This is a genomic window from Endozoicomonas montiporae CL-33 (assembly GCF_001583435.1).
GTDB classification, from domain to species: Bacteria; Pseudomonadota; Gammaproteobacteria; order Pseudomonadales; family Endozoicomonadaceae; genus Endozoicomonas_A; species Endozoicomonas_A montiporae.
Map to the genome: position 1 here is coordinate 4,533,137 of NZ_CP013251.1, position 113,837 is coordinate 4,646,973.

120 protein-coding genes, 3 tRNA genes and 2 pseudogenes (2 of these 125 running past the window's edge) are annotated in these 113,837 nt (G+C 48.9%); 42 read left to right on the forward strand and 83 right to left on the reverse strand.

Features of this window, described 5'->3' with window-relative positions; genetic code table 11:
* Nucleotides 1-425: the start of a transposase gene (locus EZMO1_RS20775; RefSeq protein WP_145912468.1), read on the reverse strand. 1,003 nt of this gene lie to the left of the window's left edge; the window shows 425 of its 1,428 coding nt (coding positions 1-425); the start codon lies at nt 423-425; its stop codon lies beyond the left edge, outside the window.
* A 260-nt stretch (nt 426-685) separates the two neighbouring features.
* Here EZMO1_RS20775 and yaaA point away from each other — a divergent pair, with 260 nt between their 5' ends.
* Nucleotides 686-1,459 carry a peroxide stress protein YaaA gene (gene yaaA / locus EZMO1_RS20780; RefSeq protein WP_034878101.1) on the forward strand — a complete coding sequence of 258 codons (774 nt, stop codon included), beginning with the start codon at nt 686-688 and terminating at the stop codon, nt 1,457-1,459.
* Between the two features lie 45 nt (nt 1,460-1,504).
* Here yaaA and EZMO1_RS20785 read toward each other — a convergent pair whose 3' ends face one another.
* Complete coding sequence (locus EZMO1_RS20785; RefSeq protein WP_034878102.1) at nt 1,505-2,032, reverse strand: TIGR00645 family protein; 528 nt, start codon at nt 2,030-2,032, stop codon at nt 1,505-1,507.
* A 257-nt stretch (nt 2,033-2,289) separates the two neighbouring features.
* Between EZMO1_RS20785 and EZMO1_RS20790 the strand changes: the two genes are divergently transcribed.
* On the forward strand, nt 2,290-3,567 hold the full coding sequence (locus EZMO1_RS20790) for an OmpP1/FadL family transporter (protein WP_034878104.1): 1,278 nt from the start codon (nt 2,290-2,292) through the stop codon (nt 3,565-3,567).
* A gap of 32 nt (nt 3,568-3,599) precedes the next feature.
* Here EZMO1_RS20790 and EZMO1_RS20795 read toward each other — a convergent pair whose 3' ends face one another.
* From EZMO1_RS20795 to EZMO1_RS20820, 6 genes are all read right to left on the reverse strand, one after another.
* Nucleotides 3,600-4,646: an NAD(P)-dependent oxidoreductase gene (locus tag EZMO1_RS20795; RefSeq protein WP_034878105.1), complete on the reverse strand. Its 1,047-nt coding sequence runs from the start codon at nt 4,644-4,646 to the stop codon at nt 3,600-3,602.
* Nucleotides 4,647-4,734: 88 nt separating this feature from the next.
* Nucleotides 4,735-5,493, reverse strand: coding sequence for an amino acid ABC transporter ATP-binding protein (locus tag EZMO1_RS20800; protein WP_051790446.1), 759 nt, complete (start codon nt 5,491-5,493; stop codon nt 4,735-4,737).
* Nucleotides 5,494-5,531: 38 nt separating this feature from the next.
* Nucleotides 5,532-6,596, reverse strand: a complete 1,065-nt coding sequence (locus tag EZMO1_RS20805; RefSeq protein WP_034878107.1) for an amino acid ABC transporter permease — start codon at nt 6,594-6,596, stop codon at nt 5,532-5,534.
* 1 nt (nt 6,597) lies between these two features.
* Nucleotides 6,598-7,782: an amino acid ABC transporter permease gene (locus EZMO1_RS20810; RefSeq protein WP_034878108.1), complete on the reverse strand. Its 1,185-nt coding sequence runs from the start codon at nt 7,780-7,782 to the stop codon at nt 6,598-6,600.
* A gap of 26 nt (nt 7,783-7,808) precedes the next feature.
* Nucleotides 7,809-8,828: an amino acid ABC transporter substrate-binding protein gene (locus tag EZMO1_RS20815; protein ID WP_201772228.1), complete on the reverse strand. Its 1,020-nt coding sequence runs from the start codon at nt 8,826-8,828 to the stop codon at nt 7,809-7,811.
* A 227-nt stretch (nt 8,829-9,055) separates the two neighbouring features.
* Nucleotides 9,056-10,492, reverse strand: coding sequence for a hypothetical protein (locus EZMO1_RS20820; RefSeq protein ID WP_034872942.1), 1,437 nt, complete (start codon nt 10,490-10,492; stop codon nt 9,056-9,058).
* A 400-nt stretch (nt 10,493-10,892) separates the two neighbouring features.
* Here EZMO1_RS20820 and folE point away from each other — a divergent pair, with 400 nt between their 5' ends.
* Nucleotides 10,893-11,444 carry a GTP cyclohydrolase I FolE gene (folE, locus tag EZMO1_RS20825; protein WP_034878118.1) on the forward strand — a complete coding sequence of 184 codons (552 nt, stop codon included), beginning with the start codon at nt 10,893-10,895 and terminating at the stop codon, nt 11,442-11,444.
* A gap of 249 nt (nt 11,445-11,693) precedes the next feature.
* Here the strand turns inward: folE and tdh are convergent, their stop codons facing one another.
* Both tdh and EZMO1_RS20835 read right to left on the reverse strand, forming a co-directional pair.
* Nucleotides 11,694-12,719, reverse strand: coding sequence for an L-threonine 3-dehydrogenase (tdh, locus tag EZMO1_RS20830; RefSeq protein WP_034878763.1), 1,026 nt, complete (start codon nt 12,717-12,719; stop codon nt 11,694-11,696).
* A 102-nt stretch (nt 12,720-12,821) separates the two neighbouring features.
* Nucleotides 12,822-14,021, reverse strand: a complete 1,200-nt coding sequence (locus tag EZMO1_RS20835; RefSeq protein ID WP_034878121.1) for a glycine C-acetyltransferase — start codon at nt 14,019-14,021, stop codon at nt 12,822-12,824.
* A gap of 448 nt (nt 14,022-14,469) precedes the next feature.
* Here EZMO1_RS20835 and EZMO1_RS27020 point away from each other — a divergent pair, with 448 nt between their 5' ends.
* The 3 genes from EZMO1_RS27020 to EZMO1_RS20850 all read left to right on the forward strand — a co-directional run bounded on the left by EZMO1_RS27020 (nt 14,470) and on the right by EZMO1_RS20850 (nt 16,883).
* A complete protein-coding gene (locus EZMO1_RS27020; protein ID WP_034878122.1) occupies nt 14,470-14,787 on the forward strand; it encodes a hypothetical protein in 318 nt (105 codons plus the stop codon).
* A gap of 164 nt (nt 14,788-14,951) precedes the next feature.
* Nucleotides 14,952-15,134: a hypothetical protein gene (locus tag EZMO1_RS20845; RefSeq protein ID WP_145912686.1), complete on the forward strand. Its 183-nt coding sequence runs from the start codon at nt 14,952-14,954 to the stop codon at nt 15,132-15,134.
* A 363-nt stretch (nt 15,135-15,497) separates the two neighbouring features.
* On the forward strand, nt 15,498-16,883 hold the full coding sequence (locus EZMO1_RS20850) for a sodium-dependent transporter (RefSeq protein WP_051790448.1): 1,386 nt from the start codon (nt 15,498-15,500) through the stop codon (nt 16,881-16,883).
* A gap of 76 nt (nt 16,884-16,959) precedes the next feature.
* Here the strand turns inward: EZMO1_RS20850 and cysN are convergent, their stop codons facing one another.
* The 4 genes from cysN to EZMO1_RS20870 form a co-directional block, all read right to left on the reverse strand.
* On the reverse strand, nt 16,960-18,594 hold the full coding sequence (gene cysN / locus EZMO1_RS20855; RefSeq protein ID WP_034878126.1) for a sulfate adenylyltransferase subunit CysN: 1,635 nt from the start codon (nt 18,592-18,594) through the stop codon (nt 16,960-16,962).
* Entirely contained in the window at nt 18,595-19,515 is a 921-nt protein-coding gene (cysD, locus tag EZMO1_RS20860; protein ID WP_034878128.1) for a sulfate adenylyltransferase subunit CysD, read from the reverse strand.
* Nucleotides 19,516-19,625: 110 nt separating this feature from the next.
* On the reverse strand, nt 19,626-21,335 hold the full coding sequence (locus EZMO1_RS20865) for an NADAR domain-containing protein (protein ID WP_160174103.1): 1,710 nt from the start codon (nt 21,333-21,335) through the stop codon (nt 19,626-19,628).
* 236 nt (nt 21,336-21,571) lie between these two features.
* The gene (locus tag EZMO1_RS20870) at nt 21,572-22,330 is read right to left on the reverse strand and encodes a Nif3-like dinuclear metal center hexameric protein (RefSeq protein ID WP_034878129.1); all 759 of its coding nucleotides are present in this window, start codon (nt 22,328-22,330) and stop codon (nt 21,572-21,574) included.
* A 55-nt stretch (nt 22,331-22,385) separates the two neighbouring features.
* Here EZMO1_RS20870 and EZMO1_RS20875 point away from each other — a divergent pair, with 55 nt between their 5' ends.
* Nucleotides 22,386-23,549 carry a S1C family serine protease gene (locus tag EZMO1_RS20875; RefSeq protein ID WP_236632069.1) on the forward strand — a complete coding sequence of 388 codons (1,164 nt, stop codon included), beginning with the start codon at nt 22,386-22,388 and terminating at the stop codon, nt 23,547-23,549.
* Between the two features lie 56 nt (nt 23,550-23,605).
* Here EZMO1_RS20875 and EZMO1_RS20880 read toward each other — a convergent pair.
* From EZMO1_RS20880 to EZMO1_RS20930, 11 genes and pseudogenes are all read right to left on the reverse strand, one after another.
* Nucleotides 23,606-23,815, reverse strand: a pseudogene (locus EZMO1_RS20880) (histidinol dehydrogenase); the annotation flags it as partial.
* A 124-nt stretch (nt 23,816-23,939) separates the two neighbouring features.
* On the reverse strand, nt 23,940-24,935 hold the full coding sequence (locus EZMO1_RS20885) for an OmpA/MotB family protein (RefSeq protein WP_051790451.1): 996 nt from the start codon (nt 24,933-24,935) through the stop codon (nt 23,940-23,942).
* Between the two features lie 132 nt (nt 24,936-25,067).
* On the reverse strand, nt 25,068-26,381 hold the full coding sequence (gene hisD / locus EZMO1_RS20890; protein ID WP_034878132.1) for a histidinol dehydrogenase: 1,314 nt from the start codon (nt 26,379-26,381) through the stop codon (nt 25,068-25,070).
* A complete protein-coding gene (gene hisG, locus EZMO1_RS20895) occupies nt 26,378-27,022 on the reverse strand; it encodes an ATP phosphoribosyltransferase (protein WP_187300035.1) in 645 nt (214 codons plus the stop codon). The genes hisD and hisG overlap by 4 nt, the downstream gene beginning before the upstream one ends.
* A 129-nt stretch (nt 27,023-27,151) precedes the next feature.
* Entirely contained in the window at nt 27,152-28,414 is a 1,263-nt protein-coding gene (gene murA, locus EZMO1_RS20900; RefSeq protein ID WP_034878135.1) for a UDP-N-acetylglucosamine 1-carboxyvinyltransferase, read from the reverse strand.
* A 23-nt stretch (nt 28,415-28,437) separates the two neighbouring features.
* Nucleotides 28,438-28,680, reverse strand: a complete 243-nt coding sequence (locus tag EZMO1_RS20905) for a BolA family protein (RefSeq protein ID WP_034878136.1) — start codon at nt 28,678-28,680, stop codon at nt 28,438-28,440.
* A 272-nt stretch (nt 28,681-28,952) separates the two neighbouring features.
* Entirely contained in the window at nt 28,953-29,273 is a 321-nt protein-coding gene (locus EZMO1_RS20910; protein ID WP_034878139.1) for an STAS domain-containing protein, read from the reverse strand.
* Nucleotides 29,274-29,276: 3 nt separating this feature from the next.
* Nucleotides 29,277-29,948, reverse strand: a complete 672-nt coding sequence (locus EZMO1_RS20915) for an MlaC/ttg2D family ABC transporter substrate-binding protein (RefSeq protein ID WP_034878141.1) — start codon at nt 29,946-29,948, stop codon at nt 29,277-29,279.
* Between the two features lie 13 nt (nt 29,949-29,961).
* Nucleotides 29,962-30,432, reverse strand: a complete 471-nt coding sequence (gene mlaD, locus EZMO1_RS20920; protein WP_034878143.1) for an outer membrane lipid asymmetry maintenance protein MlaD — start codon at nt 30,430-30,432, stop codon at nt 29,962-29,964.
* Entirely contained in the window at nt 30,432-31,226 is a 795-nt protein-coding gene (gene mlaE, locus EZMO1_RS20925; protein WP_034878144.1) for a lipid asymmetry maintenance ABC transporter permease subunit MlaE, read from the reverse strand. The genes mlaD and mlaE overlap by 1 nt, the downstream gene beginning before the upstream one ends.
* Entirely contained in the window at nt 31,223-32,035 is an 813-nt protein-coding gene (locus EZMO1_RS20930; protein WP_034878146.1) for an ATP-binding cassette domain-containing protein, read from the reverse strand. Before EZMO1_RS20930 ends, mlaE begins: the two co-directional genes overlap by 4 nt.
* A gap of 269 nt (nt 32,036-32,304) precedes the next feature.
* Here EZMO1_RS20930 and EZMO1_RS20935 point away from each other — a divergent pair, with 269 nt between their 5' ends.
* The 12 genes from EZMO1_RS20935 to mgtE all read left to right on the forward strand — a co-directional run bounded on the left by EZMO1_RS20935 (nt 32,305) and on the right by mgtE (nt 43,214).
* Nucleotides 32,305-33,297 (forward strand): calcium/sodium antiporter, encoded by a 993-nt coding sequence (locus EZMO1_RS20935; protein ID WP_236632070.1) that lies wholly within the window; start codon nt 32,305-32,307, stop codon nt 33,295-33,297.
* Between the two features lie 234 nt (nt 33,298-33,531).
* On the forward strand, nt 33,532-34,509 hold the full coding sequence (locus tag EZMO1_RS20940) for a KpsF/GutQ family sugar-phosphate isomerase (protein ID WP_051790453.1): 978 nt from the start codon (nt 33,532-33,534) through the stop codon (nt 34,507-34,509).
* A complete protein-coding gene (locus EZMO1_RS20945; protein ID WP_051790455.1) occupies nt 34,506-35,033 on the forward strand; it encodes a KdsC family phosphatase in 528 nt (175 codons plus the stop codon). Before EZMO1_RS20940 ends, EZMO1_RS20945 begins: the two co-directional genes overlap by 4 nt.
* Before the next feature lie 66 nt (nt 35,034-35,099).
* On the forward strand, nt 35,100-35,687 hold the full coding sequence (gene lptC / locus EZMO1_RS20950) for an LPS export ABC transporter periplasmic protein LptC (RefSeq protein ID WP_034878148.1): 588 nt from the start codon (nt 35,100-35,102) through the stop codon (nt 35,685-35,687).
* On the forward strand, nt 35,668-36,378 hold the full coding sequence (gene lptA, locus EZMO1_RS20955) for a lipopolysaccharide transport periplasmic protein LptA (protein WP_086936434.1): 711 nt from the start codon (nt 35,668-35,670) through the stop codon (nt 36,376-36,378). The genes lptC and lptA overlap by 20 nt, the downstream gene beginning before the upstream one ends.
* A 4-nt stretch (nt 36,379-36,382) precedes the next feature.
* Nucleotides 36,383-37,108, forward strand: coding sequence for an LPS export ABC transporter ATP-binding protein (lptB, locus tag EZMO1_RS20960; protein ID WP_034878149.1), 726 nt, complete (start codon nt 36,383-36,385; stop codon nt 37,106-37,108).
* 323 nt (nt 37,109-37,431) lie between these two features.
* Entirely contained in the window at nt 37,432-38,913 is a 1,482-nt protein-coding gene (locus tag EZMO1_RS20970; RefSeq protein ID WP_034878153.1) for an RNA polymerase factor sigma-54, read from the forward strand.
* A gap of 193 nt (nt 38,914-39,106) precedes the next feature.
* Complete coding sequence (hpf, locus tag EZMO1_RS20975) at nt 39,107-39,412, forward strand: ribosome hibernation-promoting factor, HPF/YfiA family (protein ID WP_034878154.1); 306 nt, start codon at nt 39,107-39,109, stop codon at nt 39,410-39,412.
* Between the two features lie 96 nt (nt 39,413-39,508).
* A complete protein-coding gene (gene ptsN, locus EZMO1_RS20980; RefSeq protein ID WP_034878156.1) occupies nt 39,509-39,961 on the forward strand; it encodes a PTS IIA-like nitrogen regulatory protein PtsN in 453 nt (150 codons plus the stop codon).
* A gap of 174 nt (nt 39,962-40,135) precedes the next feature.
* Nucleotides 40,136-40,993 carry an RNase adapter RapZ gene (gene rapZ, locus EZMO1_RS20985; protein WP_034878157.1) on the forward strand — a complete coding sequence of 286 codons (858 nt, stop codon included), beginning with the start codon at nt 40,136-40,138 and terminating at the stop codon, nt 40,991-40,993.
* On the forward strand, nt 40,993-41,262 hold the full coding sequence (locus EZMO1_RS20990) for an HPr family phosphocarrier protein (protein ID WP_034878158.1): 270 nt from the start codon (nt 40,993-40,995) through the stop codon (nt 41,260-41,262). Before rapZ ends, EZMO1_RS20990 begins: the two co-directional genes overlap by 1 nt.
* Nucleotides 41,263-41,855: 593 nt before the next feature.
* Entirely contained in the window at nt 41,856-43,214 is a 1,359-nt protein-coding gene (mgtE, locus tag EZMO1_RS20995) for a magnesium transporter (RefSeq protein WP_034878160.1), read from the forward strand.
* A gap of 10 nt (nt 43,215-43,224) precedes the next feature.
* On the opposite strand, the gene EZMO1_RS21000 is transcribed toward mgtE, so the two are convergent.
* The gene (locus tag EZMO1_RS21000) at nt 43,225-43,617 is read right to left on the reverse strand and encodes a thiol-disulfide oxidoreductase DCC family protein (RefSeq protein WP_051790457.1); all 393 of its coding nucleotides are present in this window, start codon (nt 43,615-43,617) and stop codon (nt 43,225-43,227) included.
* Nucleotides 43,618-43,690: 73 nt separating this feature from the next.
* On the reverse strand, nt 43,691-45,046 hold the full coding sequence (gene pmbA, locus EZMO1_RS21005) for a metalloprotease PmbA (RefSeq protein WP_034878161.1): 1,356 nt from the start codon (nt 45,044-45,046) through the stop codon (nt 43,691-43,693).
* A 199-nt stretch (nt 45,047-45,245) separates the two neighbouring features.
* Here pmbA and yjgA point away from each other — a divergent pair, with 199 nt between their 5' ends.
* A complete protein-coding gene (yjgA, locus tag EZMO1_RS21010) occupies nt 45,246-45,770 on the forward strand; it encodes a ribosome biogenesis factor YjgA (RefSeq protein WP_051790459.1) in 525 nt (174 codons plus the stop codon).
* A 3-nt stretch (nt 45,771-45,773) separates the two neighbouring features.
* Here yjgA and EZMO1_RS21015 read toward each other — a convergent pair whose 3' ends face one another.
* The gene (locus EZMO1_RS21015; protein ID WP_082212290.1) at nt 45,774-46,505 is read right to left on the reverse strand and encodes a glycerophosphoryl diester phosphodiesterase; all 732 of its coding nucleotides are present in this window, start codon (nt 46,503-46,505) and stop codon (nt 45,774-45,776) included.
* Between the two features lie 25 nt (nt 46,506-46,530).
* Complete coding sequence (locus EZMO1_RS21020) at nt 46,531-47,349, reverse strand: class I SAM-dependent methyltransferase (RefSeq protein ID WP_034878162.1); 819 nt, start codon at nt 47,347-47,349, stop codon at nt 46,531-46,533.
* A gap of 209 nt (nt 47,350-47,558) precedes the next feature.
* On the opposite strand from EZMO1_RS21020, the gene EZMO1_RS21025 reads away from it, so the two are divergent.
* Both EZMO1_RS21025 and EZMO1_RS21030 read left to right on the forward strand, forming a co-directional pair.
* Nucleotides 47,559-49,145 carry an FGGY-family carbohydrate kinase gene (locus tag EZMO1_RS21025; protein ID WP_034878164.1) on the forward strand — a complete coding sequence of 529 codons (1,587 nt, stop codon included), beginning with the start codon at nt 47,559-47,561 and terminating at the stop codon, nt 49,143-49,145.
* A 301-nt stretch (nt 49,146-49,446) separates the two neighbouring features.
* Nucleotides 49,447-49,806: a hypothetical protein gene (locus tag EZMO1_RS21030; RefSeq protein WP_034878165.1), complete on the forward strand. Its 360-nt coding sequence runs from the start codon at nt 49,447-49,449 to the stop codon at nt 49,804-49,806.
* 104 nt (nt 49,807-49,910) lie between these two features.
* Here the strand turns inward: EZMO1_RS21030 and EZMO1_RS28315 are convergent.
* Together EZMO1_RS28315 and EZMO1_RS21045 are read right to left on the reverse strand one after the other, a co-directional pair.
* Nucleotides 49,911-50,668 (reverse strand): IS1 family transposase gene (locus tag EZMO1_RS28315; RefSeq protein WP_420809906.1). Its coding sequence is split into 2 segments (ribosomal slippage): nt 49,911-50,401 and nt 50,401-50,668, totalling 759 coding nucleotides; the frame shifts between segments, so codons are not numbered across the junction.
* 485 nt (nt 50,669-51,153) lie between these two features.
* Nucleotides 51,154-51,229, reverse strand: a tRNA-His gene (locus tag EZMO1_RS21045).
* Between the two features lie 623 nt (nt 51,230-51,852).
* Here EZMO1_RS21045 and EZMO1_RS27030 point away from each other — a divergent pair.
* The 5 genes and pseudogenes from EZMO1_RS27030 (at nt 51,853) to EZMO1_RS21075 (ending at nt 56,030) form a co-directional block, all read left to right on the forward strand.
* Entirely contained in the window at nt 51,853-52,005 is a 153-nt protein-coding gene (locus EZMO1_RS27030) for a hypothetical protein (RefSeq protein ID WP_187300036.1), read from the forward strand.
* A gap of 58 nt (nt 52,006-52,063) precedes the next feature.
* A protein-coding gene (locus EZMO1_RS28320; protein ID WP_420809911.1) for an IS1 family transposase occupies nt 52,064-52,821 on the forward strand; the annotation gives its coding sequence in 2 pieces (ribosomal slippage) (nt 52,064-52,331 and nt 52,331-52,821; 759 coding nt in all).
* A gap of 134 nt (nt 52,822-52,955) precedes the next feature.
* Nucleotides 52,956-54,143 carry a hypothetical protein gene (locus EZMO1_RS21060; RefSeq protein ID WP_145912687.1) on the forward strand — a complete coding sequence of 396 codons (1,188 nt, stop codon included), beginning with the start codon at nt 52,956-52,958 and terminating at the stop codon, nt 54,141-54,143.
* Between the two features lie 42 nt (nt 54,144-54,185).
* Nucleotides 54,186-55,292: pseudogene (locus EZMO1_RS21070) on the forward strand (IS3 family transposase).
* A gap of 399 nt (nt 55,293-55,691) precedes the next feature.
* Nucleotides 55,692-56,030, forward strand: a complete 339-nt coding sequence (locus tag EZMO1_RS21075; protein ID WP_034878172.1) for a hypothetical protein — start codon at nt 55,692-55,694, stop codon at nt 56,028-56,030.
* Nucleotides 56,031-56,162: 132 nt separating this feature from the next.
* Here the strand turns inward: EZMO1_RS21075 and EZMO1_RS21080 are convergent, their stop codons facing one another.
* On the reverse strand, nt 56,163-56,549 hold the full coding sequence (locus EZMO1_RS21080; RefSeq protein WP_034878174.1) for an SET domain-containing protein: 387 nt from the start codon (nt 56,547-56,549) through the stop codon (nt 56,163-56,165).
* Between the two features lie 147 nt (nt 56,550-56,696).
* Here EZMO1_RS21080 and EZMO1_RS21085 point away from each other — a divergent pair, with 147 nt between their 5' ends.
* A complete protein-coding gene (locus EZMO1_RS21085; protein ID WP_034878175.1) occupies nt 56,697-57,269 on the forward strand; it encodes a PhnA domain-containing protein in 573 nt (190 codons plus the stop codon).
* Between the two features lie 67 nt (nt 57,270-57,336).
* Here EZMO1_RS21085 and EZMO1_RS21090 read toward each other — a convergent pair whose 3' ends face one another.
* Nucleotides 57,337-58,431 carry a M20 family metallopeptidase gene (locus EZMO1_RS21090; RefSeq protein ID WP_034878177.1) on the reverse strand — a complete coding sequence of 365 codons (1,095 nt, stop codon included), beginning with the start codon at nt 58,429-58,431 and terminating at the stop codon, nt 57,337-57,339.
* Nucleotides 58,432-58,872: 441 nt separating this feature from the next.
* Between EZMO1_RS21090 and EZMO1_RS21095 the strand changes: the two genes are divergently transcribed.
* The 3 genes from EZMO1_RS21095 to EZMO1_RS21105 all read left to right on the forward strand — a co-directional run bounded on the left by EZMO1_RS21095 (nt 58,873) and on the right by EZMO1_RS21105 (nt 64,124).
* On the forward strand, nt 58,873-59,856 hold the full coding sequence (locus tag EZMO1_RS21095) for an ATP-grasp domain-containing protein (protein ID WP_051790462.1): 984 nt from the start codon (nt 58,873-58,875) through the stop codon (nt 59,854-59,856).
* Nucleotides 59,843-61,336: an ATP-grasp domain-containing protein gene (locus EZMO1_RS21100; RefSeq protein WP_034878785.1), complete on the forward strand. Its 1,494-nt coding sequence runs from the start codon at nt 59,843-59,845 to the stop codon at nt 61,334-61,336. The genes EZMO1_RS21095 and EZMO1_RS21100 overlap by 14 nt, the downstream gene beginning before the upstream one ends.
* Before the next feature lie 88 nt (nt 61,337-61,424).
* The gene (locus EZMO1_RS21105; protein WP_051790463.1) at nt 61,425-64,124 is read left to right on the forward strand and encodes a M14 family zinc carboxypeptidase; all 2,700 of its coding nucleotides are present in this window, start codon (nt 61,425-61,427) and stop codon (nt 64,122-64,124) included.
* 40 nt (nt 64,125-64,164) lie between these two features.
* Here the strand turns inward: EZMO1_RS21105 and EZMO1_RS21110 are convergent, their stop codons facing one another.
* The 8 genes from EZMO1_RS21110 to EZMO1_RS21150 all read right to left on the reverse strand — a co-directional run bounded on the left by EZMO1_RS21110 (nt 64,165) and on the right by EZMO1_RS21150 (nt 75,375).
* On the reverse strand, nt 64,165-64,791 hold the full coding sequence (locus EZMO1_RS21110) for a glutathione S-transferase family protein (RefSeq protein ID WP_034878178.1): 627 nt from the start codon (nt 64,789-64,791) through the stop codon (nt 64,165-64,167).
* A gap of 319 nt (nt 64,792-65,110) precedes the next feature.
* The gene (locus EZMO1_RS21115) at nt 65,111-66,922 is read right to left on the reverse strand and encodes a DEAD/DEAH box helicase (protein ID WP_034878179.1); all 1,812 of its coding nucleotides are present in this window, start codon (nt 66,920-66,922) and stop codon (nt 65,111-65,113) included.
* A 575-nt stretch (nt 66,923-67,497) separates the two neighbouring features.
* A complete protein-coding gene (locus tag EZMO1_RS21125) occupies nt 67,498-68,850 on the reverse strand; it encodes a hypothetical protein (RefSeq protein WP_145912688.1) in 1,353 nt (450 codons plus the stop codon).
* A gap of 83 nt (nt 68,851-68,933) precedes the next feature.
* On the reverse strand, nt 68,934-69,509 hold the full coding sequence (locus EZMO1_RS21130) for a lysophospholipid acyltransferase family protein (protein ID WP_034878183.1): 576 nt from the start codon (nt 69,507-69,509) through the stop codon (nt 68,934-68,936).
* A gap of 319 nt (nt 69,510-69,828) precedes the next feature.
* A complete protein-coding gene (locus tag EZMO1_RS21135) occupies nt 69,829-70,506 on the reverse strand; it encodes a polyphosphate polymerase domain-containing protein (protein ID WP_034878184.1) in 678 nt (225 codons plus the stop codon).
* Nucleotides 70,506-73,145 carry a CotH kinase family protein gene (locus tag EZMO1_RS21140; protein ID WP_034878185.1) on the reverse strand — a complete coding sequence of 880 codons (2,640 nt, stop codon included), beginning with the start codon at nt 73,143-73,145 and terminating at the stop codon, nt 70,506-70,508. Before EZMO1_RS21140 ends, EZMO1_RS21135 begins: the two co-directional genes overlap by 1 nt.
* A 2-nt stretch (nt 73,146-73,147) precedes the next feature.
* Complete coding sequence (locus tag EZMO1_RS21145; protein ID WP_187300037.1) at nt 73,148-73,879, reverse strand: DUF4956 domain-containing protein; 732 nt, start codon at nt 73,877-73,879, stop codon at nt 73,148-73,150.
* Nucleotides 73,880-74,151: 272 nt separating this feature from the next.
* Nucleotides 74,152-75,375 carry an MFS transporter gene (locus tag EZMO1_RS21150; protein WP_034878187.1) on the reverse strand — a complete coding sequence of 408 codons (1,224 nt, stop codon included), beginning with the start codon at nt 75,373-75,375 and terminating at the stop codon, nt 74,152-74,154.
* A gap of 208 nt (nt 75,376-75,583) precedes the next feature.
* Here EZMO1_RS21150 and EZMO1_RS21155 point away from each other — a divergent pair, with 208 nt between their 5' ends.
* Nucleotides 75,584-76,462, forward strand: coding sequence for a LysR family transcriptional regulator (locus tag EZMO1_RS21155; protein ID WP_034878189.1), 879 nt, complete (start codon nt 75,584-75,586; stop codon nt 76,460-76,462).
* Between the two features lie 51 nt (nt 76,463-76,513).
* Here EZMO1_RS21155 and EZMO1_RS25905 read toward each other — a convergent pair whose 3' ends face one another.
* The 6 genes from EZMO1_RS25905 to EZMO1_RS21180 form a co-directional block, all read right to left on the reverse strand.
* On the reverse strand, nt 76,514-76,609 hold the full coding sequence (locus tag EZMO1_RS25905) for a MetS family NSS transporter small subunit (protein WP_086936436.1): 96 nt from the start codon (nt 76,607-76,609) through the stop codon (nt 76,514-76,516).
* A gap of 2 nt (nt 76,610-76,611) precedes the next feature.
* Nucleotides 76,612-78,102, reverse strand: a complete 1,491-nt coding sequence (locus tag EZMO1_RS21160) for a sodium-dependent transporter (RefSeq protein WP_034878190.1) — start codon at nt 78,100-78,102, stop codon at nt 76,612-76,614.
* 335 nt (nt 78,103-78,437) lie between these two features.
* Nucleotides 78,438-79,127, reverse strand: a complete 690-nt coding sequence (locus EZMO1_RS21165) for a hypothetical protein (RefSeq protein ID WP_145912689.1) — start codon at nt 79,125-79,127, stop codon at nt 78,438-78,440.
* A gap of 76 nt (nt 79,128-79,203) precedes the next feature.
* A complete protein-coding gene (locus EZMO1_RS21170) occupies nt 79,204-81,381 on the reverse strand; it encodes a hypothetical protein (RefSeq protein ID WP_034878193.1) in 2,178 nt (725 codons plus the stop codon).
* Between the two features lie 102 nt (nt 81,382-81,483).
* Nucleotides 81,484-82,017, reverse strand: coding sequence for a chalcone isomerase family protein (locus EZMO1_RS21175; RefSeq protein ID WP_034878194.1), 534 nt, complete (start codon nt 82,015-82,017; stop codon nt 81,484-81,486).
* A gap of 3 nt (nt 82,018-82,020) precedes the next feature.
* The gene (locus tag EZMO1_RS21180) at nt 82,021-82,539 is read right to left on the reverse strand and encodes a DUF2878 domain-containing protein (RefSeq protein ID WP_051790465.1); all 519 of its coding nucleotides are present in this window, start codon (nt 82,537-82,539) and stop codon (nt 82,021-82,023) included.
* 163 nt (nt 82,540-82,702) lie between these two features.
* Between EZMO1_RS21180 and EZMO1_RS21185 the strand changes: the two genes are divergently transcribed.
* The 6 genes from EZMO1_RS21185 to EZMO1_RS21210 all read left to right on the forward strand — a co-directional run bounded on the left by EZMO1_RS21185 (nt 82,703) and on the right by EZMO1_RS21210 (nt 88,501).
* Entirely contained in the window at nt 82,703-83,419 is a 717-nt protein-coding gene (locus tag EZMO1_RS21185) for a TonB family protein (RefSeq protein WP_145912690.1), read from the forward strand.
* Between the two features lie 85 nt (nt 83,420-83,504).
* Entirely contained in the window at nt 83,505-84,425 is a 921-nt protein-coding gene (locus tag EZMO1_RS21190) for a DMT family transporter (RefSeq protein ID WP_051790466.1), read from the forward strand.
* A complete protein-coding gene (locus EZMO1_RS21195; protein ID WP_034878196.1) occupies nt 84,426-85,130 on the forward strand; it encodes a TVP38/TMEM64 family protein in 705 nt (234 codons plus the stop codon).
* 54 nt (nt 85,131-85,184) lie between these two features.
* Nucleotides 85,185-86,546: an esterase-like activity of phytase family protein gene (locus tag EZMO1_RS21200; protein WP_034878198.1), complete on the forward strand. Its 1,362-nt coding sequence runs from the start codon at nt 85,185-85,187 to the stop codon at nt 86,544-86,546.
* A gap of 140 nt (nt 86,547-86,686) precedes the next feature.
* Nucleotides 86,687-88,393, forward strand: a complete 1,707-nt coding sequence (gene pilB, locus EZMO1_RS21205) for a type IV-A pilus assembly ATPase PilB (RefSeq protein WP_034878200.1) — start codon at nt 86,687-86,689, stop codon at nt 88,391-88,393.
* 35 nt (nt 88,394-88,428) lie between these two features.
* Nucleotides 88,429-88,501 (forward strand) — tRNA-Thr (locus EZMO1_RS21210).
* A 181-nt stretch (nt 88,502-88,682) separates the two neighbouring features.
* On the opposite strand, the gene EZMO1_RS21215 is transcribed toward EZMO1_RS21210, so the two are convergent.
* Complete coding sequence (locus EZMO1_RS21215; RefSeq protein ID WP_034878202.1) at nt 88,683-88,889, reverse strand: hypothetical protein; 207 nt, start codon at nt 88,887-88,889, stop codon at nt 88,683-88,685.
* Nucleotides 88,890-90,064: 1,175 nt separating this feature from the next.
* Here EZMO1_RS21215 and EZMO1_RS21225 point away from each other — a divergent pair.
* The gene (locus tag EZMO1_RS21225) at nt 90,065-90,295 is read left to right on the forward strand and encodes a helix-turn-helix transcriptional regulator (RefSeq protein WP_236632071.1); all 231 of its coding nucleotides are present in this window, start codon (nt 90,065-90,067) and stop codon (nt 90,293-90,295) included.
* 26 nt (nt 90,296-90,321) lie between these two features.
* On the opposite strand, the gene EZMO1_RS21230 is transcribed toward EZMO1_RS21225, so the two are convergent.
* Complete coding sequence (locus EZMO1_RS21230; protein WP_034878207.1) at nt 90,322-90,738, reverse strand: hypothetical protein; 417 nt, start codon at nt 90,736-90,738, stop codon at nt 90,322-90,324.
* Nucleotides 90,739-90,755: 17 nt separating this feature from the next.
* A complete protein-coding gene (locus EZMO1_RS21235; protein WP_051789708.1) occupies nt 90,756-91,247 on the reverse strand; it encodes an ImmA/IrrE family metallo-endopeptidase in 492 nt (163 codons plus the stop codon).
* Nucleotides 91,248-91,438: 191 nt separating this feature from the next.
* On the opposite strand from EZMO1_RS21235, the gene EZMO1_RS21240 reads away from it, so the two are divergent.
* Both EZMO1_RS21240 and EZMO1_RS27450 read left to right on the forward strand, forming a co-directional pair.
* Nucleotides 91,439-91,660 carry a hypothetical protein gene (locus EZMO1_RS21240; protein ID WP_145912691.1) on the forward strand — a complete coding sequence of 74 codons (222 nt, stop codon included), beginning with the start codon at nt 91,439-91,441 and terminating at the stop codon, nt 91,658-91,660.
* A gap of 101 nt (nt 91,661-91,761) precedes the next feature.
* Nucleotides 91,762-92,058, forward strand: a complete 297-nt coding sequence (locus EZMO1_RS27450; RefSeq protein WP_034878210.1) for a hypothetical protein — start codon at nt 91,762-91,764, stop codon at nt 92,056-92,058.
* Nucleotides 92,059-92,064: 6 nt separating this feature from the next.
* Here EZMO1_RS27450 and EZMO1_RS21250 read toward each other — a convergent pair whose 3' ends face one another.
* The 5 genes from EZMO1_RS21250 to EZMO1_RS21270 are packed head-to-tail and all read right to left on the reverse strand — an operon-like array spanning nt 92,065 to nt 96,307.
* Complete coding sequence (locus EZMO1_RS21250) at nt 92,065-93,042, reverse strand: phage late control D family protein (RefSeq protein WP_061509769.1); 978 nt, start codon at nt 93,040-93,042, stop codon at nt 92,065-92,067.
* Nucleotides 93,042-93,242, reverse strand: coding sequence for a tail protein X (locus EZMO1_RS21255; protein ID WP_061509696.1), 201 nt, complete (start codon nt 93,240-93,242; stop codon nt 93,042-93,044). Before EZMO1_RS21255 ends, EZMO1_RS21250 begins: the two co-directional genes overlap by 1 nt.
* A gap of 14 nt (nt 93,243-93,256) precedes the next feature.
* Complete coding sequence (locus tag EZMO1_RS21260; RefSeq protein ID WP_061509698.1) at nt 93,257-93,562, reverse strand: hypothetical protein; 306 nt, start codon at nt 93,560-93,562, stop codon at nt 93,257-93,259.
* A gap of 2 nt (nt 93,563-93,564) precedes the next feature.
* The gene (locus tag EZMO1_RS21265; protein ID WP_061509700.1) at nt 93,565-93,975 is read right to left on the reverse strand and encodes a phage tail protein; all 411 of its coding nucleotides are present in this window, start codon (nt 93,973-93,975) and stop codon (nt 93,565-93,567) included.
* Nucleotides 93,968-96,307 carry a phage tail tape measure protein gene (locus EZMO1_RS21270; protein WP_061509704.1) on the reverse strand — a complete coding sequence of 780 codons (2,340 nt, stop codon included), beginning with the start codon at nt 96,305-96,307 and terminating at the stop codon, nt 93,968-93,970. Before EZMO1_RS21270 ends, EZMO1_RS21265 begins: the two co-directional genes overlap by 8 nt.
* Before the next feature lie 62 nt (nt 96,308-96,369).
* On the opposite strand from EZMO1_RS21270, the gene EZMO1_RS21275 reads away from it, so the two are divergent.
* A complete protein-coding gene (locus tag EZMO1_RS21275) occupies nt 96,370-96,582 on the forward strand; it encodes a hypothetical protein (protein ID WP_061509706.1) in 213 nt (70 codons plus the stop codon).
* Here EZMO1_RS21275 and EZMO1_RS25915 read toward each other — a convergent pair.
* The 28 genes from EZMO1_RS25915 to EZMO1_RS27050 all read right to left on the reverse strand — a co-directional run.
* Nucleotides 96,579-96,698, reverse strand: coding sequence for a GpE family phage tail protein (locus EZMO1_RS25915; protein WP_082211852.1), 120 nt, complete (start codon nt 96,696-96,698; stop codon nt 96,579-96,581). The genes EZMO1_RS21275 and EZMO1_RS25915 overlap by 4 nt on opposite strands.
* Nucleotides 96,699-96,721: 23 nt before the next feature.
* The gene (locus EZMO1_RS21280) at nt 96,722-96,967 is read right to left on the reverse strand and encodes a phage tail assembly protein (RefSeq protein WP_034874424.1); all 246 of its coding nucleotides are present in this window, start codon (nt 96,965-96,967) and stop codon (nt 96,722-96,724) included.
* 14 nt (nt 96,968-96,981) lie between these two features.
* The gene (locus tag EZMO1_RS27040; RefSeq protein ID WP_160174037.1) at nt 96,982-97,128 is read right to left on the reverse strand and encodes a hypothetical protein; all 147 of its coding nucleotides are present in this window, start codon (nt 97,126-97,128) and stop codon (nt 96,982-96,984) included.
* 82 nt (nt 97,129-97,210) lie between these two features.
* Complete coding sequence (locus tag EZMO1_RS21285) at nt 97,211-97,717, reverse strand: phage major tail tube protein (protein WP_061509708.1); 507 nt, start codon at nt 97,715-97,717, stop codon at nt 97,211-97,213.
* Nucleotides 97,714-98,874 carry a phage tail sheath subtilisin-like domain-containing protein gene (locus EZMO1_RS21290; RefSeq protein WP_034874420.1) on the reverse strand — a complete coding sequence of 387 codons (1,161 nt, stop codon included), beginning with the start codon at nt 98,872-98,874 and terminating at the stop codon, nt 97,714-97,716. Before EZMO1_RS21290 ends, EZMO1_RS21285 begins: the two co-directional genes overlap by 4 nt.
* An 81-nt stretch (nt 98,875-98,955) precedes the next feature.
* The gene (locus tag EZMO1_RS21295) at nt 98,956-99,531 is read right to left on the reverse strand and encodes a hypothetical protein (RefSeq protein WP_061509710.1); all 576 of its coding nucleotides are present in this window, start codon (nt 99,529-99,531) and stop codon (nt 98,956-98,958) included.
* A gap of 1 nt (nt 99,532) precedes the next feature.
* Nucleotides 99,533-101,215 (reverse strand): gp53-like domain-containing protein, encoded by a 1,683-nt coding sequence (locus EZMO1_RS21300; RefSeq protein ID WP_061509712.1) that lies wholly within the window; start codon nt 101,213-101,215, stop codon nt 99,533-99,535.
* Complete coding sequence (locus EZMO1_RS21305; protein ID WP_061509714.1) at nt 101,212-102,264, reverse strand: phage tail protein I; 1,053 nt, start codon at nt 102,262-102,264, stop codon at nt 101,212-101,214. The genes EZMO1_RS21300 and EZMO1_RS21305 overlap by 4 nt, the downstream gene beginning before the upstream one ends.
* Nucleotides 102,257-103,156, reverse strand: coding sequence for a baseplate assembly protein (locus EZMO1_RS21310; protein ID WP_061509716.1), 900 nt, complete (start codon nt 103,154-103,156; stop codon nt 102,257-102,259). The genes EZMO1_RS21305 and EZMO1_RS21310 overlap by 8 nt, the downstream gene beginning before the upstream one ends.
* Nucleotides 103,156-103,491: a GPW/gp25 family protein gene (locus tag EZMO1_RS21315; protein WP_034874414.1), complete on the reverse strand. Its 336-nt coding sequence runs from the start codon at nt 103,489-103,491 to the stop codon at nt 103,156-103,158. Before EZMO1_RS21315 ends, EZMO1_RS21310 begins: the two co-directional genes overlap by 1 nt.
* Nucleotides 103,492-103,497: 6 nt before the next feature.
* On the reverse strand, nt 103,498-104,073 hold the full coding sequence (locus tag EZMO1_RS21320; protein ID WP_034878215.1) for a phage baseplate assembly protein V: 576 nt from the start codon (nt 104,071-104,073) through the stop codon (nt 103,498-103,500).
* Nucleotides 104,057-104,947, reverse strand: a complete 891-nt coding sequence (locus tag EZMO1_RS21325) for a hypothetical protein (protein ID WP_034878217.1) — start codon at nt 104,945-104,947, stop codon at nt 104,057-104,059. The genes EZMO1_RS21320 and EZMO1_RS21325 overlap by 17 nt, the downstream gene beginning before the upstream one ends.
* Nucleotides 104,948-104,959: 12 nt before the next feature.
* The gene (locus EZMO1_RS21330) at nt 104,960-105,355 is read right to left on the reverse strand and encodes an HK97-gp10 family putative phage morphogenesis protein (protein ID WP_034878219.1); all 396 of its coding nucleotides are present in this window, start codon (nt 105,353-105,355) and stop codon (nt 104,960-104,962) included.
* A complete protein-coding gene (locus tag EZMO1_RS21335) occupies nt 105,355-105,678 on the reverse strand; it encodes a phage head closure protein (RefSeq protein WP_034878220.1) in 324 nt (107 codons plus the stop codon). The genes EZMO1_RS21330 and EZMO1_RS21335 overlap by 1 nt, the downstream gene beginning before the upstream one ends.
* Nucleotides 105,675-105,995, reverse strand: a complete 321-nt coding sequence (locus EZMO1_RS21340; RefSeq protein ID WP_034878222.1) for a head-tail connector protein — start codon at nt 105,993-105,995, stop codon at nt 105,675-105,677. Before EZMO1_RS21340 ends, EZMO1_RS21335 begins: the two co-directional genes overlap by 4 nt.
* A complete protein-coding gene (locus tag EZMO1_RS27045) occupies nt 105,996-106,292 on the reverse strand; it encodes a hypothetical protein (protein WP_034878223.1) in 297 nt (98 codons plus the stop codon).
* Nucleotides 106,293-106,342: 50 nt separating this feature from the next.
* The gene (locus EZMO1_RS21350) at nt 106,343-107,557 is read right to left on the reverse strand and encodes a phage major capsid protein (protein ID WP_034878225.1); all 1,215 of its coding nucleotides are present in this window, start codon (nt 107,555-107,557) and stop codon (nt 106,343-106,345) included.
* Between the two features lie 2 nt (nt 107,558-107,559).
* Nucleotides 107,560-108,222, reverse strand: a complete 663-nt coding sequence (locus EZMO1_RS21355; RefSeq protein WP_236632072.1) for an HK97 family phage prohead protease — start codon at nt 108,220-108,222, stop codon at nt 107,560-107,562.
* Complete coding sequence (locus EZMO1_RS21360; protein ID WP_034878229.1) at nt 108,194-109,426, reverse strand: phage portal protein; 1,233 nt, start codon at nt 109,424-109,426, stop codon at nt 108,194-108,196. The genes EZMO1_RS21355 and EZMO1_RS21360 overlap by 29 nt, the downstream gene beginning before the upstream one ends.
* Nucleotides 109,427-109,439: 13 nt before the next feature.
* On the reverse strand, nt 109,440-111,173 hold the full coding sequence (locus EZMO1_RS21365; protein ID WP_034878230.1) for a terminase large subunit: 1,734 nt from the start codon (nt 111,171-111,173) through the stop codon (nt 109,440-109,442).
* Entirely contained in the window at nt 111,173-111,643 is a 471-nt protein-coding gene (locus EZMO1_RS21370) for a phage terminase small subunit P27 family (RefSeq protein WP_034878232.1), read from the reverse strand. The genes EZMO1_RS21365 and EZMO1_RS21370 overlap by 1 nt, the downstream gene beginning before the upstream one ends.
* A gap of 80 nt (nt 111,644-111,723) precedes the next feature.
* Complete coding sequence (locus tag EZMO1_RS21375; RefSeq protein ID WP_034878233.1) at nt 111,724-112,095, reverse strand: HNH endonuclease; 372 nt, start codon at nt 112,093-112,095, stop codon at nt 111,724-111,726.
* A complete protein-coding gene (locus tag EZMO1_RS21380; RefSeq protein ID WP_034878235.1) occupies nt 112,095-112,343 on the reverse strand; it encodes a hypothetical protein in 249 nt (82 codons plus the stop codon). The genes EZMO1_RS21375 and EZMO1_RS21380 overlap by 1 nt, the downstream gene beginning before the upstream one ends.
* Complete coding sequence (locus EZMO1_RS21385) at nt 112,343-112,756, reverse strand: hypothetical protein (RefSeq protein ID WP_051790468.1); 414 nt, start codon at nt 112,754-112,756, stop codon at nt 112,343-112,345. The genes EZMO1_RS21380 and EZMO1_RS21385 overlap by 1 nt, the downstream gene beginning before the upstream one ends.
* 3 nt (nt 112,757-112,759) lie before the next feature.
* Entirely contained in the window at nt 112,760-113,188 is a 429-nt protein-coding gene (locus EZMO1_RS21390; protein WP_034878797.1) for a glycoside hydrolase family protein, read from the reverse strand.
* A gap of 103 nt (nt 113,189-113,291) precedes the next feature.
* A tRNA-Met gene (locus EZMO1_RS21395) sits at nt 113,292-113,368 on the reverse strand.
* A gap of 89 nt (nt 113,369-113,457) precedes the next feature.
* On the reverse strand, nt 113,458-113,688 hold the full coding sequence (locus EZMO1_RS25920; RefSeq protein ID WP_082212292.1) for a DUF2188 domain-containing protein: 231 nt from the start codon (nt 113,686-113,688) through the stop codon (nt 113,458-113,460).
* 60 nt (nt 113,689-113,748) lie between these two features.
* Nucleotides 113,749-113,837 carry the 3' portion of a hypothetical protein gene (locus tag EZMO1_RS27050; protein WP_160174104.1) on the reverse strand. It continues 49 nt past the right edge of the window, so 89 of the gene's 138 nt are visible here — the last part of the coding sequence; its start codon lies beyond the right edge, outside the window; it ends in the stop codon at nt 113,749-113,751.

Sequence of the window (113,837 nt, forward strand, 5' to 3'; positions counted from 1 at the left end):
AGCACCATAAACACCAGTTCCTGCCCATTAAAATAACCACCTGTTGATTTGTCTTTTATCTTATGGGCACCGTCGATTTTTGAAGTCCTTTTAGTGCGCTTTTTTCCTGTATCGTCGATAGCAAGGGTTCCACTTTGTATTCCATAGCGTAGAAGAATATTTCTGACGCTGGCCTGTAGCAGGCTTTGCCATGCAATTTCTGCTTGATAAAACATCCAGCACAGACGGGTCGCTTTGAATCTGCCTAAGCTTCTGCGCTCAAAAGCAGCCCAGTTAATAGTTTTAGTTACCACGATTCCCATGATAAAAACGCCCAGTGCCACTTTCTGGGATCTACTCAACTGCGCAGAGGAATTGATGGACTTGAGCGAATCATTCAAAGCATCCAGAAAGGCAGTGACAACGGGTAATGGGCGAATTAGCAAGATACGACACTTGACGGTTATTAAGTTCCTATGAGATCTTACCTCCAACCTGCTGCTGTGGCTATGATGGAATCTCGCAAGGCTTGAATTCGGAGCTGCAGTAGTAGTCTGCTCTTATGCCACCCTGCCATTTCCTGCTCTCCCTCAAATATCAAAAACTGCAGCATCGAGTAACAGTTTTAGGGGTTGCTAGAAAAGCTTTAAACAAGCGTCTAGTATTGAGTTCCATCGTACAAGATAAATAAGATGCCGGAGTCATTATGCTGATGGTTATTTCCCCAGCCAAAACGCTGGATTACGATACCCCACCCGCCACACAAACCTTCAGTCAGCCAGACTTTCTAAAGCAGGCCGAAGCACTGATCAAGCAGCTTAGAACGCTGACTCCGGCCGATGTGGGCAGTCTGATGAAAATCAGCGACAAACTGGCACAGCTGAATGTGGCACGCTATGAAGCCTGGCAACAGCCTTTTACAGCAAAGAACGCCAAGCAGGCTGTATTGGCGTTTAAAGGTGATGTTTATACCGGCCTCGACGCTGAAACATTGAGTGAAAAACAGTTTGCGTTTACCCAGAAGCACTTGCGGATTCTCTCCGGGCTCTACGGCATTTTGCGACCATTGGATTTAATGCAGGCTTACCGGCTGGAAATGGGAACAAAGTTTGCGAACAGTGGCGGTAAAGACCTTTATGCGTTCTGGGGCGATCGGATTACTGACAAACTGAATGAAGAATTCGCAGCACAGAAGCACAAGGTTCTTATTAACCTTGCTTCCAATGAATATTTTAAATCCGTGAAGCCGCGGCAATTGCATGTCCCGGTGATTACTCCGGTCTTCAAGGACTGGAAAAACGGGCAATACAAAATCATCAGTTTCTATGCCAAAAAGGCGCGCGGGCTTATGTGCCGTTATGCCATTGACCATAAAATCACCAAGGCAGCGCAGCTAAAAGATTTTGATTACGAAGGGTATGCTTTCAACGAATCCATGTCGTCGGATAACGAATGGGTATTTATTCGGGATGAGGTATAAAAATTTAATCAGGGTCAGAAGCCTCTGACCCTGAAATCACGTTACTTAAAGATCGGAGCTGCTCACCGGATCGGTAATACGCTTTTTCTTAACGGTATAGTAATCGAGCATCCCCATAAAGAATGCCGAAGCAACAAACGTCAGATGCATCACCACGTACCACAACAGTTTGTCGCTGGCGATATTTTCCGCATCCATAAAGACTTTAAGCAGGTGAATGGAGGAGATGGCAACGATGGAAGCCGCCACTTTGGCTTTCAGGGACCCGGTGTCCATTTTGCCCAACCAGCTGAGACGTTCAGTGTCATCATCGATATCCAGCTTGGAAACAAAGTTTTCATAACCGGAATACATCACCATGATGATCAGGCCTGCAACCAGCACCACATCAATCAGTGTCAGTACTTTGAGGGTGACTTCGGTGTCTTTCATGTCGATCACGTTGAACAGCAGGTAGCCCACGCTCTGATAAAACTCTATAAGCAGAACCACCAGCACCAGACTCATCCCCATATAAATCGGAGCTAGCAGCCAGCGTGCCGAATACAGTAAACGCTCAATCAGTCTTTCCATACACTCCTACCGCAAATAATTAAATATCGTTTGAAACGCACATTAAGGATTCACAGTACAGGAATCAACCCAGATTCGCCCTTATTGAGCTGTACAATCCGGTTTCGTCACCTTTTATTATATTTAGTTAACAAAATACTTACATACATTTCATCTAGCTATATATACGCTACGCCGCATTATACAGTTTTGTGATTTTCGTGCCTTTTTCGTGACAGTTAATCGCAGTAAACGGATGTTGTTGTCCCGGAGTAGTAATGAGTAACGTCCCGCGTCGTAAAGCCTTTTTAATTTCCTCTCTGGCACTGGCTATTGGTGCGGGTAATGCCGTGGCGGGTGGTTTTGAAAAAGCCACCATGTGGGATGCAAAATACAGTGCTCTGGGTGGCGCCGCCGCTTCATCAGTCAACAACTCCAGCGCGATTTTCTATAACCCTGCCGGTCTCGCCTTTATCGAGTCCAATGATGTATCTCTTCACGCTTCTCCAACACTGGTTCAGGCCAATGGTCCGGCTAATGGTAGCGATTATGTGAAAGGCGAGCGCAGGTTTGTACCGAACGCTGGTTTCACCGGAGCTTATCGACTGACGGATGACCTGGTGCTGGGTTATGGTATTTACGGTGCGGGCGGTGCAGCTGCGAAGTTCAAAGATGTCACGACTGGTAATGATGGTTTTCTAACTGCATCACTCACCGACGATTACAGCACTGATATCAAAATTATCGAAGCAGGTCTGGCCTTAGCTTACAGAATCAACAATAACTGGTCGGTTGGCGGTACTTATCGCCTGACATACGCTTATGCTGACATCAATATTATGTCTGAAGTCTTGGGTAGTGGCGTTAGCGTTGGCTATAACGATATGAGTGGCATCGATAACTTCAGCGTTCGTCTTGGCACCATGTACCGCTCCGATGACAACCGTTGGGGCTGGGGTCTTAACTACCGATCTGAAGTAACTCTTAAAGCAGAAGGTGACTATAGTGCAAAGCTTGGGGGAATAAACATGTCTACCCCTGGCCAGGATGCTACTGCAAAAACATCCCTGCCAATGCAAATCTCCTCCGGTATTGACTACCTTTTAAACGATCAGTGGCGACTGTTTGGTGAGGCAACATACACCAACTACAAAAAAATTGATGAAATTAAATTTGAAAGTGATGATGGCAGCGTACTCTTACCAGCTCTGAACACTAACTGGGAAAACCAGATGAATTACCGAGTCGCTACCGAGTATTATGGCTTGGGCGACTGGACTCTACGAGCCGGTTACGTTTATACCACTGCAGTAGTACCTGAAGAATACGCAGCACCTACCTTTTCAACACCTGCTGTGGCTCACACCTATACCTTTGGTGCAGGCAGAGCGTTCATGGATGATACATTGCTGTTCGACGTTGCAGCAGAATACAACCGCATCAAGAATACAGATGTAAAAGGTGGTGGGAACCTGACAGATACCTCAAAAGCCACACCAGGTCGCTACGACTCCAAAGCCGCTGCGCTGCACGCTTCTGTTCGCTACCTGTTCTGACAAGTAACGAAGATGGGGTGTAATCACAACGATTACACCCACTCACTCATATCAATGCCATGCGCCTGACAAAATCGTCCTGCCACTGACATAACTGTCTGATCCGGTGGCAAATGCACTCCGAGTGAATACGATTGTTGCGTTAATAATTTTCCGCATTCGTTATAGAGCGCAAAGATCGGATCAATAAATTTCATCAACGTTGGATCATCAAGAATAAAGTTAAAGGTATGCTTGCCATTTAACACGGTATCAGCCGGAAAAGCCTCACCGTATTCGTCTTCACCGCCCATATTAATCAGCTTTGCAGAGCTGTTAATAAACTCACTGACCGGATAGTGGTTTTCAATAACGCTTTTGATACCCGTTGCGGTAATAACAAAGTCTGCCTTTTGAACCGCCTCTGTCACTAATGCCTGATCACTTCCGTCAATAAAGCAACTCTGCTCCGGCGATAACCCCGGCTGCAGTTCAACAATGTCAACGTTAGCCTGTTCAGCCAGTAACGCCCGGCAAATACCCTGCCCCACCTTGCCATAGCCAAACAACAATATTCGCTTGCCTGCCAGTTCAGTAAATCCGGCATGTTTCATTGCCCTGACCAGACTTTCACCGGTACCAAGTGTCGTTTCAATGCTTTTAATCACGGTGGAATCGACATCCAGACACACTGTATTGCTCTGGCTGAGGTATTTTTCCAGCCCGCTCCGGGTGAGTTCAATATGACCCAGAGAAGCTGAATAATCGGCATATTTGCCACAACAATCAAAAATCAAATCAAACGACTGATTGCTTGGAACCTGCTGATAAAAATGAATACCCAGCCTTTTCATTAAAGCCACTACGGCTTTGTCGGGTTCAACAATATCCGGCCAGGACAAGGTGATGTCAGCCTCTCCGGCAACAACCGGCAACAGTGCAACCTGCGTGTTACGGGTCAGCGGAGCCGCGTATAAAACGCTTTTCCCTACAAAGGGTTGTTCTCTGGCAAATACCTCTATCTGATCCTTCAGACAAGGGTATTCTTCAGGCGAATAAAATGACTGAATTGCCTGAGTGATTTCTGATTGAATAGACACACCTACACCGTTTTCTTATCGCTGTGCAGCGACCAGTGTAGATGCACTTTAATAACTCTTCACAAATGACTCTTCACAAAATGACTCTTCACAAAATCTGCGCCAGAAACTGCCGGGTTCGCTCGGAAGCCGGATGATCAAAAAAGGCATCAGGCTCCGCTTCTTCAATAATCTGCCCGTCATCCATAAAAATCATCCGGTCAGCTACCGTTTTGGCAAAGCCCATTTCGTGGGTGACGCACAACATGGTCATGCCTTCATAAGCCAGCTCGGTCATAACATCCAGCACTTCCTTAATCATCTCCGGATCAAGGGCAGAGGTCGGCTCATCAAACAGCATGACCTCAGGATTCATGCAAAGACTTCGGGCAATCGCAACACGCTGTTGCTGACCGCCTGACAGATGTCCCGGATACTTGTGTGCCTGATCCGGAATTCGTACCCTTTCAAGATACTCCATTGCCACTTTCTCGGCGTCTTTGCGTGGCTGCTTACGCACCCAGATGGGTGCCAGTGTGCAATTTTCCAACACGGTCAGGTGAGGAAACAGATTGAACTGCTGAAACACCATACCTACTTCCCGACGCACCTTTTCGATGTTTTTCAAATCGCGGGTCAGCAGAGTGTTATCAACAATAATCTCTCCTTCCTGATGTTCTTCCAGACAATTGATACAACGAATCAGGGTCGATTTACCGGAACCCGAAGGGCCGCAGATCACAATTTTCTCTCCACGCTGAACCTTCAGGTTAATATCCCGTAAAACATGGAAACTACCATACCATTTGTTGACCCCGTTCAGCTCGACAATGTACGACGACTCACTATTGGTTTTTATAGTATTCATTGTTACTCACTGTTATTCATTGTTCTTTCTGTTTTTCTTTAAAGCTGTTTTTCAAGACGTTTGCTGTACTGGGACATACCAAAACAAAATAACCAAAATACCAGACCGGCAAACAGGTACCCTTCAACGGCATTGCCCAACCAGACCGGATCACTCAACCCTGACTGAACAATCGCCAGCAGGTCAAATAAACCAATGACCAATACCAGACTGGTGTCTTTAAACAGGGCAATAAACGTATTCACAATACCCGGAATCACCAGCCTGATCGCCTGAGGCAGAATGATTTTGATCATGCCCTGCCAGTAGCTCAGCCCCAGACTGGCAAACGCCTCAAACTGTCCCTTGGGAATCGCCTGCAAACCGCCACGAACCACTTCAGCGATATAAGCCGACTGAAACATAACAATGCCAATCAGGGCTCTCAGTAACTTGTCAAAGACCACATTTTCCGGCACAAACAACGGCAGCATGACCGACGCCATAAACAACACCGTAATCAGCGGAACCCCCCGCCAGATTTCAATGTAAGCGGTTGAAAAGGCCCGAACCATCGGCAGCTTGGAACGCCTGCCCAGTGCCAGCAATACGCCAAAAGGAAAAGAGGCAATCATACCGCAAAGGGCTAATAACAGGGTCAGCATCAACCCGCCCCACAGATGGGTTTCAATGGTTTGTAACCCGGCAAAACCGCCATAGAGCATCGCCCAGGAAGCAAAAGGCATCACCAGCAAACCATAAGCCAGCGCCCAGCCTTTGCCTTTCAGCCGGGGTAAGGTTATCCAGCCAATCACAACCGCCAGTTGCAGGAAAAACAAATCTACCCGCCACTGCTGATCAACAGGGTAAAACCCATAGGTAAACTGATTCAGCCGGACATTCACAAACGCCCAACAAGCACCGGACGATGAACACTCTTCACTGCCCGATGCCTGCCAGGTGGCTTCTGTCACCGCCCAGTTCCAGAACGCCGGAACCGCCAGATAAAAGCCATAAAGAATAACCAGCGTTGTGATCGTATTCAGGGGTGTAGAAAACAACCGGCTTTTCAACCAGCCTGGCAAGCCGTCATTCATCACCGGTGGTTTACGGGGTTCAATCATCCTAACGCTCCACCATTGCCGTATAACGGTTATACAGATTCATAAACAACGACACGGTTAAACTGATCAACAGATACACAGCCATGGTCATGGCAATCACTTCAACCGCCTGACCTGTCTGATTTAACGTCGTTCCGGCAAACACATTGACCAGATCGGGATAACCAATTGCCGTCGCCAGCGACGAGTTTTTAATCAGGTTGAGGTACTGATTCGTCATTGGCGGAATAATCACACGCATAGCCTGGGGAATGACCACCAGCTTCAGTATTCGCCCCTGTCGCAGGCCAAGTGCTGCAGCGGCTTCTCTCTGCCCGCTACTGACCGACTGAATGCCTGCACGAACCACTTCGGCAATAAACGCGGCGGTATAAATAGACAAGGCCAGAAGCAGTGCCACCAGCTCGGGTATCAGGGTTAAACCACCAGATAGATTAAAGCGCCCCTGCACGGGCAGATCCCAGTTCAGCTGGACACCCGATAGCCAGCCAGCAATTAATGGTATGGTGATGAGGCTAACGACAGAGAGCGTTTTCATAGCCGGAAGTGTTCGACCTGACTGTCGTTTGTAGCGCCGTCCGACCCAGATCAGTGCAACAAGCACTAAAAGTACAAATACAAAGGCTCCGAAAAAAATCGAAGTATCTCCGGACAATTCGGGCTTTGGCAGGTAGATTCCACGAACATTTAAGAACAGGCTATCGCCCCACACCAGACTCTCTCTGGGCGACGGCAAAACGCCCAGTACCGCAAAATACCAGAAGAATATCTGCAGCAGCAGGGGAATGTTTCGAAAACATTCCACATAAGCCCCGGCAAGGCGGGCAAGCAACCAGTTAGAAGAAAGACTGGCAATTCCCACCAGAAACCCCAGAAATGTTGCCAGCACCACACCAAAAGACGACACCAATAAGGTATTCAGAAAACCCACGACAAAGGTTCGCCCAAATGAAAAAGATTCGTCGTATTCAATCAGGGTCTGGATAATGCCGAAACCGGCAGACTGGGACAGAAAATCAAAACCCGTGCTGATGCCACGGGTTTCGAGGTTGTGCAGCGTATTCTGAATAATCTGGTAACCGATCAGAACAATGACCAGAATCAGTCCGTTCTGGAACAGAACACCTCGCCAGACCGGATCACGCCAGCATTTCGCTAACAACGTTTTAAACGATACTTTAAGCATGGCTACACCATCGACAACCAATCCGATTAACGGAACGGTGGTGCGTACATGATGCCGCCTTTATTCCAGAGGTTGTTTATTCCCCGCTCGATTTTAAGAGGTGATCCCATGCCAACATTGCGGTCAAACACTTCTCCGTAATTGCCCACCTGTTTGACAATCTGCCATGCCCAGTCATCGGATAATTCCATGCCTTTGCCCTTTGGCCCATCCAGACCGAGGAATCTCTGAATAGCAGGGTCTTTGGACATTTTATTATTATCGATATTGGCACGTGCCAGCCCAAGTTCTTCCGCATTGATCATGGCTGACAGTGACCATTTTACAATATTGAACCACTGATCATCCCCCTGACGAACCAGCGGACCCAGTGGTTCTTTGGAAATGATTTCAGGCAAGACAATGGCTTCTGAAGGTTTGGACAGTCGCAGTCGCAGGCGCAGTGCGTAGAGCTGAGACTGATCCGATGTCATCACGTCACAGCGGCCTGCATCAAAACCTTTGGCAACACCGTCAGAGGTATCAAACACCACAGGGTCATACTTCATCCCATTGAGCCGGAAATAATCAGCCAGATTCAGTTCTGTGGTGGTTCCGGACTGAATGCAAACTGCAGCACCGCTTAATTCGGTAGCACTACGAACATCCAGAGACTTTTTCACCATAAAGCCCTGACCATCGTAATACGCCACACCGGCAAAGTTCAGGCCAAGGGTTGCATCACGGGTTAACGTCCAGGTGGTATTGCGGGACAGCAGGTCAATTTCACCCGACTGTAGCGCGGTAAATCGTTCTTTTGCTGTCAGGGGAATAAATTTGACCTTTTTGGCATCTCCCAGAGCGGCAGCAGCAACAGCCCGACAGACATCCACGTCCATACCAGTCCAATGCCCTTTTTCATCCGGGCTGGAGAAACCGGGTAGTCCGGTATTCACGCCACAGGTCACAAATCCTTTTTCTTTCACCGTTTCAAGGGTTGAAGCGGCATTGGCTGAAGTGACGCTCCCGGCCAGTACACCGAGCAGGCAGGTCACGACCGTAGTCATCTTATGGAAGCGGCTGGCCATACACTCATTTCCTTTATTGTTGTTTTTCTATTAAGCGTTTTATACCAATTCCGTTTTCTAAATATGACCATGAGCAAGCCATTCCAAATCGCTGGGCAAGGAAGAACGACAAGTAATAGCCAGCTATTGCGAGGAGTTCTGACGCAGAGCCATTGGTTTGGAATGGCTGCGCAATTCATGGGGTGAAAGTCTCATATTGACTGGTACTATAATTCCAAGTCACCTTTCTGCATGGGGAATGGGATGACATTGTCCATACCCACTTCCGTGACCTTGGCGCAGTAGGTCACCGCCAGTAACTTCCAGCCATTGTCGAACATGCCACTCTGAATTAATGACCTTGCTGTCAAAATACCTTGGCCTCCGGGATGCCGCCACCTCATTCCAGAACACTTCATTCGCTGCGTTACCAAGGTTTTACAAGTAGCCTCAATAACCCCTGAGCCTATTGGCAAGTTGTGCGACAAGTGTTCAGCATAGTTCATGCGGGTTCGATTACTTCTGAAGTACTCCAGCTCTGTTTTCAACTTCGATCGACGAGGGTGTCGTTTATGCTGGTAAGCCAGAGCTTTGATGACTTTTTCAACACCTTCGGGCTCCTCTTTGAGGATGTGGCGATAGGTGATGAACTTTTCTCTGGATTTGTTGCTGTTTTCACCATAGGACAGGTCAAACGCTTTCTTCAGGTGCTCTGCGGCATGATAGAAGTCTACAACCTCGTGACCTTCAGGGAGTTCATTGGCAAGGTAGGTCCAGTTGTCTTTTGCCCCATCAGCGACTTTAACAAGCGTCAGATCTGGCCTCTGTCGAAGAGCTTCGCTCAGGAGTGCGGAGAGTGATTGTTTCAAAGTCACTTTCTTGCTTTCAGGCATTCGACTCATCCTGACCGTTGAGAGGCGTTCACCCTGTGCATCGTAAAACGACAATGTTCCACAACTGGCCTCCTGACAGCCAGCAGGGCCACGGGTTCGCTTGCCATCGACTCTATTCTGTTCCCGCTTTTCCTGACGTTTACCATCTTTCATCGGCAACATGACGCCATCAAGAGAAGCGGCCGCAGTCACAGCTTCTTCAGGAACCTTGACGCTTTCCCAGAGAAAGTCTTCAAAGGCTTCCCTATTGGGTTCCCACTGCGCATTGAACTTTTTGGGTAGTCTGGCCAGAGAGCTTTCCGAGGGCGTCATGTTCCCTATCAGATCAAGTAGGCTTTTAGCCTCTCCGGGAGGCATTTGCGCAACCATCCAGACAGCTTGTTTAGCTGCTTTTGGTGTCCAATACCCCTCTACAATACCTGCCTGTAGCTCCAAAGGGATGATAGAGTGATCCTTACCGTTACGATAGAGCGTACGCAAAACCCGGACAGGGCCGACAGCGGATTGATAAGTTTCTGAAGATCGCAACACCCGATGGTAACAGACACCGCTTACCTCAATCGCAGGAACGTCAATATCAAGCCCGGTCAGGTCTTCTGCCAGAACGCTTTGCTCTGCTTCGATAAAGAGTTTATGGATCTCACCTTCATAGTCTTCAAAGTGCTTGATTGGGCTGTGTTCCTGACGAAGAACGGCCAGTTTTTGCTCAAGCTGTTGGATAGCATGACAAGAAAAATTGGCGGCTTCAGCTAGTGGCTGACATACTTGCATCGGGGCGGCCTTTCACTGTTGCGGTATCTTTTACAGTAACCATCATAGCGGTGTTTGGCCGTTCCTATGTAAGTCCAGAGAAAATTTGTAGCTGCTGTATAAACCACGGACGGCAAGCCCAGAAAAAATGGTCAGTATGAGACTTTCACCCAATTCATGTTTAGAAGATGGAATTGGTATTACCCAAGACTTCACCTTATCGATAAAGTGTACAGCAGGCAAACTCTCTTGCGATTTCACTGAAACACAGTGCAACCAGAAATACGCAGCAACTATTACGCAGCAACTATTACGCCATGCTTATTCAAGAGCACCGAGGATAAAATCAAAAAAAGCTCCCAATGCCATAGTTTGTGTTAAAATCCAGCTCTTTGCGTACTCACTGAGCGACTCGTACGAGATGACTGACAACCTGAGCGAACATTACAAAGCGATCATTGAATCTCTGGGTGAAGATATCCACAGGAACGGTCTGGTTGACACCCCCGCCCGGGCGGCAAAAGCCATGCAGTATCTGACCAGAGGCTACCAGCAAAGTCTGGAAGACATCGTCAACGGTGCCATTTTCGACTCAGATATCAGTGAAATGGTTGTCATCAAGGATATTGAACTGTACTCCCTCTGCGAGCATCACATGCTGCCCTTTATTGGCAAGTGCCACATTGGCTATATTCCCAATGGTAAGGTGCTGGGGCTGTCCAAGTTTGCCCGCATTGTCGATATGTTCGCCCGTCGCCTGCAGATTCAGGAAAACATGACCAAACAGATTGCCGATGCGATTGTAGAGGCGACAGGTGCCAAAGGCGTAGGCGTGGTGATCGAAGCCCAGCACATGTGCATGATGATGCGCGGTGTCGAAAAGCAGAACTCGTCCATGACCTCTTCTGTCATGCTCGGACTGATGCGCGACAATCTCCCCAGCCGGGAAGAGTTTCTGCAGTTTATTCGTTAATCGATTACAGCCAGCCGTCCCGCGCATGGCTCCGTAACATCAAAAATGTTCAGAGCCTCTTCTCTGACCCTGATAGTAACGGAGTCTCCATAATTGATACCATCAATTTGGGTGCGATGATTTCCAGAACGGAATGAGGCTGGAAATGACCAATTTAAAACCATCAAAATTGATTAACTTAGTTCTCAGAAAGAGAGCATCCCGGTTTCCATTTGCACAGAAACCGGAAAAAGCAGAGCAAAGCTACAATTAGCTCCAGTCCAGAATCACTTTTCCAGACTGCCCTGAACCCATGATTTCAAAACCTTTTTCAAAATCATCCACGTTCATACGGTGCGTAATGACCGGAGAAATATCCAGACCGGACTGCAGCATGCTGGTCATTTTGTACCAGGTTTCATACATTTCACGGCCGTAGATGCCCTTGATGATCAGACCTTTAAAGATCACCTGATTCCAGTCAATGGTGGTATCACTGGAAGGAATACCCAGCAGAGACACCTTGCCGCCGTAGTTCATGCATTCAAGCATCTGCTGAAATGCACGGCCATTGCCGGACATTTCCAGACCCACATCAAAACCTTCAACCATGCCCAGTTCCTGCATGACGTCTTTCAGGTCTTCCTGAGCAACGTTGACGGCACGGGTGGCACCCATCTTACGCGCCAACTCCAGACGGTAATCATTCACATCGGTAATGACAACATTACGAGCACCTACGTACTTACAGATAGCAACCGCCATAATGCCAATAGGTCCAGCTCCGGTAATCAGGACGTCTTCACCCACCAGGTCAAACGACAGAGCGGTATGAACGGCGTTACCGAACGGATCGAAAATAGAGGCCAGGTCGTCACTGATATCATCCGGAATCGGGAATGCATTGGAAGCCGGAATACACAGGTATTCAGCAAAAGCACCTTCCCGGTTCACACCCACACCAACAGTGAAGTTGCACAGATGACGACGGCCGGCGCGACAGTTTCGGCAGTGGCCACAGGTGATGTGACCTTCGCCGGACACGCGCTGCCCGATTTCAAAGCCGCGGACGCCTTCGCCCATTTCCACGATTTCACCCACAAACTCGTGACCAACATGCATACCCTTGGGAATGGTGTTCTGCGACCACTCATCCCAATGGTAAATGTGCATATCGGTACCGCAGATAGCCGTCTTGCGGATTTTAATCAGAACGTCGTTATAGCCCGGTTCCGGCTTTGGCTTCTCTGCCTGCCAAATGCCTTTTTCGCCTTTCAGCTTGGCCAGTGTTTTCATGATTCTCATTCACCCAATTTAATCTTTAAAAATAAAACGGCTGCCACTTGAGTAACAGCCGCTGTATTTCAAACCTGTTTCAGCTCCGGAGGGCTCAAAGCATCAGGCAATGACGCCCAGCTCGCGACCGACTTTGGCAAAGGCAGTAATCACCTTGTCCATATGTTCCTGGTTGTGGGCAGCAGACATTTGGGTACGAATACGGGCAGCACCTTTTGGCACTACCGGGAAGGAGAAGCCTACAACGTAAATGCCTTCTTCCAGCATCTTGTCGGCAAACCTGGCCGCCAGCGTTGCATCCCCCAGCATAACCGGAATAATCGCGTGGCCATTGCCCGCCAGATCAAAGCCCAGTTTTTCCATTTCGGTGCGGAAATACCGAGTGTTGTGACGCAGACGCTCACGCAGTTCAGCACCCCCTTCCAGCATATCCAGTACTTTGATAGAAGCACTGGCAATGGTTGGGCTCAGGGTGTTTGAGAAGAGGTACGGACGGGAACGGTTACGCAGCCACTCGACGATTTCAGGGTGACGGGAAGAGGTGTAACCGCCGGAAGCACCGCCCAGCGCCTTACCCAGAGTACCGGTAATGATGTCTACCCGATCCATAACACCACAGTGTTCATGGGTACCACGGCCATTTTCACCCACAAAGCCTACTGCGTGGGAGTCGTCTACCACCACCATGGCATCGTATTTGTCAGCCAGATCACACACACCTTTGAGGTTGGCAATCACACCGTCCATGGAGAACACGCCGTCAGTGACAATCATTTTATAACGGGCACCCGCTTCTGTGGCGGCTTTCAGCTGCTCTTCCAGGTCGGCCATATCATTGTTGGCATATCGGTAACGCTTGGCTTTACATAAACGAACACCGTCGATGATGGACGCATGGTTCAGGGAATCACTGATGATGGCATCTTCCGGACTCAGGAGTGTTTCAAACAAACCAGCGTTCGCATCAAAGCAGGAAGAATACAGAATGGTGTCTTCCATTCCCAGAAACTCGGAAATGCGCTTTTCAAGCTCGAGATGCACTGACTGGGTACCGCAGATGAAGCGCACAGACGCCATGCCGTAGCCATACTTGTCCAGCGCGTCGCGACCTGCCTCAATCAGCTCGGGCGAATTAGCCAGCCCCAAATAGTTGTTGGCACAGAAGTTAATCACTTCTTCGCCGGTAGTTACCTTAATGTCAGCCTGCTGCTGAGAGGTAATAATACGCTCGTACTTATAAAGACCTTCTTTTTTCAGGGCTTCTAACTGATCACGCAACCCTGCGTAAAAATCGGTTTTCATTTTGACTCCAGACATCATTTATCAGGGAAAACAGAACCCCTTTGCACTGATATCGGCTACCCGAACAAAACGTTCCCTGATCGCAATACCAGTGAAAAGGAGTACAGTTACCCATTGTAGAAGAACGCTGTAATATTGACCGAGGAGTTTCATACGCTAAACAGGCATTTGTACTTATTTCGCCTTTTAATGAGCAAAAATATCGCCTTTGAAGCATTCCGTGCATCAACTGAAAGAATATGCATCCAAATAATTAGATAGCTGTAAACAATTATTTTTTAACGCTTTTCTGGAATCTTGATTCACGTTCTTCATGATTAAGGTCTGCTTTCACAACGTCTGAATCGTTCTTTTTACAAATCTGCCGATTTCTTCTGTCATGCCGTTCGATTATTGAATGGTTTCCGGATTATCCAACAACCTGTCTTAAAATAAGAAGGGCAACGGCATGAATGGAAATATTGGCTCCGGACAACGTGTGCAAACCACTCATACGCCAGCAGAAGCCACTGCAACTTCAACCGGTAATAACGAAGCTACCGGACAAACAGACTCCCGGCAGAAGGTAACCCAGCTTGCGCCGAATACAGTCGCAAAAAATATACACACCAATGAACAAAGCCCGGACAAACCGGCAGACACACCTCTTCATACCAGGGAAATCCGGCTCCTTGAACGGGTCAGAAGTCGTTTAAGAGACTTCAGTGCATGGGTTCAGATAACTGGCGAAGTTAGCCATGCTTTTCCACTCGTTGTATCCACTTAAGATACTGGCATAGACGATAAGTAAAACTTCTGGCAGCGAATAGGTGATGATGTGAAGAGCGCTACGAGAATCACTCAGTGTCTCAAATCTGTCGACTATCAAATCTGTCGACTATAGGTATGCAGGAAGCCATCAAACTTACCTTTTTCAAAGATAGAAGAAGGATGGACTATAAATTCATGTACGTTTGTTCCTGCGAAGCTTTCGCTCTGGCAGCCACCTGTGAAAATGGCCAATGGTTTCGGCATAATGACAAGAAAATCACGGCAGTAGATGATGTGAAACACGAAGAAGGCACACCCTATCTTTTATCGTATAAAGTGGTGGATATGCTGCCCGACTCCTGATGAATGCTGAATCAGTCAGTATCAAGATAATATTAATCCCGATTTGTTTTTTCTATCCTATGCTGCTAAGTTCTTAGCGGTTGGGCTTGAGAGTCCCTCATATTATTTTTATTCACGTTTTAAAAGTCTACTGTTGCCATGCCGGATCATACTCTTCAGACCGTCTTAACAACGCAGCCAAATAGGGTTGCGGGCGACCGTGCACGATTTAGCTTTGCCCTGGTTAACTTTATGTAACCGGGGTCAGCTTCCAGTAGCTGACCTGTAAGAAGGTCGGCTCAATGAAACTCCCCTGTTCTGTCTTCATTCTCCTACTCTCTTACAGGTCCGGACTTCCAGAAACCCGTATCAACGAGAGAGAATATGGCCTCGATACAAACACAAAACGACCCTGCTTCGACGGATGACAATGCTTCTTCCCGTTCGGCCTTTTCATCACGCTTGGGCTTTGTGATGGCAGCAGCCGGATCGGCTGTAGGCGTCGGCAACATCTGGGGATTTCCCACCCAGGTAGCCGACCACGGTGGTGCTGCTTTCCTGCTGGTTTATCTGGTGATGGTGGTCATTCTTGCCTACCCCATGCTGGTTGCTGAAATGACCATAGGCCGTATGGCTCAGAAAAACCCTGTCGCGGCCATGGCGTCCCTGTCTGACAAACCATTCTGGAAAAGAACCGGCGCCATCATCGGTATTGCGGGTATTGTCACCCTGTCACTGATTATCAGTTTCTACGCCATCATTTCCGGCTGGCTGCTGGCTTTCATGCTTGAGCCTCTGGCAAAACTGGCAGGCATGAACGGGCTGGCTCACTGGCTGACCAGCTTCTCGACGTCGCTCAATCTATTCGCCATGTTGGCTTTCATGGCATTAACCATTCATGTGGTTCGGGCTGGCGTTAGCAATGGTATCGAGCGCTGGTCAAAGCGACTGATGCCCGTGATGTTCGTTCTGTTGATTGGGCTGGTTGCTTACATTATGACGCTAGAGGGAGCAGAGCAGGGACTGATCATGTACCTGAAACCTGATTTCAGTCACTTCCTTGAACCTTCATTACTGGTAAACGCCATGGGACAGGCTTTCTTCTCCCTGTCACTGGGTGTCTGCGCCATCATGGTGTACGGCAGTTATCTGTCGGATAAAGAGAGCCTGCCTAAAACGGCCGCTATGGTCGCAGGTCTGGATACCAGTGTTGCGCTGCTGGCAGGTCTTCTGGTTATTCCAGCAATGACGGTGGCACAGGCAAACGGTGTGACCATTTACGCGGCTGATGGCAGCCTTCTGGAAGCTGATACTCTGGTATTCACTGTTCTGCCCGCTCTGTTCAACAGTATGGGGGCGGCAGGCTCTGTGGTGTCCATGGCATTCTTTGCCCTGATGTGCATTGCAGCACTGACCTCAGCTATCTCTATGCTGGAAGCGCCCGTTAATACCGCCTGTGAACAGTTGAAAAGCAGTCGCTCACAGATGTCCATCGTTATCGGCGGAGCCGTATCGCTGGTTTCTGCGATCATTATTCTTAACTTCGAGTCATTGTTTGGTCTGGTTGTTACACTGACCACCGTTTACGGACAACCCATGCTTGCCATGTTGTTCGGCCTGATGCTGACATGGGTTCTGCGAAGGGATCGTCTGCTGAAAGAATTGAAAAAAGGGTATCCGGAACTGGAGCAAAGCTGGTTCTGGAAAATCTGGCCCTGGTATGTGAAGTTCGTTTGTCCGGTCTTAATGCTGTTTGTTCTGCTGAAATAACGAATCAGCTTATCATCCAACAAAGCGCTTTATTAAGCGCCTTGTTGGATCTTTTAATGCAACATCTAATGCAACATCAAACCTGCAATCTGGACAACAGCTCTTCCAGTGATGTTTCTGCAGAAACCGTCTCCACAGGGTATTCAACGGCAATATTGTCTGATGTACTGACCAGAACGACCAGTCCGGCTTTCAGCAAAGCCTCAGCCCTGATGTCCCAACCCGACTGTTTGGTAACCACCACTGGCAGCAAACCCCGGTCAAACAATTGCCTTTCAAGCACTGGTAAACGATCCGGATCGCTGACTTTAATTAGTGTCGGCTGTTGATGCAGACGGTGGATTCGTTCCTGAGTGGATACCGGCCCGCTGTGTTTCTGTTCAGATCCGGCAGACTCCACCATACCGGCTGCCACCGTCGCGTTGGTTAAACGGTCAATCACAATAAATGCGCCGGTCTGGCGATTGTCGGCATAGGGATCAACCGCCACAGGCTGGGTCAGCTTTAACAAGCAGGATGCTATTTCGTTCAGCTGCAACTCGTTAGCTGACTGCTGCTCGAGTGTGTTGACATCAACGCGATGGTGAATAGCAGCAAAACTGCCTGCTACCTGACGGGTAGCAAACCGGACCCAGTATTGCCGTCCCGGCTTCATGGACTCTTCGCCCATCCATACGACACTGGCATTCAAATCACTGAAAGCCTGAGGGGACTTTCCGCGATGACGGTCACTATCACCATCACTATGGGCAATCATATCGCCACGACTGATATCAATGTCATCCTTCAGTATCAGTGTCACCGCCTGACCGGCAAAAGCTTCTGAAAGGTCGCCATCATAAGTCACTATGCCGGAGACTGTGCTTTCCCGACCAGAAGGCAACACTTTGACAGAGTCCCCCACCTGGATAACACCTGAAGCAATGGTTCCGGCGTAACCACGAAAATCGAGATTGGGCCGGTTTACGTATTGTACAGGCAGGCGGAAGTCATCAAGATTGCGATCGTCTGCCACTTCCACCGATTCCAGCATTTCCATCAGCGTCTGGCCGCTGTACCACGGCAGGTTGGCTCTGCGCTCAACCACATTGTCACCTTCCAGTGCCGAGATAGGCACGAAGCGCACATCTCCCAGATTCAGAGACTCGGCAAACCCGAGATACTCGTTACGGATTTCTGTAAAACGCGCCTCACTGTAATCCACCAGATCCATTTTGTTGACCGCTACCACCAGATGGCGAATACCGAGCAGATTGGCAATGTAGGTGTGTCGGCGAGTCTGGGTCAGCACTCCCTGACGGGCATCCACAAGAATAATGGCAAGATCGCAGGTGGAAGCGCCTGTTGCCATGTTTCGGGTGTATTGTTCGTGTCCCGGCGTATCGGCAATGATGTATTTGCGCTTTTCGGTTGAGAAGTAGCGATAGGCAACATCAATGGTAATACCCTGTTCACGTTCGGCCTGCAAACCATCCACCAGCAGCGCCAGATCTATTTTCTCCCCCTGAGTACCTACCCGCTTACTGTCGCTTTGCACAGACGCCAGCTGGTCTTCATAAATCATACTGGTGTCGTGTAGCAATCGCCCGATCAACGTACTCTTTCCGTCGTCTACACTGCCACAGGTGAGAAATCGCAGTATCTCTTTTTGCTCATGCCGGCGCAGATATTCCTCAATATCACGAGCGATCAGGTCTGACTGGTGTGACATTTAGAAATACCCCTCTTGTTTTTTCTTTTCCATGGAACCTGTACTGTCGTGGTCAATCACCCGACCCTGTCGTTCGGAAGTATTGGTCAGCAGCATTTCCTGAATCACTTCCGTCAAGGTATCCGCTTCGGACTCAACAGCGCCCGTCAATGGATAGCAACCAAGGGTACGAAAACGCACTTTTTTCATTTGTGGAACTTCATCCTCCCGCAGTGGAAGGCGTTGGTCGTCCACCATAATCAGATTGCCATCCCGTTCAACAACAGGCCTTTCCTTTGCAAGATACAGTGGAACAATGGGGATATTTTCCTGATGGATGTACTGCCAGATATCCAGCTCGGTCCAGTTAGACAGAGGAAAAACCCGAATACTTTCGCCTTTCTCCACCTGACTGTTGTAAATATTCCAAAGCTCCGGACGCTGGTTTTTAGGATCCCAGCGATGGTTGGCATCACGAAAAGAGTAAACACGCTCTTTCGCTCTGGACTTCTCTTCATCACGCCGGGCACCGCCAAAAGCGGCATCGAAACCATATTGATCCAGAGCCTGCTTCAGTGCCTGGGTTTTCATTACATCCGTATGTTTGGCACTGCCATGGATGAAGGGGCCAATACCCTGTGCAACACCTTCAGGGTTGGTGTGTACAATCAATTCCAGACCCAGCTGTTTCACATGCCGATCACGAAATTCAATCATCTCCCTGAATTTCCAGAGCGTATCAACATGCATTAACGGAAAGGGAGGCTTGCCGGGATGGAAGGCCTTCATGGCAAGGTGCAACATCACGGCTGAATCCTTGCCAATGGAATAGAGCATCACCGGTTTTTCAAAGCCGGCTGCCACTTCACGAATAATATGAATGCTTTCCGCTTCCAGCTGTTTAAGATGATTCAGCTGACGGGATGACTGTTCACCAGACATAATGGGGAAGACCTGAATTTGGAATTGTTCTTTAATTCAAAGTCTATCAGTAGATAAGTAATAATAAATTTATAATCTATACTTTTATCGCATAATAATATATTCGACGGTTACTCACTTTCATCCAGTTTGTTCATTCGTAATTCATCCCTGATTTGCATTAACATGGCTCCCACAACATTTTGTCCAGTCCCTTTTCCATCTACCGCAGAAACTCCCCAGTAGCCGCTGTTCGTAGACGAATAAAAAATGGGTTTATCACCTGTAGACAGTAACTTGGTTTGTAGCTCAGTATTCTGCTTTACCTTTTCTCTAAGTGCTTTCAACATGGCTCCACGTTCATGCTCAATACTCCAGCCTTCGAGATTCGATTCCCGTACTTTTGACTTATCATTTGGATCATTGTGCATGTATTTAAAAAGCTCAACAGGATTGACTTTAGTACGTACTTCAAAATATTCATCTGAAAAAGGATTGAATCTTGCCGCATAAACGTAATGTGCAACTGTCGACCATTCTGTGCCATCAATGATTACATTAAAGGTACCCTTGTCATAAATTGAAAATTCTTTAAAAGAGTTGTCGCTGGCAGAAATAATGACATTATTCGGGTTATTAACATGGCTGCTGTAAGGATAAAGCGCCTGATAGTGTTCGGCGGTTTTAACACCCATCGGTTCATTTAAAGGCCTGTGAAAATCAAATTCTGGCCTCTTGCCTACAGCCTTCTGCCAATAGGGGTTGGGAGGCTGATTATCATTCACCCTTTCGCGCTGTAATGCTGCTTCAAGATTTCGTGCACATTCCTTGTAATCGAAAGCCATCAAACAGTTTAAAACCCGTGTGATCCGTTTGTGATTATGGTTAAACCCGCCCTTCCACAATGCATGTTTCTCCGCGTCTTCCTGACTTACAGTGATACTGTTGCGACATCTTTCTAACCCCCAGAAAGTCAGCATCTGATCGAAAGAGTTTTGGAATTCATGTTGCAATTCATCGTCACTTTCAATCTGTTGAACCATTTCCGGCGTTAGCAGAGGAGCACCAGGATTACCGGGGCTGACATGTTCATTTGGGAATAACAATTGAATATACTGATGCTCGCCCTCCAGTTGCAACGTAGTCATTTTCCGGATTTGTGCCAATGTGTGAGATTGACCCTCAATACGTCCTCCTGATCGATAAAAATCCAGCCACTGCTTCGTTTTCTCTTGTTGATCATCCGGATTGGAAGTCGCTGTAGTCGCTGTAGCAGCAGTTGTTGCTTGAGAAGCAGCTGGCGGCTGTGGAAATAACACAAAATCGGGTTCATCAGCCATTGCTGGAAGGTTTTCAGGGGGTTCCGTCAACACCGGCTTCAGATCCTTATGTAACCGCGTTGCATCCAGCACTGTAGGAGCTGGTAGCACTTTTGCCATAGAAGACTCAACCTGAAGTTCCTGCAATTTGCTGGCCTGTTGGCCTATAGCCTGTTTGGTATCAGCCAGTTGCCGGTCCAGCTCCTGCAGTTTGTACTCAGAAAAATAGGTTTTTGCCTGCTCTACATAGGGCTTTGCCTGCTGACGCAACCTCTGAACTCTTGCCTGAACGTCCGCTCCTCCCGGTTCCGGCGGAATCACACTGACAGGAGGCTTCCCCTTCGGTACAAACAGCAGTCGATAATTTACAGCTCCCGCACCGGCAGAGCCATTAAGCTGCTGCGATATGTTTTCCAATTGACTACAAAGAAATTTTTGACCTTCCAGCACTGCCAGACGATCCCTTGACTGATGAAGGTTCTGAACCAGTTGTGTAACCTGCGCTTTATCAGCCCCACCCATTTGAGGCGGCAACTTGACAGCAACAGGCGTCGGTCGTTCATAAAGTGATGTTCCAGGTAGGCGCAAACCCTCTCTGGGAATGATCGGATCAGCTGCAGGTGTATCTTTTGTTTTCGTATGGGAGGAAGGAGGGACAAAGTCCGTTGCCCCGGTAGAGGGTGGTTTAGGTCCGGATAATGACATAGCTGCAACCTTTTAACGTATTATCACGTTGTATCGGTCGCAGCCAGACTCCACTAAACCGGAGACGCTATATCAATAAAGATATGTTCAACACCGCATTCCTGTTCTAACCATGCACCGACAGCCTGAACCCCATAGCGCTCAGTGGCATGATGACCGGCGCTGAAATAATGGATGCCATTCTCTCGGGCAAAGTGCACGGTAGACTCGGAGATTTCACCACTTACATAAGCGTCCACTCCAAGAGCAAGTGCCTCTTCAATCATTTTCTGGGCTCCACCTGTACACCAGGCAATGGTTTCAATGTCATGAGTGCCGCCCTCTATCACCAGCGGCTCCCTGCCCAACTGCTGCTCCAGCTGTTGTGACAGCTCTGCAACGGTTTGCACTTTCCCCAGTTTGCCCCAACTGCCTACAGGTCTGGTTGTTGCATCCATTCCACCTTCTGTTGACCAGTTCATCAGCTTAGCCAGCTGGGCATTGTTACCCATGGTTGGATGACCATCCAGTGGCAGATGATAGGCAATCAGGTTGATATTGTGTTTCAGCAGGGCTTCTACGCGGCGACGTTTCATACCCGTAATCGTGGCGTCTTCGCCCTTCCAGAAATAGCCGTGATGCACAAAAACAGCATCGGCTTTCAACTCAATGGCTTTGTCGATCAGTGCCTGACAGGCCGTCACACCGGTCACAATCCGGTTGATCTCCTGCTTGCCCTCGACCTGCAGACCATTTGGGCAATAGTCCCTGAATAAACCCGACTGAAGTTCACCCTCCAGCTTATTCATCAGTTCTTTGAGAGAAATGCCCATTATTCGTCTCCTGTGACTCTATCGTTCCAAGCATGGAAAACGGTATATTAAAATATTGACTCATTATACTGTTTCACTGGCCTTTGCAGCGATCACCATGAAAAAAATTCTCTTACAAATTGGCCTTCCTATTTTTGCAGGCCTTGTTGCCGGGCTTCTGGTGATTGCCATTAAACCTGAAGTGGCAGGCTTTAAAGAAGGCGGTCTGAACACCTTCTTTAGCACCTTATTTAACCGCAGCAGCAACCTGTTGGGTACAGGACAGGTTTCTTATCGTCATGCCGTTAAGAAAGCAGCCCCCTCGGTGGTTAACATTGCCACCGCATCGCTGGATCGTTCCGGTACCTCGGTGACGCCGATTCCGTTTCGCAACAGCCCCGACCCGGATGCCAACCGGGGCTCTGGCGTGATTGTCAGCCCTGATGGCTACCTGCTCACCAACAACCATGTGATTCAAGGTGCGGAGCGTATTTATGTCTCCATGCAAGATGGTCGTGAAGAAATCGCATCGGTAGTCGGACGAGACCCGGATACCGATCTGGCAGTGTTGAAAATTGACCTTAAAGGCCTGCCCAGTATTCGTCTGGCAGATTCGACAAAGGCAGAAGTCGGAGACGTTGTACTGGCTATCGGCAACCCTTTTGGTCTGGGTCAAACCGTTACCATGGGCATCATCAGTGCCACTGGTCGTGATGATCTGAGGCTGAATACTTACGAAGACTTCATCCAGACCGATGCGGCCATTAACGTAGGTAATTCCGGTGGCGCACTCATCAACGCTTACGGTGAACTGATTGGTATTAACACCCTGTTGTATACCCGTGGTGGCGGCAATGAGGGCGTAGGCTTTGCAATTCCATCAAGAATGGCGGAATTCGTTATGGAGTCCATTATTAAATACGGACGCGTGATTCGTGGCTGGCTCGGCATTGAATCCCAGCCTCTCAGTGCCCAGCTGGCTCAGGCTTATGATCTCAAAACCAACTCCGGCATTCTGATCTCCGGAGTCTACCAGGACGGCCCGGCCGATCAGGCCGGCTTACGTAGGGGTGACATCCTCACCGGCATCAATAACATCAGCACAACAGATGGCAACAAAGTCATGAACATGGTGGCGCAGGTACCACCCGGCACCGAAGTGACATTACAGATTCTGCGTGACAACAAACCCATGGAGCTGAAGGCTCGCGTCAGTACACGACCAAGAATGGTTAATTGAGAGCAAAGAGAACCGCCTTATGGTCAAAAGCATAAGGCGGTATGGCAAATGCCAAACTATTTTTTGATTCTAAACTCAGCCGAACGGGCATGCGCCGTTAACGACTCACCTCTGGCCAGTACTGAAGCCACCTTACCCATCTCGGAAGCACCCTTGGCGGAAAAATGAATCAGCGATGAGCGTTTCTGGAAGTCATAGACCCCCAGAGGCGATGAGAACCTTGCAGTTCCGGAGGTGGGCAACACATGGTTCGGACCTGCGCAATACAAAATCATTTTGAATAAATGTTAAAAACCAATGAAAAAATGAGCATTTTCAGTGGTCACGGGTATATTCAAAAATCCAAAGGTTACAGGCCATTGACTATATGTATATTACGCCGCCGATGAATCATATGGTGTCTTCTGATTCCGGTATAATACTGAATGCTATTCGACGGTTCTGAGCTCGTCCATCAACATTTGCATTGCTGGCTACTGGTCGGCTGTCACCATACCCTACTGCAACTAACTTACTGCCGGGAACACCTTGCTCTTTTAGTAGCCTTAGAGCCATCGCAGCTCGAGCAGCTGACAATTCCCAATTAGATGGGTAAATACTTCCAGCTCGAACGGGAATACTGTCTGCATGCCCTTCAACTCTTACTTCTTGATACTGTATTGTTGAAAGTGTCTGCGCAAGTTGTTTAACCCAATCTTTCCCCTCATTATTCAGATGAGTACTGCCTGAACCAAAAACATTATCCATCGGCATTACAACATTAATTTGGTCACCTTCATTCTCAACTTCAATGCCGTCAAATGTAGACATATCATCAAAAATCTGGCTATAGATGATTGCAAACTGATCTTCTAAAATTAGCTCAACTGACGCGCCTTTTACATTTTTTGAATAGAAGGTGTAAGTTGAATCGACAACTTTCCAGTTTCCATTGACAGAACTGTCGTAGGAAAGCACGTTAAACCGCTTTGGAATAACCACTGCAATAATATTCTCATCCATGGAACACAGATTGCCGTGACACTCACTACCATCAACCCGAAGCTGGTAGCGTGTAGGTGACAGCTTGGTGAGAAACTTGCCATCAGTTTTTCTCTTCAAGTATGCATAGCCAGGGGTATTGTAAAAACCTAACTCCTGATAATTTCTTTCACCATAAACACTTTTTTTCCACTTATAATTCTCTGGTCTGGCATAGAGAATTTTCTCACGATCAAAATTTTCGTTAAATAAGAAAGCTGGATTACCTGTATTTTGCTCTCTGCTATTGTAATATTTTGTTGCAGTTTCCAAATCATCAGACAGAAAAAATACTGTTTCTGAAGTTGATGCCCATACAGTAATTGGAAAAATAAACAACAGCCACAGCTTAATTATTGCGCTCACAACCTTCCCCTGACTTTTTAATTTAATAATTAGAAGTATGCATTTTTACACTATAGGATTTGAAGATGGTTATGATGCAAATCACTTTTTTCTATATTTATTCCTCAAGTTAACCATCCCTGGTCATGTAAACTATTTTTTGATTCGGAACTCAGCCGAACGGGCGTGCGCGGTTAACGACTCACCTCTGGCCAGTACTGAAGCCACCTTACCCATCTCGGAAGCACCCTTGGCGGAAAAATGAATCAGCGATGAGCGTTTCTGGAAGTCATAGACCCCCAGAGGCGATGAGAACCTTGCAGTTCCGGAGGTAGGCAACACATGGTTCGGACCTGCGCAATAATCTCCCAATGCTTCTGCAGTATGCCGCCCCATGAAAATGGCACCGGCATGGCGGATATGCGGCAGCAGGGCTTCTGGATCAGCCACCGATAATTCCACATGTTCCGGCGCAATGTGGTTAACCACTTCACAGGCAGCCTTAAGGTTCGGCACATGAATCAGAGCGCCGCGATGATTTACCGAGGCTTTGATAATGTCTTTGCGCTCCAGCTCCAACACCAGACGATTCATACAGTCTTCCACTTCATGGAGAAACTCAAGGTCATCTGATACCAGAATGGCCTGTGCATCTTCGTCATGTTCTGCCTGAGAGAACAGATCCATAGCAATCCAGTCCGGATCTGTCAGCCCGTCACACACCACCAGAATCTCGGAAGGGCCGGCAATCATATCAATACCGACCTGCCCAAACACTTCACGCTTGGCAGTAGCCACATAGATATTTCCGGGGCCCACGATCTTATCAACGCGGGGAATGGTTTCTGTGCCATAAGCCAATGCAGCTATCGCCTGAGCTCCACCAATGGTAAAGACTTTATGCACACCGGCCAGCGCCGCTGCTGCCAATACCATGTTGTTGATGACACCATCCGGTGTAGGCACCACCATAACAATTTCTTCAACGCCCGCCACGTGGGCAGGAATGGCATTCATTAATACCGATGATGGATAGGTGGCCTGACCACCCGGTACATAAAGACCAACACGATCCATAGGCTGTACTTTCTGCCCTAGTTTGGTGCCGTTGCGTTCTTTGTAATGCCAGGACTCCTGAATCTGACGCTTATGGTAACTGCGAATTCTGTCAGCCGCTGTTTCCAGAGCTTTACGCTGATCATCAGGAATGGCATGTAATGCGTCCTGAAGCTGCTGGTCGCCAACAGTCAGTTCTTTCATCGAACTGGCTGTCAGGCGATCAAAACGACAGGTGTAGTCAACAACCGCTTTGTCGCCCAGTCTGCGGACTGCAGTAATGATTTCCTTAACGGTTTTCTGCACCTTGTCATCCGACACGCTTTCCCATGCCAGAAGCTGGTCAAGCTGGTATCTGAATTCATGGTCGTGAAAGTCCAGTCGGGCGGGTTTTAGTATTTTTGTTGTCATGGTTGGCATGTCTCCTGAACGGCGCGGGACATTTGATCAATTAACCGGCTGACAGCATCGTGCTTCACTTTCATTGAAGCCTTGTTCACCACCAGCCGTGAAGAAATCGTTCTTATCAGGTCTCTAGGCTCAAGGCCATTGGCGCGAAGGGTATTACCAGTATCCACCACATCAATGATGATATCGGCGAGTCCGACCAGTGGTGCCAGCTCCATGGAACCATACAGTTTGATCACATCCGCCTGTCGGCCAATAGACGCATAATATTGTTTCGCAACGTTAACGAACTTGGTCGCCACCTTGATGCGCCCTTCAGGCTCGGGCACCCCCACCTTCCCTGCAGTCATCAGCTTGCATCGGGCAATGTTCAGATCCAGAGGTTCATAAAGCTCAGTTGAACCGTGCTCAAGCAGTACATCCTTACCGGCAACGCCCACATCAGCCGCGCCATATTCCACGTAGGTTGGCACATCACTGGCTCGCACAATCAGCAGATTCACATCCGGATGGGTGGTGGGAATAATCAGTTTGCGACTCTGACCCGGGTCTTCTGTCAGTTCTATACCGGCTGCCTTCAGCAAAGGCAAAGTGTCTTTGAGGATGCGTCCCTTGGAGAGAGCAATGGTCATCTGACTGGACATCTTGATCAGGTTTCCTTATTCGTTATTCCGCCCTGAAGAGCCCGTAGTTTACACAAATTTTTAGGTATTTATTAACAAAAAAGCCAGCATTACGCTGGCTTTTTTGAATGCTGAAAGCTGTCTGAACGCTTATCCCGCAACGCGTCGAATGCTCGCACCCAGCTGTTGTAGCTTCTCTTCAATGCATTCGTAACCACGGTCGATGTGGTAAATACGCTCAACCTGTGTGTCACCTTCTGCCACCAGGCCGGCAATCACAAGACTGGCCGAAGCACGCAAATCTGTTGCCATTACCGGGGCAGCCTTGAGATTATCCACACCTTTGATGATGACCGTATTGCCTTCAACCACAACATCGGCACCCATGCGCTTCATTTCCTGAACGTGCATAAAGCGGTTTTCAAACACGGTTTCAGTGATATGGCCAGTGCCTTCTGCAATGATGTTCATCGCGGTGAACTGTGCCTGAATATCGGTCGGCATGGCCGGATAAGGTGCGGTTTTCAGGTCAACCGCCTTGGGGCGCTTGCCTTTCATATCCAGCTCAATCCAGTCTTCTCCCCACTCAACGGAAGCACCGGCTTCGCGCAGCTTCAGCAGAATGGCGTCGAGGATATCTGGCTGGGTATCTTTCAAACGCACGCGACCACCAGTCACAGCAGCGGCAATCAGGTAAGTACCGGTTTCAATGCGGTCAGGCAGTACCGAGTATGTACAACCGTTCAGGCGCTCAACACCCTGAACACGAATAGTATCGGTACCCGCACCTTCAATTTGGGCACCCATGGTTATCAGGCAGTCTGCCAGATCCAGCACTTCCGGCTCACGGGCAGCGTTTTCAATAATGGTTTCGCCGTCTGCCAGACAGGCCGCCATCAGAATGTTTTCTGTGCCGGTTACTGTCACAGTATCCATTAAGATACGGGCACCTTTCAGGCGATCCTTAATGCTCGCCTTGATGTAACCGTCTTCCACAACAATGTCGGCACCCATCGCCTGCAGACCACGAATGTGCAGGTCTACCGGACGGCTACCAATGGCACAACCACCGGGCAGTGACACTTCGGCACGGCCAAAGCGAGCCAGCAGTGGCCCCAGCACCAGAATGGATGCACGCATGGTTTTTACCAGCTCGTAGGGAGCCCGCAGTTGTTTGATGGTGCTCGCATGCACTTCTACATTCATGCGCTCGTCAACCATCAGATCAACACCCATGCAGCCAAACAGCTCAAACATGGTGGTGATATCGTGCAGATGAGGCAGGTTGCACACCGTTACCGGGTCGTCAGCCAGAAGGGTCGCAGCCAGAATAGGCAGAGCGGAGTTTTTGGCGCCGGAAATCCGGATTTCGCCGTCCAGACGATTGCCGCCTGTAATGATCAATTTATCCATCAGGTTCCACCAGTGCCCGTCAGTTAACTGTTACGCTGCTGCCATTCAGACTGCGTCAGGGTCACCATGGTGACCGCATGAATTTCGCCGCTGGCAATCATCCCGTTCAGGTGCTGATACACCATCTGCTGACGTTTTACCGGCATAGCGCCCTGAAATTCGTCACTGATGATTGTCAGGCGAAAGTCACAGCCTTCCCCTTCAACCAGCACTTCAGAACCTTGAATTTTCTCTTCCAGCAGCGCCTTAACCTGGTTGGCTAGCATGCACTCACCTCGTAGCAACAACCATGGAAACTGACAGAATCATCAAGACATCAGACAGGCTGTCTGCGCAATCTGCCCTGCATAGCCTTGCATAGCTTGTAAATAGCTCATACATAATTCATGCATAATTCATGCATAAAAAGCGTCGCCAGAATCTCATGGATTTTAAACAGTTAACAAGCCCGTCATTTGAACACCGACGGACTCGGGGCAAATCGGACAATGATATATGACCTCCCGACCAGCCACAAGCACCGGACGGTCAATCAGTCTCAACTAACTGGGCAGGAAGAGGCTTCCAGTAAATTGTCTATACCACAGACCTTGGCAAGGGCCTGCAGTTCCACCGGGATGTCAGAGAAGCAGAAAATTGTGTCGAAATTTCCACTGAGGCGCAGCCAGGACAGGCAGACAGACAGGGTAGCGCTATCGCCCTGATGCAGCTCCTTCAGGCTGATACGGATTTGCGGCTGACCAGCAGTGAGTTCATTCAACAACAGCTCACGGCCAGTCTGTTCAACCACGGCGGCATTATCAAAGGTCACTATTCCCCTGAGGGTATAGTGACCCGGTTCAAGGCGTTCCAGTGACATGGATTATTTACCCGCTTTGATATCTTTGCCCTGCATAATTTCCGCCCAGTTAGCGACTACGGTTTCAACCTTGCCATAGCGATCGACAGCGTCTGCAAACTGGGTCTGGAACTGTTTGGCGATATTGATACCGTCAATGGTAATGTTGCGCAGTTTCCAGCGACCATCGGTATGTACCATGGAGTAGAAAATATCAACACTGCGGGTACTGGTTCTGACACTCATTTTTACAGGGATACGGCTGATATCACCGGCAATGTATTCTTTCAGCTGTTTTTCCGGGGTTTTGTCCACCGACTCGATGGTCAGGCTGGTGTCATCCAGTGCCAGCAGGGCATTGCTGTAAAACCTTAACAGACTGTCTTTGAAAGTGGTTTCGAACTTATCCACCTGGCCGGGGCTGCGCCGGGTGTACTTGCCCATGACATAACGGGCAATCTGATCAAAAGCCACGACAGGTGATAACATCCGGTCTACTTCCTGAACGAAACCTTCCCGGTCTTTCCTGTACTTCTCTTCATTCTTGTCATACAGATCCAGCAAATTACGGGTAATCTTTTCCACTTCGATTTCAGGAGGCTGAAGCTGCGGTGCAGCCATAGCGTTAGTTGCCAACAGCAGGGTGGCTGCTGTGAAAAATAACTGCCTGATGGAAACAAGGATTGTTTTGTTCATGATGACCGCCTGTTTATTTGTCGTCTTTTTTATTGACCGCTCCCAGCAGGAACTTGCCGATCAGCTCTTCCAGAATCACCGCAGACTGGGTGTCCTCAAAACGCCCGCCATCTTTGAGGTATTCTTCATCACCACCAATACTGATACCAATGTATTTTTCTCCAAGAAAGCCCGCCGTTACAATGGCAGCCGTGCTATCGATGGGTATATTGTCAACATCGGCATCAATTTCCATATCAACCCGTGCCATGTAAGTGTGCTTATCAAGGCTGACGCCGGTCACCTTGCCAACGGTCACTCCGGCCAGAGCCACTTTCGCTCTGGCTTTCAGGGCTCCGGTGTTATCGAACATGGCATGCAGCTGGTAAGTCCGTTGGTTGGTATTCAGTGACAAACCACTGACTTTTAATGCCAGTACAATGAGCGCCAGAACACCGGCAATCATAAAGCCGCCGACACTGATTTCTACTGTTCTCATCCTCATTACAGTTCTCCAAACATTACGGCGGTCAAAATAAAATCAAGTCCCAGAATGGCCAGCGATGAATACACCACGGTTCGCGTTGTTGCACGACTGACGCCTTCAGAAGTCGGTATGGCATCGTAACCCTGAAAGACAGCTATCCATGTAACAACAAGGCCAAACACCAGACTTTTCACCAATCCATTACCAATATCGCTGACCAGATCCACAGACTGCTGCATGCTGGACCAGAAAGAACCTTCATAGATACCCAGCCAGTCAACCCCGACCATGGTGGCGCCCAAAATACCCACCAGATTAAATATGGTTGCCAGCAGCGGCATGGAAATCACCCCGGCCCAGAACCTTGGCGCAATAATGCGTTTCAGAGGATCAACACCAATCATTTCAAGGCTGGACAGTTGCTCGGTGGTTTTCATCAAACCGATTTCAGCCGTCAGCGCAGAACCCGCCCGTCCCGCAAATAGCAATGCGGTAACGACAGGCCCCAACTCACGGAGCAGGCTGAGTGCCACCATTTGTCCAACGGCATCCTCTGAGCCATAGGTAATCAGAATGTTGTAACCCTGCAGGGCCAACACCATACCGATAAACAGCCCGGATACGGTGATGATGATCAGCGACATAAAGCCAACGCTATACAGTTGCTGAACCAACAGAGAGAAGCGATGACCAAACCCGGACCGGGGAAAAATAGCCAAAACCAGAAAAACACCGGATCGTCCCACAGACTGGACATGATCCAAACCAAACCGGCCCAACTGCTCCAGCCGGTCGAATAAACCTGGACTCATTTGCACTCCCCGAGCAGAGCTTCTTTGTAATCCATGGCAGGATAATGGAAGGGAACCGGGCCATCAGCATGACCGTTCATAAACTGTATGACGCGGGGATCAGTAGAAGCCTTCATTTCATCAGGCGTTCCCTGACCAATGACATCACCATCAGCCAGAACATAAAGATAGTCAGCAATACTGGCGGTTTCATGAAGATCGTGAGACACCACCACGCTGGTGATTTTGAGTGCCTGATTCAATTTTCGGATTAACTCAACCAGCACACCCATGGCGATCGGATCCTGTCCGACAAATGGCTCATCGTACATGACCATTTCCGGATCAAGTGCTATTGCCCGGGCCAATGCCACCCGACGATTCATTCCGCCAGACAACTCGGCAGGCATCAGCGACCAGGCACCTCGCAGACCCACCGCCTGCAACTTCATAAAGACCAGATCGCGAATCATCGGATCTGTGAGTTCCGTGTGTATCCGAAGAGGAAAGGCGACATTCTCGAATACCGAAAGATCAGTAAACAGGGCACCACTCTGGAACAACATGCCCATCTTACGACGAAGCCTGAACAATTCGTCCCGGGACAGGCGATTCACATCCTGCCCGTCCACAATAATCTGCCCGGCATCCGGGCGTAACTGGCGACCTATAAGGCGTAACAGCGTCGTCTTACCAGTACCGGACGGTCCCATTATCCCAACGACTTTGCCCCTGGGAATGGTGATATCTATGTTGTTAAAAATACACCGACTGCCACGAAAGAAAGTGAGTCCGCGAATTTCAATGAAGTTATCAGTAGCCTCAGCCATCTGCCGACCATTCCTTGCTTAAAAAACTTGCCTGAACCACTCTCAGCGACAAGAGCACCTGAGCATAGGTGTGTAACAATCCATGTTACGGTTTACTTATGCAGTCCAATCATTATGACGGCTTTTACGTACATTTTGAATATCAACCGCACTTGTTTGCAAGGTTTCCGTGACTTGCAACGTGCAGTAAAAATAAAAAAATACTGAAATAAACGATGACAGGGATCGCCTCTGTGACTGCTAATGCCTTACCATTAGCCAGATTAACTATGAACTCCTCTCAAGAAGAACCGGGTAATCCCAACATGCTTGTTGCCATTCTCGCTATCCTTGCCGGCTTTATTATCCTGACCTGGAGCGCAGATCAGTTTGTAAACGGTGCTGCCGCAACAGCAAGGAACTTCAACATTTCCCCCATGCTGATCGGGCTGACCGTTGTTTCCATCGGTACATCAGCACCCGAAATTCTGGTTTCGATCATGGCAGCGTCACAGGATCATGCCAGCCTTGCTATCGGTAACGCCATTGGTTCCAACATCGCTAATATCGGTCTGGTTCTAGGCGTTACAGCATTAATTGCCCCTTTGCCTGTTAAAAAGTCTTTGGCGAGACGGGAAATTCCGCTACTGGTTGGCATCTCTCTCCTGGCTGGCATCTGCATTGCCAATGGTTTCCTGACTCAGCTGGATAGCCTGGCTCTTCTGGGAACACTGTTTTTAACGCTTTATCTGATGTTTCGCTGGCAGAAACAACACCCTGACGAGCCTCTTTTAGAAGGGGAAGAAGAGAGTGCCCCCCAACTGTCCGCAGGCAAAGCCTGGTTTTACCTGGTTTCAGGGCTTCTGTTTCTTCTGGGCAGCTCCCAGATTCTGGTCTGGGGTGCCACGGAGCTGGCACGCCTGTTCGGGGTCAGTGAACTGCTTATCGGTCTCACCATTGTCGCCATTGGCACCAGCCTGCCAGAGCTGGCAGCCTCGGTTGCCAGTGCCATTAAAGGGCATCACGATATAGCGCTTGGCAACGTTGTTGGCTCTAATGTCTTCAATCTTCTTGCGGTTCTGCCTATGCCGGGGCTGTTAGCATCCGGCACCATCAACCCTCAGGTTGTCTGGCAGGATTTCCCGGTTATGATGGGGCTGACTCTTTTCCTCGCCGCTAGCTGCCTGTTCGGCAAACAGCCCAAATACCTGGGTCGGATAATCGGATTCATCCTGATCAGCTTCTACGTTGCCTACACTGGGTGGCTGTTTCTGAACAATTAACCGAGCTATTCATGGAACTATTTTATGGAACTATTTTATGGAACTATTTTATGGAACTATTTATGGAACTAGTGTTTCCAAATCAGCTCTAATGCAGCTATCACTTCAATGGTGTGACTTTAAAAAGCGGGTGCCCGTGTCCATTCGGAGGTAGATGACAGTGCTCTATCTCTTGAGACATAACCGTTTTACAATAGGGTATTTGTCACCCATTTATTAAGACAGTTATTCACTATGACCAACAATGACGAGCAGTTCATTGCCATTGGAAGACGCACCATATCCATGGAACTGGAGGCCGTTCAGAAACTTCTGGACCGGGTAGACAGCGATTTTGCCCGGGCCTGTCAGGTTATGCTGGCCTGCAGCGGTCGCATTATTGTGGTGGGTATGGGTAAATCCGGTCACATTGCCCGCAAAATTGCCGCGACACTGGCCAGTACCGGCACCCCCTCTTTCTTTGTGCATCCCGGAGAAGCCAGCCACGGCGACATGGGCATGATCACCGCTGAAGATGCAGTTCTGGCTCTGTCCAACTCCGGTGAAACCAGCGAAGTGGTGACCTTACTACCTCTGCTGAAGCGAATGGGGACACCACTGGTCAGCATGACCGGCAATCCGGAATCCTCTCTGGCCCGGGCTGCCAATGCCCATGTTAATACCGGTGTTGATAAAGAAGCCTGCCCTCTGGACCTGGCTCCAACCTCCAGCACCACAACCGCTCTGGTAATGGGCGATGCTCTGGCAATTGCTCTGCTTGAAGCACGTGGCTTTACTGCTGAAGACTTTGCCTTCTCGCATCCCGGCGGCTCTCTGGGCAAACGCCTACTGCTGAAAGTGAAAGACGTCATGCACAGTGGCAGACGCATTCCGGAAGTCACACAAGGCACCAAAATCAGTGAAGCTCTTCTGGAAATGACCCACAAGGGGCTGGGTATGACCTCCATCGTGGACAAGGAGCGTAAAGTAGTAGGAATCTTCACCGATGGTGACCTCCGTCGCGCTCTGGACAAAGGCGTCAACCTGCGCAAAACCGATATTGATGACGTCATGACCAGTCACTGTAAAACCATTTCTCCCGATATTCTCGCTGCCGAAGCCCTGAAGATTATGGACGATCGCAAGATCAACGCCCTGATCTGTGTCGATGCCGACGACCAGCCTGTTGGCGCTATCAATATGCACGATTTACTGAAAGCGGGTGTTGTATGATCGATTCATCCCTGAAGCCTTTTGCTGCCAAAGTACGTCTGGCAGTGTTTGATGTTGATGGCGTACTGACCGACGGCAAGCTGTTTTTTGGTGAACAGGGAGAAGCTCTGAAGTGCTTCCATACGCTGGACGGTCATGGCCTGAAAATGCTGCAGCAGGCAGGCATCAAAACCGCCATCATTACCGGACGACGATCGACGTTTGTAGAAAAACGCGCCAGCGATCTGGGTGTTGATTTTCTGTATCAGGGTCGTGAAGACAAAATCAACGCTCTGAATGAGTTGCTGGAAACCGAACGTTTCAGCATGGACGAAATTGCTTACCTGGGCGACGACCTGCCAGACCTCCCGGTGATCCGTCGGGTGGGTTTTGGCTGCGCCGTCATCAATGCGCATCCGTTTGTTCGTCAACATGCGCAGGCTGTGACCGATAACCATGGAGGTCTGGGTGCGGCAAGAGAGTTCTGCGACTTTATCCTTGAAGCCCAGGGTAAACTGGAACCCATGCTGGCAGAATATCTTTAAATATTAATGCAATCAGAAGCCGGTATTCTGTCACTGGCTTCTTAAGAAACAGGAACCCCCCATCGGATGCCCAAAAATAGCTCTTACAAAAGCTATCTGTTAGTTGCCTGTGTGCTGATGACCATGGTTGGCATTGGCTACTGGTCGTACGACGGCGGTTTGCACGTTACCGGGCAGAAACGCCAGCCTGAAATACAGGAAAATGCCGACTACTATCTGGTTGATGCCACCATCACCCAGTTCAATGATTCGGGAACTCTGGAGTATGAACTGACTTCCCGGGCCATCACTCACTACCCGCACAATGACACCACCCTGCTCAAGACTCCCCATCTGCGCAGTTACAGCAATCCACAAAAGCCAATGGTCGCCGATGCTCTGAACGGCAAGCTGCTGCCGGGAGATCAGGATATTGAACTCTGGGATGAAGTGGTCATGATTCAGACCGACAGTAGTAATGGCAGCCAGGTACGTATGGACACCGATTTTATCACCATATACTCTGGGCAAAGTCTTGCTGTAACAGACCGTCCGGTTCTGATCACTAACGACACAGGTCGTACAAGAGCCATCGGTATGGAAGCATTCTACAAGGACAGTCTGGTTAAACTTAAATCAAGGGTACGAGGATTCCATGAGCCTAAGCAGCCCTGAGCTTAATAACAGCCCTGAGCTTAATAACAGCCCTGAGCTTAATAACAGCCCTGAGCTTAATAACAGCCCTGAGCTTAATAACAGCCCTGAGCTTAATAACAGCCCTGAGCTTGATAACAGCCTTGAGCGTTATAAAAGACTTAAGCAACAACATCCGCTTAAGCAGAGTGTAAAAAGAACCACGCGTTCAATTCTGGGCATTCTTCTGCTACTTCCTGCCATGGCAATGGCACTGCCATCCGACAGGGAAATGCCCATCGAAATTGAATCCGATACTGCAGACATTGATAACAAAAAAGGCGTATCGATCTACCGTGGCGATGTCGTCATGACTCAGGGCAGTACCCGCATCACTGGCGATGTGGTAACGGTTTACACCGAGAATCAGGAAGTGCAAAAAATAGTCGCCGAAGGTTTTAAAAAGCGCGCTTACTACGAAGAAGAGCAACCTGACGCCCAAGGCACACTGCAAGCCTGGGGACACACGATCAACTACAAGGTTCTGGATGAACAGATCCACCTGATCCGACAGGCACAACTGGTCCAGAAAGGCGATTCGTTCAAAGGTGAACGCATCGACTATGACCTGAAGCAGCAAAAAGTGAATGCCAAAGGTCTGGAAAACAAGAAGGGTGAAGGGCGGGTACAAATGGTCATTCAGCCCCGATCCGAGCAACAGGAAAAGAAATAACCTGATGGTTACGCTAAAGGCTGGGCACCTCAGTAAAAGTTACAAAGGCCGACAGGTTGTCAGAGATGTCTCTCTGGAAGTTAACAGCGGTCAGATCGTCGGCCTGCTGGGTCCTAACGGTGCAGGCAAAACAACCTGCTTCTACATGATTGTCGGACTGGTGAAAGCCGACGGTGGCAAAGTCAGCATCAACGACGATGATCTGACTTATCTGCCGATGCATGGCCGGGCAAGAGCCGGTGTGGGGTATCTGCCACAGGAAGCCTCCATATTCCGCAAACTGTCTGTGACCGATAATATTCTCGCCATCCTGCAGACCCGTAAAGATCTGAACAAACAGCAGCGCATCGACAAAATGGAGTCGCTGCTGGACGAGTTCAACATTGGTCATATTCGCGACAGTGCTGGCATGAGCCTTTCCGGTGGAGAACGTCGAAGGGTAGAAATTGCCCGCGCTCTGGCAACAGACCCTGATTTTGTGTTGCTGGACGAGCCCTTTGCCGGTGTTGACCCGATATCGGTCGGAGACATAAAAGCCATCGTCAGGCAGCTGCAGAGCCGGGGCATTGGTGTACTGATTACAGACCATAATGTTCGCGAAACACTGGATATTTGTGAAAAAGCCTACATCGTCAGCGAAGGCGGTATTATCGCTGAGGGCGACAGCCAGACCGTTTTAAGCAACCAGAAGGTTCGTGACGTCTATCTGGGTCACCAGTTTAGTTTGTAACCAGTCACATTTTGGGAAGAGGCCACCTCTTCCCCCGCCTGAGACTTGCCGTTTTTGCTTTTCACACCTGATATTCTGTGATTATAATCCGGTGACACGGAACGCAACTCAAAACGACAATGTGCATAAGTCAGTCGGTGGAGCTTATCCTTGGGAGCCTGTCGGGCAAACCCCTTTCCACCCGGCATAAAAAATGCTCAACGTTTGAAGTAAACAGCCATAAGCTGAGAATACCGCCCTATCTTAGCTATGAGAAGTCGCCATGAAAGTGGTTCATCATGCATCAGCGGTGTTTTTTTAAAGTAAAGGTACACGGTTGCCCTATGAAGCCCTCTCTACAGCTTAAAATGGGTCAGCAGTTGACGATGACACCGCAACTGCAGCAAGCCATTCGCCTGTTACAGCTTTCAACTCTGGATCTGCAACAGGAAATCCAGGAAGTACTGGAATCCAACCCGATGCTGGAAAGCGAAGAGGCCATTCTGGATCAGGAACGCCGTGACCAGGAAGCCAGCAACGCCAACGAAGGTGAACAGCTGGTTGACCTTAACGCCCAGGAGCCACCATCCCCTTCCGAGTCTCAGGAGCCGGAATGGTCCGAAAGCATTCCGAACGATTTGCCCGTAGATTCCGGTTGGGAAGAAGTCTACTCCAGCATGCCGGCCAGCAGTGATGATGAATTTGACCCGCTGACCCGCTCGCGCACCACCGAATCTCTGCAGGAATACCTGCAATGGCAGCTAAACCTGACACCCACCACTGATACCGACCGCCTGCTGGGAGAAACACTGATCGAAGCGATCAACCCCGATGGCTATCTCACAAACTCGCTGGAAGATATTTTCCAGAGCCTGACTTTAAATCCGGCATTAGCTGAGCTTGATTTTGATGAACTCAAAGTCATGCAGCGACGCATTCAGCAATTTGATCCCGTTGGTTGCGGTAGTGAAAACCTGAAAGAGTGTCTGTCCGTTCAACTGGCACAACTGCCTTCCCAAACACCCTTTATTCACGAAGCCCAAAAGCTTATTGACCACTATCTGGAAGCCCTTGGCAGTCGGGATTACAGCCAGATAATGCGTCGCACGCGGATGAAGGAGCACCAGCTCAAGGAAGCCCTCAGCCTGATTCAGAGCCTCAACCCCAAGCCGGGCTCCGAAGTAGACCAGAGCGAACCGGAATACATCACTCCGGATATTTCCGTTCGCAAAGTCAAAGAGCGCTGGGTCGTTGAGCTGAATTCAGAGTCACTGCCACGTCTGCGCATCAACAACAGTTATGCGTCACTGGTTCAGCGGGCCAACAGCAGCCGGGACAACCAGTTCATGAAGAACCAGCTGCAGGAAGCGCGCTGGTTTCTGAAAAACCTGCAAAGCCGCAACGACACGCTGCTCAAAGTAGCGACCAAAATCGTCAATTTTCAGCAAGACTTTCTGGAACAGGGCGACGAGGCCATGAAACCTCTGGTTCTGGCCGATATTGCGGAAGCAGTGGAGATGCATGAATCCACCATATCCAGGGTAACAACCCAGAAGTACATGCATACCCCTCGCGGTGTTTATGAACTGAAGTATTTCTTCTCCAGCCATGTCAGCACCGACAGCGGCGGAGAGTGTTCCTCAACAGCCATCAGGGCACTGATCAAAAAACTGGTTCAGGATGAAAATCCGGGGAAGCCGCTCAGCGATAACAAAATTGCCGGTCTTCTCGGGGAACAGGGCATAAAGGTTGCACGACGAACCATTGCCAAGTATCGGGAATCCATGCACATCCCGCCTTCAAATGAACGCAAGTGCCTAGTGTAAACAATGCCAGATATTTCTCACCGTTTTATCAGGACGCAAACCCTCAAGCCTCTGAGCTTAAGGCAAAAATCCTGTATTTTTTTGCTTCAGAGCAGCAACAATGTCGTGAACGGTGATAGAATCTAAACAGACCAGTTCGAGAATCCCGGGAACTGGCCACTGTCTCCAAACGGGATCAGCAGGAGAGCGTTACATGCAAGTCAACATCAGTGGACATCATGTAGAGGTGACTCAAGCTCTGAAAGACTACGTCACTAAAAAACTCGACCGCCTGGCAGCTCACTTCGATAATATCACCAATGTACAGGTCACCCTGAGCGTAGAAAAACTACTGCATAAGGCCGAAGCCGTCCTGCACATACGTGGAGCTGACATCAATGCGACCGCTGAATCCGATGACATGTACGCGGCTATTGACGATTTGTCAGACAAAGTCGACCGACAGCTGGTAAAACACAAGGAAAAGACGCTCGATCGTATGCAGGGAGCCCGAGGCTGAATCCAGCACCGACTGAAAGCTCAGGCTTTCAGTCGGCCTCTGTCAGCAGAAGGCTCTTTTTACGTACTCGCACTCTGTGAGTCTCCCAATCGTTGTATGATTATTCAAAACATTCTAACCCCCGAGCGCACGCTTCATGGTGTGCAAGGGATCAGCAAAAAGAAAATCCTGGAAATCATTGCGGAACAGATCAGTGAACATGTTCCCGCTATCAATGCCAAGGACCTGTTCAACAACCTCATCAACAGAGAACGGCTGGGCACCACCGGGCTCGGCAATGGCATTGCACTGCCACACTGTCGATCCAAAGCCTGTCCTGAGCCGACTGGTCTTTTCATTCGCCTCTCGGAACCCGTCGATTTTGACGCCGTGGATCGCGAACCCGTTGATCTTATCTTTGCACTGATTGTCCCTGAAGAAAGTACTCAGGAGCATCTGGACATTCTAAAAGCTCTGGCCGAGCGATTCACTGATGATTATCTGATCAGTCAGGTCCGATCCGCAAACTCTTCAGAAAGCCTGTACCAAATACTGACAGCACCTGCCTGAAGCATCTCAGGCAGTACCTCGCTACCAAGCCCGGTGAGTTATAACCTTCGGCAAATGACTGGGGGTTACCTATCCTTGAAATAAAGAAACAGGTTTTAATCTCATTGAGTTACTCTATTATTCAATGAATAAAGCCTGTCATTCGATACATAAAGCTCCGCATATGGGAACCACATGAAACTCGTCATCATCAGCGGCCGCTCAGGTTCAGGAAAAAGTGCCGCACTGCATGCTCTTGAAGACCAAGGGTACTACTGCATAGACAACCTGCCAGCAGCGATGCTGAGCCAGTTACCAGAACAGCTCAGCGTAGGCTCCAATGAGCCTCCCAAGGTAGCGGTCAGTATTGATGTTCGTAATGTGCCCGGGGCACTTGAGCAATTCCCAAAGTTCCTGAAAAAACTGAAAGATCAGGGCATCGACTGTGAGGTGCTGTTTCTCGACGCCGATAGCGACTGTCTGATGAAACGATATAGCTCAACCCGAAGAAAACACCCGCTGAGCAACAAAAACGTATCCTTATCGGAAGCCATTGAACTTGAAAACAGGCTGTTGGCGCCGGTTGCCTCAGAAGCCAGTATTCGTATCGACACCTCACCAATGTCCGTTCATGATGTCCATGAGCAGGTCAAAAGCAGAGTCGTTGGTTCCAGCACCAAAAGCATGACTCTGATGATTCAGTCTTTTGGCTTCAAAAATGGTGTACCGATTGATGCAGATTTTGTGTTTGATGTTCGCTGCCTGCCAAACCCATACTGGGATGAATCTATTCGAAAATTCACTGGACTGGAAAAGCCAGTACAAAAATTTCTGGGGTCGGAGCCATTTGTGAAAGAGATGCTTGAGGATTTGAAACAGTTCGTAGACAAGTGGCTGCCACGATTTGAATCCGGACAGCGCAGCTACATGACCATCGCCATTGGCTGCACCGGCGGCCAGCACCGTTCCGTCTATATTAGTGATCAGCTGGGTGTCTGGTTTAGCCAACGATTCGACCGGGTTCAGGTTCGACATAGAGAGTTATCCAAATAATGATTCAAACGCAAGCCACCATCATTAACAAACTGGGTCTGCATGCACGGGCTGCGTCCAAGTTTGTCTCAACCACCTCCAATTTTACCAGTCAGGTCAAAGTGGGCCTGAATGGTCGCGAGGTCGATGGAAAAAGCATTATGGCAATTATGATGCTGGCTGCAGGTCAGGGAACCGTTCTCGACCTGACCTTTGACGGGGAAGACGAACAAGCTGCAGCTGAAGCTCTGAATAGCCTCATCAATGACTATTTTGGAGAAGGCGAATAGCACTCATTCTCGCACCCTCCGGACACAGGCGCTTCACTTCGTGACCGGAGCTTTCTAATCCTGCTATTCCTCCAAAAGCTCCTTATTCCAATAGGCACAACATTCACTGCACTTTACCCTGAACCATTGAGCGCTTCTGAATAAACACTACCTGTTTTAAAGTTGAGGCGTTATCCTGACGAATGACTATTAAGAAGCCGTCTTAAAAGTCTGCGCGTAGCGAGGATCAAGTGAAACGGAGGATAAAAAGACAATTTTGCGAGGCGAATAGCCAGCTATTTAACAAGCAAAATTGTCTTTTTAGACCCGTTTAACGCAGACCGCAGTAGCAGCATGACTTTTAAGACGGCTTCTAAGAGATAAGCAATCTGAACAAACAGCAGGAATGGGTAAAATAGCTTTGTTAAACATCCACTATAATCAATGACAGACCAGAATTGACGTGGTCTGTAGTACTAAAAGCTGCTACTTTCCCCTACCTGTAAACGCATAGGGGCTTTTCAACTGAGAACCAGCTTTTCTTACACAAGCAAGCCCCAAAGCCATTTAAACATTATGCATACTTCCTAAATAAACAACATCAGGCGTGCAATATGGTTCAGCAACTGCAACTGAGTATCGGTGATAAGGAGCTCAAAGAGCTTAATGATGCACTGGAACACGGTGTTTCGCCGGAACTCAGGCGCATGCTGAACAGTCTGCCCGCTGCCGATGTCGCCCACTTACTGGAATCATCTCCCCCCAAGCTTCGCAGCCTGCTCTGGCGTCTGATCGATCAGGAACAGGAAGGTGATGTACTGCAGGAACTCGGCGATGAAGTCAGGCAGTTCTTTCTGGATCGAATGAACATTGCCGAACTGAAAGCCATTACCGAAGGTCAGGACGTTGATGACGTTGCCGACCTTCTGCAGCAGTTGCCGGGAACGATCACCCGTCGCGTGCTTGATTCAATGGACAGCCAGGACAGGCACCGGGTTGAAGCGGTTCTGTCTTATCCAGAAGACACCGCTGGCGGGCTCATGAACACCGATACCATCACCGTACGTGCCAGCAATACGGTAGATGTGGTTCTGCGCTACCTGCGTCGCCACGATAAAATTCCGGAAATGACCGACAGCCTGTTGGTCGTCAATCGCCGGGATGAATACATTGGCTCTTTACCACTAACGACTCTTCTGACCACGGCCCCTTCTGCCTCGGTTTATGAGGTGATGCAAACCGATATCACCCCCATACCGGCCGATACCGAAGACACTCAGGTTGCCCAGATTTTTGAAAGACAGGATCTTGTTTCTGCGCCCGTGATTGATAACAAAGGCAAACTGCTGGGACGCATCACCATTGATGATGTTGTAGACGTTATTCGTGAAGAAGCCGAGCACTCCATGATGAGCATGGCAGGTCTTGATGACGACGAAGATACTTTTGCCCCTGTTTTCAAAACAGCCAGAAGACGCGCTATCTGGCTGGGCATCAACCTGATCACCGCCTTTATCGCCGCTTCCGTGATTGGCATGTTCCAGACCACCATTGATAAAGTGGTCGCCCTGGCGGTTCTGATGCCAATTGTTGCCGGTATGGGAGGCAATGCCGGAGGGCAGGCTCTGACACTGGTTATTCGGGGGATGGCGCTCGGACAGATCAGCAGCACCAACCTGCGCTGGCTGTTAAGTCGTGAACTGGCTGTCGGTTTTATGAACGGATTGTTATGGGCTGCTCTGGTGGCACTGATTGCCTACCTTTGGTTTAACGACCCTATTATTTCTCTGGTGATTGGCTGCGCCATGGTGATCAATTTAACCGCCGCCGTGATAGTGGGAGCCAGTCTTCCGGTCATTTTGAAATCGATGAACATTGACCCGTCGCTGGCAGGTACGATTATCCTGACCACCATCTCTGATGTGCTGGGCTTCTTCTCGTTTCTCGGACTGGCGACGCTCTTTTACGCATAAAAATATCAGACTATTGATCTCTCTTTGAAACAGAGCAGTCTGAACAACTGCCCGGATAACGTCCTTCCGACTTAAGCCTGAGAATCGTCAGCCCGTCATAACTCCAGCGCAAAACGGGCTTAATCACCGGCAAAGCCATCAGCTTTCCCAACCAACGCCAGCGCGGTAATTGTTCTAACAGCAGAGCATAACTGTCGATACTGACGAACGTATTGCCATCGCTGGTTTGCGTATGCAACTGCAACATAGCCTGTCGGGGATCTATCCCCCGCTCGTTCAATGCCTGTTCCTGACCAGTGATATCAAACCACTCCACCTCACAGGAAAAAGACGCATTGCGCCAGCGACTGACTTCCCGAACACATAAAGGACAGGCACCATCAAAATAAACCGTGATTTTCATTGAACAGTGCCTCCTTAAACTATCAGTTCCTTGAAGCGATCAACATCCAGAAGCTCTCAACCTCCAGAAACGATCAATCCCCGGCAACCATCATGCCTTCGACTAAAAGAGAGCCCACCTGAACATTACCCCGACGGTCAACATCACTACCCGCCGCCACAATGTTCATAAACATCTCTTTCAGGTTGCCTGCAATGGTTACCTCTGAAACCGGATACTGGATCACACCATTTTCCACCCAGAAACCCGCCGCACCGCGTGAGTAATCTCCGGTGACCGTATTAACCCCCTGCCCCATCAGCTCGGTAACCAGCAGACCTGTTCCCATCTGCTGCAAAAGCGCCTTCTGATCTCCGGCATTACTGTCGAGGAACAGATTATTCACGCCACCGGCATTCGCCGTGCTGGTCATTCCCAGCTTGCGGGCAGAGTAGGTGCCTAACAGATAGTTCACCAGCACACCGTCGGTAATAAAGTCCTTGGCACAGGTCGCAAGACCGTCATTATCAAAACTGGCAGAACCCAATGCCTTTTTCAGATGCGGCTGTTCATGAATCCGCACCCACTCCGGAAAAACCGGTTTATTCAGATGATCCAGTAAAAACGATGCCTGTCGATAAAGGCTGCCGCCACTGATCGCAGAAAGAAAATGAGACACCAGCCCGGACGCCACCTCCGCAGAAAACAGAACCGGCATCTGTCCCGTTGACACTTTCTGGCTTCCCAGACGCTGCACGGTGCGTTGAGCCGCTTTTTCACCCACCTCAACCGCAGACTCCAGCTCTACAGCGTCACGAGCAACGGTGTACCAGTAATCCCGCTGCATATCGTCGCCCTGCTGCCCAATCAGTACACAACTCAGACTGTGACGAGTAGACACATAGCTGCCAATAAAGCCATGACTGTTACCATAGACACGACAGCCCTGATGAGTGGAAACGTTAGCACCATCGGAATTGGCAATTTTTCCGTCAAACTGACGCCCGGAGTCTTCACACTTTAAAGCCAGCTCAATGGCATCAGCAGCTTCAACTCCCCATGGATGATAAAGATCGAGATCAGGCAGGTCGGTGGCCATAAGGTCAGCCTCTGCCAGCCCGGCATCCGGGTCTTCAGAGGCGTATCCGGCGATGTCACAGGCCGCTTTTACCGTTTCCCGAATGGCTTTGAGCGAACTGTCCGATGTACTGGCAGAACCTTTCTTTTTGCCACGATAAACCGTGATACCAAAACCCTGATCACGGTTGAACTCAACGGTTTCTACATCTCCCACCCTGACGCCAACAGACAGCCCGGCATCCAGACTGACTCCAACTTCACAGGCATCAGCACCCTGCTTGCGAGCTTCATCCAGAATATCGCTCACCAGCGTTTTCAAGCGACCTTCTTCTGCTTTCGGATCCAATTCAGCTTTGGTTGTTGCGCCCATGAAACACCTGCATTCCGGTTTTATAAAAATGTTCCCCTAAATCCTACCTGCTAAAGCGGACTTTGTGAAAAAAACACGTCGTCTTCTCTTGGAATAGAGTAAAATGCGTTATCCCCTATCAAACAGCTACCAGTCTGGCAAACCATTCTTACCCCTTGGCTGCCTGAGTAGCTGCAGTGACAGATAAAGTGAATGTGTAATGTCTGAACAGAAATTTGACGAATTTGGCGACCCAATTGAGGAGATCATTTACGTCAGCCGCGCCGAGCTCAAGCGTGACATGAAAGAGCTGAAAGATATGGGCGAACGGCTGATGGAAATGAAGCCTTCGCTATTGGATAAATTACCCCTGGGCGAGCGCCTGCGGGCTGCCCTTGATGAAAGCAAACGCATCAAGAGCCACAACGCCAGAAAACGTCATCTAGGCTTTATCGGTAAACTGATGCAGGACGAAGACCTTGAACCTATCAAGGAACTGCTCAGTCGCCTCGACTCTTCCAGTGAAGAGTTCAACCGTCGCTTCCACCAGCTTGAACGCTGGCGTGATCGCATGATCAGCGGCGACAACAAAGTCCTGACCGACTATCTGGAACAGCACCCGGAAGCTGACCATCAGCATATTCGCCAACTGGTTCGTAACGCCAAAAAAGAAGCGGAACAAAACAAGCCACCGGCATCAGCACGCAAACTGTTTAAGTACCTGCGTGAAGTAGACGAGCTGTAAGCCTCACTTCAAATCCTGCGGACAGTCTGAAAAAATACCGTCTACGCCCCAGCCCTTTAGTCTGCTGAAGAGCTGGGTGTCATTAACGGTATAACAGTAAAGCTCATACCCTGCAGATTTCACATTCTTTGCGCCTGCTTCTTTCAGCTTTTTAGCATTGACATGAATACTGACAGCGCCAACCTGCTTTGCTTTGTGACGCCAGCTGCGAGGCAGGGTTTCAAACAGGCAACCAATACGGTATTCCGAACGCCTTCTGAACAGCACCAGAGCCTTATGGTTAAAGCTGGATACCAGTAGCTTGTCCGACGGGAAATTTTCCCGCTCCAAAGCAGTGACTACCCGATCAACCAGCAGGTGCAGATCACAACGGTTGGGTTTTAATTCAAGATTCAACCCAAGACCCAGATCCTTGATAAGCCTGAGCGTTTCATCTAGCTGAGGAACCCGCTCTCCCTGCCATTGCCCAGAATGCCACCCCCCGGCATCAAGAGACTTCACAGAGTCGAACGTCTGCTTTTTCAAATGCCCCCGACCATTCGTCGTTCGATTCAATCGAGGGTCATGAAACATCACAGCCGAGCCATCACCCAGTAATGTCACATCCAGCTCAATCCACTCCAGCCCCAACTCCGCCGCCTTGCGAATACCGGCCAGCGTATTTTCCGGAGCCAGGCTTGCCACGCCGCGATGACCAATCACTTCACTCATCAACAGGCTCATCGATATTTCCATTTAACAGCTTCCAGGACTGTTTACATTAACAGGGTTTTCTTCCGGCGCAATGTACAAATCTGGGCAAAGAGACAACACTGTCCGGCTGATTACAGAACTGCCTCAAGTCACTTAACAACTGGCGAAACTCGTCTTTCTCCAGCAAGCCTTCTTCCAGTAAACCTTTCCGTAACGTTTCCATGGTCAGTGGCACAAATTGTTTGCCTTCACCTTCCAGGTACACCAAATTTTCTACTTCTATATTAATGTGCAGAAATTTTTGCTTACGCAACATGGATGGTAGCCACTGACCGCAGTCAGAATGACCGCCACGAACATCAATAATCCGCGCCAACAACTCCGCACTCTTTTGATAGGCATCATTATCAGGCCAGCAGTACTGCCCTTCACAATCGATGGTTTGTGCGATGAACAGGCCGCCCGGTTTCAGATAACGACTCAGTTTCCGAATGGATGTTTCCGGATCTGCCAGATGTTCAAGAAGATGGCGGCAATACACCACATCAAACTGCTGATCAAAAGACACGCCGTCTTCCTCAAGATCCAGAACCTGAAAGCTTACACCACTGGTGTCCGAGAACTTTTTCCGGGCCAGCTCAATAGTCTCTTCGTCCATATCAAAGCCAGTCACGCCACCGTCACTGCCCAGAAAGTCTTTTAAATGACGGGTAATCGATCCAGCACCGCAACCTGCCTCCAGACAGCTCATACCTTCACGTACACCCTGGGATACAAGAAAGTTATAGCTTGATGGCCAGCTGAGTCGGGTAAGAACCTCCAGGCGGGAGGCTCCAAGAACGCCGTGAACAAACGCATAATGCAAACTTCCCAATGTCTCCGTCATTTCACTACTGCCTTTTAATTGTGTTTAGAAAGCCAATACATATCAGTCAGGTACTCACACCAATCACAGGTAGCTGTCCAATGAACCAGAAATATTGAATTCCGTCTGAACAGTTACTTATGCAACAAATACAGGGTAGATCATTCAGAGCGACTTTTTTGTCTATGCTAGAAGCCTGTGGGACTATTGATAACAGACAGGTAATCTCGATGGATGATGTACTGCTCAGCATTGATGTCGGAAGTGGCAGTCTGCGCTGCGCTCTGACGACCACTGACGGGAAAATTCTGGCGCAGCAAAAACACCCGATTCGCTGTTGGAAACCGGCGGGCAAAATGGCTTTTTCATCGGATGATATCTGGAGTGGTCTGGTGGACACCATCAAGAACCTGATATCACTGTCCAGTTATGAACCCGACTGCTTAAAAGGCATAGGGCTTGATGCCAATGCGTCCATGCTGTTTTTAACGGCGGATATGAAACCCATTGCCTTACCGGATAACCCTGAGTGCGACATCTATGGCTGGATGGATCACAGGGCACTGCCGCAGTCGGAACAGTTTTCCTCCGTTATGCAACGCTCCGGCAGCAACCAGAGAATGATTCCGGAAACCAATATCGCCCGCGCCCTCTGGTTAAAACAGACTCATCCGGAACTCTGGAAACAGTGTTACTGCATCATCGATCTCAGTGACTATCTGGTCTGGAAACTGACCGATATGCTGACTTACACCAACAGTTCACTGTCTCGCCGCTTCGATGACCAACTGATTGAAGCCCTGGACTTTGTTGATGTGAAAGAGCGTCTGCACGGCATTCACCTGCCTATTGGCAATGCCGTCGGAGAGGGCTTGAGCAAAGCAGCAGCAAAATCATTAAAACTTCCTGCTGGCATTCCAGTAGCCAGTGCCATAACCGATGGCTATGGCGGCACGCTGGCGACCGTCATGTCACGACACATAAATGAGCCGGTCAACACTTCGGATGTTGCATTGAAACGCCTGAGCATGATTGTCGGAACATCCACCATTTACATTGCTACAAGCCTCCGGCCTGTCAACATTTTCGGGACATGGGGCCCCACTCCTTCTGTTCTGCAAGGGCTCTACCATAATACCGTTGGTCAAAGTGCCGCAGGTATTCTGCTGGATTACATACTGGTCAACCACCCTGCCAGTGATCTAGCCAGCAACAGAGCAAGACAAAAAGGACTCAGAATTACTGAATACCTGAACGCACGGCTTGAGGAGCTTGCAGGAGAAGAACCCGTCGCCTGCCTGACGACAAACCTTCACATGCTCCCTTACTTTGCAGGCAATCGAACACCCAGAATGAATATGACACTGACAGGAATGATCAGCGGACTCGTTCTCGATAACAGTGAAGAAAACCTTGCGCTGCATTATCTATGCGCCATTCAGGCTCTGGCACTGGGTGCCCGCCACAACATCGAAACACTGATATCAGCAGGGTATGAGTTTGATCTGTTGACTCCGGCAGGTGGTCTGGCAAAAAACCCTCTGTTTCTGGCAGAACACTGTAACGCGAGTGGCCTGCCAGCCGCCATTCCAGAGCAGCCTGACGCCATGCTGTTATCCGGAGCCATGACTGCCGGGCTGGCTGCCGGACTCTATCCTGACTGGGTGAGCGCGATTCAGTCTGTCAGTCGTTATGAAGAAATCATTAATCCGGATCCGGATCTGACGGATTACTACGAGAGAAAGTACTGTGTCTTTCTGGAAATGTATGAAGACCAGATGAAATACAGGAAAGTAATGAGTGGGGAAGGATATTAATAAGCCTCCAGTTTAGAGAATTACGTGTACCAAGGTACTTCATAAAACCCGCTAAGATAGGGTTTTATGAGTTCCTATTGTCCTGAGATGCCCTAATATTACCATTTAACGGCAAATACAGGGCTACCAAAGCACATAGACCTGCCAGAAATACGTGATTTCAGGTCCAAATCAGTGGGTTTAATGAAGCAGGCTTCCAAAAGTGGCTGCGGAATCCATTGTGCTGCAATGCCTAAGACGAACTTAAATAAGTTGTACTATTGTACACATAATTCTCTAATGTGGAGTTATAAATACTGTTATGATTAAAAGCGGCATATTTGTGATTGTTTCACTATTTTCTCCTGCGGTGCTGGCTGCCTATAAATGGATTGGCCCGTTTAATTTAGAAGAAGTTTATCTCTGGCATTATGATGCTTATGCCCTCACCTCTGTCAAGGTTGCCCAATCGGATATAAAAACCGGTTGTGCTTATAGTGATAATGCAAGGGTGTATAGTTATTGGGCTAAATCTTCTATTAATTTTTATAACACTAGCTGGCTATCAACGGCTCTTGCAGCACATGTCCATAAGAAGAAAGTGATGCTTTTTGTAGATCAAACTAACTGTAGCCGCGTGGCTGGCGCTCATATTAATGGAATAAAAATATTACTTGATTGATGTTCTAGAATTATTTTTAGTTTTCTGTACTCTAGTTTAGAGAATTATAAGCACGGAAGTTCTGTATTTTTCGAATAAGAATAGAGGGTAGTGGGCCAGAACTGTTATATCGCGTGAATATTGACCCCAAACTCAACTTTATTAATCAATAATCCAATAACAATATCGTGCATCTTTTCGAGCTTTGAAAAACAAATTGTCTTTCTGGCCAACCGTTTAATCCAAGTCCGAAAATTAAGGTTTTTACGCTCTATCTTCTGAGTGTTTGCTTTACCAATAATATGCATGTTTTCATCAAGGTGTCGCTCATAGGCTCCCCAATCATCGGTGTAAAATTTATTAATACCAAATGGCTTCAGAAGTGTTTTGAGTTCTTTAAAAACTTCATCTTTCCGTTTTCCGAAAACATAAGCAAGCACGGTATTTGTAGCGTGATCAACAGCATACCAAAGCCAGCGTTGGTTCGATTTATCATGAACATACGACCACTGCTCATCTAGCTCAGCCTCTTGGCAGACAAGCCCTACATGAATAATTGCATCTGACTTGAGATCAATAGTTTGAATATTTGGGTTGACCTTTACCAGACCGCTTTCTTTTTTTTTAGAGTCTTTATTACTGTTGTCTTGCTTATTCCGAGTACTTTACTTGTATCCCTGATTCCGCTGCCATTTATTGCCATATCGATGATTTTTTCTTTAACGCCAGGCTCACAGGCCTTGTAGCGATATTCAAGCATGAAGGTTTTGATTTCACATTTGTCATTACAGCAATAGTATCGTGGAACATCATGAGTGCTGTATCCGAAAGGCCGAACTTGGTTACTGCCACATGTTGTACAGAGGACTTGCGTAAGGCACATTTTTAAACCGCATTTTTCAAAGTTGCCGAATGTCGTATTTTAGCAGACAGGGCTAGAATCACAGAACTGTGCCACTACCGAATAGAGTTAAGAAACTGTTTCACCTACCAAGGGAAAACGGCTGCCATGCTCACTTCAGAACAAAGAACAATCCTTCAGGAGCTTTCTCTTTATACTTATACGACATTTCTTATCGGTGTCGGGTACGCAGCTGCTGGAACCGATATGAACAAAAATTGGAGCTGACATCAGAGGAAATAGACGATAGTACGGACAGTATTTTGCCGAAAGCGGCATACTTCTTAAGAAAAGGAAGTGTACTGACTGTTTGGACAGACTGCTAAACAGCAGGCTGAAGGACTGGTTTTCGTGAAGAAAAAATCTAACCAAACAGTCGTACATTTAAAACTCTAAAGTAGAGCAATAAGCTATACGTACTTACAAACAAAAAAACCGCTACCTGAACGGCAACGGGTTTTAAAATTTGGGGTGGACAATGGGGCTCGAACCCACGACCGCTGGAATCACAATCCAGAGCTCTACCAACTGAGCTATGCCCACCACAATTTGTCTTTTCGGAAGAAGAAGCTGCTTTGCTGGCCGCCTCAACCAGACGCCGCTTAGTATAAGGATTACGCTTTGCTATGCAAGCTTTTTTTCATCTTTAAAAACAACCACTTGAGAGAGGCATTAAGAGCTAACCATAGATCAGGTCAAAGAAGAGCCGCCGGAGCCTCGATACCTGAAGCTGTTTAACCTTGTCACAACCGATTCAGATGACACTGACTGTCTGATAACCCGAAAAGCTGCTCGATAAGCCTTAAAGACGACTACTGACATATATAAGTATTCAAACAGAAACCCTTAATGTAAAGAGTGACAACAACGTTTTATGTTGATCAATTCCTTTAGATAAATAATCGTCCAATTGACCGTACAGAAATTATAATTACCAGTTATCAACATCCTATTTAAACCAGCTTCCAACAGTCAGGAACCTCTCAAGCATAAAATGAAGCCACAAAAATCCATTGGGTGAAAGTCTCATACTGACCATTTTTTCTGGGCTTGCCGTCCGTGGTTTATACAGCAGCTACAAATTTTCTCTGGACTTACATAGGAACGGCCAAACACCGCTATGATGGTTACTGTAAAAGATACCGCAACAGTGAAAGGCCGCCCCGATGCAAGTATGTCAGCCACTAGCTGAAGCCGCCAATTCTTCTTGTCATGCTATCCAACAGCTTGAGCAAAAACTGGCCGTTCTTCGTCAGGAACACAGCCCAATCAAGCACTTTGAAGACTATGAAGGTGAGGGTAGTGGCACAGTTCTGTGATTCTAGCCCTGTCTGCTAAAATACGACATTCGGCAACTTTGAAAAATGCGGTTTAAAAATGTGCCTTACGCAAGTCCTCTGTACAACATGTGGCAGTAACCAAGTTCGGCCTTTCGGATACAGCACTCATGATGTTCCACGATACTATTGCTGTAATGACAAATGTGAAATCAAAACCTTCATGCTTGAATATCGCTACAAGGCCTGTGAGCCTGGCGTTAAAGAAAAAATCATCGATATGGCAATAAATGGCAGCGGAATCAGGGATACAAGTAAAGTACTCGGAATAAGCAAGACAACAGTAATAAAGACTCTAAAAAAAAAGAAAGCGGTCTGGTAAAGGTCAACCCAAATATTCAAACTATTGATCTCAAGTCAGATGCAATTATTCATGTAGGGCTTGTCTGCCAAGAGGCTGAGCTAGATGAGCAGTGGTCGTATGTTCATGATAAATCGAACCAACGCTGGCTTTTGTATGCTGTTGATCACGCTACAAATACCGTGCTTGCTTATGTTTTCGGAAAACGGAAAGATGAAGTTTTTAAAGAACTCAAAACACTTCTGAAGCCATTTGGTATTAATAAATTTTACACCGATGATTGGGGAGCCTATGAGCGACACCTTGATGAAAACATGCATATTATTGGTAAAGCAAACACTCAGAAGATAGAGCGTAAAAACCTTAATTTTCGGACTTGGATTAAACGGTTGGCCAGAAAGACAATTTGTTTTTCAAAGCTCGAAAAGATGCACGATATTGTTATTGGATTATTGATTAATAAAGTTGAGTTTGGGGTCAATATTCACGCGATATAACAGTTCTGGCCCACTACCAAGGTGAGATCCATAAACTCTTTATCGAAGCAGAGCAAAGCGTTCTGGCAGAAGACCTGACCGGGCTTGATATTGACGTTCCTGCGATTGAGGTAAGCGGTGTCTGTTACCATCGGGTGTTGCGATCTTCAGAAACTTATCAATCCGCTGTCGGCCCTGTCCGGGTTTTGCGTACGCTCTATCGTAACGGTAAGGATCACTCTATCATCCCTTTGGAGCTACAGGCAGGTATTGTAGAGGGGTATTGGACACCAAAAGCAGCTAAACAAGCTGTCTGGATGGTTGCGCAAATGCCTCCCGGAGAGGCTAAAAGCCTACTTGATCTGATAGGGAACATGACGCCCTCGGAAAGCTCTCTGGCCAGACTACCCAAAAAGTTCAATGCGCAGTGGGAACCCAATAGGGAAGCCTTTGAAGACTTTCTCTGGGAAAGCGTCAAGGTTCCTGAAGAAGCTGTGACTGCGGCCGCTTCTCTTGATGGCGTCATGTTGCCGATGAAAGATGGTAAACGTCAGGAAAAGCGGGAACAGAATAGAGTCGATGGCAAGCGAACCCGTGGCCCTGCTGGCTGTCAGGAGGCCAGTTGTGGAACATTGTCGTTTTACGATGCACAGGGTGAACGCCTCTCAACGGTCAGGATGAGTCGAATGCCTGAAAGCAAGAAAGTGACTTTGAAACAATCACTCTCCGCACTCCTGAGCGAAGCTCTTCGACAGAGGCCAGATCTGACGCTTGTTAAAGTCGCTGATGGGGCAAAAGACAACTGGACCTACCTTGCCAATGAACTCCCTGAAGGTCACGAGGTTGTAGACTTCTATCATGCCGCAGAGCACCTGAAGAAAGCGTTTGACCTGTCCTATGGTGAAAACAGCAACAAATCCAGAGAAAAGTTCATCACCTATCGCCACATCCTCAAAGAGGAGCCCGAAGGTGTTGAAAAAGTCATCAAAGCTCTGGCTTACCAGCATAAACGACACCCTCGTCGATCGAAGTTGAAAACAGAGCTGGAGTACTTCAGAAGTAATCGAACCCGCATGAACTATGCTGAACACTTGTCGCACAACTTGCCAATAGGCTCAGGGGTTATTGAGGCTACTTGTAAAACCTTGGTAACGCAGCGAATGAAGTGTTCTGGAATGAGGTGGCGGCATCCCGGAGGCCAAGGTATTTTGACAGCAAGGTCATTAATTCAGAGTGGCATGTTCGACAATGGCTGGAAGTTACTGGCGGTGACCTACTGCGCCAAGGTCACGGAAGTGGGTATGGACAATATGATGGACCCCATAAACTGGACAGGTAGCTAAGTTAAGTTTTCTGGCTGTAAGATGACCCTGCAGGAGGGAATCATGACAGCAAAAAGAAAACGACATAAGCCCGAATTTAAGGCACAGGTAGCACTCGAAGCCTACAAGGGCGAAAAGACCATAAACCAGCTGGCAAGCGAACACGAAGTTGCAGCCGTTCAGGTTAGCCAGTGGAAGCGACAGCTACTCCAGGGGGTTCCAGAAGTCTTCGGCAGGGCACGGCCAGAGGTAGATCCAGATGCGCTCACTGCCCCCTGTATCAGGAGATCGGACGGCTTAAAATGGAGCTGGACTGGTTGAAAAAAAAATCTGGCAATGTCCATTGATGACAAACGGAGATGCATAGACCCGGATCACTCGAAGATCAGCATTCAGCGCCAATGTGAACTGGTTGGGTTAAGCAGGTCAAGCTGGTATTACCAAGCTTCTCCAGCTTTGGAAAGCCCTGAGAATCTGAATCTGATGAGGCTCATTGATGAGCAGTATACACGTACACCGTTTTACGGCAGTCGTAAGATAACTGCATGGCTGAATGAGCAGGGCTTTCCGGTCAACAGGAAGCGTATACAGCGACTTATGAGGCTGATGGGCATACAGGCTGTCGGACCAAAACCGGGCACAAGCCTGAGAAACAAAGAGCATAAGGTTTACCCGTACTTGTTGAACGGCGTTGATATTGTGAGACCCAATCAGGTCTGGAGTACTGATATTACGTACTGCCCGATGCCTCAGGGGTTTATGTATCTGGTTGCCATTATTGACTGGTACAGCCGTTACGTGGTCAGCTGGGAGCTGTCGAACACACTGGATGCAGACTTCTGTATTCATGCGCTGGGTCGAGCTTTGGAACAAGGTGAACCTGATATATTCAACACTGACCAAGGGTGTCAGTTTACCAGTAATGATTTTCTGGCACCTCTTCAGGAACGGGAAATACGTATCAGCATGGACGGGAAAGGGCGAGCACTGGATAACATTTTTGTCGAGAGGCTGTGGCGCTCCGTCAAACATGAATGGCTGTACACGCATGAATTTCAGACTGTTCCAGAGCTTTATACTGGGCTGGATGAATACTTTGAGTTTTACAACACTGAACGATTACACCAGTCGTTGAGTTATAAAACGCCTAAGGCAATTCACTTTGCATGAGGGCTTTGGACCACTGCCAGGACTTAACTTAAATTTGTTGGTTTACTGTCTTGACAGTGGGGTCCACCATACAATGTCATCCCATTCCCCATGCAGAAAGGTGACTTGGAATTATAGTACCAGTCAATATGAGACTTTCACCCAATCCATTTCTTCATTCAATTCATAAAAAACGACAATCACTTATGTAATGAAACCTAACAAAGTCTCAAATAAATTTAAGAAATAGAATGGATAAATAAATAATTACTGTGATAAAAATGCAATCAAAAAATTCATTGATCTGAAACAGTTTTAAAACCATTGTTGTTTATCTTTTCAGCTTGAAAAAAAATTATTTGGAATGTTAAAGTCTTTTCCATCTTGACCCCATGCTTCAGATTATAAATTGAGGACAACATGAAAAAAATCGTGACTGGCGTTGCTGCTACCCTGGCTGTTTCTTTTGCTATGAACGCTGCTGCTGTTGACCGTATCGGTTTTCAGGCTCGTGAGCGTCTGGAGCGTGAAACTGCAGAAATGACTGAAAACCTGAGCCTGTCTGCAGAACAGTCTGAAAAAATGCTGGAAATCAAATCTGTACTGTTCGCCAGCAACCGTGATGCCCGCAACGAACATGGCGCAGGTTCCGCTGAATTCAATGAAGCTCGCAAGCAAAACATGCGCGCTTTCCAGAAAGATCTGCAGGACACTCTGACTGAAGACCAGCTGAAAAAGCACCGTTCCAGCCGTTCTTAATTCTTTCTTTAATGATTTTCAGAATGACAAATTCATCTGAAAATGAAAAAGAAAATCAAAAACCCGGAATAGCTTCCGGGTTTTTGGGTTTTCCCTGATCATCATTCAAATACGCTTTTCAATAACCTTTCGTTATTCAATCCATTTAATTTCTTCTGCATTCCACAGTGGCGATTTATCTTCGGGGGCACCGTTATAATTAATGGTAATTTCTTCATTAGCCGGAATATCCCTGAGCGCCACGAACTCCAGCATCTGATCATCCAGATCAATACGATAGAGGGCATTAGGCGTATAGGAATGGTTATAGATAGAGCCAAACCCCAGGGCAATGGCACCATCCTTCTGATCCTCACCCCAGCAGAAGTAGTAATTGAATAACATCGTACTGTCGAGCAAAGCCGTTTCTTCTTCGGGTATCACCAGCATTTCACAGCGCTCAATTACCTGATCCCGCTGAATCTTTTTGGAAGAGTATACACCCCGCCCCTTCGCATCCCTGGTGGCTACGTACAACATTATTCATTCCTTTTATTGTTATACTAAATACGTTTTATTTTCATCAGAAGCCCCAACCTGTTTGTTGCTAAACAAATGACTGAGTACTTATAATCCGCCCACTTCTAATCCTGCCACTTTTTTGTGACATTCCCAAGGTTCTCTACCATGAGCATTGAAAGCACCCTGCTGCAACGCTGCGACTCCAAATGCGAGCTGTGCACTGCCGACAAACATCTGGATATCTTTGAGGTCCCACCGGTCACTGAATCATCCGCTGACCGCTCAGTGATGATCTGTGAAACCTGCCGCACCCAGATCAGCCAGACAGAAAGTCTCGATACCAACCACTGGCGCTGCCTGCACGACAGCATCTGGAGTCCTTACCCTGCCGTTCAGGTAGTCGCCTGGCGTTTGCTGAATCAACTGTCCTCTGAAACCTGGGCTCAGGACTTGCTGGATCAGATGTATATGGATGAAGAAACCCAGGAGTGGGCAAAAGACGGTATACCAGAGGAAGACGACGATACGCCCCCAACACTGGACTGCAACGGCACCCGCCTTGAAGCAGGCGACACTGTTACCCTGATTAAAGATCTGGTCGTAAAAGGTGCCGGGTTTACAGCCAAGCGCGGAACAGCAGTTCGAAACATCTCCCTAACGTCCAATCCGGAACATATTGAAGGCCGTGTAAATGGTACCCGTGTCGTTCTGGTGAGCAGCTATATGAAAAAATCCTGACGTTATATATAGATCAACTATTGTATTCACCTGTTGCTCACAACAGGTGAACACAATGAAATGTTATCTACTGAGCGCTCATAACCATTCCAGACAAAATGGTCGTCACTTCCCGAATTCGCTGCTCAAAACTGGCCTTGCTGGCACGTTCATGAATCGTATGATCGCCATCACCAAAAGGACCAAACCCGTCCAGTGTCGGGACACCTGCTGAAGAAGCCACATTCGCATCACTGACCCCGCCGCGCTTTTCCACCGGCAGCGCATAGCCAAGCAGCCCCTCAATTTCATCCAGTAACTGCTGTTGTCCGGGCGAGCTTTCCATCACATCGCGCTGCAAGCCTCCTGACATTTTGACAGATACACCTTCGACCGAGGGCTTACTCAACAACTGATCAATAGCTGCCAGCACTCTGTCACGCTCAGAGCCACAGGTAAAGCGAAACTCAATCACCAGATGCGCGTGCGGAGAGACTGTATTGGCGCCAATACCACCCGACATTTTGCCCACATTCACCGTCGTACCCAATTCAAGATTTGTCAGGCTGGTCAGGTCAATCAGCATTTGAGCCGCCGCTAAATTGGCATCACAACCATCGGTATAATGATTACCGGCATGAGCGGCCTTGCCAGTAAAATCCAGATAAATAGTGGCAACACCTTTGCGGGCAATCACCACTTCGTTTCCGGCTCCCGCCGCTTCAAAAACAAGACAGGTATCGTATGCTTTCACCAACTCAGCGGTCAGGTGCTTACTGTCATCACTGCCGGTTTCTTCATCACTGACCAGCAACATATCAATATTGTGCAGGCCACCATATTGTTGATGCAGATTGCGCAATGCGTTCAGGGCAATCCAGTTGCCACCTTTCATATCACAGACACCCGGGCCATAAACCCAGCTGTCATCTTCTTTAAACTGTTCAAACGTACCTGCAGGAAACACGGTATCCAGATGCCCCAGCAACAGCACCTTTCGTCCATCCTGTTTCGGAGCAGTAAAATGCAGATGGTCACCTATCTGATTCCGTCGGTAGTGCGTTGTGTGATAACCCAGAGACTCCATCCATCGGGCAAAAACCCGACCATTTTCATCAACGCCGGGTTTATTTTTCGTATAGGAATTCAACGCAACAAGTGAAGCTAATTCTTTGAAATCCACTTTTTTAACAACCGTATGATCTTCTTAAATCCGTTTTGGACAAACAGCCATGGTCGTAAATATTAACCTTAAAAACAACAACGAGGGTAGTGACTGGATGTAAAAATCTGTTAATAAATTAAATATAAAAAAACATAATTAACAGGTTAACTTTCACTCTGAAAAGCGATATATTTCGATACCATCAGGTACAGCCAAACGACACCAACCACCTGTAATACATGGTCAGGCAAGATGGGTCGGCTGTTCTTTTGGGGGAAAGAAATAGTCTGATTACCAAACAACCAGATCAACATTTGCATAGCTCATCAACAAAAAAACAACCACTTGATGACAACGTTTGTTATCGGTTTTGTCCTGCATTTTATGCAATCGGCAACCAGCTATTACCTGGTCTGAGATAACTGAATCACAAATTACTCAGCATTGCAGGACACCACTATGTCTAAGTACACCGTTGGACTCTGGCTTTACCAGAATGGCGGAGGCGACGTCATCCAGCGAAAACTGATAGACCGGTTACGGGAACGGGATATCGGCGTTATTTCAGGGTTAAATCTTGCTCAGGCAATGGCACACGAGGGCTCCATCATATGTAACGGCGTGTTGATGGAAGATCTGGATCTGTTTTATACCTATAACGCAGGCCAGCAGACCCAGTACCAGATGTATCTCTATGAAATGCTGGATCGCTGCATTCCCATCATTAACAACTACAAAGCCTTCGCCCTGACCGAAGACAAATTCAAAACATCACACCTGTTAAGACGTCACGGTATTAATACACCGGATTATTGCCTGTGCCGTCATAACAATCTGGAAGCGCTGCGAGCGAGCATGTCTGACTGGGGAGGTCGGGCAGTGTACAAACCCACCGATGGCTGGGGCGGCACCGGCATCGTCAGGCTCGACAATGTCGATGCACTCGACATGCTCCAGCCGTTTATTAACCAGATTGATGTGCAGCACTTTTTTGTCGAGCGGTTTATTAAAAACGACCACACTGATTACCGCATTGATATCGTCGATGGCGAGTTCGTTGGCTGTTATGGCCGCAAAGCCCCGAAAGACGACTGGAAAACCAATATCACCAGCGGCGGCAGTGTCATTAAGCGAGAGCCTAATGATGAAGTCGTAAAACTTGCCCTGAAAGCAGCGGCCGTCACCGGACTGGAAATAGCCGGCGTTGACCTGATCTACGATCAGGAACGGGAAGAATACGTTGTACTGGAAGTGAACGGCATACCGGCCTTTGCTACACCGGACCAGGAAGAGTTCGGTCTGGATTTTAACGACCTCAAGATTGAAAAAATCACCAACCTGATTGAACGAAAAGTCACCGTCAACAAACTGCTGGACAAGACGCTGCAAAACAGCAGTGCCGCAGATAACACGGTGGAGGAGCTGGATCATGCCATCGGTTAAAGGAAAGCTGCCCACTATTGGCCTGCTGTATCTGGATCATGTAATGCGCTTTTTTGACCGGTCCAACTTCAGAGGCTGGCCGGATAAAATAGAAACCGTCGTTTATCACTGGGGCAATGACAAGCAACGCTTTATCAATGAAGTAAAGCGTAAAAAGATTGATGTGCTGATTGGCAATATTCCTGCCACGGCTTATGAAACCTTCAGGGAAATAGCCCGGGCTTTACCCGGGGTGACATTTATTCCGGACATGGACACCCAGTTTTCCAATAAGTCCAAGGAGAACGTCACTCATTTCTGTGAAAAATACAACCTGCCAGCACCGGCTACCCGAATTTTCTATGAACAGGATGAAGCCAGAGCCTTTCTGAGCACAACCCGGTTCCCGAAAATCATTAAACGCTCCTATGGTCCATCGAACTACGGTGGTTATTACGTTCATAAAGTGGACAGCGAAGCTGAAGCTCTGGAGTTGCTCACCGAGAAGCGCTATTACCCGGCCTATATTCAGGATTTCATTCCAATGAAGGCTGACATCCGGGTAATGCTGATTGGTCACAAACCCGTTTGCGCGTTCTGGCGACGCCCGCCCGAAGGCGAGTGGCTGACCAACACCTCTCAGGGTGGCAGCATGGACTACATGAATGTACCGGCAGAAGCACTGGAACTCGCGGTCAGGGCTTCCAAAGCGGCTAATGCCGAATACTGGGCGTGTGATATTGCCGTTAATTTTGACGATGAATACCGGATTCTGGAATGTGCAACAGCCTTTGCTGCCTTCCCTTACGTTCGGGACTGGATTGGCCAGTACCTGATGTGGAAACTGTCGTCTGGCACAATGCCCGGACCACATATTCCTTTGTATAACTGGGAAGAACTGGGCAAAATCTCGTCTTCGATTCTGCGCACCATGCGCTACATTACCTTTGGTCAGACAACTGATCTTCAGGCAATGACGGACACCTGTGAAACCTATGACGCTATGGACGACGATGGATATCCCGTTATCGATACTCATAACCGTTATCAGGAGGAGTGGCCCAGCGAACAATGGAACCGGCAGGACAACTATACACCTTCCTGTCGGGACAGCTATGCGTCTTCCCGCCAACCTGATCCTGTGCAAGCTGAAACACGGTTAGCAGAACAGCTGGCAGACACTGGTATTGAAGACACTGTTATTCCTGCTCCTATTGAAATAGAAGTATCGGAAATAACGCTTGAGCCCGAGCCAGTTACAGTCGAAGCTCCGGAAACGTCACCCTTTGATCTTTCTGAACAAAAGCTTGTAGAGGTACTTAGCGGAGCAAGAGGCATCAGTCAGGGGCTGGCACTGGATATCATCAACAACCTGGGAGCAGACAAGGTAGTCCATGCGCTGAGATACGAACCCAGCCAATTGATGACCGTCAGAAATATCAAGGCACGAAAGCTTGCTCACATCCTTAAGTCTTGGGAAAATCATCTTCAGAATTATTAACGTCGTTCGTCGTTTTGGTTCAGGAAAATAAAGCAGAGGCAACCATTAGGTTGTCTTTGCCCTTCAAAAATAACAAACCTGAGACCCTATGAAGCAACAATATATTTCGTACCGTGAAACCATCGAGTTTCTCAATAAAGCAATGGGGGAACACCCCGACCTGATTCGCCTGCAAAGCATTGGAGAAACCTGGGAAGGTCGCCCGATCATGCTGGTGACAATCTCTAACGATGTCGCCTATGCCAATGAAAAGCCGGCACTGCTCTACACCGGTACTATCCACGCACGAGAGTGGATAGGCATCGAGCTGGCCACCCAGTTTATTCAGTACGTTATTGACCACTACAAAACCAACCCGAAGCTGTTCAATGCATTAACCCGAAACACTCTGTACATGGTGCCCTGCCTGAACCCGGACGGTTTTGAATATTCCCGCCGCCATTTCTCCTTCTGGCGCAAAAACCGAAGAGACAACGGCGATGGTACCTTCGGTGTGGATCTGAACCGCAACTTCTCGGTGCGCTTTAAAAAAAGTCAGGATACCAGTTCCAATATTTACGGCGGGCCGGAAGCTTTCTCGGAGCCGGAAACCCGGGCTATCAAAGATTTTGTAGATACTCATCCCAATATCACCATTGCCCTCGATTATCATTCTCAGGGTAATGTGTTCTTTCCGGCACATAAGTTTAATCACGAAGAAGAAATAGAAGGCACTGACCTTAACCAGCTCAGCGCCAACATGGCCAGCGAGATCAGTAAGGTAACAGGCCGCCAGTACGGCATTCATAGGGGCAAGCCACCACTCAACCTTATACACGGCAGTGGGCGTGAGTATTATTACAACAGAGGTATCCTTGCCACTGTCGTAGAAGTAGGCACCCGAAACATTCCTGACTACCTGATCAATATGAAACAGAGCGTGGATGAAAACATTCCTGCTGTTCTTTACGCTCTGGAGTCAGCCATAAACTATTCATCAAAAGCACCAGCAAGGGTCTCTGACTTCCGGGCAGAGCAAATTGGTACTAATGAAGTGCATTTGAAATGGGAGCACACAAGCCAGTCAGACTGTTTCTTTGAAGTTTATCGAACCCCTTCTCCCAAACACCCATGCACCAATGCTAACCGTATAGCCATCACCCGCGCACACTTCCACAAAGACATTCAGCTCAACAGCGGTAAACGCTATTTTTATACAGTCAGGGCAGTGGACCGGGCCAGTGGCATCAAATCCCCGTTTACCCCCGCACTGAAGCTCAAAACTCAGCTAAACAGTGATGAGTTTTCACACACCCTGTTTCCGGCAAAAACCGATGTCGGTTATGTGGGTGAAAAAACCACCTCCCTCAACAGCAAACACTTCGGGCACAACTCCCTGTTTGTCGGCATCAACGAGAACAAAGGGCACTGCCTCGGCGTTATTGCTTACAATCTGGAAAACCTGCCTGCTGATACGCACATCAAAACCGCACGTTTTTCTCTTTATCCGATGAACCGCGTGAACGCGAAAATCGAGAAATACGGTGAATGGTCAGTATCCATTATCGACGCCAGTGAGATAAGCGACATCACCAGCTATGAACAAATTGCTAACGCAACGGTTATCCAGACGTTGGGTGACACTATTCCCTCCGATCAGCTGACTCAGGGAATTTGGACAGAATGGGACTTCACCGGTATCGAGCGGCGTATTCTTCAGCAACAAATAACCTCTGGTCGAATCATTCTTCGCATTGAAGGCCCCGATTCTCTGCCGAGAGGCCACGATTCCCAGATAATGCAGTTTGATATCGGCTATGGTCGCTTTGGCGCAGGTATTCATTATCGTCCTAATCTGGAGATCATCTACACACGAAATAGCCAGCAGCTGAATCTGGAGCCGGATAGCCTGTACACCATAGCCCGGGAAGACGTCATTGAGGGCGAGCTGAAGTCAGGCTTTGATAATCATGGCGACAAAGTGTATGGGCACCTCAGCTTTAATCTTGATCAGCTACCTGATCCGGAAAAGACCGTTGTCACCGAAGCCTATGTGGAACTGAAAGCAAAGAACCGGCTAAAAACCCGCAAGGATATTCGCTTTACCATTGAGATGGCCGAGCTGGAAGAACTGGCCTACGACGATGTTCTGAATCGTCAGCAAATAGAATACCTTGGCTATGAAGTCAGCAATACCGACCTGAAAGCCAGCCCTGCCCACTGTTTCATGTTCGACAGCTACTGTCGTCAGATTCTGGAGCAGTTGCACAGCCGCAATATGCCTGTATACCTGATTGTTCGCCCGACCACACCCAGCCAGGAACGCAACGCTATCATTGACTGGCATGGAAAAGGTGAAAACTGGCAGGCAAAGCTCGTCATCAAATACATCGAACGTCGCAAAAAGCCGCTACCGGCACCGACAGAACTAACAGCGTCTATCGACAGGGATTCCGGTCGAACCCGCCTTACCTGGAAACGTCCGGATGATCCGGATTTTGTAGGCTGCTATGTGGTCAGAAACCGTTTCCACCCACCACGCTCACCACTGGACGGCGTAAAGCTTTATGGTGGTAAAGACGAATACACACTGGACGACTTTGGTAATCCGAATATTGCCAAATATTATTCTGTCTTCAGCTATGACAACGTACCCAACTATTCAACACCGGCCACGGTGCTGTTCAGTCTTAACGAAGTCATACCTATCAGTGAAGATGAAGACTTTGAAACACAGGAAGATGAAGAGGAACGCCTGAGTCAGAGTAAAGAATCTGTGGAAATGGAAGAAACATCATTATCCAGCTGACCCGATAAAAAACAGGGAGCCAATGCTCCCTGTATTGTTTCTATTTCGCTGTTGCCGCTGCCGCTGCTTTTATGCATGCGGGTCTTGCATAGAGTCTGTCACGATAACCCCGGTACTTCTGAGGAATATCCAGTTCAAACCGGACAGCCCAGTTAATGGTTTGTGCCAACAGAATATCGGCACAGGTAAAGCGGTTCCCCACTGCGTATTCCTGACCATCCATATGATGATCCAGCGCATTGAATGATCGTTTGAGTTCCCACAACACCGTGTTGAAAATAGCCTCTACCCGATACTTCTCTGGCAATACAAACCGGTGTTTTCCGGCTGTCCACAAAGGCTGTTCGAGATCAGACAGGACAAAAAAACAAAACTCGTCGTATTTTGCCCTCATAGCATTGTCGTCCAGTGGTGCAAGCTGTTTTTCCGGAGCAAGGGAGGCAATGTAATTCACCATCGCAGCACTCTCCGTGAGCACCAGATCACCATGAACCAGCGTAGGGACTTTTCCCTGAGCATTTAAGGAAAGATAAGAAGGGTGCCGGGTACCCCCTTCATCAGGCTGCCCGATTTTGACGTGATGATATTGATAGTCAAGTTCAGCTTCTTCCAAAGCCCACAGGGCTCGAAATGAGCGCGCCTGACCAGAGCCGTACAAACTAATCATAGTGTTATCTCTTTATTATGCCGGATTAGTGTTTGCCTATTTTGCGCCCTTGCTGATTTATTGAAAAGCCCTCTTTTGAAGAGTTCTTTAAAAGCGCTAAGTAGCTGACCGTTCGGAATCGAATATTTCTGGCTAATTGATCAAGTGCTATGCAAGGCGCAACGTCGGGAGCATAGCAAGCTATGTGACCAGAGTTGTAACGCCGCAGAGTGCTTGAGCAAGGAGTCAGAAATATATGATTTCGTGCGGTCAGATACTTACAAAAAAAGCGGATACCCAATCGCTCAGGTATCCGCTTTTAACGCATTAAGCGTCGAACTTATGAATGCTCTTCACGATGACGTGGACGTCGGGAAGCATTGCTCTTGGAAGAGTTGCTGCGACGGTCACGATCACGGCGGAATTCACCATCACGACGACGGCGGCGAGGACGCTCTTCACGTAAGGTACCATCATCAACCCACACGCTCATTTCCAGCGGCTTGTTGCGTACTTTCACCTGCTTCAGAGAAGACAGTGTGGAATCATCCATACCTTCTGGCAGGTAGATCGAAGAGCAACGCTCGAACAGACGGATATGACCGATGTTTTTGCCAGGAATCTTGCTTTCGTTAGCAATCGCGCCAACCAGGTCACCCGGGTTGATACCCTGTTCACGACCTACTTCAACACGGTAGCGAACCATGCCTTCGTTGTCTTCACGACGGTCACGACGAGGACGATCACCACGGTCACCGCGCTCTCCACGATCACCACGACGGTCATCACGCTCACGACGCTGACGCTGTTGACGCTCTGGCTCTTTACCATCCGGGAACGGACGTTCTTTCTGAGCCATGAAGCACAGAGCAGCCGCCAGATCTTCAGGGCTCATGTCGCCTTCGGTCATCAGTTCGTTAACGATGTTGCGGAAGTCAGCCAGCTTCTCGTCACCCAGCTCCAGAGACTTGGTCACGTCTTCCTTGAACTGACGAATACGCATGTCACGTACGTCACGCATGGAAGGCAGACGCATGTCGTCGATACGCTGACGGGTAGCGTTTTCGATAGCGCGCAGCATACGACGCTCACGATGAGTAGCGAACAGGATCGCCGTACCCTGACGACCTGCACGGCCGGTACGACCAATACGGTGTACGTAAGCTTCGGTGTCGTAAGGAATGTCGTAGTTAACAACGTGAGACATACGCTCAACGTCCAGACCACGAGCCGCTACGTCGGTAGCGATCAGGATGTCCAGGGAGCTCTTCTTCAGACGATCGATAACCTTCTCACGCAGCGCCTGAGACATATCACCGTTCAACGCAGCCGCAGAGAAACCACGGGCTTCCAGCTTTTCAGCCAGCTCAACGGTCGCAGTTTTGGTGCGCACGAAGATGATCATGGCGTCGAAAGGCTCGACTTCCAGAATACGGGTCAGGGCATCCAGTTTGTGGTAGCCGCTTACCATGCACACTTTCTGGGTGATGGTATCAACCGTCGCAGTCTTGGACTTGATCTCAACAGTCACCGGATCGGTCAGGTGAGTGTCGGCGATCTTGCGGATCTGACGAGGCATGGTGGCGGAGAACAGGGCAACCTGACGCTCGCTTGGCGTCTGTTCCATGATCCATTCGATATCGTCCACAAAGCCCATGCGCAGCATTTCGTCGGCTTCGTCCAGAACCACGGCTTTCAGATCATCCAGCTTCATGGAGCCACGACGCAGGTGATCCATGACACGGCCCGGAGTACCGACGATAACCTGAGCGCCACGCTGCAGACCACGCAGCTGACCGCGCATGTCCTGACCACCGTAAACCGGCAGAACGTGGAAGCCTGGCATATGACGGGCATAGCGCTGGAACGCTTCTGCCACCTGAATGGCCAGCTCGCGGGTTGGAGCCAGAACCAGAATCTGGGGATGACGCTTTTTAACGTCTACACGGGACAGCAGCGGCAGAGCAAACGCAGCGGTTTTACCGGTACCGGTTTGTGCCAGACCCAGCAAATCCCTACCTTCCAGCAGATGAGGAATACTTTGCGCCTGGATAGGAGAAGGGGTTTCGTAACCAACGTCCTGTACAGCTTTAATAACTGCAGGGGCAAGAGGCATTTCCGCAAAGGAAGGAACGGTTTCAGTATCGGACATCGAGTGCTCCGTAATTAAGGCTTATATAAGAACCAGCGCGGGCAACAGGGGATCGGACTGACTGCCGTACAGACCTTCACAACAGGCAGACATCCGGTCTTACGCTTGAATCCTGCTAATTAACGCTGGTAGTCCGCTTTCAGAGCCTGAAATTTGCAAGGCTCCCGACTAAAGCGGGTCATGTGAGTGTCCATGACTTCGTTGAAGATCCTGAGAAAGGAGTTCGTGCTGATCGGCGCGGCTTATAAAACACTGGCCGCCAAAGGCTACGGAGTACCCGGACGTCTCGTCTGGTGCGCCTCTGACACAGGGCTGACAGCTATCATCAACCGTATACAGGGCAAACACAGCGGGGATTTCATTGACTCATGTCAATTCCTATCCCTCGAAAGGGCGAGCATTCTACCTGTTTTTTCGGAATGAGTGTACTGTTTTCCGCCGTGAGTGTGCAGGAGTTTATGTGTATAGAGGCATAATTCAACGAAACCTTTTCGGTCAGGGCTTAATCAATGAACAACCTGTTGACTGCAAGATCACCGCCTAAGGAGCAATCCGCACCAGAAACGTAAAACGTTTTAGCTGTCAGCACCAAGATCCCATTCATTCATTGATTTTTTCCACAATTCAAAGACTTCTTTGCTGATACTCATCCCTAGATGTACGGCATTGGCCCATTCAGGTTCTTTAAGCTTTCCAGTCATAACCATCATTAGTAGAAAATTATTGTTATATTCATTTAATTCATTATTTGGTTCACTCTCTGAGTCACTATCCAAGTTATCTGGACCACTCTCTGAGTCACTATCCAAGTTATCTGGACCACTCTCTGAGTCACTATCCAAGTTATCTGGACCACTCTCTGGGCCATATACTAATTCACTTGAACTCAAGACTAGCTGAGTTGATTGTTCTTTAAACAAGACATAATATATTCCTTCGTCTCTAAATACAGTCAATTCTTCTAGTAATTTTAGAGGAGGCACCTTATACCTTTGTGCAATCTCAACGAATCTATCTGGAGTTACTTTATTTTCATACATGATTATCAACTTCACATCATTTAAGGCCTTTTCGAATTCTTGACAGGAGGAGGGGCTGGAACAAGCTCCTTGTTCAACCTTGACAGAAGGCAGCATATAAAGAGTGACTTGATGATCTGGCTGTGACACATGGTGACCTGTATAATGAACGGATAAATCACTGTTCATCTTCTTTAACAAGAAGCTCGGATAAGGCGTTTTAAGTGACCCTTCCTGAAAAAAAAAACCTGCTAACACTTGTAACGATTGACTGTCGTCCATCTGGATCACCTTCCGCTGTATCCGGCTTTCGACCAGAATACCCGGAAGGTAAGCATCGCCACTCTTATCCTGACGATCAACTGTCGAATGATCATGTTCTGCAACACTTTTCAACAAAAATCTGAAGGAACTGATTAGATGATTGGTTGTGATGACAATAGGCTTAACATCTGCTTCTCCGGTACAGACTAAAACAGCTTTAGAAACTTTCTGGCAGGCATCGACAGGTTCAGATACCCAGTTTTTAACCGCATCATGAAACTTCAGATACAAGGTACCCGGTTTAGTGGGAACAAAAATAAGCTCGTTCTGATCTGAAAGAGCAATGGCTAAAGCTGTAGTTTCAGGAGTCTGTGGATTTTTTAAATAAGCGTTAAAGCGACGTTCCCTGGGCGAAAATGTAACCTGGGTGGCTTCAGAAGAGGTCAACTTTTTACCGCTACCAACTTCGGCATTGGACATCCAGCAAATAACGTCATTGCCATAAAAATTGCAATAACTATTCATATTTGCCTGCAACAAAGCAGGGAGAGAACAAAGCAACAAAACACACAAACGACCAGTTCGCTTCTGGCGGCGTCGTCCTGTTTCTTCCCCTCCTGATTGAGCATGAGTAAGAGACTGCATGATGCTATAAAACCTCGTCATTTAGCAGACGAGGAGTATAGATCCTGACAGAAAAGACAGATGTTAAATTTACATTACTGCAATCAAAACCGGGACGGATTTTTACCCGAAACACCACGATAGAACGCTTGAATCTCAGCCAGATCCTTCTCGTAATCACCGGTTGGATGAAACATAGGGCCAAAACCTGCCACTTTGCGCTTGTAGTCAAGAAAGGACATGGCAATGGGTACATTGGCTCCCGCAGCGACATGGTAAAAGCCACTTTTCCATTTTGTGACTTTACCCCGTGTGCCTTCAGGTGAAAGAGCAATAAACAGGTTGTTGTTCTGGTTGAACTGATCAATGGTCTGCTGGACCAGCCCTGTGTGCTTACTACGTTCTACAGAAATGCCACCAAGAAAATGCATAATTGGCCCCATAGGGCCTTTAAATAACGAATTTTTCCCCATCCAGAACACTTTTAGCCGGAAAGAAAAGGCCATCAGCATCATGAAAATAAAATCCCAGTTGCTGGTGTGGGGGGCCGCAATGACAACACACTTGTCAACCGCTGGCAGCTGGCCTTCTTTCTTCCAGCCAGCCAGCTTGAGAATGCCGCTCGACAGCAGGCGCAGGGTGGTGTTGATCACCGGAGTATCAAATATGGTACGACGCATGAACTCGGACTATGTCAGTAAAAGAGTAAATTGCTCTGATTATACGGCATCCGGGTAGTCGTCACAGTCAGACATTCTTACTAAGTACTCAGCCGTATGAAATCGACATTTTTTGGCTTATTAGGCAGAAGCTAGGAGCCTTTCGGACTTACCACTGACCTACTGCGAAAAAGCCGGATTTGGCCATTTTTGACGATCCTTTTCGTTGAATAGCTCGCTATTCGCCTCAAATGATCGTCAAAACTGTCTCAAACCGGTCTTTTTCTCGCTACGGTCGGCTAAGTCCGACAGGCTCCTAAGCAATATATGGCGGACTTTATCACTTCCAGATCAGTTTACGTATGCCGGTCACGTACTTGGAGTGTCGGGAGGCAATCATAGGACAGGTGCCCATCAATGCAGACAGTTCGTCTTCAAAATCTCCGGCCGCTTTCAGCTCGAGAAGATAATATTGCCCTAAAGGCTGGAAGTTGATCAGATTGGGCCGGTCACTGTAACGCTGGTCATAGACAACAATATTACTGTCTATGGTTGCTCTGATTTTCTGGCAGGCTGAAACGTAATACTCCCTGCTATAAGAGCAAATCAAAATCGGCATAACACCGTTTCCAAGGATAATACGTCCTTCCTCGGGTAACTGGCTATAACAGTCTCTTAGCACTGAACGCCAACTACTGTTTTCCTGCTCTAAATGAAGCGGGGCATCAAAAATAATCTTGCGCCCTTTGCCTGATTTTTTGAGTTTAAATTCCAGCTTTGCATTATTGGCTTCACCAATATCACCGTACCAGCGTATGCGATTTTTTTTGCGCTCACTGATGCCATTCAGATTGGTTTCGTACATAGCCAGATCGCAGCTGTCCAGGTACAGGCTGTTAACAACCCTCGGAGCATAGTGAGTTGAAAACAGCAGAGGGTGAGTCTTAAGCCATACCTGAAACTTTTGGGCCTGCGTCATCGGTATTGGAATTTTTACTTCAAACCTGAATTCATCCATTACTTTGGCTTTTCCGATTTCATGATGCCCTTGTACAATGCTTTTATATTCACATCTTCAGAGCCTAAAGCATCACCATCAATGGTCATGACACTGCCTTTTTCAACCAGTGTTTTATCGACGCAGTTAAACTGAACACAGGTAATATCATTGGCAATTAATGACGCCGGACCGAAAATAGGTTTCTTGGTATAACTCATCAACGAGTATTCTTTGATACCCTCAAGCGTCACATGACTGGCTTTCACTTCAGACCGGTCTTTGACCGCTATGGCAACATTGCTGTTTTTTATGGTGCTGTTGTCAACAGCCAGCTGACTGGATTCACCGGCTGAAACCGCCTTGTCACTGATACCTTCAAAATAACTGTTGCTGATCGTTAAGGCCGAACCACTGGTGTCTATGCCATCACCACCTGATACCAACCCAACATTGATAAACTGGCTGTTATTAACTTTGCCTCCACAAAAATCACAGTCAAAACCATCTGAAAGTGCGTTTCTAATGGTCAACCGGTTAATATCAATCTGGCTGTTAATGATATTCAGAGCATCTTCAGAAAGGTTATCCTGAATGTTCAGGTGGTCAATCATGACATTCTGATTAATAAAATAAACAGCGCCCCTTGGTCGCCAGAACCCAAGCTTGGGATTTCTGGCTTCAGTCACGATCAAATGACGAACCTTGCTGTTCTTTACTGCACCGCTACCAAAAACGGTCAGTCCGGACCAGGCATCGCTTTGAGGTTGTTTATTGAATGTCACCGGGTTGCTTTCCGTGCCATTAACATGGAGTTCACCAAATACCATTAACCCGGAGCCTTTCGAAAACGAAAGCTCTGCCCCTTTTTGAATAGTGACTTTCCAATCCGCCGGTGTCACCAGATAATCATCAACCTGCCATTTTCCAGCCTGTATTTCCCAGCCTTGTGACAATCTTTTGATAAATGGGTAGTTTTTCAGTACCGAAGACCCGGAAGGGCGCGGTATAAACGACAAAGCACCTTTATTAAGAATAAAGGAATGAGCTTCTTTCTTTTCCTTTGGATAAGAAGCCAGTACTTTTAACTGTCTGGTTTCTTCAGGCAAAGAGATGTCGAGACGTTCACCAGACTCCACCTGCCGTGGCAAGCCAATAATTTCGGAATCAATCGCTAATTCACGGCCGTCAGCATAGACATACTTTACTTCCCGAACTTTTAACGAACGGGCATCAGGATTTAAGATCGATAAAACCGGCTCATTGCCGGAAGAACGAAAGGCGGTTTTGAATTCCCAGGGTAAAACCGCTTCCATGGACTGCATAGGCAAATGCAAATCAGGGCCCATCCCGCGAAACTGAGAACAAGGCTCGTTTTTATAATCAGTGTTCAAACAGTCCGCCTGTTCCTTCATTTGAGCAAGATCGTAATCACCCAGTAATGGAGAGCTGGCATGCAGTTTACGTGTGAACGCCTTCTGCTTTTCCTGAAGCTCGCTGATCAGAGATCCGCTATCTATTTGTTCCCGTAAGTGAGCGAGTGCTGCCTGATAACTGTTATTAATCGCCTCATCAGAAAGCATCACCCGGCTAATCAGGGAGTCATCCGTCGGCTTTTTCATTAACCGCAAATGACGTGATACCGCGACATCCACATCACTCTGAATGGGTTCAAGCCTTGCTGTGTGCGGATTATAATACCAGCGCCAGTTATTCCAGGTCAGGGAGTGCCAGGCTCCCCAGACATCCACGGTCGCCAGATACTGTCCCAGTTTTTCAACATCAAAAACATCGCTGGCGCTTCGCTTGCCATTAAGAAAATCACTGATCAGGCTCATGGCCACTCTGCGCTGATTGCCTAATTCTTCTTTTTTCAGCACTGTATTACTCTGGATCACTCTGGGCTTGAGTTCACGGTGTACCTGACCACTGTCATCAACCGTCTCAGACAGCAAGTCCAGACGAACGACCAACCCTTCGGTTCTGTGGCTTCCAGCTATCAAATCCTGACCAAAAGCCTGCTCCAGCAACATAACGCCCCAGTCTTCCCCATTGACAATCACACTCACCGGCGTCTGTCTGGGTGAGATAATATCAAAGCCAGCCAGCTCCATGGTTTCCCTGAACAACTCAGCGCCCTGATGTTGTCGAACACTGGAACTGATCAACGCAAAACGACGGGTTCCGAATATTGCCTTTCCCTTTTTTAAATTGACACGAATCGACCAACGGTCTGCACCATTTACATGATCCAGCATGTCACCCTGCAATCGGAAATCAGCTTTATAAGCTATACGGTCATAATACAAAGTGCCTTTCGCCGTTTGTCTGTCTTCAGGAATTCGTCCCGAAGCCATTGCCTGCTTTCGATCCTCGGCGAGCTTGCGCATTTCTTTGTATTTAATATCCAGCCGCATCACCGGCTGGTCGCGATCGGCTGCAAAAAACTTTTGGGGGGCTTTTATAACATCACCGACAAACTGAACCGCTTTGTCTTTAGAATTTGTGTGTAACGCACGGTACCCACCCTGAACCAGCATAACCTTTACCAGTTCCAGAGAGGGTAATAAAAGAATCAAGCTTAAAGACAGCGCCCCCCAAAAGAACCACTTCTCTCTTTTGGAGATAAAACTGGCCTGACGATCAAGGCGTAGCTTCATGGCTATAGACCTGAGATATCGTTTTGTTCAAGTATCGATATTTCAACATGATTGAACTTGCTATCCAGTTCGCTCATGATCAAATCCAGTTGTTGCGCACTATCAACATTGATAAAGAACAGGGCATCCACTTTTGACTCGGAATAATCAAGCCGACTCAGCTCCATTCTTGTCACATAGTTAATGAGTACGTTCTTTAAACCGGACAGTACAGTGTCTCTTGAAGAGCCTGTGTCCATCGAATAGCTGACCGACAGGAACAGAGCGTTTTCATGGAAAGACTGTGCAGTCTTCTTTCTGGAAAAGATCAATAGCACCAGGATGATAAAGCAGGCCGCTATGGCAGCAAATGTCTGACCCGCACCAAGCGCAATCGCTATACCAATATTCAAGAACAGGTACACCAGCTCTTCAGGCTCTTTAATAGGCGTTCTGAATCGTACAATAGACAAGGCACCCACAAGACCCAGCGCAAGCGCCAGAGAAGCCTTAACGACGGTAATAATCAGAATGATTGACAACATGAGGGTTGGAAACAGTCTGGAAAAGTCCTTTCTGTTACCAAAAGCCTTTGAGTATTTCCTGAAGTGGATGCCTATCAGGTTAGCCAGGGCATAACCAATGAGTAGGTTCAAAGCCAGAGATGCCAGACTGATACTGGCATAAGGAAACAATGTAGATTTGATATCCTGCGGTAGATAGGAAATCAATAAGGGATCAACGGATTCCAACATGTTTCAACCTTCCTCTATTAAGGAATAGTCCCAAAATAACTTCCATATTTCCGTCATTCCCGCGAAGGTGGGAATCCACCACGAACAGTGGATCCCCGCCTTCGCGGGGATGACGAACTAAAACTGAAGAATCGGGAAGTTATTTCAGGACTTATCCTAAGCCTCTATTCAATTCCCATGTTGAGAATTTGTCTGAATCGCCAGTGTTCAACGCAAGGTCAAACACGGCAAATTCATGCACTAGAGCCTGTATCGACAGGTTTTATAAATGTTTAATCCGACTCAATTGAGCTGAGTTTTCGGGTAGCAGATGTTCCTCTCCGCTCAAATTTCATCATTCTGATCGCCATAAAAGAGATAAGCGTATAAAGCCCTCCACTGCCAATCACCACGCCCGGCCAGCCTTTCGCTTCCCAGCAGGCTATCAGGTAAAAACCGCCCAAGCCGCCCCCCGCGTAATAATGAACCAGATACAAGGCGTTCGCTGTCGCTCTGGCCCGGGTTGCTTTCTGGCTGACCCATCCATAAGTCATAGAGTGGGAAAAGAATGAACCACTACTGATGAGCAACAAGCCAATAATCATGGACTGCACACTGTCATGGACTGCCACCAGTGTTCCCAGAAAGCTAACAGCAGTTCCAAGAAAAATGCCTGACGGCACACTCCATCTGGACTTCCAGTGACCACTTAAACGCGCCGTTATGCTGCCACTGAGGTAACAGAGGAAAATCATCGAGGCTACGCTGACCGGCATTGAATAAGGCGGTGCCACCAGCCTGAGCCCCATCACCGTGAACAGGTTAACAAACAGCGCAAAGTTAACGCCCCCAATCAGCATGGCAATCCATAGCTTCGGCGTTTGAATATGAGCAACCACCTGACGAACATGAGAACGCAGACTCACTTCCGGTGCAGGTGAAAACTGCTTTGCCTTTGGTAGCAGTATGTAGACGACAATAGCCCCTGCCAGACTGAACAGAGCCATAACAACCACCGCTAACTGCCAACTCCAGTACTGAGCGATTACCCCCCCAAATACCCGGCCAGTAATACCACCGAATGAGTTGGCACTGACATAGGCTCCCACAGCAATCATCAGCGCCTTTGGTGAAAACTCTTCTGCCATATACGCCACAGCCACAGCAGTAAAACCGGCAAGGGAGATGCCCATAGCTGCACGCGCGAGGGTCATGCCAAGCAAAGAGTCCGTTGCCAGAACCATCAGTCCAACCACCGGCAGCAAAGATAAACTGACCATCATGACCTTATAACGCCCAATCACTTCAGAGCAGATTGCCCATGGAATCAGAGTGGCCGACAAAGCCAGCGTACCGCCTGCAACCAGCCAGTTCACCCGGGCTGCACTGACAGAAAAAGCCTCTGTCATCACCGGCAACAGGGGCTGAAAGAGATAGAGGTTACAGAAAATAAGAAAACCACCTAACCCCAAAGCTAATCGGGCTCTGCGATATTCCGTGGTGTTGAGATCAATCATGAGTCTGAAGCGTATTTATTCCTTGATACTCTGAACACTAACAAGCTTATTGAGATAATAAAAATATATAATTAATATTAAATTGATATCTTTTTTTAATAAATGAACTACCCCGGAGCAAGCTCCGGGGTATCAAGTTAGCTCTTGAGTAGTTCGCAGCAAGCTGCGGGGAATTAGACCCAAGGCTTCGCATTAAACTAAGCCAATCATGAACCCGCGCCATCTTCACTACTTTGTCACTCTGGCTGAAACAAAGCACTTCACCCGTGCTGCAGAAAAGCTGCATATCGCCCAACCCGCCCTCAGCATTGCTATCAAAAAACTGGAGCACGAGTTTGATCTGCAACTGTTTCGCCGCAATGAACGACAGGTATCGCTAACCAGTGAAGGCAGCGTATTGCTGACTCATGCCCGGCGTATTCTGCAACAGATTGATGGTGCCAAACTGGCCATGGCGGAACTCAAAGGGCTGGAAAAAGGAGAGGTAAAGCTAGGCATGCCCAACATGCTGGGCTCTTATTATTTCCCGGAAATACTGATCGCGTTTAAACGTCGATACCCCAACATCAGGCTCACTCTGGTGGAAGCGGGCAGCCACTCTATCCGCAAAAAGCTGTGTGAAGGCGAGCTGGATCTGGGCATTATCAGTAGCGACCAGATGGAAGAGGAGCTACTGTCAAAACACCTCTTCAGCTCTGAAATCACAGCCGTGGTGGGTAGAAATCACCGGTTCAGCAACAAATCCACCCTTACCTTTGATGAGTTCTTTCAGGAAGAACTGGCCATGTTCAAATCCGGTTACTTCCACCGTGAATACATTGATGCCGTATGCAAACAGTACGATTTTTTACCAAAATACGCCTTTGAAACCAATCTTCTACCCATGATTCTCAGCGCCGTAAGGCATGATTTTGCGATTACAGCACTTCTAAAAATGGTGGCTGACCATGAAGACGACATTGTTTCGATTCCTTTTGCCAACCCGATCAGGCTGGATATCGCGATCAGCTGGCGGAAGAGGGGGTATCTGTCTGTTGCTGAGCGAGCCTTCATCGAATTCCTAACAACAGAAATCAATAAAAAATGACCTGTACACGACGACTTGTCCTGTGCAGGTCATTGTCTCAATCAATGAGAATCACTGATTTTTCATTGCCTTGCGAATACACAGGCTGGCACCACCGACGGTTACACCAAACCCGAACACCATCATAAGAATTGCACCAACAGTCATGATCAGGCCTCCGCCGCAGAATTAGAAGACAATGGGCGACTTTGAGTCAGCAGTGTGGACAACACCAGCATCACAGCCATCAAGCCCCAACCCAGCAACAGAATGTCAGACGTTGCATAGCCACCGTAGTTTTCAGTCACCGCCGTCACCAGATTGGTTGCAACGATCACCAGCAGAATACCAACGCTCATAAAGCGCAGGCAGAAACTCCACCAGCTACCGACTGTAAATTCGGAAATACCATTAATATGGCTCTGCAGTTCCGGCAGTTTGCGGAATATCCAGCAAACCAGCACCAGCTCGATCAGGCAGCTACCCAGCAGGGCAACGTTATTCATAAAATAATCCACCAGATCCAGCAGCAGCAGACCACCATTGGTGGCAAAGGCCAGTGAAATCACTGCACCTGTTCCGCACATTACCGATGCGGCTTTCTTACGACTCCAACCCAGTTTATCCATCACAGACGACGTAACGGCTTCCACAATTGAAATGTGAGAACTCAAACCAGCCACCACCAGCGCAGCAAAGAACACCGGGCCCAGTAACCAGGGCATCGGCAACATGTTAATCGCTGTAGGAATGGTCACAAACGCCAAACCAACACCGGCACTCACCACCTCGGTAATTCCCACGCCCTGTTGAGCCGCCATATAACCGAGAACAGAGAAAATCATCACGCCGGCGAGCAATGAGAAACCACAGTTGATAAACACGGTCATGAATGCATTGTTGTTGATATCAGACTCTTCAGGCAGGTAGCTGGAATACGCCAGCATGATGGCAAAGCCAACACTCAGGGTGAAGAAAATCTGACCATAGGCTGCACTCCAGACCTTGGGGTCAGACAGTTTGCTGAAATCAGGCTGGAACATCCAGTTCAAACCATCAACCGCACCCGGCAGGGTCAAGACACGAAGAGTAAATAACACCACCATGATAAACAGAACCGGAATCATGACTTTACCCAGTCGCTCAATACCGCCGCGAACACCGGTAAACACCGCATAAAACGTGACACACCAGGCCAACAGCAGAGGAACCACAATATGCCACTGCAACGAACCCAGAGAGGTTGGGCTGTGGTCGCCTAAGCGGAGGTACTCACCAAAGAAGAATGCATTGGCATCGCTGCCCCACCCCTGTGAAACAGACAAGCCGAAGTAGGACATACCCCAGCCAATAATCACCACGTAGTAGCAGGCAATAACAGCTGCTATGAAGACCTGAAACCAGCCAAGCACTTCAGTGGGAGGAGACAATTTTGCAAAGACTTTCGGCGCTGAGCCACGCATCTTGTGACCCAGACCAAATTCCATAATCATGAACGGAATACCAGCGGTCAGCATGGCGACAAAATAAGGAATCAGAAACGCGCCGCCGCCATTTTCATAAGCCATGTAGGGGAAACGCCAGATATTTCCCAGTCCGATTGCTGAGCCGACTGCAGCAAGAATAAACCCGGTGCGCGAAGCCCACTGTTCTCGTTTCATAAATACTCCGAAACTGCAAAAACTCTCTCATGCCCGCTGTCATCCGGCACAAAAAAGTACGAGAAAAAGTGATTGTGAATGAAGCAATTTGGGCAGATATGCCTTATTAGCCTCGGGTGTCGCAGAAAAAAGAAAGCGATTTTATTGTGCTTGTTTGTCTGAAGTTCCGGTCATGCTGGGTAACAGACACAACGGGAATGCGACGGGCGCAGCCGGGTAAGCTGCCAACTAAGATATAAACAAAACGACAGCAATGGTTTATTGATGCAGATCAAAAAACCATTGCTGAGGAATAAATTGCTGTGAGATAAATTGCTGAAGAATAAACTGGTCGTTTATGGGTAGAGAGGATTCAGGATCATTCCACAACCTGTCAGCGGCCTGCCATCCACCACCAGACTGACACTGACGTCAAAACGGTCACCTTTCATAGTATCAACACAAGGTTTGTCTTCAATGGATAGCCAGAGGCTATGCTCCGCATCTTTCGCTGCAAAAACCAAAGGGCTTTTGTTGGCATGGCTGGACTTAGGCGTCGCTATTCTAAACGACACGGTTCCGTAATCACCAATGTACAGCATGTCGCCCTGACGGCTCAGTTCCAGTTTCCAGCCCGGCTCATTACCCATGGCAATGAAGTCTGCACCTCTGTAGCGAGCGTCTTCCCACAAGCTCTTGCGCCGGTCAATCACGCACTGGTAGCGTTGTGAGCCATCATTAAAGTACGCCTGATCACCTTTACCCTGCAGGCTGATTTTGCCCTGACTGTAGTGAAAACCGGCCTCGACTGAATTGCGCCTTAATGTGTGTGAACCGTCTTTTAAATCAACCGTGATAGCATCCTCTGTACCATGGGCAGGGAAGCCAAAATCTTTATCACACTGATAATAAAAAGCGGAACCCTCTTTGCTGACCACCGGCAAACGCTCTTCCGGCTGATGATGAACGGCTGGTGACGAAGCACAGCCTGCCAGTATCAGGCAGCACATTGAAGCGCCTGATGTTCTCAGAGACACAACACTCATTGAGATACTCCGGGGTAAAATAGGCAGTGGATGAAGTATATCGAAATCTTATCAGCAATTGCTTGTTAAAAAGGTCTCAACTTGAATGCTTTACCACAACTTTCAGCGCATTCTTAACTTTTGTTGCCGCTTCCGTGTGCGCGTTTGTCTTTAGCACCCGAATGAAGTCCTGCAAATACCCACTCAGAGCCATAAGATCTTTGCAAGCCTGCTTCTCAACAGAGAAATCCCGACCTTTTTCAACGAGCGATGATCGCAAGCGGCTGACCGAAGATTCAATAAGTTCCAATTGCTCAGTCAGCTCGGCTCGCGCTGTGTCAGGGGAATAAATATTACAAATCTCATATTTTCTCACCAACTTCGACAGAGTTTTTTCCGTCAGCTGTACCGACTTTTGCCAAGGCATTTCATAAAGTTTCTTCTCGGAATCACCGCACCGGTACTGAGAACAATCCGTTTTTCCGGAAAAGCGATTGACATCAATAATGACCTGACCACTCTTCACGGCTGCAGTTTGAGGCAAATCGGCTGCTGGGTTAAAGAACGCATTCAATACACCCATTTGCTCTTTTAAACCAGACATCAAGCTCAGCATATTCAGCCTTGAGCACGGGTCATGAATAGCATCTTCAATATGGTCTTCGCCCGGTTTCCAGCCGATTCCCTGAGAATCTCCCGTTTTCATTGAAGATCTTGTACGAACACTTCTTGTCGTTTTAGCAGGAATCTCGTTTGACAGAATACTGGATTGATCCATATCTTGCTTCGAGTGCTTACCAAGCAGGTGATCGATGATTTTTTCTATCCTGTACAGTTCACCAATGCCACCCTGACAAACAGCAAGAGCATTCATGACCTCTCTGGCTTCAACACTCCCGGGCTGGCTGTCCTGTAGCAGCTTATTCAACCTCTTCTGCACGTCATAAGTACCCATGATCAATCTGTTGACACATTGAAAGGAAGCATTCAGGCGAACAGTTATGCCGTCTTCATCAAGCAGCCCGGAAGAACCATGCACAATGTCCCACAGCCCTTCCATAATCATCTTTGCCAGTGTTGCCCCGTTGACCCTGTAAGCTTTCAGAGTCTCATAAAACTCCCCATAGCCCAGCTGCGTCAGAGTATCTCCGGAAATAGTCAGCGAATAACCTCTGGCAGCAAGGCTGGTCTGCTTTTCTTCAGAACATTTCTCCTGAGGTGGCTTTTGTTTTTTGGCCGCAGGCTCCTCTGTAACAGAGCCTGCTCTCTTGCCCGGACGCTGCCTGATATCAGCCTCTGACACGTCCTGCCATCGGAACCTGTTTTTACTATTGCCGTGCAAAAGTGAATTAACCTTACTGTCAATATCTGAAAGGTATTCACAGGCAGTTTCGTAAAATATTTCCGGACTCTTCAGACCACTTCGATTCAACTCATCAATGGTTTTTTTTCTGTCTCCGAACAGGGACAGCCATTCATACAGCTCTGGTTCGTTGCTTTGAACAGCTTTGGCTGAGCACCTCCGGTCCCCTTCCTGCCACCTGTCATTACGGAAATTGTGATAAACAACCCCAATATCCGACAAAGACTGTCCATAGATTTTAGTTTCCATCCATGGGGGCATAAAACAGTCCTTACCTGTACGTTGCTTTTGCAACGCAAGATTATCCAGACTTCTCTCCAGACAACGCTTCTCAGTCCCTTCACTACTCCATTGTGTATTGTAAGGATTCCAGACCAGAGGCAGTTCCCACCAGGGAAGAGGCAAATTACCCAGACAGATATTCAGGCAGCGTACTATTTCTTCCTGTTGATACTGATCAAACTGACAGTCATCACTACAGGCCATATCCAGCCGGATCAGAGTGCTTATCAGCCGGTTATATAAAGGCCCGTTACCTTTTAGAAATTCCCGCACGGTTTCAGGCTGTTCAAAAGCCTTCCAGCACGCCGTTAAACACGCAAATTCTTCGCTGAAGGCCGAAAACCAGTCAGGCATTTGTAATGGCAGCTGTATCGCTTTGTTCGGATCGAACTGCTCACTGTCGCTATCACTGCCACTGATACTTTCCGGTGTTTTTGGGGTGCGGAGCTTCAAGTCCGTGAAAAGCTTTGGAGGTGGCAGAGGCATCTGAAGCTGTAACTGTTTCTTTGCACCTTGTGCAAGCCGAACGGGTAGCCGTGCAAACTCTGTGGTTTGCAGATCTTCATTACAAGTGCGGGTGTCATGTTCGGTGACGGGAGTGATAATGCCTGGCTGCTTTACTCCATCCATTTTAATACCTCTCTTCCATGAAAGCTTCAATGGATAGACAAGCATTTCTAAGCAAAGTTTCCACTAAAGAACTGTTTTTCCCTTAACGAGCCCGGAAGCCTGTCATTGTTGTCCCATCAGCCGACGTCGGAGTTTGGGGTATGCAGTGTCGGGAGACAGCCAGATATCAATAAACGCCTGAGCAAATTCTTGTTCAATAGTGGCTCCCAGCACCTGATCAGCCTGAAAAAACTGACCTCCTCTATCAGAAAATACAAAAACCAGCTGATCGCCTTTGCGTACATCAGGCCAGATCGACGACAGCTGTTCCAGCCACAAGGTTCGGCGAGACGCTGGAATGCCCAGATGCTGCCACTGATCATCAGTGGCTTCCAGCAGATCATCCCGATCGATATCCCTGCGATAGGTAATCACCAGAGCCAGCGGTTTCTGGCCAGAAACAAAATCACCAGCAGGTGTTCGCAGCTCGGAATCATAAATAGTCCAGAAGCCCCAGGTCAGTCTGCCCTGCCCAACGGTTTTCCAATCCTGCCAGCTCTGAGAACTATTCCGAGAACTATCTTGAGAACTATCTTGAGAACTGGCAGGTGAATGAAAACTAACGAGCAACAAGCCCAACAAAACGATAAATTTCATGGGTCAACGTCCTTGTGTTTGTTGATCAAAAGCCTTTAGCCACCTTAGCCCGAGCACCGAAAACAGAGTCCAGCAAATCGAGATAATCATGGCTGATGTTACCAATCCCAATGGCAACAGCACCGCTCCCAGCCGTTCACCAGCCAGATAACTTGCCATGCCTCCGACACCGCCCAGAGCAATCATGACATAAGGCCGCCGACACACGATCAGTTCCCGGATATTCCATATAAAGGTGGAAAACCCCAGCCACAAAACCACCAGCCAGAAAGGAAACAAAGCCGCTTCAAAAGCGTATACCCCAACATGCGTCAGCATGGCATCCATGATGATGCCCGGGATTGCCAGTGACAGGGCAAACAGTAACCCCCGGGGAGCAAGCCACCAGCTGATTAACAACATAATGCAGGGCAGCCAGATAAAGTGTGACTGGCCAACAACCGTAACGAACCAGAACAGGTTGAACGAGAGACCGACAGCCACCCATTTAAAGTTTGAAGACATAACGTTGTGCAATTCCATTGCTATAACCGTTTAATATTACGCCTCCCAAAGGGTTTCAGATCAAGTCACCAAACAGCATTCACTAAAAACACTGCCAGACATCTGATTGCAATAGGGCTACAATTCTGTCGTTTTAACTTGCCATGGGGACGGCATTATTAAACCCATAGCGTTGTATCTATTGGCTGCTTCTGCGGTACATGCCTTTATTCTGCTCAATTCTCACTGGTGGACAGCTCCGGCGATGCCCGGTTCGGATTCACACCACCGGATCATAACTCTTAAACTGAACACGCCCTTGATTCAGGAAACCGCCTCCACTCAGGAATCACAGCCAGAACCTGAAATACCGGAACAGACAGATACCCTGACGGCTTCTGTTCAACCTGAAAAAGCCTCAAAACAAACACCTTTATCAAAGCCAATGGAGTCCAGGCTCACTACGCAGGCAGTTCCGCTCAAAAAAGCACCTTCTTCAGCAAAAGAAACTATCAAAGAAACTATCAAAGAAACTATCAAAGAAACTATCCAGCAAGCGACCACCACGAACACAACACCTATTGATCAACCAGCTACCGAACAAGCCGCAGAGGCATCGCCTCAAACACCCTCTGGCAGCGACAATGATTTCGAGCAATGGCTGGCAACGCTGCAGAACGCCATTAATCAGGCCAAAACCTATCCTTATCAAGCCAAACGACGACACCTGTCTGGTGATGTTGAAGTCATGCTGCAGGTCGATGCGGATGGTTCGCTGATCAGAGCCGACATTATTCGAGGCCAAAAGGTCTTCCATCGCAGCACAATGACTGCTGTTCAAAACGCTTTTCCCACCTCACCCACAAACAAAAGCAGACCTGTCACTGTTCGTCTGAACGTTCATTACCAGCTTCGATAAGACTTCGGTATATCCCCAGATATAACAAGAAACCATAGTCCTATAAAATGACAGCCTCCACCGGTTTCTCATAAGCACCATCCCAATGACTCAAACCAATAAAGCCGATGTTGTTATCTTTCTGATAACCATTCTGGCGGCAACAGGCTGGATATTCACCAAAATGGCCACCGGAGGCATGCCGGCACTGCTGTTTCTTGGTCTGCGTTTTACCTGTGCCGGTCTGGTGGTGGCGTTATTTTGCATCAGGCAGTTGAGTCAGCTTTCGGGCAAACAGATTTTGATGGCTACCCAGACCGGGCTGGTTCAGGCGATCGGTCTTGCTATCTGGGTCACGGCTATCAGCCTGTCAGAACAACTGAGTGAAGGCGCCTTCATTACCAGCACACTGGTGATTATGGTGCCCTTTGTTGGCCGTCTGTTTTTTGGAACTTCTATCCAGCGAGAAGTGTTGATTGCCCTGCCTCTGGCCTGCATCGGTCTGGCCTTGCTGGCACTGGACACCAGCTGGCAGTTTGAACCGGCACAAGTTCTGTTTCTGATTTCTGCCGTGTTTTTCGCCCTGCATATCAATCTGCTCAGCCATTTCGGTAAAGGTGTGCCCGCATTACCAATGACCAGTATCCAGCTCCTTATGGTGGGTGTTGTTGGGCTACTGGGTTTTACCCTGTTTGAAACTCTGACCGTTAGCATCAGTGCAGATATCTGGTGGTGGCTGGCTGCCTCGGTATTGATCGCCACCAGCCTGAGGTATTTTATGCAAACCTGGGGTTTCAAATACTCTAACCCGACTTATGCTGCCGTCATTATGATTCTCGAACCGGTCTGGACTTCCCTGATGAGTGTTGCCGTACTGGGGGAGTCACTGACCAGTAGAAACATTTTGGGCTGTCTGGTGATTCTGGCCGCCCTGTTAATCACTCGCTATCAGCAACTGCTTGCCCTGTTCTCCCGCCAAACAGGGGATAAGACCGAAGCTTATTGTCAGACAGAACAGAATGTCTGAATGATGAAAATTCGTCCGTTCCTGAGCAAAAATATAAAAAGCCTGCTGGGTCTCGGCCTGCTGAGCAGTATGCCGTTGATTTTCAGTTCTGTAGCGGCTGCCCTGCTGTTTCGTCACGAGGCTTTTCTCCATGAATTGACCGTCTTTCAGTGGTTACCTTTGTATCTGCTGAGTGCCTTCACCATGGCTCTGGCAATGACGCCCAGTACATTTATAGCTCTGGTCAGCGGGTACTTTCTGGGCTGGAGTGCTACAGCCATGATGCCGGGAGCCTATTTGCTGGCCTCTGCCCTGGGTTATAAGGCAGGCCAGCTGCTGGATGGCGGACAGCTGCAGAACAGTCTTCAAAAACAGGAGAAAGTACAACGTTTTCTGGATGATCTGCGTCTGCGGGAATGGCCTTTGATGATCATGGTCAGGCTGTCACCGGTACTGCCCTTTTCTGTGATGAACCTCTTATTGCCCGCCATCAATGTTAAATTCAGCACCTTTCTGGTGGCTGGTTTCTTTGGCATGCTTCCAAGAACACTGTTTTCCATCTGGCTGGGCATACAGGCGAAAGGCATCATGAACCTGCTGCAATCCTCCGGAGACAATCGTACCAGCGCTGCTTTTTTGATCATTATTACCGTTCTTTCAGTGACAGGACTCTTCTGGATCGTACAGAAGGCGGCACAGAGAACGCTATCAGCAAAAAATCAATAGCCTACATAATTTCGACTACGCTTATCGCAATTACAAAAAATACATTGGTAAGCGATGAAAAAGTTTGTCTGGCTATTGCCGCTTCTTTTATTGCCCCGGGTTTATGCCGCAAACCTGGCTTCCTCCCATAAATCCTATGATTATCTGGGCACCGTTCTCATTGGTAACACCGAAGATCAACCCGTACTCGGAATATCTTCCATACGCTACGACGCAAAGACTGACCAGTTTTTTCTGGTGTCGGATGACACCGGAACCATTCCCAACCGTTATGGACAGCTCGCAAAACCCCGTTATTACACCATTTCAGGAAAGGCGGTTACCTCCGTTCTAAATCCGCAGCCACATCAGCTGAGTCCTTCATTCGTTAACGAGGTTCAGTTAACCGTAAGTCCTGATGAGTCTCAGTGGACCAGCAGAAAGAACTGGATTCAGGATGGGCACGTTGATACCGAAGGGCTGGCGTTGTTTAACAACAGTCCGGATCTCCTGATTGCTTCGGAACAGGGCGCAACCTATCCCATCAAAACCTATCGGATGAACCAGATCTGGGATGTCTACAACATGATTCGGATTCCTGATGTCGATGTTGTCGCGTCATTACTCGTGGTCGATCGCCACTTGGGACTGTTGAAGCGTCGTTACTATTTTCCCACTTACTATCAGACGTCATTGACCCGATCGACCTTGAAGTACATATCCCCGCAACGGTTTATGAAGGCTTATGATGCAATAACAGGCGAAGACATGGGCCTGCAGAGAAATCGCGGGGTCGAAAGTATCGACTTTATCCCCGGAACCAACGACCTTATCGCTATCACCGAAATGCCTCTGCGTCAGGATATCAAGCCCTGGAAAGCAAACCACAAAACACCGCCTCCCAGCAGAATCATTCACTTGTCGCTGGATGAATTCCGAGACGAAGGTTACCGCTTCTATCCAAAAGTCCAAAAAGAGCTACTCTATGGCGTAGCCGAAATGCCTGACGAATACACTCAAAATACTAAAGCCACGATTAAAACAGGGGTTTCGGACATAGTTGCTTTGAGCGCATCACAATTATTGGTGGTTGAAAGAACCCGGATAACCTTTGATTCTGACAAAGATGACAATCAACAGGACAAACCCGTTTCCATCACAGAAATTTATCGGGCCGACCTTGATCTCGACCCAAAATACCATGTCACAACAAAACCAAGACTGACCGCTGAAGAGATGAAGAATAAACGCGTGGTTAAAAAACATCTGGTATTCAGTACATTAGAAGCATCAGCACAGGATGTGTTTGAAAACATGAATATCGAAGGAATCACCTTTGGGCCAGAGTTCAATGGCAGAAAAACCATTGTGCTGGTTAACGATAATGATGCCGCTGAAGGTAAAGACACCAAACTGATTTTTCTGGCTGCTGATTAAAATGAAAGGGGCTACTGCAAAGCAGCCCCATCGCCTCTGCCCATTTCCTGCCAATAAACTACTTAACCCAGCCAGAACTCTGCTGATATAGTAAGTAACAGTCTGACAATAACCGCACTAACAAAAACAATGGAACCACAATGGCAGATAAACCCCTGAACGGCTTGGCTGCACGCCTGGTGGTCAATCAACTGGTTGATGAAAAGGCTGTTCGATCTGCCCAGACCAACGCAGACAAAGCGGGCAAAACCCTCAATCAACAGCTGGTAGAAGATAAACTGCTCACTTATGCACAGCTGGCACTGGTGACTGCCGAAGAATTCGGTATTCCGGTGATCGATATTTCTGCCTTTGACCCTGAAAATGTTCCCAGTGATCTTGTAAAAGAAAAACTGGTTCGTAAGCACAAGGTCATGCCGTTAATCAAACGGGGTACCCGCCTGTTTGTCGCGGTCGTCAACCCTGCCGACCATCAGGCTATTGATGAAATTCGGTTCAGCTCAGGCCTTGCTACCGAACCGGTACTGGTTGAAGAAAACAAGATGGAAGCGTTCATTGACCGGGTTATCGATGGCAGCGGCAGCGGCCTTGATGACTTTGATGATGACGAGTTTGAAAATCTTGATGACCTGGAAGTCAGTGCCGTTGATGACGGCGGCGAAGACTACAACGGCCCGGCAGAAGACGACGCACCTGTTGTAAAATTTGTGAATAAAATGCTGCTGAGTGCCATTAAAGGCGGTGCTTCCGACCTGCACTTTGAACCTTATGAAAAAAGCTACCGGGTTCGCTTCCGTACAGATGGCGTATTGCATGAAGTTGCCAAACCACCTGTTAATTTGTCGCCAAGAATAGCCTCCCGCCTGAAAATCATGTCAGCTATGGACATCTCCGAGCGTCGTAAACCTCAGGATGGCCGTATTAAAATGAAACTGTCCAAAAGCAAGGCCATTGATTTCCGGGTCAACACTCTGCCAACGCTCTGGGGAGAAAAAATCGTACTCCGTATACTGGACCCTTCCAGTGCGAAAATGGGTATTGACGCACTGGGTTATGAGGAAGAACAGAAAGCCATGTACCTTGAAGCCCTTGAGCAGCCACAGGGTATGATTCTGGTAACCGGTCCAACCGGTTCAGGCAAAACGGTTTCTCTTTATACTGGTCTGAATATCCTCAACACCCCGGAACGTAATATTTCAACCTCTGAGGATCCTGTCGAGATCAACCTTGAAGGCATCAACCAGGTGAACGTCAACCCTAAACAGGGTATGGACTTCTCTCAGGCTCTCAGAGCATTCCTTCGACAGGATCCTGATATCATCATGGTGGGTGAGATTCGGGATCTGGAAACGGCAAACATCGCCATTAAAGCAGCCCAGACCGGCCACATGGTTATGTCAACGCTTCACACCAACAGTGCCCCGGAAACCCTGACACGTTTGCAGAATATGGGGGTTCCGTCGTTCAACATTGCAACCTCTGTCAGTCTTATTATTGCCCAGCGTCTGGCAAGGCGTCTGTGCACGAACTGCAAAGTAAAAGTCGATATTCCCAAAGAAACCTTGATGGAAGAAGGCTTTACCGATGAGCAGGCCAGTGAGGCAGTTATTTATGGTCCCGAAGGTTGCGACCAATGCAGCAAAGGCTACAAAGGCAGGGTGGGTATTTATGAAGTTGTAAAAATTACACCTTCCATGCAGCAAGTTATCATGGAGGAAGGTAACTCTCTGGAAATTGCCAAGGTTGCCGAAAAAGAAGGCTTTAATAACCTGCGCCAATCTGGATTACTCAAAGCACTGCAGGGCATCACCAGCCTTGAAGAAGTGAACCGGGTAACACTGGATTAATCAGCGGGTGTCATGTAATTTGAAAATGGTAATGAGCCGGCGTAGCACAACTGGTAGTGCAGCGCATTCGTAATGCGAAGGTTGGGGGTTCGATTCCTCTCGTCGGCATCAATAAAATCAATAAGTTAGAGAAAACAAAAACAAAGGGTTTTTATACGGGGGGACAGCAGGGGAACAGTAAAACAAAGTCTAACCACAACATATCCTAACGCTACAGGTTATAGGCTTCATTCTGCACTCCTATTGGCCTTGCTCCTGCAAGGCCATGAGTACGTAACTACGAGCATCTTCACTCATCTTCCGGACACGCTTTTTTTAATATCAGCTTTGCCGCCTGAGCAATCTCATCTCCAGTGCAATCCATATCGTTTTCTGATCGCCGTAATGCTTCTGAGCAACGTTTAAGCTCTGGATCATTTGCCGCTTTTTTATCCAGAATCCGAATAACACGATTCACGGTGACTGCCGGATCCTTACTGTATAAATCGTTTTGCATTATCCCCACCTCGCTACAAAATACTGTATATAAAAACAGTCTTGTTTTCTATATTCTGTCGTTTATTTCTGTATTGCTGCTACTATCGCACATTCCAAAATTCAGGCTACTGCGCCAACCGCACCCAGATACTGAGATAAAGCCCTTATCCACATAATGAAAAATCCTGTATCCGTCCATGAAGGTTTTTTTCCATACCACATTTTTAAAATCAGGCAACTCCATCCTTTTCATCGGGTGCAATTAAAAGTGTTCCTGACATGTTAGGTTTTCCATTTTTTAAAGCCCTAACCCTGCAGAAATGCTCGGAACAAAATTCCGAAAAATCATGATTTCAGCATTCTCGGAACACTTTTAATTGCACCCCTTTTCATCTCTTTCTCAGTTTTTTATTTACAGAAAAATTTTTACTGCAGTCATGAAGTACGATTAAAAACTGATTTCTTTTGTAAATTTATGGCAAAGATTCGCTTCCAAGCCACTATAAAAAAATATTGGCTTCAAATCTTGTTAAATGATTTACAGGTTCTACCTTGACGACTGTTTGGCCTATGCGCCAAACTGGCTCCCATCGCCTGCACTGCTAACAACAGACACAGGTGGGAGCCATCCCATCAGGACAAAACGGCCTCAATGCCGGGCGTCCTGTGGATAGAAAACCGAAAACGGTGGGTCAAGCCGTGCCAACCTGCGTGCAGGAAGGCGGGAAGCGACAGGGGAACGCTGTGTGTTCTTGTTAGCGTCCCGGCACCATTTTCTATACAGCTCTGCCAGTCAGAGCTGAGGCTCCATGTTGAATAAGATATGGACATCAAAACCGCACTCAATGAGCTGCGGTTTTTTCGTTTCTGGAACATACGACACCTGTATTGGTTATTGCTTCGTCAGTGTCTCGAGGCCTGCGCGTAGTTACAGGGTATAGGTATAAGACGAAAAAATATTGATCTATGTCAGTTTTCAAATCGTAGTTGCGAGGGTCGCAACTTTGTTAAAAAAATTGACCTGCATCAAAGCAAAACTTTGTCCCAAATCAATAAAGGCTATTGACTAAGACCATGTTCCCAAAACTACAACAGGGGGTGGAGTAATGAATGTACAAAAAGTTTCCACTTTCACTAAGGTTTATAATCAGGCTTAGAAACTGGGAGGATCAGCAACTGGCTGAGGAGGTAGGCGTGAGCAAGACAACAGCATCAAGATGGCTGAACGGTGAGCAGGAACCCAAGAGCCTGCAGGAGCTGGTTAACATCGCTAAAAAACTGGGCGTAACAACGGATGACCTGCTTGGGCTGTCTAATGAATTTCCTGCCAAGATGAATGCGGTGATGAAACAGCTTCCGGAAGATGTACAGGAGGCAGAATTTGAACGGGTACTGAAGTTACTGGAGGAGTATCAGAAAACGTGAGGAAAGGCCGGGCAGGATGCCCAGTCCTACAAGATGGGCTCTTGCCGATTGGTGCCAACCTTTTCCGGTTTCAACAGCTCGTGCTTACCATTAAACAGGTCTGAAGCAATGTAGCGGATAATGGCGTAGGTGTAGATCAGGCTGCCATTGATGAAGAAGCCGAATACCCAATTACTTAGCTGGAAGCCGAATGGTCTGAACCCTTGACATAACATAAGCAACATCAGGAAGCCCACTTGTATGCAGAGCAGGACGTAGATTTTTTTATCGAATTTTTCTCGGTGCTTCCTTCTGGATCGATGCCATTCAAGCTGTTCTTGCTGGATGCTTTTTAGTTCTGTTGATGCTTCTGCTTGAGCATTCTGTATCAGAGAGGTTCTGGCAGCTTGTGACTGTCTCTTAAGAGAAGAGAATAACGTATCCTTGTCGTTTACCTCAGCCAACCTTGGCCTCCTTAAAATTACATCAAACCGAGTACTCTGGCTCTTACTTCTGCAGCATATTCACTGACTGCAAAGTCGGCTGCTACCAGAGAAGCAATTCCAGACCAATGAGCCCAGCTGTTTATGAAATGCTGCTCTGGCATAAGCAGCTCAGCTGCAAACATATCAGCTTCTTTCTCTCTGGTGTTTTTTGGTCCGGGCGTCCGGTAGTCAACAAAGTTCTGGTCAGGATTGGTTGGATCAAAATGCAAGACAATGTGACCCAGCTCATGAGCAAGGGTGAAAAGCTGTCTACGGGCTGAGTCCTCATCATTGAGGTAAATCATTTTTTGCGAGTGGCTGACAGCACCAGCAACATTTCTGGTTGACTCATCAGGTAAGAAATTCTCGTAACCATATCCAAGGCGAGTTGCAACTTGTTCTATTGGAACGGGAATCTGATCGCCGATATCAAGGCTACGTATTAAACCGTTAGCCCGCTCCTTAATTTGCTCTCTTGTATAACTCATCGTACTCTCCCCAGGAAGGGCTATAGTACTTATAATTCTTCGACCGTCAATAATAATCCTTCCGAATTCAACTTATCAGCTTGACTTATTTCCTGTCTAGGATTATCGGCGTGAATTATTAAGATTACAGATTTCATTCAACAACCTCATCCGTTATGGTTGTAATTTGAACAGAAGGAAGGAACCTGACAATGAACCCAACTCAAATCATGGACAAGATTTTCAAGCTATTGGATCGGGTAGGTTTTCTGGCAGACAAAGCTTATCAAGAACATCTGAAGGCAGAAGAAACAGTCGGACAGCCAGTAGTATTTAATATCAGTAAGGAAGCTGAAGAGGTAATCGCTTCATTCAGTGGGAAAGATTTTTCTAAAGTGATTGAGCGTAAGAAGCGGCTGTATGGGTTGGACTGAAAGATAGGGTAGTCGTTGATATTGAGAATAATACCTGGTTGGGATACTAATAGACACCATAGAACAATATTGAAGTGGATTTCGGGGGAGGCCAGCCACCTATGGACGGACTGGAAAAGAGAGTTAAGCATCTGGAGGACGATGTTCAGGGGATCAAAACTGATCTTGCTGTTATCAAATCCAACTATGCCACCTGTGAAGATATCCAGCGGGAAATAGGAGGTATCCGTACAGACCTTCAAAGAGAAGCCGGCGGTATTCGAGAGGATCTCCAAAGAGAGATGGGGTGTGTTAATGCAAATATTGAGAAAATGGGGCGCACTATGATCATGTGGACAGTGGGCTCAGTTTTGGCGACATGCACCTTTATTTTTGGAGTTGTCCGCTTCCTGTCCTGAGGGGGCTCACCCCTCCACACTCTCCGCCCGCACCGTCGTCACAAACCCACTTCTACCCAACTTATGGGTTACCTGATTAATCACCCAGTCACCATCAATACCGTTACGGAACCCGGTCAGGGTCAGCTTCCCTTCCACCCGCAATGACGGACTGCCCGGCAAGGTCAGGCTTGCAGTTTGGGTACCGCGCTGAAGGCTGTCCAGCTTGGAGCGGGCGGCTACTTTTGCCGCTTCTTCGTCAGGGTGTTGGCCTCTCAAGGTGTAAACGGGCTTGGTGTCCGGCTCTCCCACTCTAACGGGTACCCGTTGAGCCGTAGCGCTGTTATGCCAGTGGGCGATGACGGCAGTGTACTTGCCCCGGTCGGTCATGGTGAAGCGGTAACGGGTGAGTTGTTCGGGTGTCAGGCTAATGGCAGGCAGGTCTTTACCACTGGCGGTGCGGCCTTGTCCTTTGGGAACAAACAGTAATCGTCCTTCTTTTATTGTGCTGACCGCGTCGTACTGTCTGGCCAGTCGTGTTAGGAAATGTAGATCCGACTCTTCAGTCTGGTCGATGTGGGCAATGGTTTTGTCTTTCAATGTTTCAGCAATCACCGGCTCAAGTTGATGGTTGCCGGCAATGGTGCGGGTTAAGTCATCGAGGGTGACGTTCTCCCAGCTGCGGGTGTTCTGGGATTTGAGGCTTTGCCTGAAATCAGCAGCCCTTGCCCGGATGGTGAGTGAGTCAGGTGGGCCTTCCGTGTTGAGCTCGTCCACAATGAACAATCCCATCGGGCTGAGTTTGTCGTTACGGTAGCCCAGATGCAGGAACAGTTCGGCGCCGGTTCGGGGTAAGCGTACGGATCGGTCACGGTCATCGAGCTTGATTTCAAGTGTGTCAGACTGGATACCGGATTCATCGGTAACACTCAGGGATATAAGTCGATCGCGTATAGCGTCGGTAATATCCTGACGGTCGGCTTCAAGAGTAAATTCTGGCTGCATCAGTCCCATAACCTCACTTCTTTCTCAGCTTTCGGCGCAGCAATATTGGGCAGGTTGATAACAACACCAGCAGGCAACACAGCCCCCATCTGCGCTAGTCTGGGATTGGCCGCCAGCACCTGCGGGACAACGTCGGTGCGCCCATAATATTTTAGGCAGATATGATCCAGCATATTGATGTCTGTTACTCGGTATTTCATGGAATAGTGCCTGCTTAGCTGTAATGGATACCATCAAGCGAAAATAAATAAAGTCCCGGGCATTTCCTGCGCTTCAATTCAATCGCCTTTTGGGCTTCACCCTCTGTGCGATAACAGCCCAGTTTGAAAGGCTCTTTCCACCAGAAAGCATCCTGAAAAATTTCCTGACTTTTTTCTTTGTACTGCTCCTGGTATTTGATCATTACTGTTACGGGTCTGGCTTTCTTCCTGCCTTTTTTCTTCAGTGCCTTGTCGGGCGCTGGTTGCTGCCGGGCATCTTTGGCTTTGGACCTTTCGGCTTTTGCCCTTGCGTTGCTCATGGTTAAGCTCCTGTTGCATTGTCACGATCTTCCCCATACTCCACCAGTTCCAGCCGAAAGCGGATATGCCGCGGCGCTCCATTGGCGAGCAAGTCACCCCGGGTTTCTTCTATTCGGGTGATACACCACTTGCCCCACACGTTACCCAAACCATCGGTCATGATTAAAGGCTCGCCCTTGCCTGCCTGTTCCCGCATGGCGTCGATCTGCTTCAGGCCGCCTTTGTAGTGGGGCAGTATTTCACCTTCCAGATTCACCGTATCAGCATCGGGTCCGGTGAACTGTTGGGCGGGTTTCCGGTTGACTCGCTGTTGTGCCTGCCACTGGTAACGACTGGAACGCTGAAGGGTTTTGTAAGCTGCCGTGTTTACGCTGAAACGGTACTCACCCAGAGTCATTAGTACATCACTCATCGTGCTGGGCTCCCTGTTCCTGATAGGCGTTCTTCTCGTCGATCCGTTCCATAATACGCTCGGTCAGGGCTTCGGCGTCTTCGTCCGGACGCTGGTAAATCTGGATGCGTTCGACGGTGGTCATTTGCTGCTGGGTAATCGGTGCTGGTGCAGCTACAGCGGGTGTCGCCACCAGTGCAGCGGTGACGGCTGCGGCGGCTCCCGTTTTGGGTAGATTACTGGCAACGGCTTTTTCAGGCTCGCCATCATTGCCGGTAAACAGGCTGCCAATTTTATCGCCCAGCATACTACCGCCAACGCCACCAATGATGGAGCCGAGTACGCCACCAACAGCAGTACCGATACCGGGGGCGATGACTGTTCCCAAAGCGGCACCCAGTTTCGCACCACCTAAAGCACCGCCAATACTGCCTGCCGTGTTGCTAACATCGGCGGCTTTTTCTCCGGCACTCAGGTTGCTGTTCATCAGAGTAGAGCCAACACTTAACGCTCCAATCCCTGCGCCGACCAGTCCCAGTTTGCCACCCATGGCTTTACCGGCACGGGCAAGTCGCCCGCCTTTTCTTGCCTTGCCGCCAGCAGAGCCTATCCCTCCAACACCAGCCCCGCCCATTTGCAGACTGGCTTTTTTCGCTGTGAATCCGAGCATCGCTACTGCACCAGTCAATGCAGCAATGGCGGTAATCACCGGGGCAGTGATCAGGGCAATGGTACCAATGCCCCCGATCAGGCTGACAATACCTGTGGTCATGCCGGGGCTTTCTTCCACAAATTTGTTGATGCCTTCAATAATGTTCTCAATCTTGGGCATCAATCGTTCCAGTACCGGCAGCAGGGCTTGTCCGATGCGCTCCTGCAGGGCTTGCCAGCGTTGCTGCATCAGCTGGATCTTGTTGCCAGTAGTGTTGGAACGGTTATCAAACTCCCGCTGCATACTACCGGCAAACTGTGTTTCATCATTAGTCAGCCGGACGGCTTTTTGGTACTGCTCAAGGCTACCGGTTAGCAGTGATATGTCGTCTGCGTATTCGGTACCAAACAAGTTAGCCAGTACGCCTGCCCGTGACTGGTTATCCAGTTGTGACACGCTTTCCAGAAAATCACTCAGCGCTCCTTGAGCATCATCACCAATGGCCATTGACAAGTCGCTGGCCGAATAGCCCAGTTCTGCCAGTCCGTCCTGGAACTTTGCGCCCTGCTGCTCTGCTGTCTGGAGTTTAATTAACAGAGCATTGATAGCCGTACTGGCCACTTCAGGTGGTTTGCCCAGGGCAATAAAGGCATCGGCTAACGCAGCCGCTTCCCGGGCAGACAAGCCAAAGGTTTTTGCTGTACCACCAATACGCTGGAGTGCAGGCACAATATCGCGGGCTTTCGCTGCCGTGTTATCCGACAGGTGATTAATAACATCACCCAGCTTATCCATTTCAGAAATAGGGATCTGGTAAACGTTAGCCAGCTTCGCCATGGCGTCGCCTGCTTCTTCCGGCAGCATGTCAAAAGCGGTGGACATTTTCGCCACGGTTTCAACAAAGGTAGGCAAAGCATTGCGATTCACACCCAGCTGACCACCGGCGGCGGCAATCTCTGCCAAGCCTTCCTTGGTGATGGGAATGGTTTTGCTCATTTCCTTGAGCTGATTACCAAAGGCTTTAAATTGCTCCGGCGTGTCAAAGTCCACCACCTTGCGCACATCGGCCATCGCCGACTCAAAATCAATGGCTTGCTGGAGTGGTGCTCTAAGAATGTTGGTAAAGCTTTGCCCGACACGCCTTGTAGCCTCTCCCACAAACATCATGTTGGCAGATCGTTGCAGACCACGGTCGTATTTCTCGGCGGCTTTGCTCAGGGCTTTGGATCGTTGTTCAATGGCCTTCATTCGGTCGCCGAGCTTACCCATTTTACCGGCGACCTGTTCGCTGGCCTGACCCAGATGTCGGGTGTCGATGCCTGCGCTGCGCAACTCGCCGCGCATCTCCCGGGTTTCATTGCGTAAGGTCTGGTGCAGCGTCGCCAACTTCTGGCATTTCTTCTTGGAGCGTTCAAACTCTTGCTGAAGTTTCTTGGTCGGCTTGCTGGTTTTTTGTAGCTCTTTTGCCAGCTGCGAGGTTCTCAGTCGCGCCTTGTCCAGTTCCGACGCTGTAGACCCTAGCTTGCTCTGGAGTGCTTTCAGGGCATCAATGTTTTTTTGATGACCTTTCAGTTGTGACAAGGCCTTTGTCTGCTTGCCCAGACTGTCAGAGAACTTGTCGGTACTGCGGGTAATTTTCCGAATTGGAGCCGTGACTTTATCCACCGCCTGAATAATCACGGAGAGCTTGGTATCGGCCATGCTATAATAATCCCTTAGTGTTCAGGCTCGTATTCAAACCTCGTATCAGACAAGGATGCCCGATGAATAAAGTGCTGACTGTCATTCGTTTTTTGTTCACCGTCGTTGCGGCGTATTTCCTTCTCTATGGCTTCAAGGAAGTTGACTTCCTGTTTATTGTGTTGGGCTTTCTGGTTTATGGATTCGGTATTGGTTTGACACTGCTGGTAGACGGCAGCCTGAACGACGAAGGCTGTAAGGATCGAGGCGGGCCGACACACATTAGCCGATATTAACGATTGTGTTTTGGAGCCCTTTCCAGTGCCAGCTTGTGAAAGGCAACCAGTTCTTCCAGTGGCATCGACTTCATATCTGGCAGTGACCAGTGAAACAAGATCGCAAGGTTAGCCATTAATGGCCGGAATTCATCCGGCTTTAAACCAAAAAACCCGCCGCCTTTTCTGAGATTTTCTCAAAGTCAGCAACGTCCATGGTGCTCACTACTGCCGGTGGAATGTTCGCCAGCCTGGCGAGAATAGCTGTACCCCGTTTCAGTTCGTTTTTTTCATGCTCAACCGCTTCCAGATCCGCAACGGTCATCCGTCGTAAATGCAGAGTATCGGTTTCAATGCCATCCACTTCGATGGGGTATTGCAGTTTAAAGGCTTCTTTTTTGCTCATGTTGATAGTCTCGTTTAAAAGTAAAGAGAGATAGCTGCAATCACAGCCGCTGTACCAAATAACCAGGTGGACAAACTGACAATAAATCCAGCCCGGTCTGCGCCTTGGGGAGTCATATCGCCTTGTACCTTTAGTTGCCCGTTTGTTTTATACTCTTCCATATGGTTCATTCCTTTGGCTTGGAAAGGTTTGAATCAAAAGCCCGACTGTTTGCAGCAGCCGGGCTTTTGTTTTCAGGGTTTGTTAAATACCCAACGCGTCCCGCAACTCGGCGGTTTGATCCACACCATTGATAATGCAGACCAGGTTGACCGGATCAATCTCATGAATCACTTCACGATCAATGGTCAGCCGGTAGTAATGCAGGGTCATACCGACTTTCAGGGTGGTGTCGTCGCCGGGCTTCCAAGTACCATAGTCGGTCTCCTTAATCAGACCGCGCTGGGTAACAATGACTTGCCCCTTACTTCCGTCCTGACTGACGGTTGCCCCACGGAATTCAAAAGGGACAGTTTCACCCGGTACCACTTTCAGCTGCTTCAATACCGAACGGCTGCAACTGTTGAGGGTGAACTCGCTCTCCATCTTTTCCACTTCACCGGTGGGAATATCCACCGGTGCGCCCATACCGCCTGCCATGTACTCCCGAAACTTCGGAGTGATTTTGGGTGGTGACAGTTCCTGCGCCTGACCGACGAAATCCTCGCCATCAAAGTACAGGTTCATATTGACCAGGATGTCCTTGATCATGCGACGATCTCCTCCAGGTAATCATTGTTCAGGTGGCTGCGGAAGGTAATGCGCTCTGCAGGGCTGAAAGGACCGAAGTCAAAGTCGAAGTAAACCTTACCCGCCTGAATCGATTCTTTGGTATTCAGTTCAGCATCTGCCCAGCATTTACCGCCCTGAATAGCGCCCAATGCTTTCAGTTCACGCAGATAGGCATTGACGCCATCGGTGACGTTTTCCACATAGGTCTTGGTGATATTGCGATCCACTGCCCACAGGTGCGCCCGCTGGATGCTGTCCTGAATAATGTCCGCCGTACGTCGTACAGACAGGAACGCCCACTGGGGATCAGCACCAAGAGTGCGGTTACCCCAGAGCCGGAAGCCGTTTTCACGGATGATGGTGCTGACGTTCTCTTCGTTCAGCAGGTTGGCCCGGCTGTTCACATCGCCCAACGCGAAATCAACCGGGCGGGCTGTGCCGATAATACCGCGCATTTCGGTATTGGACGGTGACCACCAGAAGCCGCGCTCGTTGTCGGAACGGGCAATCATACCCGCCACCCTGGCAGACGCAGGCTCAACGGTTTCGGCGTTCAGGCTGGTGTCCCAAACCCTTACCCACGGATCCACCAGATAAGCACGATGGGAGCCGAAGTTATCAGCGTACGTTTTGGCGGCTGCGTCGTCGGTGTTGGGTCCATCGATAATCGCTACAGCTCGCAAACGTTCTGCCACCACGACCAACTCGGCACCGCCAGCATCTTTATGGCTGAAGTTTGGCGCACAGAGAATACGGGGCTGAACACCCACAATACTCTTGGCACCCAGAAAGGCATGAACGCCCTCGTACTCACCGCCAGCACCTACACCGCCAATCACATTGGACAAAGTGTCAGCATCGTCTGACCCTTCTTCGACACGCACCACCACAACAGCAGCACCCACCTGATCGAAGATACCATCAATAGCAGACGGCAGTGTGCCACCGTCGCCCAGTGCGGCGGCTTCCGTGCGGTTACCGGCAATCAGTACCGGTGTATTGACCGGAAATTGAATCGGGTCGGCATTGGGCGCTGTACCAATCAGCCCGATCACGGAGCTTTTGACGGTGCGGATCGGCCGCGTTCCGCCATCAATCTCCACGACCTCAACGCCATGTAAAAAGTCCGTGGCCATAGGTTCTCTCCTTTGGAGTTTCTGAGTTTACAAAAAAGCCCTTCGGGTGAAGGGCTAATCGTTGGAAGTGTGAAGTTGTTGTTATTCGTCAGGCTCCAGCCTCTCCAGCTGCTCAACAAACGGCTGGGCGATGGCCATAAAATCGGCATCGTCCGGGGCGTTTTCTACCGCTTGTTTGCCTTTTAAACGGATGTTGCGGATCTCGTCCAGCTGGCTGAACCAGTAGTCGCCTGTCGCCTTGATGGTTTGGGCGGCGTCCTGTTCGGTTCTGCCGAAGGCTTCAGCGTCACTTTTGACGGGCTTGGGGGCTTCGCCCTGGTAGCCGGAATTGATCCACTGTACTGCTGTGTCGTAGGCGCGTTGGTATTCGGTTTCTATGAATGCTGAGTTGGTGGCGAATCGGGTTCTTGCGGCTCCGGCGGCGTTGTCGATGGCGGTGCAGGTAGATAGACGACGATCAGCTACCGAAGCAACTTTTTGTTGAGAGAGGATAGGCCGCCCTGTTTCAGATGCCTCTATCCGCTTTCCAGTGGCTTGACCTTCTAATAATGACTGATGTTCCTCATGTGTTATTTTAACTACATCATCCGGCATGGTACTTCCATGCAATGCCGTTATATAAAAACCACCGGTTTGTTTACTGTAATAAGTATCCATATTAATGTCCTATCGCAAACCATCTTAATCCAATGATCACACCGCTGTTGTTACGTGCAATATAGAATTTGGCAGAAGTCTGAGTATATTCTCCGATTGATGTATACGTGTCGGTTGACACAAATCGCGCCTCAAATGAATTCATCAGTGTTATGAATGTGCTGGTAGGAAACGTAACCGGGAATGTGACAACTGATGTCCCGTCGGCACCTGTTACAGAAATCCCCCATTGAAAAATAAAACCACCCAACCACGACGGCAACGCCATGTAGCCATGATCACTCGAAAAATTGTAAGAAAAACCGGCACGCAACTTCTTTGGAGTGACGGCGTTACTGTCATTTGTTCCTGCATTCACTTCTGCCTGTGTGGCAATTTCCACAAACCCTTTTATGCTCTCTGTAGCATTACGCGCAAACGAATTTAACCGACTCGCCAACGTCTTAGGCGTCACCATCCGTGTATGAGTCGTCCCCGCATCCACCTCCGACTGCGTTGCAATCTCCGCCTGTCCGCGTGTTGATTCTGTTGCCTGCCGTGTTCCATCATCCCGCGCAACATCCACGGCGTAGGACGTGGCAAGGGTGGTTTTTGATGTACTGGTTGCCGAGTCGCTAATGGCGGTGACTCTTGCGCCGCTGCTTAACTGGATGCCGCCTACTTTAATGTTGGCGCTGCCTGTTTGGTTCAGCTCTCCGTCAGAAACAAAGTGGTAGACATTACCGGCATCATCATGCCAGATGTGGTCAATGTTACTGTCGCCTGACTCGCTGAAGAAAATGGGCTTACCGCCAGTGTTAATGCCTTGGCTGAATTTGGGGCGAACATCAATCCGGGCAAACTTCGACGTTAAAATGCTCCATAGCTTTTTGGGTGTAATGATTCGACTGTCATCCGTTCCCGCATTGGCTTCTGCTTGTGTCGCGACTTCTGCCACGCCGCGCCGACTTTCTGTAGCGGTACGGCTGTTTAGCTTTTTAGGGGTGATGACTTTTGTGTCATCAGTGCCACCGTTCGCCTCTGTTTGAGTGGCGATTTCCACAAACCCCTTGATAGTTTCGGTAGCGTTTCGGGTGAACGACGCCAACCGGCTTTTCAAGGTTGCCGCTGTTATTACCCGACTGGTTGATGTGCCTGCATCGGTTTCTGATTGTGTCGCCAGTTCGACCACGCCACGCCTGGAAGTGGTGGCGGTGCGGTTGTAGAGCTTCTTGGGCGTAATGAACCGGGTGTCGTCGGTGGTGCCGTTGGCTTCGTCTTGTGTCGCAATCTCTGCCGTACCCAATAATGATTCAGTCGCCTGTGGTGCATAGATTGACACATCACCGGACGGCGCAACGGAACCCGGCGCGGCACTGAGGTTCAATTGTTCTGCCAGTATCAGGGTCGTGGTCGATCCTTTGCTCTGGATGACGGATCCGTCATCGTGCTGAACCGTGGCGAACAGCACACCGCCATCGGTGATGAAGTCCATCTTTGTTACGTCGTAGCTTTCGGTGGTGCTGTCCTGGGCCACCACATAAACCCGTGAGGGTTCGATGACCTGAACGCCCACCAGATCAAGCCGCTTTATTTTGTTGTTGCCATCAAACAGGTCAACGTAGCTGAGCGTCGCGCCCGAAAAGCCGTCAGCCTGAGCATTAATGGCCGCATCAATGCCGCTCTGGTGAATCATCATGCTCATTCCCATGTTCCTCTGTGAAGTACGGTGATTGATAGCTGTGACTGCAAATCAAACGGTGCGGTGTGAACTGTTCCGACGTTAAAAGTGAAGTCGCTGCGTAACGGCTTGGCCTGTTTGATGGCGTTGATGATGTCGTCCTGCAGGTCGGCGTCGGGTCGAAAGGCTGCGGTTTTGATGGTGCCGGGGGCGTTGTCGGGGACGGTTTCGCCTGCGTGGCTCCGGCTCCAGCCTTGTTTGCCGTTTTCAAACCGTGGGTTGGGGATCAGTTGCTTGTTTTCAAACAGGTCCCAGCATTCCAGTTCTGCGACCTGTGCGGTGCCGGTTCCGTCCCGGTAGTTGACGATAAACATGGGGCGTATGTAGGCCGTGCCGGGGCGAAATTCGTGATGGTCGTCACCAGTGCCGGTGATCTCGCCGTCAAACACCTGCCAGCCTGCAACGGTCAATTCATGACCACTGACCGCACAATAACGATAAGTACCTGCACCACCGCTTATATTCCTGAACGCCTTATCCAGCGTGGCAACACCTGCATAAACTTTATCCGTACCGGGACTGTCAACCGTCTGCCGAACCTTGAAACGTATGCGATAGACCCGACTGGTCTGCACGGGGATAGGTTCAGAACAGAACACCCATTCATCGTGGCCTGTACCGATTTCCAACACCGGCAACTGTCGCTCATTATCCTGCGCCGACAGATCCACGCTGAACGTGTGCGGTAATCCCTTCGGTGTTTGCTGCCACCACTCGGTAATGTTGGCCGTAGTACCGAATCGGGCAATGGCGTTTTCAACCGCTTTTAAACTGCCTTTAATGCGGTGTTGATAGAGTGCGTCTTTTAATGACTGGCGCTTGATGTGTTCCGGCCAGTCGTCGTTCCAGTCATCCACTGAGAACGCCCACGCAAGATAGGGTAAAAACTCAACAGGGCATTGATCAGGGTTCCAGAGCTGGCGGTAAATCACCGGCAGTTGTTCGATGCGTTCGGTTACGCTGGCTAAGGCTCTTTCTTGTTGTGTGGCTGAAGGTGGCAACAGGTCAGACATTCAATGCCTCCTGCTTTTGTGTCAGTTCAATGGCTGAACAGTAAGCGGCTTCGGTATCGGTCGGGGTGATGTCGGCTGCGGGTTCGTGCAGAACAACACGACTGACGCCTGCCTGTTGCAGTGCGCCGTAAATACCCGACACTGGCACAATAGCCCCGAGTCGGTGTCGCGTTTCTACAAACTGTTGAACCGCATCGCGGGCGGCATTCATTACCTGTTCTGCGCCTAAACCACTTTGGGTGTAGAGGTCAGCCCGGACACGGTAGGTGGTGATGGTCGCACCCTGTACCGTCAGCTCATCGGTTAACTGCCTGACGTGGGTCTGGTTTAAATGGTTGGTGACGGTTTGCAGCAGTTCGGCTGAGGGTGTGCCGTCGCCTTCTCTCGAAAGGATGGTGTTGATAATGCTGGCGTCGCCCTGCCGTTTGGGTTGGGCGTCTTTTACCTGTCCGTCGGCGGTGAGGCTTTGAAAAATGTACGAGCCTTCTGTTCCAGCGTTGGTTTGGCCTTCCATGGAAAGCTGGATTCTATAGCGTAAGTCGGTGTCACTTTCGTAGACAGGTTCGCGGGGTGGTATGGCGTCCGGATCTCCGGCATCAATGACCAGACGCTGGACATTCCAGAGTGCGCCCAGGTTGTCGAGGTCTGAACCTGTGGCATAAGGCAGCATCACCGCCTGTGCTTCGTCGTTGATCTTCGCCCGTAACAGCATTTCGCGGTAGGCGCAGACTTCGAGAATTTTGTAAGCCGGTTCGCTTTCCACCGGTGCATCAAAGTCGGGATAACGACGGCTCAACTCTGCCAGTATCTCGCTGAGGCTCTGCTCAAAGTCCAGCGCTTCCACCACTTTGGGCGGCGGTAACTGGCTGAGGTCGATTACCGTAAAAGCCATTAGATGATTAATCCTTCCAGTGTTACGGGTTTGCCATCCGGTAAATGTTCGCCTTCAATATCCAGCGTCACCTGACCACTGCTGACACTGACTACCTGTACTCTTTCGAGCTTTAACCGTGGCTCCCATTGATCAAGGGCTTCTGCCACAGCGGCATAGCATTCTGTTTTCCAGGCGGCGTTAACCGGCTCATCAATCAGGTCAAACAATCGGGAGCCGTAGTCACGTCGCATCACGCGGGAGCCGATAGGTGTTCGCAGAATGTCAGCAATACTCTGGCGCAGGTGTGCCTTACCGGACAGTGCTTTGCCGGTGTGTGCGTCGATGCCGTTCATGGTGTTTTATTGCTGCTGGCCTGTAGTGCCCGTGTTGGCAGGACCGGATGCCACGCCGGAATGTTTATGGCTGTTATAGATATCGCGATCAGCCTGCATGCTGCGGGTGTGGTCGGTGATGTCTTGGGTGGCAGTGATGTTGCCGTTCACGGTCAGATCACCGGTAAAGTCGATGCCGCCAGTACTGACTAGTTCAGTGGTGGATCCGGACGGGAGCTGCACTTTCAAATGATGGTTTTTACGGTCGTACTCAAAGTGTGCGCCATCGGAGAAGCGGTATATCTCTTTATCAGGATCGCTGGACAATGCCGGTAGGTTTTCCTGATAACCACTACCCAACACCCACGCCTGCGCCGGATCGCCACAGGGGCACAGCAAAATAACCTGTTCGCCCACTTCCAATGGTTGCCAGTTGCGGTTATTGCCTGCCCGCAAAGTAAGCCACGGTAGCCACTGGGTTTTTAGCTTGCCAGTTTGTACCCGCACTTTTGCCTGCCGGTGATCCACTTCAACCACAATGCCGGGGCGTACGACGTTGGCTAACTGCCGTGCCAGCTCAACCACATCAAACGATTTGTTCATATTTATTTTCATTGTCTAAGCCGATGTCGGGATCAATGCCGACCATCACTGTGTCAGGCAGTAGGCTGTCGTCGGGTTCGGGCTCACCGAGATAGACAGTTTGTTCCCAGCTGACGACCCAGGATTCGAAACCGGCTTTGCCCGGGCGAAACTCTGCCGGTTCTGCCTTGAGGTTTGTCGGGTGGTTGACCTCGGCGCCCAGTTTCCAGTGGTTGTAATGAATGGCTTCCAGCAGCCGGGCAGCTGTCTGGGGCGCTTCCATTGAAGACGGTGCGAAACTGCACCAGGCGACAAACTCACAAGCGGCGGCAAAGCTTCCGTCGCCACGCTCCACACCGGGTTTCATGGCGCTCAGGTCAAGCCGAACCGCTGGGGCTTTTACTTCGCGGTCCTGTGTGTTGTAACGTGCCACATCAACGCCCGGTAACACGTCGCTGATCTCTGCCGTTATGGCGTCCATCACCTTTGACAGTTTGCCGGAATCACCGACAGGGGTTTCGGTGCTGTCCAGATCGCACCAGATGGCGAACTCCATGACGCAGGTATACAGCTGTAACTCATGCTCATAGCCATCAGAACAGCTTTCCAGATACACGCCAGTAATCGCTTCCAGCGTATTCTTGCATTGCCTTAACAGTGTCGCGCAATCGCTGTAGGTTTTTGACCAGGCAACGACTTGGAAAAGCGATTTTAAACCTCTGGCCCTGCGCTGTTTCAGGGGCGACAGACGGTAGTCCTCTTCCGCCTCCTGCGCCTCCACACGGTGAAAGGTCAGCGACGGATAGTCTGCGTTTTGTGGCAGGGCTATCGGGTAGGCGCGATCATCCACCAATGGCAGCAGGGCGGCGGCCAGTTCCTGTTCAATGAGTTTCATAGATAGAAGTGTTTAGAGGTTGTCGAATTGTGCCAGTATGAAATCGGCAAGGTCTTTTTCCAGCGTCGGTAGGTGCTGTTCTGCCACGGGATTGATAAACGGCTGCGCCTGAGTAAAGCGGGTGCCTCGTTCCTGCATCATGCCTGCGACATAGCCTTTTCGGTTTGCCTTTTTATAGGTCAGGCCGATGCGAATCCGGGCAGTTTTGTTCCTTCTGTCCAGTCTGGACTTGTGGCCGATGGATCGACGCAGAGCTCCGGAACGCTTCGGCGCTTCCTCTTTCATTTCCGCTTTAAGTGGTTTGGCTAAATCTACCAGTGCTTTCTGAAGCACCTTTCCTGCCAGACGTTGCTCAAGCTGCGCCAGCTTATGGCCAGCTTCGTTATTAATGTCGAGATACGTTTCCATCAGAAACCCACCTGCCGACACAACAGTTTCAGCTGGCGACCACGCCCACCTATATCAATAGGCGTTTTTATTTCCAGCACATTGCCATGATGGTCGATCACCCGGTCACTGGCTTTTATATCCTTGCGAAAACGCATCCAGACTTCGTGTGTTGATTGAGCAACGAACTGTTGAGCCACAAAGGTTTCTTTTCCGTTAACTGGCTTTACCTCTGCCCAGCACTTGCCCAGCTCTTCCCACTCTTCAATCACTTCACCGAAATCGTTACGAGCTTTGGTGAACCGTTGCAGGGTGATGCGGTGGCGGAGTCGTCCGGGGTTCATAGATTGATAATCCGGTGGGCTGACAGTAAGCGTTCAGCCAGTGGAGGAACGGTTCGTTCTGTTTGTTCTGCTGTGTCGCACCGGTTTTCGTGAAAATCGGTCACGATCAGCAACATTGCCATCTGAATGTGGTTTTTTATGACTAACCCGGTGCTGTCATCGTCCGGCACTTCATCAGCGTAAAGGCTGCGGTTCAGATAACTTTCAACCGCAGATTCAGCAGCACTGCCGATCAGTTCCAGATAACTGTCTTCGTCGGTGTTATCCAGCTCAATACGTAGCTGTTGCTTGATCTGGTCGAGGGTCAGGAATTGCATTTACTTTGCCTGATTGGATTTCTTACCAGAATTATTCTGCTTTTTGGCCTCTGCGTCAGCTTTTTCTTTGTCGGCCTTTGCTTCTGCTTCCTCTTTGGTTTTCTGTTCAGCGGCTAATTTTTCCGCTTCTGCTTTTTCTTCAGCCGCTTTCTTTTCTGCTTCAGCATCAACCAGGAAACCCAGCTCACCAGCAATAACCACAGCACGATCCGGAAGGGTTTCATGGTCACCTGCTTCGATGGTTTCAATGTCGTAGCCATTGGGGGACCAGTTAAATGATTTGGTGATGGTGAACATAACGGGATTCCTGTTTTATTGGTAAGGCAGGGGCGAACCCCTGCTATTCATCAGGCGCTGGCCTGAACCTTCAACAGCTTGATGGCGTCAGAGTCGGTCAGCATGCCGCCAGTGCGTTTGGTGGTGTAGAACCCGACAAACGGCTTGTTAGTGTAGGGGTCACGCAGTACTCGGGTACCCATGCGGTCAACAATCGTATAGCCACGCATGAAGTTACCGAAGGCAATAGGCAGAGCATCAGCCGCCACATCAGGCATCTGTTCATTTTCTGCAATGGCATAACCCAGCAGAGTGGAAGGTTGACCGGCATCGAGACCCGGACGCCATAAATAGTTGCCTTCAGAGTCCTTCAGGATGCGCACATCAAACAACGAACTGTTGTTCATCATGAACTTCGCACCCATACGGTGAACCTTGCGCAGGCTGTAGATCAGCTGGAGCAGGGCATCCGGCGTGATCTTCACGGCATCCCCGGAACGGATGTACTGAAGGGTTCCGAACGCACGGGCAGCATCGGCATTTTCATCCATGGCATAGGCCATAAAGCCTTTAGGCTTGTTGGTGCCATCGCCTTTGGTGAAGGCGATTTCTTCCTGTTCGGAGAACTCTAGCTGCAGTTCACTGCTGAGCCATTGCTCTACATTGAAGAAGGCATCATCCAGCATCTTCTGGGTAGCCTGAGGGTTACCGTAGATTTCACCCATTTTAGGAGCGATCTGGGTCAGCTTGGGTGTATTGGTCTCAGGCCGTGCGTCTTCTTCACCTACCCAGCCAGAACCGGCACCATGCAGGTTGACCAGCTTTTTATATTCACTGCCGCCAACGGTAACGATGTTGGCTTCCTGTCGCATGACCACAGAGTCACGCTGCAGGTCCAGAAGGTTGCGATCAAGCTCTTCCGGTACAGCGTAACCACCGTCTTCGTCGGTACCAGTATTCAGAGCTTTCTGTTCCAGATCCTTCAGGCCACTGTCGTCACCACTACGAACAAAGCGGTCAAAGGCTTCTTTGTGCTCTTTGGCTTCTTTGCGTTCGTTTTTGCCAGTAACGCCGGGACGCTTCAGCTCTTTCAGCTCTTCCTCCAGACCGCTCTTGAGTTCGTCCAGTTCAGACAACTTACCGTTCAGGGTGTCGACCTGTTCAGAGAGTTTGCCTTTTTCCTGCTCTACCGCTTCAAGGCGTTTGTCGTTTTTTTCCTTGAATTCATCGAACGACGCCTTGAGTTCAGACGCGACGTTTTCAATGTCTTTTTTGTCGATAGCCATAATCAGCTCCAAATGGTTTTTATTGACTTCAGTGTTTCTATGACCGCTTCGTCGTCAGCGTCTCGCTGTTTCAGGGCGGAAAATCCCTCAGACATAAAAGCTTTTGCCTGAGAGCGTGACAGACCTACGTCGCGCAGGACTCTCTCAAGGTGTTTGGGTGAAACATCTTCACCCTTACTTAGTGCGGTTTTGACGTCGGATATACGGGCTTCGTCGTTGGCGGGGAAGGTAACAAGGGAGACTTCCCATAAGTCGATTTCCTTCAGCATCCACGCGCCTTTTTCCTTGTCGTAGTCGTACTCTTTCAGGCTGTAGCCAATGGACAGGCCGGACAGTGAACCGGCTTTCATGTGGCCGTGCGCCCGTTTTGCCAGTGGATCGACGTCAATCAGAAGACGACCTTCTACGTACAGCCCTTCGTCGTCTTCTTCCATTTTGGTGTAGACACCAATGGGTTCATCCATGCGGTGCTGCCACAACATGGCAGGCATCTGGTCTTTTTCCTGCCACTGCTTCAGGGAGGCATCAAAGGCACCGGGAACGACAATATCGGAATAACTGTCTTTCACTCCGAAGACAGAGCCATAACCACTGAATTCGCCGGATTCGCTGACCGACTTGATTTTCAGTGGTGCGTCAAGCCGTTGTTTCGTCAGCATCGTCATTGTTATTCTCCGTGTTTTCTGGATTCGTGGTCATGTTCATGGGGGTCAGGTAAATGTCACCGCCTTCTCTGGGGTTAAGATCTTCCAGTTCCCGGCAATCGTTCGGGCTGTAAATACTCCACTGGATTCCACTGGCGTAGGCTTCAAACCGGCTCTTCATGTCACCGCGCAACAATGCGCCCGCGTTGAACTTGGCGTAAAACCTGCCTTGGTCTTTGTCGTTTAGCAGGCCAATGTTGATGCGCTGTTCAATTCGAGTCAGGTAAGGCATCAGGCTGTAGTTCACAAAGCTTTGTGCCTGGTGTTCGATATTGCTGAACGTCGCCTTTTCCAGGTTGGCTATCATGTGGGGTGGCACACGGAAGATGGCGCAGATTTCATCTTTCTGGAATTTACGGGTTTCCAGAAACTGGGTGTCTTCCGCCTTCATGGTGATCTGGTTCCACTTCAGACCCTTTTCCAGAATGAATGGCTTGTGCATGTTTTCCATGCCCTGGTGCCGCGCCTCAAAATCTTCTTTCAGTCGTTTATAAGCTTCATCACTTAACTGGTCATCGGTTTCCAGAGCGCCGGAACCTACCGCACCGTTTTTAAAGAGTTGTGCGCCAAACTGCTCGGTATCTAAACCAAGGCTAATAGCCTGACGTGCGAAGGAAATAGGGCTTAACCCGGTCAGGCCGTCAAGAGTGAGGATGCGAACATGCCAGATTTGATCCTGTGTCAGAACATCCTGTGAGCCATCTTTAAAGGTGACTTTGTAAACAGGCTTGTGATTGCTGTCGAGTTTGGGTTCTACGCAGTCTGGATCGAACGGCAGGATTTCACTGACCTTGCCCATGGTTCTTACTTTGTAACCGTAGAAGTTGCCTTTCAGGCAAAGACAGGCAACGAGCAGCTCCCAGAACTCCTGTGGTGTCATGTAGTCGTTTGGTTTGACTGACAGGAGTTTATAAAGGGAATGATTGACAGCCTTTTCTTTTCTGTCGCCTTTCTGTTCGAACAGATGGCAAGGCAACATGCCAACGGATTCAGACAAAACCCGAATGCAGCCAAACACGGCCGTCAGCTGCAGGGCATGTTGCCGGGTGATTGTGCGGCCACTGTAACCATCAATTGACCAGCCGCCTAACATCTCTGCCAGTTCCTTGGGTGTGACAGCTTCTTCAGCACTTTTGCGGCTGAATAGTTTTGAAAAAATTCCCATAGTTTTTATTAAGTCAGAGTGACCGGATACCTACGGATTCTATGTGGTCGGACAGGGTGTCTTCGTGGTCGTTCAGCATGGCTCTGCCCATTGCCTGAATCAGTGCCACTGCCCCGTCTATTTTGCTATCTGGCGCTTCTTTGATTGGCCTGACAATGTCGTCAGAACCGGCAAGGTATTTACCGACGACGTTACCAATACACCAGGTCATGACCGGATTGCCATCGTGGTGGAACCGATTCGAAGCAACGGCAGCTTCCAGTTCTTTCATACCGTCGCTCATGCCAGTGAAGTTCTGTTTGATAATCACCGGGTTCATGTTTTCATCTGCCAGCTGGTGCGCCAGTGCGGTGGCTCCGTGGGGATCGATGGGGCATTCAATAACAGAACCGCACTGGTTCATCTGCATGGCTTCAGCCAGTACGTCACGGTAGTCGATCTCTGCACCTTCAGTGGCAATCAGGCAGCCATCGTTAACAAATGTTTGATAGCGTTCAGCCAAGCTGCGGTTGTCGTTATCAAATACCGTGGCCTCCGGTACAAAGAATTTTGGAGCAATGCAGTAGTAGTGCCGCTGGCCTTCAATATCTCGAGTGAACAGGCTGACCATGGCAGTGAGGTCAAGCCGGGCTGCCATATCAAACGACAGTAGGCGGTCATGACCTTCGAACTGCTCCAGAGACAGCTCTTTGTCTTCGCAAGCTTTCCACTGTTGCAGGTTAAAGAATGCCGTTTTGGCACTGACCCAGACGTTGAGGTGCTTCGTTTTAAAGCGGTTGGTGAATCGTGCGTTGGCAATAGCGCGCTGTTGCTGGGAGATCAGGTAATCCCGATAGACTGAAACGCCCATATTGGGATTGGCTTTTTCCAGCGCTTCCACCTTTGACCAGTCGTCGCCTTCGTCAATGGTGTAGATAATCCCGAACAGTTCATCGTTCTTGCTTTTCGATTTAAGCTGGCTGTAATTCTCCAGTGTCTCCACTACTTCACGGCGTTTGTCGTAACAAGGACCGTCCACGTTAAAACCTGCCGTGGTGATCACCCACATCAATGGCTGCTTACGTGCGCCCATACCAGTGAGCATGGTGGTAAACAGGGAGTCACTGTCGTGCTCGTGATACTCGTCCACAATGGCACAGCTGGGTGAAGCACCGTCGCCCGGGTTGCCGATTACTGGTTCAAAACGGGCATCGTCTGCAGGGCGGTTCAGGTTCTTGGCGTTGACCTCTATACCAAAGTGGGTGAGCAGATCCGGTGACTTCTTACACATCAAGCGTGCAGGCCGGAACACTTCCCATGCCTGTTTCTCGGATGTGGCACCGGAATAGACTTCTGCACCAAACTCGTTATCTGCCGCCAGCATGTAAACACCGACACCGGCAGAGATGGCGCTCTTACCGTTCTTTCTGGGGATCTCGGTATACACTTCACGGAACCGACGCAGTCCGCCTTTCTTGTGTTGCCAGCCAAACACTGACGCAACGATAAATAGCTGCCAGGGCTCGAGCTTGATCAACATCTTTTTAAATGCCCACTCGCCTTTGGTGTGGGGCATCTGTTGAATAAATTTACAGGCTCTTTCTGCTGCGGCTCGGTTGAATTTGTATTTGAAGCCGCGCTCTTTCTCTTTCGCCAGATCGTTCAGGTGACGTTGGCAGGACTGACGCACAAAACGGCAGGCGGAAATATTTCCGGCTACGATGTCACGGGCATATTTATTCGCCTTGTTAACGTTGGGGTTAGGCATCAGAAATCAGAGAAGCGGTTGCCTGAGTCTTGTTTGTTGCCGCCTATGAGTCGTTGACGACTGGCAGGATCAAGGCCAAGCATTGCGCCGAAGGTTGCCATCTGTCGGGCTGATTCATTCAATGCTGTCATGGCTGGATTCTTTTTTAACTTGCCGTCTTCTGCATCCACCATCGTCACGCCTCGCTCTGAAACCTCAGACTGAGACTTCCGCCAGTTGCTGTAGCTGCAACAGAACACTTCAAGGTTATGAATATCAGTGAGGGTCAACACTCTTTCTCGGCAGAGCTCAGGGCAAACCATTTCCCACATCGTCACCGCCAAGTCATCGAACCATTCTGGCGGGTTGATGTTGGTTATCTGGGAGAACTTCGGCTCGTCTGGTTTTACATGCTTGGAGCCTGCCAACTTCTTACGGTTGTTGGACTTGGGCTTGCGACCTCTGCCCGGTCTGACTGCTGTTCCTGTCATAGGGTCAATTTTTTAATTTTGTCCATAAGAAAAAAAGACTGGGGCGGACGGTGTTGCGCACAAGGGCTGTAGGGATTTGCCTACCCCCTCCCTTTTGTCTGCCGCTCTGTGGCGGTTTTATGGTTGTGGCACGGGGTGCAGAGTGTCTGCAAATTAGCGGGGCTGTCGTCGCCTCCCTGTGCCTTAGGTTTGATATGATCCACGACATTTCCTTCTTTGAGGATGCCCTTTCTCTGGCATTCCTGACACAAACAGCAATCTCTTTTTAGAATCTGTTGCCTGAGTTTGCGCCATGCCCAACCGTAACCGCGTCGTGTGTCATTACCCTTTTTCTTTTGCCACTGGTTCCAGCCGCTTTCAGTCTTCTGGTGCTTCTCGCAGTAGCCTGACTTATGGGTAGTAGTTCCCGGGCATAGTGGCTTTCTACAGGCTCGTTTTAATCGTGCGGGCATTACTGACGCTCAATCAACCGATCCAGCTTACTGTTCATCTTGTCGATGCTGGACTTCAATTCCTTCCAGGCTTCTTTATTAGATTCCCAGTTCCGGGTCTGGATCTCCCGAACCTGTTCAATGTCTTTAGCGTTTAAGTCGATACGCCGTTCAATACCTCCACCCCAGACGAACAATGAGGCAATCACCATGATAGTGCTGATGATATGGGTGATACTTACCTTACGATCCAAGTGCCAGTGCTCCATTAGCGTTTACTCCTCGCTCTGATAATTCCCTCTGCTGTACCACCGGCAAAGTAGAAACCAAGGATGATGGCAAATGGTACACCCAATGTGTCGTTGTTCTTGCTGGCCAGCTCTTTGGAGATGTCCAGCACTGTGTTGCTTCTGCAGATCATTTCAGTGGTGCAAGGTTCCATGAAAGCGGCAATGACCATCATGAAAGCGCACACCAGCCAGACCAGCACGTAAGGAATGCCGACAGTGAGTGCCAAGAAGCGCTGAGCCAGTTTGAAGGGTTCGTAAGCCTTGAGCAGGTTGAGGAAATGTCCGGCCTTCTCCTGCTTGGTGAAGATAGCTGCATCGATGCCGTTGTAGATACCATCGGTTGCTTTCTTGATGACATTGTCACTGCCGAACAGTTTGCCCCAGAAGCTCATGATCTAATCCCGTTCAATGTCTTCAGGCCACTCACCAGTTGCCATCATTTTGATTAATCGCCCTGCGCGATTGGGCACCTGCTTAGCCCAACGACTCTCAAGCATTTCTTTGGCAGCCAGACTGAAGTCACGCAGAGCCAGAGCATTGATCATTTTCCGGAACTGCGAAAACTTCGGCCAGCCAAGGTTGAAGCACATATCAACCAGCACAGTCTGACGCACACGATCCAACTGATCCCAGAACAGAAGGTTCCGAATCAATACCTGCCGGCAATCGTAAACATCATTGGCTAACAACTGCTCTGCTTCGTCTCTGGTTATTCCGTTATCTTCGATATTGCGACCATAGCCGATAGTAAGTTTTCCAGCGGTACAGCGATACGGACGCGAGCGAAAGCCTTCGTGATGTCTGATCAGGTCTTCAGCTTTCATGGGTTGGGAGAATGCGGGCATTGTTATTATTTGTGTTGATGCTTATGGAAAAGACCCCAGCCCCAGGGGGAATGGAACCGGGGCTTTCTCACACAGCAGGCAATGGGGGCGGGAGCTGGACTCGAACCAGCGACCTTCGGCTTATGAGACCGATAAGCTGACCATCTGCTCTATCCCGCCATATTTCGGGCAATAAAAAACCCCACGCCATTTCTGGGTGAGGTTTTTGATACTGGTAATTATGTACTTATTTCGATGTCATTTGCAAATCACCCATCAATATCTCTTGGGTCATTTCCATAACTCCACTTATCGCGAATCCGGCCATTGTCACCTCGATGGATACTAAGCTCACCTTTTGAGGATCTTGTGAGCTCACGAGTAGCATCTATCACTTCTTTTTGTGTAGAGCCTGTCACACTGGAACGGGAAGCCCCTTGTCTCTTTCCGCGCCACTTTCCATCTTTTCCACGATATACCGAATAGTCATTATCTGACATTTTTCTTTCTCCTGAGTTAACCGAGTTAGTGGCGAGCCAATCGACTCGCCAAGCTAGGCACTACTTATTACTGTTTTTTTTACGAATCTTCAGTCGAAAAGCTTTCTTGCCACACTGGCTGGCATAGATGCGCTTACCCGTCTTCGGAT

Bases quoted from the DNA above. Each gene is read 5' to 3' on its own strand.
- yaaA (WP_034878101.1), top strand. From the start codon at position 686: ATGCTGATGGTTATTTCCCCAGCCAAAACGCTGGATTACGATACCCCA.
- EZMO1_RS20785 (WP_034878102.1), bottom strand. From the start codon at position 2,032: ATGGAAAGACTGATTGAGCGTTTACTGTATTCGGCACGCTGGCTGCTA.
- EZMO1_RS20790 (WP_034878104.1), top strand. From the start codon at position 2,290: ATGAGTAACGTCCCGCGTCGTAAAGCCTTTTTAATTTCCTCTCTGGCA.
- EZMO1_RS20800 (WP_051790446.1), bottom strand. From the start codon at position 5,493: ATGAATACTATAAAAACCAATAGTGAGTCGTCGTACATTGTCGAGCTG.
- EZMO1_RS20805 (WP_034878107.1), bottom strand. From the start codon at position 6,596: ATGATTGAACCCCGTAAACCACCGGTGATGAATGACGGCTTGCCAGGC.
- EZMO1_RS20810 (WP_034878108.1), bottom strand. From the start codon at position 7,782: ATGCTTAAAGTATCGTTTAAAACGTTGTTAGCGAAATGCTGGCGTGAT.
- EZMO1_RS20815 (WP_201772228.1), bottom strand. From the start codon at position 8,828: ATGACTACGGTCGTGACCTGCCTGCTCGGTGTACTGGCCGGGAGCGTC.
- EZMO1_RS20820 (WP_034872942.1), bottom strand. From the start codon at position 10,492: ATGCAAGTATGTCAGCCACTAGCTGAAGCCGCCAATTTTTCTTGTCAT.
- folE (WP_034878118.1), top strand. From the start codon at position 10,893: ATGACTGACAACCTGAGCGAACATTACAAAGCGATCATTGAATCTCTG.
- tdh (WP_034878763.1), bottom strand. From the start codon at position 12,719: ATGAAAACACTGGCCAAGCTGAAAGGCGAAAAAGGCATTTGGCAGGCA.
- EZMO1_RS20835 (WP_034878121.1), bottom strand. From the start codon at position 14,021: ATGAAAACCGATTTTTACGCAGGGTTGCGTGATCAGTTAGAAGCCCTG.
- EZMO1_RS27020 (WP_034878122.1), top strand. From the start codon at position 14,470: ATGAATGGAAATATTGGCTCCGGACAACGTGTGCAAACCACTCATACG.
- EZMO1_RS20845 (WP_145912686.1), top strand. From the start codon at position 14,952: ATGGACTATAAATTCATGTACGTTTGTTCCTGCGAAGCTTTCGCTCTG.
- EZMO1_RS20850 (WP_051790448.1), top strand. From the start codon at position 15,498: ATGGCCTCGATACAAACACAAAACGACCCTGCTTCGACGGATGACAAT.
- cysN (WP_034878126.1), bottom strand. From the start codon at position 18,594: ATGTCACACCAGTCAGACCTGATCGCTCGTGATATTGAGGAATATCTG.
- cysD (WP_034878128.1), bottom strand. From the start codon at position 19,515: ATGTCTGGTGAACAGTCATCCCGTCAGCTGAATCATCTTAAACAGCTG.
- EZMO1_RS20865 (WP_160174103.1), bottom strand. From the start codon at position 21,335: ATGGGTGGGGCTGATAAAGCGCAGGTTACACAACTGGTTCAGAACCTT.
- EZMO1_RS20870 (WP_034878129.1), bottom strand. From the start codon at position 22,330: ATGGGCATTTCTCTCAAAGAACTGATGAATAAGCTGGAGGGTGAACTT.
- hisD (WP_034878132.1), bottom strand. From the start codon at position 26,381: ATGACAACAAAAATACTAAAACCCGCCCGACTGGACTTTCACGACCAT.
- hisG (WP_187300035.1), bottom strand. From the start codon at position 27,022: ATGTCCAGTCAGATGACCATTGCTCTCTCCAAGGGACGCATCCTCAAA.
- murA (WP_034878135.1), bottom strand. From the start codon at position 28,414: ATGGATAAATTGATCATTACAGGCGGCAATCGTCTGGACGGCGAAATC.
- EZMO1_RS20905 (WP_034878136.1), bottom strand. From the start codon at position 28,680: ATGCTAGCCAACCAGGTTAAGGCGCTGCTGGAAGAGAAAATTCAAGGT.
- EZMO1_RS20910 (WP_034878139.1), bottom strand. From the start codon at position 29,273: ATGTCACTGGAACGCCTTGAACCGGGTCACTATACCCTCAGGGGAATA.
- EZMO1_RS20915 (WP_034878141.1), bottom strand. From the start codon at position 29,948: ATGAACAAAACAATCCTTGTTTCCATCAGGCAGTTATTTTTCACAGCA.
- mlaD (WP_034878143.1), bottom strand. From the start codon at position 30,432: ATGAGGATGAGAACAGTAGAAATCAGTGTCGGCGGCTTTATGATTGCC.
- mlaE (WP_034878144.1), bottom strand. From the start codon at position 31,226: ATGAGTCCAGGTTTATTCGACCGGCTGGAGCAGTTGGGCCGGTTTGGT.
- EZMO1_RS20930 (WP_034878146.1), bottom strand. From the start codon at position 32,035: ATGGCTGAGGCTACTGATAACTTCATTGAAATTCGCGGACTCACTTTC.
- EZMO1_RS20935 (WP_236632070.1), top strand. From the start codon at position 32,305: ATGAACTCCTCTCAAGAAGAACCGGGTAATCCCAACATGCTTGTTGCC.
- EZMO1_RS20940 (WP_051790453.1), top strand. From the start codon at position 33,532: ATGACCAACAATGACGAGCAGTTCATTGCCATTGGAAGACGCACCATA.
- EZMO1_RS20945 (WP_051790455.1), top strand. From the start codon at position 34,506: ATGATCGATTCATCCCTGAAGCCTTTTGCTGCCAAAGTACGTCTGGCA.
- lptC (WP_034878148.1), top strand. From the start codon at position 35,100: ATGCCCAAAAATAGCTCTTACAAAAGCTATCTGTTAGTTGCCTGTGTG.
- lptA (WP_086936434.1), top strand. From the start codon at position 35,668: ATGAGCCTAAGCAGCCCTGAGCTTAATAACAGCCCTGAGCTTAATAAC.
- lptB (WP_034878149.1), top strand. From the start codon at position 36,383: ATGGTTACGCTAAAGGCTGGGCACCTCAGTAAAAGTTACAAAGGCCGA.
- EZMO1_RS20970 (WP_034878153.1), top strand. From the start codon at position 37,432: ATGAAGCCCTCTCTACAGCTTAAAATGGGTCAGCAGTTGACGATGACA.
- hpf (WP_034878154.1), top strand. From the start codon at position 39,107: ATGCAAGTCAACATCAGTGGACATCATGTAGAGGTGACTCAAGCTCTG.
- ptsN (WP_034878156.1), top strand. From the start codon at position 39,509: ATGATTATTCAAAACATTCTAACCCCCGAGCGCACGCTTCATGGTGTG.
- rapZ (WP_034878157.1), top strand. From the start codon at position 40,136: ATGAAACTCGTCATCATCAGCGGCCGCTCAGGTTCAGGAAAAAGTGCC.
- EZMO1_RS20990 (WP_034878158.1), top strand. From the start codon at position 40,993: ATGATTCAAACGCAAGCCACCATCATTAACAAACTGGGTCTGCATGCA.
- mgtE (WP_034878160.1), top strand. From the start codon at position 41,856: ATGGTTCAGCAACTGCAACTGAGTATCGGTGATAAGGAGCTCAAAGAG.
- EZMO1_RS21000 (WP_051790457.1), bottom strand. From the start codon at position 43,617: ATGAAAATCACGGTTTATTTTGATGGTGCCTGTCCTTTATGTGTTCGG.
- pmbA (WP_034878161.1), bottom strand. From the start codon at position 45,046: ATGGGCGCAACAACCAAAGCTGAATTGGATCCGAAAGCAGAAGAAGGT.
- yjgA (WP_051790459.1), top strand. From the start codon at position 45,246: ATGTCTGAACAGAAATTTGACGAATTTGGCGACCCAATTGAGGAGATC.
- EZMO1_RS21015 (WP_082212290.1), bottom strand. From the start codon at position 46,505: ATGGAAATATCGATGAGCCTGTTGATGAGTGAAGTGATTGGTCATCGC.
- EZMO1_RS21020 (WP_034878162.1), bottom strand. From the start codon at position 47,349: ATGACGGAGACATTGGGAAGTTTGCATTATGCGTTTGTTCACGGCGTT.
- EZMO1_RS21025 (WP_034878164.1), top strand. From the start codon at position 47,559: ATGGATGATGTACTGCTCAGCATTGATGTCGGAAGTGGCAGTCTGCGC.
- EZMO1_RS21030 (WP_034878165.1), top strand. From the start codon at position 49,447: ATGATTAAAAGCGGCATATTTGTGATTGTTTCACTATTTTCTCCTGCG.
- EZMO1_RS27030 (WP_187300036.1), top strand. From the start codon at position 51,853: ATGCAAGTATGTCAGCCACTAGCTGAAGCCGCCAATTCTTCTTGTCAT.
- EZMO1_RS21075 (WP_034878172.1), top strand. From the start codon at position 55,692: ATGAAAAAAATCGTGACTGGCGTTGCTGCTACCCTGGCTGTTTCTTTT.
- EZMO1_RS21080 (WP_034878174.1), bottom strand. From the start codon at position 56,549: ATGTTGTACGTAGCCACCAGGGATGCGAAGGGGCGGGGTGTATACTCT.
- EZMO1_RS21085 (WP_034878175.1), top strand. From the start codon at position 56,697: ATGAGCATTGAAAGCACCCTGCTGCAACGCTGCGACTCCAAATGCGAG.
- EZMO1_RS21095 (WP_051790462.1), top strand. From the start codon at position 58,873: ATGTCTAAGTACACCGTTGGACTCTGGCTTTACCAGAATGGCGGAGGC.
- EZMO1_RS21100 (WP_034878785.1), top strand. From the start codon at position 59,843: ATGCCATCGGTTAAAGGAAAGCTGCCCACTATTGGCCTGCTGTATCTG.
- EZMO1_RS21105 (WP_051790463.1), top strand. From the start codon at position 61,425: ATGAAGCAACAATATATTTCGTACCGTGAAACCATCGAGTTTCTCAAT.
- EZMO1_RS21110 (WP_034878178.1), bottom strand. From the start codon at position 64,791: ATGATTAGTTTGTACGGCTCTGGTCAGGCGCGCTCATTTCGAGCCCTG.
- EZMO1_RS21115 (WP_034878179.1), bottom strand. From the start codon at position 66,922: ATGTCCGATACTGAAACCGTTCCTTCCTTTGCGGAAATGCCTCTTGCC.
- EZMO1_RS21125 (WP_145912688.1), bottom strand. From the start codon at position 68,850: ATGCAGTCTCTTACTCATGCTCAATCAGGAGGGGAAGAAACAGGACGA.
- EZMO1_RS21130 (WP_034878183.1), bottom strand. From the start codon at position 69,509: ATGCGTCGTACCATATTTGATACTCCGGTGATCAACACCACCCTGCGC.
- EZMO1_RS21135 (WP_034878184.1), bottom strand. From the start codon at position 70,506: ATGGATGAATTCAGGTTTGAAGTAAAAATTCCAATACCGATGACGCAG.
- EZMO1_RS21140 (WP_034878185.1), bottom strand. From the start codon at position 73,145: ATGAAGCTACGCCTTGATCGTCAGGCCAGTTTTATCTCCAAAAGAGAG.
- EZMO1_RS21145 (WP_187300037.1), bottom strand. From the start codon at position 73,879: ATGTTGGAATCCGTTGATCCCTTATTGATTTCCTATCTACCGCAGGAT.
- EZMO1_RS21150 (WP_034878187.1), bottom strand. From the start codon at position 75,375: ATGATTGATCTCAACACCACGGAATATCGCAGAGCCCGATTAGCTTTG.
- EZMO1_RS21155 (WP_034878189.1), top strand. From the start codon at position 75,584: ATGAACCCGCGCCATCTTCACTACTTTGTCACTCTGGCTGAAACAAAG.
- EZMO1_RS25905 (WP_086936436.1), bottom strand. From the start codon at position 76,609: ATGACTGTTGGTGCAATTCTTATGATGGTGTTCGGGTTTGGTGTAACC.
- EZMO1_RS21160 (WP_034878190.1), bottom strand. From the start codon at position 78,102: ATGAAACGAGAACAGTGGGCTTCGCGCACCGGGTTTATTCTTGCTGCA.
- EZMO1_RS21165 (WP_145912689.1), bottom strand. From the start codon at position 79,127: ATGAGTGTTGTGTCTCTGAGAACATCAGGCGCTTCAATGTGCTGCCTG.
- EZMO1_RS21170 (WP_034878193.1), bottom strand. From the start codon at position 81,381: ATGGATGGAGTAAAGCAGCCAGGCATTATCACTCCCGTCACCGAACAT.
- EZMO1_RS21175 (WP_034878194.1), bottom strand. From the start codon at position 82,017: ATGAAATTTATCGTTTTGTTGGGCTTGTTGCTCGTTAGTTTTCATTCA.
- EZMO1_RS21180 (WP_051790465.1), bottom strand. From the start codon at position 82,539: ATGGAATTGCACAACGTTATGTCTTCAAACTTTAAATGGGTGGCTGTC.
- EZMO1_RS21190 (WP_051790466.1), top strand. From the start codon at position 83,505: ATGACTCAAACCAATAAAGCCGATGTTGTTATCTTTCTGATAACCATT.
- EZMO1_RS21195 (WP_034878196.1), top strand. From the start codon at position 84,426: ATGATGAAAATTCGTCCGTTCCTGAGCAAAAATATAAAAAGCCTGCTG.
- EZMO1_RS21200 (WP_034878198.1), top strand. From the start codon at position 85,185: ATGAAAAAGTTTGTCTGGCTATTGCCGCTTCTTTTATTGCCCCGGGTT.
- pilB (WP_034878200.1), top strand. From the start codon at position 86,687: ATGGCAGATAAACCCCTGAACGGCTTGGCTGCACGCCTGGTGGTCAAT.
- EZMO1_RS21215 (WP_034878202.1), bottom strand. From the start codon at position 88,889: ATGCAAAACGATTTATACAGTAAGGATCCGGCAGTCACCGTGAATCGT.
- EZMO1_RS21235 (WP_051789708.1), bottom strand. From the start codon at position 91,247: ATGAGTTATACAAGAGAGCAAATTAAGGAGCGGGCTAACGGTTTAATA.
- EZMO1_RS21240 (WP_145912691.1), top strand. From the start codon at position 91,439: ATGAACCCAACTCAAATCATGGACAAGATTTTCAAGCTATTGGATCGG.
- EZMO1_RS27450 (WP_034878210.1), top strand. From the start codon at position 91,762: ATGGACGGACTGGAAAAGAGAGTTAAGCATCTGGAGGACGATGTTCAG.
- EZMO1_RS21250 (WP_061509769.1), bottom strand. From the start codon at position 93,042: ATGCAGCCAGAATTTACTCTTGAAGCCGACCGTCAGGATATTACCGAC.
- EZMO1_RS21255 (WP_061509696.1), bottom strand. From the start codon at position 93,242: ATGAAATACCGAGTAACAGACATCAATATGCTGGATCATATCTGCCTA.
- EZMO1_RS21260 (WP_061509698.1), bottom strand. From the start codon at position 93,562: ATGAGCAACGCAAGGGCAAAAGCCGAAAGGTCCAAAGCCAAAGATGCC.
- EZMO1_RS21265 (WP_061509700.1), bottom strand. From the start codon at position 93,975: ATGAGTGATGTACTAATGACTCTGGGTGAGTACCGTTTCAGCGTAAAC.
- EZMO1_RS21270 (WP_061509704.1), bottom strand. From the start codon at position 96,307: ATGGCCGATACCAAGCTCTCCGTGATTATTCAGGCGGTGGATAAAGTC.
- EZMO1_RS21275 (WP_061509706.1), top strand. From the start codon at position 96,370: ATGAATAAAGTGCTGACTGTCATTCGTTTTTTGTTCACCGTCGTTGCG.
- EZMO1_RS25915 (WP_082211852.1), bottom strand. From the start codon at position 96,698: ATGGCTAACCTTGCGATCTTGTTTCACTGGTCACTGCCAGATATGAAG.
- EZMO1_RS21280 (WP_034874424.1), bottom strand. From the start codon at position 96,967: ATGAGCAAAAAAGAAGCCTTTAAACTGCAATACCCCATCGAAGTGGAT.
- EZMO1_RS27040 (WP_160174037.1), bottom strand. From the start codon at position 97,128: ATGGAAGAGTATAAAACAAACGGGCAACTAAAGGTACAAGGCGATATG.
- EZMO1_RS21285 (WP_061509708.1), bottom strand. From the start codon at position 97,717: ATGATCAAGGACATCCTGGTCAATATGAACCTGTACTTTGATGGCGAG.
- EZMO1_RS21290 (WP_034874420.1), bottom strand. From the start codon at position 98,874: ATGGCCACGGACTTTTTACATGGCGTTGAGGTCGTGGAGATTGATGGC.
- EZMO1_RS21295 (WP_061509710.1), bottom strand. From the start codon at position 99,531: ATGGATACTTATTACAGTAAACAAACCGGTGGTTTTTATATAACGGCA.
- EZMO1_RS21300 (WP_061509712.1), bottom strand. From the start codon at position 101,215: ATGAGCATGATGATTCACCAGAGCGGCATTGATGCGGCCATTAATGCT.
- EZMO1_RS21305 (WP_061509714.1), bottom strand. From the start codon at position 102,264: ATGTCTGACCTGTTGCCACCTTCAGCCACACAACAAGAAAGAGCCTTA.
- EZMO1_RS21310 (WP_061509716.1), bottom strand. From the start codon at position 103,156: ATGGCTTTTACGGTAATCGACCTCAGCCAGTTACCGCCGCCCAAAGTG.
- EZMO1_RS21315 (WP_034874414.1), bottom strand. From the start codon at position 103,491: ATGAACGGCATCGACGCACACACCGGCAAAGCACTGTCCGGTAAGGCA.
- EZMO1_RS21320 (WP_034878215.1), bottom strand. From the start codon at position 104,073: ATGAACAAATCGTTTGATGTGGTTGAGCTGGCACGGCAGTTAGCCAAC.
- EZMO1_RS21325 (WP_034878217.1), bottom strand. From the start codon at position 104,947: ATGAAACTCATTGAACAGGAACTGGCCGCCGCCCTGCTGCCATTGGTG.
- EZMO1_RS21330 (WP_034878219.1), bottom strand. From the start codon at position 105,355: ATGGAAACGTATCTCGACATTAATAACGAAGCTGGCCATAAGCTGGCG.
- EZMO1_RS21335 (WP_034878220.1), bottom strand. From the start codon at position 105,678: ATGAACCCCGGACGACTCCGCCACCGCATCACCCTGCAACGGTTCACC.
- EZMO1_RS21340 (WP_034878222.1), bottom strand. From the start codon at position 105,995: ATGCAATTCCTGACCCTCGACCAGATCAAGCAACAGCTACGTATTGAG.
- EZMO1_RS27045 (WP_034878223.1), bottom strand. From the start codon at position 106,292: ATGTTCACCATCACCAAATCATTTAACTGGTCCCCCAATGGCTACGAC.
- EZMO1_RS21350 (WP_034878225.1), bottom strand. From the start codon at position 107,557: ATGGCTATCGACAAAAAAGACATTGAAAACGTCGCGTCTGAACTCAAG.
- EZMO1_RS21355 (WP_236632072.1), bottom strand. From the start codon at position 108,222: ATGACGATGCTGACGAAACAACGGCTTGACGCACCACTGAAAATCAAG.
- EZMO1_RS21360 (WP_034878229.1), bottom strand. From the start codon at position 109,426: ATGGGAATTTTTTCAAAACTATTCAGCCGCAAAAGTGCTGAAGAAGCT.
- EZMO1_RS21365 (WP_034878230.1), bottom strand. From the start codon at position 111,173: ATGCCTAACCCCAACGTTAACAAGGCGAATAAATATGCCCGTGACATC.
- EZMO1_RS21370 (WP_034878232.1), bottom strand. From the start codon at position 111,643: ATGACAGGAACAGCAGTCAGACCGGGCAGAGGTCGCAAGCCCAAGTCC.
- EZMO1_RS21375 (WP_034878233.1), bottom strand. From the start codon at position 112,095: ATGCCCGCACGATTAAAACGAGCCTGTAGAAAGCCACTATGCCCGGGA.
- EZMO1_RS21380 (WP_034878235.1), bottom strand. From the start codon at position 112,343: ATGGAGCACTGGCACTTGGATCGTAAGGTAAGTATCACCCATATCATC.
- EZMO1_RS21385 (WP_051790468.1), bottom strand. From the start codon at position 112,756: ATGAGCTTCTGGGGCAAACTGTTCGGCAGTGACAATGTCATCAAGAAA.
- EZMO1_RS21390 (WP_034878797.1), bottom strand. From the start codon at position 113,188: ATGAAAGCTGAAGACCTGATCAGACATCACGAAGGCTTTCGCTCGCGT.
- EZMO1_RS25920 (WP_082212292.1), bottom strand. From the start codon at position 113,688: ATGTCAGATAATGACTATTCGGTATATCGTGGAAAAGATGGAAAGTGG.